Raw genomic sequence first — 115,343 nt, 5'->3', positions numbered from 1 at the left:
CGATTTTGATTTAACTCAATTATTAGAATCATCGTCCGATGATGATGCACCTGTAGCGAAACTTTTAAAATCTATTTTTGAAGATGCAGTACAAATGAATGCATCCGATATTCATATTGAACCCGACGAGCGCGTCCTGCGAATTCGTCAGCGTGTTGATGGTGTTTTATATGAGCAAGTGATGGATCAAATTCGAATTTCATCTGCGGTAGTTTTGCGTTTGAAAATCATGGGTGGCTTAGATATTTCAGAAAAACGCATTCCACAAGATGGACGTTTTCATATTCGCGTTAAGCAACGTAACATTGATGTGCGTTTATCGACTATGCCAGTGCAATACGGCGAATCAGTGGTGATGCGCTTGTTGGATCAAAGCAATGATTTATTAGGTTTAGAATCGTTGGGCATGGAATCTGATTTAGTCGCACACTTTCGCACCGTTATGCATCGACCACATGGTTTGATTTTAGTGACAGGTCCTACGGGTTCAGGAAAAACCACCACGCTGTATGCTGCATTACAGGAATTAAACCAGCCGGGTAAAAAAATTATTACGGCTGAAGATCCTGTCGAATATCGCATGTCGCGCATTAATCAAGTCCAAGTAAAACATAAAATAGGCTTAGGATTCGTCGAAATATTACGCGCTGCTTTGCGTCAAGATCCCGATATCATTTTGATTGGTGAAATGCGTGATCAAGAAACCGTTGATATTGGTTTACGTGCCGCTATGACTGGCCACTTAGTCATGTCGACGTTGCATACCAATGATGCAGTCAGCACGATTGATCGTTTATTAGACATGGGTGCCCCCGGATTTTTAGTAGCGTCTTCTTTGCAAGCGATTGTTGCACAGCGTTTGGTGCGGCGAGTGTGTCAGTCATGCGGTGAAAAACGAGCCTTTAATCCGCGTGAAAAAGTTTGGTTAGATGCCACGATGAAAGGAAAAGTAAATTTTGACACTGTTAAGCAAGGTAAAGGTTGTGCGCATTGTAATCACACTGGTTACAAAGGGCGCGTAGGTGTGTATGAATTTTTAGAACCGGACACCGCTATGTTAAATGCATTGCGTGCCGATGATTCGGTGGCATTTTCACAAGCCGCTAAACACCACAAAACGTTTGTGCCTATGCATCAACGCGCATTAAAGCTTATAGAGTCAGGTTTAACCACGGTCGAAGAATTAATGCGCATCAGTGTGGAGCGTATTGAAGATGAGCTTTAAGCAGGGTTGCTAGGAATTCTTATGCCAAAATATCTTTACAACGGTAGAACGCAAGCAGGCGAAGCGGTGCAAGGTTCGCTGGACGCAAGCGCAGTGGATTCAGCTGCTAATATGTTGATTCAAAACGGCGTTTTTCCTATTTCCATAGAACTCCATATTGAAAAACCTGATGCCTGGAAAGATATAAAAAGAAAAATGGGTTGGGACTTACCCAGCGATGACGACATTATTTTGTTTTCACGTCAATGTCATGCGATTCAAAAAGCCGGTATTCCTATTATTCGAGGTTTTCGTTTGTTAGCTGAGTCGGCGCGCAATCCGCGTTTTGCTGAAACCATTTCACAAGTAGCCGATGATCTTGAAACAGGTCGTGAGTTATCAACGTCAATGGCGCGTCATCCTAAAACCTTTGGACCTTTATATATCAACATGATTCGCGTCGGTGAAACTACCGGTCGTTTAGAAGATGTGTTTTTGCAAATGCACGATTATTTAGAAAGCGATAGAGAAACACTGCGGCAAATAAAACAAGCGTTACGTTATCCAATGTTTGTAATGATGACCATGGCGGTTGCATTTGTGATTGTCATGACGTTTGTAATTCCAAAGTTCGCCGGTTTTTATGGTGCAAATGGTTTGGAATTACCTTTGCCAACCAAAATAATTATGGGCATTTCAGGTTTCATGGTGAATTATTGGTGGTTAATGTTGTTGACCATTATTTCTGCTGTAGTGAGTTTTAAGCGCCATATTGAAACGGATGAAGGTTTATTGTGGTGGGATAAAACTAAATTACAGTTTCCAAAAATTGGCGATATCGTTTTGCGTGCAACCTTAGCGCGTTTTGCCCGCACCTTGGCTTTAGCGCTGAATGCCGGCGTGCCGATTTTACAAGCGATTACCGTTACTGCGTATGCGGTGGGTAATGAATATATCAGCCGTAAAATTATCGCCATGCGCGACGCTATCGAGCGCGGTGAACCTATCACCCGCACCGCGCGTAAAAGTGGCGTATTTACCGGCCTCGCTTTACAAATGTTAGCAGTAGGCGAAGAAACCGGACGTTTGGACGATATGCTTAAAGAAGTCTCTGGATTTTATGAGCGTGAAGTTGAATATGACGTTAAGCATATTAATTCTCTCATTGAACCCATTCTAGTTATTTGTATGGCCGCCTTAGTTTTATTGTTGATGTTGGGTATTTTATTGCCGATGTGGAATGTCGTCGACATGGTGAAAAAATAGATTCTTATATGAACATGGATAAAAGATCCGAAAAATATCTGCAATACGCCTTGGGGTTTTTATTGGCGGGCATGGTCACGTGGGCAATGTTGTCGCGCTTGCAAAGCTTAGAAAAAGAAATTGAACTTAGCGGTATTGACCAAACCTTATCTTTATTAAGACAAGGTTTGCAGATTTATCATTTCAGAAAAATGTTGGAACATGCAGAAGTACTACCTCAGAACAGCAATCCATTTAATGCTTTACAAGTAGCGCCCATTCATTATGCGGGTGAATATGCCTCCAGCAGTGACGCTATTCCAGGCGGGCAATGGTATTTTGATTTGAGTAAGCAATATGTGGTTTATCGTTTTAAACAAACGGATTTTTTTCATAATGAAAAAATCCGTGAATGGCATTACAAAATAAGCCCCCAACCGCCCGCGCAAAAAACCCAAAATGAATATGTGCCAATGCTGGTGCCTGTAGTGGCGCCGGTAGAGTCTACTGGCAACATGCCGGAGCAAGTTCGCCAATTGAATTAATTTTAGAAAAAAGGATGGAGTAATGTTATGGAAAACTATTTTATATACGCAGTGTTATACGCATGGTGGCTAACGGGTTTAGTCGCTGTAATGTTAATTGGTCTATGGGCGATGATCGCGCCGACTCATTTTTTAACGTTTAATAAAAAAACTAGTCGTTGGATTGGTTTTTGGAGTAATGAACAAGTAAAAAATTTAGCGGATAAATCCTTTGCCAGCGAAAAATTTATTTATCGGCATCATATTATTTCTGGATCTGTATTGTTTGCAATGTCGGGGTTTATTGTGTGGCTGATTCGCGGCATTACTATTCAGCGTTTTTCTAAATCTAGCTGGGAGCCGGCGCTCAGTATGTCATTAGATGATTTTAGAATAGCAATGTTGCTAGATGTGTTAATAGGTTATGGCTTAATTATTGCTGTATTCGGTATGGTATTTAGTTTAGTCGTCATGGTTAGACCCAGTGTATTAAAGCGTTTAGAGGTGTTGGGTAATTATTGGATTGATACGGTAACGTTTGAAAGTAAATTAAATAAAGTGTATGACGCGCCGGATCGTTGGGTGGAAAAACATCCTGTGGTATTTGGTGGGGCTGTTTATTCAATTGCTTTAGCTATTTTGATATTTATAGAAAAAATGTGATGAATTGCACTTAAGATTTCATAAGTTAAGCCGTTAAATTTCAAAGAGTAATGCAAAGCGTAAGAAAGGAGCGTGCTGCGGCACGAAATGTGGGTTGCGGCCCGTTCATAAAAAAAGCTGAGTCAGCTAGGAGTTTTAAAATGCGTAATCAAAGTGGTTTTACTTTAATTGAGTTAGTAGTTGTTATGGTGTTATTAGGTATTTTAGGTGCAGTTGCCACTGCTAAATATCAAGACTTAAGCGGTGCAGCACAAGCTGCTGCGATCGATGGTGTGGCGTCTGAAATGGCTGCTGCAAGTGCTATTAATTATGCTGCAGATGTGACGACTACACCTGCCGTTTCTATTAATGCCGTTGCGACTGCGTGTTCTAGTTTAGGTGGCTTATTTCAAACAGGCGCACCACCTGCAGGTTACGCGCTGTCAGATACAGCGGTATGTGGTCCTACTGCCATAGGGACGACACAACCATGCACTTTAACGCACACAGCTAGTACGTTAACGCGCACGGTTAATGTGATCTGTACCAGGGGTTAATGATCCATTACCGATAGTGATAAAGGGGGCTTTATGCCCCTTTTATTATTTTGCTGCTTCAGCTATTCGCAAGCGTGGCATAGGCTTTGCTGTTTATTGAAGCATCTATAGGTAATTCATTGGACAATGATATGAGCGTTATACCTAAACGCATGACGGGGTTTACGATGGTGGAAATGATCGCCATCATGGTGCTGTTAGGTATATTGTCTGTGGTCGCTTACGGTCGCTTAAATTTAAATCCTATTCGTGAAGGTGCATTTCGTGAAGAAATGCGCGCGTCAATTCGTTTCGCTCAAAAATTTGCCTTAGTGTCTGCGTGTGATGTGAATGTCGCTACGGGTAATTTCGGTTACCGCTTAATGTTGCGCGCTGATGTGGGTGTTAGCAGTGACTGCTTAAGTGCGACAGGTGCTTTTACACAAGCATTAAATCGTCCGGGTGGCGGCGTTTATGCAGAAGCACCGCCCACTGGAGTTGCGGTATCTGCGAGTAATTTTTCTTTTGATCGACAAGGTGTGCCTAGCAGTGGCGTTACGATTACGCTTGGCAGTGGCACTATTCAAGTAGAACCTGAAACAGGTTGGGTGCAATGATGCGCCATCGTTATAAAATAATTAATGATCGTGCGCTGCAAGGGTTTACTTTAATTGAAATGATTGTAGTCATTGTGGTGATTACAGCCGTAGCCGGTACGATGTTGGGCGTTTTTCAAAAAGCGGTTATTGCCAGTGCGGATCCAGTCTTGCGTGTACAAGGAGTGGCGATTGCACAAGGTTATTTAGAAGAAGCTTTATTAAAAGATTTTCAAGATCCTGACGGCGGTGAGACCGCGAGTTGCGAAGAAGCCTCACGAGACTTGTATGATGATGTGCAGGATTATAATTGTATAAATGATACGAGCGGCGCGCGCGATCAATTGGGTAATGCCTTAGCAGGGTTAAGTAATTTTAATGTGCGCGTAACGGTGAGCTCCGCGTCATTAGGCAGTGGCGCGAATGCAGCTGCACTGCAACAAGTCAATGTACTCGTGACCCATGATGTCTATCCCATCACTTTGCGCATTAGTGGTTATCGAGGTAATTATTAAGATGACTAGCCTGCGTTCGCAAAATGGATTTACATTAGTTGAGCTGATCACGGTAATGGTCTTGCTTACCATACTCAGTGTGATCACGACCCAATTCATAGTGATGCCGATGCGCAGTTTTGCCGATATTGCCGCTCGCGGTGAATTAGTTGATCAAGCGGATATTGCTTTACAACGTATGTCACGCGAACTGCGTACAGCATTACCTAATAGTATTCGGATTAGCAGCAGTGGCACCCGCACCAGCTTGGAATATTTAAATACGACTACGGGTGGACGCTTTCGTGCGCGTATGGAAGTTAACGGCACGGGCAATCCTTTAACCAATGGTGCTACCGATAGCTTTGATGTATTAGGTGGCATTAATGGCGTCATCACTCCTGGGCCTGCGGGTTTAGCAAATTGTTTAAATGGTAATTCAGATTGTTTAGTGATTTATAACACCGGCACGGGTGTAGGTGCTTTTAATGCGTATAGCGGCGCTAACGCAGCAGCGATCACTGCGGTAAGCGGCAATCAAATTACATTTAATAATGGGGCGGGTTGGTCATTTCCTTTTCCGATTCCACCTACTGCACAACAACGTTTTTTTGTCGTCGATCAACCGGTGAGTTACGTGTGTGATTTGGGTACGGGCGAGTTATTGCGCTATGCCGGATATAGCATTAATGCTACGCAACCGCTCGCAACGTTCAGCGTGACGGGCAGACGCTTAGCGGTGAATGTTGTGGGTTGTCAGTTTTCTTATGTCAATGGCGCCGGTGCACGTCATGGGTTGGTCAGCATTCATTTGCAATTACAAAATAATGCGGCCGACGTATCTTTATTGCATCAAGTGCATGTGGCGAACGTTCCATGAAAACATTATTAAAATCACAACAAGGCATCAGCATCATCATGGTGATTTTTATCTTGGTGGCTTTGTCGGTGTTGGGCTTAAGTGTGGCGCGCATGAGCGTTTCACAAAGCATGTCTAGTGCGTATGCCGTACAACGCACGCAAGCTTATTTTGCCGCACGTGCGGGCGCAGATTATGCGATGTCGCGAATTGTGGCGAATGCAGGCTGCGCTGGTATTACTACCAGCATGGTGATTGAAAATTACACGGTAACAATAGCATGTAGCGCTGATGGTACCTTTGATGAAGGTATATTAGCGGATGCTTATACCGTATTTAATATTACCGCCACTGCTAGTTCAGGTGCGTTTGCAGTTCCCAATGCGGTTAATCGTCAAGTGCGTGTTTCTATCAAAAACCCTTAATTATTTTTTATTAGATGTCATTAAAACTTTTTAGGACAGTGCCATGAAAAAATTACTGATGTTATTGATTATAAACCAAGCTTTTTTTAACTTGGGTTTTGCCGCACAGCCCGTCATTATTATTGATGTGCGCACTGCTACTGAATATGCGGCTGGCCATATTGATAATGCAGTGAATATTCCGTTTGATGAAATTGATAAACGTATTCAAGAAGTAACAAAAGATAAAAATGCCACCATCGTCTTGTATTGCCGCAGTGGTCGCCGTTCTGGAATTGCTCAAGATACTTTAGCAGACATGGGTTATAAACGCGTTGAAAATGGCGGCAGTTTGGAAAATATGAAAACGCGAACTTATTCTACTGTTAAGTAATAGCGCCAGTGTTTATATAACCGCAGTAACCATTAGTTTTATTTATTCCTAGTTATCTATTAATAGAGCTCTCGTGTATAAATTTGTCGATTAGTGCCGCCGTAAATACCAAAGGTGGCTTTGTTGCTAGGGTTGTCAGTGTAGCTGCCATTATTATCCCAATCGAATTGTAAATAAGTTGGTACTGTCCATAACACATCTACCGAACCGGATTGTCCTGCTGAATTTAATAATAACGGTGTGCTGTATTGACCCGTTGAGAATGTACCCGAACCTGATTTGATAGGATCACTGCTCAAACCTTGGCGATTACTAAACGTTAATTGGCTGTTGTTATAACTAGTGCAACTATCACTGATGTTACGAATAAACTGCGTACCGTTAAAATATTCTGCATAGATGGGTAAGGCTTGCGCTAATAACTCGGTACCAAACACTGCGTTTAAGCGTGCACGACCATAACGTACTGCGAGCGTATCGAGTAAGCCGCGATCATTGCTACTGTTATTGTCGGTGTCTAAATTAAGTCCCGTTGTTGCCAGTTGAATGTTATCGCTATCAAGTGGCGCAACACCAATAGCTAAATTATTAAATGGGCCATCAACCGGCGTGCTGCGGCGCAAGGTGATATTAGCAAATGCATTTACATCACCATTATTCCATGCGCCCGTAATAGTGTTGGCGACGATACGTGAATTTAATGGCGTGGGCGTTGCGCTATCGATTGCGCCGAAATTCCAATTGCTGGTGAGGACAGGATTTAATTTCGCAAAGGCACCCGTGTAATTTTGAGTGGTGGCGTTGCTAACATTTTGCGCCGTCAGAATATAATTAAGTTGAAAGTCTTCTTCCATGTACGTAAAGGTTGCAGCACTTACGCACGCACTGCTAATGCGATGGGTGTGTGTGGTGCCCGAACGTATTGCAAAATGATCAGGCGTAAATCGGCCGACGTAACCACTCTTGCCGTACAAACGTTGACCACTGCCTAAATAATCATTGTCGGTTAATGCGGCATCTAATTCGATAATACCCACTTCGTTGTAAGCTAAATTGTTAGCGCTGCTTTGACCGTTATTAAAAATAGTCAGGTTAGTAGTGCCGGCTAATATAGGATTGGTACCGGGTGACGGTAAAATTAAATTTGCAGATAAATTCAGCGTTTCACTTTCACGCCCAAAGTTTAGTGCAGCCGTGTTGTTACTAAGATTGGCATTGTTTGCGGCATTGTTATCATTGTGGCCGTCAGGAATACCATCATTGTTCGTGTCATCAGCGGCTTGCCATAAAACACCGGTGGCGGTGGCGGTGAAATTTACACCCGCGCGAGTGTAAACACTGCCGGTCGCAGAGGTGGCAGCAGGATTTCCGACCGCGTTTACATAAACACCAAAAGGTCTGACGACAAATGCATTGCTACTGCCTTGCATATAATTACCAGATGGCGTTGTGCCATCACCTAATGGCATGTTGTAACGCGCATGTAAACGAATTTGACCCGCATCATCGTAACGTAAAACGACAGCAGAGCTGTTAACCGACGCATTACCAAAATCCATAGTGACGTTGCTATAAGTGGAAATGCTCGCATTGGGATTGCCGGTAACCGTCGTGCCATTAATCGACAGAGCATTGCTTGCACAGGTTGTTGGATTTTGACATTCAAATGCCATTTGAATAGTGTTGTTACCAATTAATGCTGCTTCGCAAGCGCCAGTGGTATCACTGGTGCGAATGGCTTGAAGATCTAAGGTTTGATTTCCCGGTGCTACATTCGATGCTTTACCGGCGATTTGTGTACCGATATTACCAACAGCACCATTCACGCGAAAAATAAAACCGGTTGCAGAAAAAACCAGATTCGCATCTTCGCTTGCAGTAGCCGTGCCTGTGGTTTCGGAAATGCTGCCGTCAGTAATATTAATGTTGACGGTTTCAGCAGTGGTATTTTTTAAAGACAATTGTACTTGACCGGCATCAGCGCCCACTAAGTTATAAGTAGCCGCGCCATCATTTAAAGCGCCATTGTTGACGGTACCGTTACCGCTTAATAAAGCCCAATCACCGCGTCCTGTTGATGTTGCGAGTGATAAAGTGCCGGTATAACTCGTATCAATGGAATGATCGCCTTGATGTACGCGCACGGTTATCGGCGCGGGCATACACGTAATGCCCGTGCCTGCATGTGAAATTGCAATGTGATCTGATGTGATGGTGCAGGGATGCGTTAAGCTCATTAAATATTGTATTTCAGTGGCGCTGTAGGCTTTTGACGCAATATAAACTTCATCAATTTGTCCATTAAAAAAACGTCCCGGTGCGGTTTGATCACTGCCGATTTGTAATGGATCCGTATTGTTCGCTAATGTTTCAGCGTAGGCGGCGGTGCCTCTTGCAACACCATTAATATAAATAGTTTGTTGGCCGCTGCTGGCGTAACTAATCGCGACATGATACCAACCGCCCGCCGGATTAATCGTAACTCCGCTGGAGGTAATGTTACGCGCGGCAGTCGCGCTATTTTGCCACCACCAAAAAACATTACCGGCAGGATCAAGATGAATTTCATAATTTTCATCTTTTGATAAAACGGTCATGTAATCACTAGCCGGTAATGAATTAGGATTGATCCATGTTGCAACGGTAAATGCGGTGCTCATATTTAACGGCGTTGCGTTATTCACACTCAGATATTGTGAGCTCACATTATTAAAATTTGCATAACGACAAGTGCCAGGATTTCCACTTAATGCAGGAGTGGTAATGGCGGTAGTGGGATTGGCGTAAGAACGACCATGCAAAGCATTGCCGCTAGCGTCGCGAACTTCATTGGCGGTGCCATTCCAACTCGCGCTTTCCATCGCATAATAAGCTTCGAGACGTAAATCAGAAGTAATTGCGCAATGACTTAGTTGTGATGCAGGAATAATCGCAAAACTACCACTGGGCGGTTGCCAAGAAAGTTGTGCAACCGCACCACCGCCGCGTTCATAAAATTCCATTGTAACTGGATAATATTGCCCTGCTGTTAAAGCAATAGCCGCACTGTCGTTATTCGTCGGACCATGATCAGTCCAGTTATTAATAACCAAATTACTGTTTATATATAAACGTATACCGTCGTCAGAACGTGTGCGGAAAATATAATTACCTGTTGTAGTTGCACGCACATAACCAGTCCAACGCACTGAAAAATCATCGGCGGCTACTCCTGTTATCGGAATTCCATTACCCCAGTCAAAACCCACCGTAGCATCGGTGCGTGATACAACAGTGCCGGTAAAGTAAGCGCGTGGTACGCCATTTTGAGTGTAGTAATCGCCTAATAACCCCGCGGTTTGTATACCGCCGTGATAAGTGAAATAAGCTGTGGAGTTTGCCGCAATCGTGTTACCGGCTAAATCTTGTATGCCGTTTACCGTGAGTGTGTAGCTGGTGTAGTCGCTCATCGCCGAGGTATTTAAAATAACCGTGCGTTGATCGCTTTGTAACGCCGCGCTAGTAATAGTTAAACCATTGTTGATTGTATAATTAGCGATGTTTTGTGCGGTACTGCTAGACACGCTTTCATTAAAGGTAACATAGACGCGATTATTAGTTGAGCACAGCAAGGTTGCACTGTTCATGACGGGCGCAACGGTATCGTTGTAACAACGAAATAAATTGCTATTCGGAATAATTTGTTCGGCTACACTCGGTGGCGTCCATGCTAAATCTATTTCGGCTTGACCAGTATTTTCAACAAATTCTAAGGTAACAGCATATTTTTGTCCGGCTGTTAAAGCGATGCCGGTGCTGGTATCTTTGGTGCGTGAATGATCGGTCCAATTATTAATCACCAAGCTGCCATTCACATACAAGCGCACACCATCATCGCTGTAAGTGTGAAATAAATAAGTGCCGGTAGTGGGTGCTTCTACAAAGCCGGTCCAACGTACACTAAAAGTATCTGCACCGAGAAGGGGATCTGGTGCTGCATTAACCCAATTAAAATTGACCGTATTATCGGTGCGCGTTAAGACGAGATTCGTAAAATCAGCGTTGTCGTAATACTGACCCACTAGGCCATTAAAATTTAAAATAAAATTAGTTGTGGAATTAGGTTCAATTGCATTACTTAAAGTATCTCGTACATTATTGACAGTAACGATGTAATTAACGCCAGTGGTCATTGCTGAAGTTGTGAGTGTCACGGTGCGATTGTCTGCCCCTAAAACGGCACCCAATATCGTAATACCGTTATTGATTTGATAATTAGCTGCTGTTTGTGCGCTAGCAGCATTTAAATTTTTAGAAAAAACTATCCTAATAAAACTCGTGCTGCCACAGACTTCTTGGGTATTAACAATTAAAGGTCCCAAGGTATAGTTGACTACCAATTGCGGCGCTGTGGCGCTGCTGCCGTTATATGAAACGGCGATGCGAGAACACGTGGAGTTGATGCAGCCACTGCCAGGTTCCACAAAAATACCCATAGCATTACCACTACTCCAACCTACACGGTTTACAATCTCTTGTACGATAGAAGTAATATTCGTTGTTTGATATTGATTACCTGCTGTCCACGCAGGTACATTTAACCAATCAACCGATGCAGTGGTACGAAGTCTTCCAGAAATATCGCCGGCAGTATTATTAAAACGGGCGGCATTATTAGTTGCTTCGCCTTTTAAGACAAAATTATTGATATTGCTATTGTTTTGGTCTGCACGGAAATCAATATAAGCATTAATAATAGTGGCACCTTGCGGGATCGCAACGGTTGGAAAACGCATACCCACTTGTTGTGCAGCAACGCCTACGTATCCCATTCTTAGATTATTGCTATTACGATCTATACTGCCGCTAGGCGGATTACTTTCTTCCGCATCATCATGCTGGTGACCGACTCGCGAAGTAATTTGTACAGCTTGCACTGATAGACTAAAAACACCGAGTAATAGGCACGCAACGCAGTTACGTAAATTTTTTTTATCAAGGCGCACGTGGTTGAGTCCGTTAAGTTAAGAATATCCTTAACGTAAGTATCGGCAAGTTTCAGGCCAAGCTGAATATTCCCGACTAATGAGAGTCTATGACCGACTTGCTGATGCGGTAGATTTGTTAATGCCGCCGCCATTGATGATAGCGGCGTAAGCCACGCAAAATAAGTGCCGGTTTGTGCGCTTTTTTCCAGTTACCGGCCGCATATTTATTGGCTTCCGCTAATGTCGGGTATATATGGATAGTGCCGAGTAATTTGTTTAAGCCTATTCCATGTTTCATGGCTAATACGCATTCAGCTAATAAATCCCCCGCGTGTTCGCCCACGATAGTGATGCCTAAAATGCGATCTTTACCTGGTGGCGTCAATATTTTGACAAAGCCTTGCGTCGCGCTATCCGCGATTGCACGATCTAAATCATTTAATTCATAACGTGTGATTTCATACGGAATCTGTTGTTCGAGCGCCATGGATTCGTTAAGTCCGACATGCGCAATTTCAGGATCCGTAAAAGTACACCACGGGATCACTGAATAATCGACGCGAAATTTTTTAAACGTGCCGAATAAAGCATTGACTGCGCAATACCACGCTTGATGTGATGCCGTATGAGTAAATTGGTAAGGGCTAGTCACGTCACCGCAGGCGTAAATATTCGGCACATCTGTTTGCAAATAATCATTCGTTAAAATGGTGCCATTGTCGCGACATCGAATGCCGAGTTTTTCTAAATCTAAATTGGGTGTATTTGCTTTACGACCCACCGCGATCAACAGTGCATCACACGCTAAGGTGATTATTTCTCCTTTAGCATTCACGCAATGTAAATGTTTATTATCGTGCGCATCTGCACTCACATGATCGGCAGTAAAACCTTTTTCAATAAGAATGCCTTCCTGCATGAAGGCCGCTTCTAATGTTTGACTGACCTCTAAATCTTCTTTTGGTAATAAACGCGCACCTTGAGTGACAATAGTAACCTTGCTACCTAAGCGCGCAAAACATTGCGCTAATTCGCAACCGATCGGGCCGCCGCCCATAACAATTAAATTTTTTGGTTGTTCTTTAATATTCCAAATCGTATCAGACGTGTAATGCGCGACTTTATCTAAGTCTTTAATATCCAGCGGCATCGGTGATGCGCCCGTGGCGATAATGATATTACGCGTGGTCAGCGTTTTATTATCAACACGTACTTCCCATGGCGAAATGATGTGTGCTTCGCCTTGAATGCAATCTACGCCTAATGCGGTGTAACGTTCTACCGAATCATGTGGTTCAATTTTTTTGATGATGTCGTGTACGCGCGCGAGGGTTTTAGCAAACGGCGTGTCAACAGTAATGTCTTCTAAACCATAACGACTGGCGTGTTGCATTTGATGACGTAATTTAGCAGTGCGTAATAAAGCTTTAGAAGGCACGCAGCCCGTATTTAAACAGTCACCACCCATTTTATGTTTTTCAATGAGCGCTACTTTGGCGTTAACCGTTGCGGCGATGTAAGCGCTGACTAAGCCAGCAGAGCCTGCGCCAATCACTACGATGTTGTAATCGAATTTTTTTGGTTTTTTAAAGTGACGATAAGCCCGCATGTTTTGCCAGCGGCTAATGCAAAATTTTGCTAACCACGGGAACAGACATAACAGTCCCAATGAAATCCATACGTCGCTGGATACAATGGATTTATGCGTCGTTAAACTCGCTAATTGAGTGCCAGCGTTCACATAAATAATAGTCGCAGCGAGCATACCTAATTGACTCACCCACATAAAAGTCCAGGTTTTAATGCGGGTTATACCCATAACGGGATTGATAATAAAAAATGGAAATAAAGGAATTAAACGCAAGCTAAATAAATACAAAGCACCATCGCGATCTAAGCCTTCATTGATGTTTTTTAAATAACGACCGAAACGCGCTTCTATATTTTCCCGAAATAAAAATCGCGCGCCTAAAAACGCCAAAGTCGCACCAAGAGTAGAGCCAAAAGAAACTATGATGGTGCCGATAGTTACACCAAAAACTGCGCCTGCTAACAAACTTAAAAATCCCGCACCGGGTAATGATAAAGCGGCGGCGGTGAGATAAAAAAAGAAAAATCCACTGATCGCTAAAAAAGGATGGGCGAGATAATAATCTTGAATAACGCTTTGCTGTTGTCGCATGACGGCGATATTGAAGTATTGCCCCAGATCAAAAACATAAAATATTATAATGAGTGAAATAACGATACTTGCAAGTACCCAGCGTTTGGCTTGCATAAAAAATCCTTTTGGAACTTACGAGGTTTTAGTTAGTCGCTGTTTATTTAGTCATTGGTCCAGCGAAATAAACAAGTACCTATAATAATAAATATTAAACTCATGCTGGCTAGCACGGTTAAGTTCAGCCATATTTGAGCAAAGCCAGCACCTTCTAACATGATGGCGCGCGCGGCGTTAACCATATGCGTAAGAGGAAAAACTTGTGATAACCATTGGATAGGCTTAGCAGTGCCTTCTAAAGAAAACCAGACGCCGGAAAACATCATCATCGGCCACAGCGCTAAATTAATTAAACCATTGGCGAGTTCTTCGCTAGCACCTCGCGCAGAAAAACATAAGGCTAATGAAGTCAGTGAAATAGCGCCGAGCGCTGCTACCAGTAATAATAAGAAATGATTGCCGTGCATCGGAAAATCAACAAATATACTAATGCCCGCATAAACAATTACCACGGTAATAAGCGTTAAACCAACGCGCGAAAGAATCTGCGCAATTAAAAATTCAGTCGCTGTTACGGGCGTGGCAGATAAACGTTTTAAGTAACCGGTTTTACGATAACGCACGATGACATAACCAATGCCGAACAAGCACGAAAACATCATGTTCATGGCTAAAACGCCCGGCACTAACCAATCCACATAACCAATCGCTTTGCCTTCGACGTTAATACGTTGGGCTTGATCATTTACTGAGCGTAAAAATAATTGTTCAGCAAAATAACCATTTTTAGAGGTGGGATTTATCCAGTAACGTGCAGGTTGTTGATTAACGTCAATCAGCAAATCGATTTGATGACGTGCAACTTTGGTAATGGATTCGGCTTCGTTAATTTCCGGTACAAAGTCAATAAAACGAGTTTTTTGAAAATTGAAATTATTGCTGCTGACGTCGTGTGGTAAAATCCCGACTTTATACACCGGTTTGTCTTGGTTAGAAAAAGTCAGCGCCAAACCAAAAATCAATAAAAAAGGAAACGCTAAGTTCCAACTAAGACTAGCGCGATCGCGTAAAAATTCTAAATTGCGCGCGCGTAAAATGGCAAGGGTACGTTGAATCATGCTCTGAGTTCCTTGCCGGTCAATTGTAAAAATAAATCTTCTAAGGTGCGCGGTCGCACCATAATTTGATTGAGCGGCACTGCGTGTTGGATCAAGGTTTTAATTGCGTCATCAACGTTATGAACTAACAACTCAACGGCTTCGCCTTTTTCTAATAACGGAAATGGCCAAACCGTGTTTGCATTATTGGTGAAAGCGGTTTTGGGTAATTCGATTACTGTATCACCAAAGTGATGTGACAATAAATCGTTAGGTTTGCCTTCGGCGATAATATTGCCGTGATCCATAATAGCGATGTGTTCACATAACTGGAAAGCTTCTTCCATGTAGTGTGTGGTGAGAATAATGGTTTTTTTTCTTATTTTAATACGGTTCATTAAATCCCAAAAATTACGCCGCGCTTGTGGATCCATGCCCGTCGTAGGTTCATCCATAAAAATAATGTCGGGATCATTAATTAATGCGATGGCGAGCAATAAACGTTGACGTTGTCCGCCGGATAATTTGCGCGCATCGCGATCGAGCAAACTTTGCAAAGAACAATCTTCAATGATTTCAGTGAGCGGCAAAGTGCGCGTATATAAACGATGAAAAAAGTTTAAATGATCACGCACGGTCAGATGATCTTGCAGCGCGGTATTTTGAAATTGAATGCCAGATTCTTCGCGAAAACGGGCGCCGGCGATTTCGCCTTTATATAAGATGCTGCCCGACGTAGGTTTTAAAATGCCTTCTAACATTTCAATGGTCGTGGTTTTGCCCGCGCCGTTAGGGCCTAGCAGTCCAAAACAAATGCCGGGCGGGACGCTAAAACTGATGTCATTGACTGCAACGGTTTCGGGAAATTCTTTGCGTAAATGTTGTACGGCAATAATCGGGTTCATAAATTATCTTTTGCTGATGAAGCGACGCAAATTAAACACTGCGTTGCGGAATAAGTTCGAGTATCTCATTAATTTCACTGCGCAGGCGTGAATGATCACTGATGTCGACATGAATAATATTAAGACTAGCATCGGTCAGAATGCTGGTAGGGATAATGGTTTCCGTACCAAAACCTAAAAATGCCATGCCTAAAGGTAAAGCGTGCGGCAGATTAATGCCCAGGGTTTGTGCGAGTTTATTTTCATGGTCGATTAAAAAAGTAGTGGGGAATTGAAACTGTTTAGCGATGCCTTGGGTGAAAATCGCCGCTTGAGAGCTGATGAAAACTAATTCAATGCCTTGTTCAATGAAGTCTTCTTGTCGCACGGCGAGTTGCTGTAATAGTTTTGTACAAAAAGGGCAGCTGTTGCCGCGATAAAAAATCCATAAAGTATAGTGGCCATAACCGAGCGATGCACTGTTGTAATCAATACCGCGCACATCTTGTAAACTAAAACTCGGTAAGACGTTGCCGACATTGAGCAAGGGCGTTTTTATTGCGGGCAGTGTTACATACCAAAACTCGTAGAGTAGCCAACCTGCAAAAATCATTATTATATAGAGTAGGCTTAAAGTACCGCTGTGATTAAGCGTGGTCATGTTGCCGAAAATGGCGCAGGCGCCCGCGATTAATAACGCCGTAATCACAGGGTTGGAATAACGTTGATTACGTGCGATCGGTGCGAGTTGAATACAAAGAAAAAATAACAATACGGACAATGAACCCAGTAACGCGCCTAGCCAAGCAATATTAAATCCGTCGCGCCATAAATGATGTGCTGCATCTGCACTGATAACACCGTTAGCAAACACGTACAGCGTGATGAAAATAGATTTAAGTGAATGCACCAGAGGATTCCAAAACGACAGTGGGACTGCATGGTAACGAGCCAACTTGCTGAATTCAATCCGCGCTCTGTTCAGGTTCGTCGCGGTGCTTTATTTCGTGGCTTTTCTTTGTTATTACAATGGCGCAGACCCAAATGATTGGCTAAAATCTTGAGGTTAGTTAAATCAAGTGCGTATGGATTTGGGAGGCGCGCTCGGTTTAATGAGATCTAGGGCATAAATAACGTAGCGAGGATGGGCTATGAACAGCAATTATTTGGGCATTGTGAAGTGGTTTAATAACGCTAAAGGTTTTGGTTTTATTGAACCCCAAGAAGGTGGCGAAGATATTTTCGTGCACTTTTCCGCGATTCAATCAGAAGGTTATCGCACCTTAGCGCGCGGTCAAGCAGTCACTTATGATGTAGAGCGAGGCCCTAAAGGTTTGCAAGCATCGAAAGTAGCGATTGATGGCCAAATCGATCAAATCGAGCAAGCGGCTCAGAGCGATAGCGCTGCTAATTAAAGCGGTTAATTACCCGAATTTTTAAAAGTACAGAAAACAGGATAAAGCTGTTTCCTGCGCATTGCTGCGGTTATTGATTTCTTCTGTGCGGACATTATTTTCCGTCAATATATTTCGAAATAGCGTGCGATGTTTTAGCGGCTGCGACAGCGCGCTGCAAAATATGGGACAATTCGGCTCGTTTTATGTTGAGCCGTTGATTGACCAGGAGTAATGCTCGCATGTTAGATGCCTATATATATGATGGTGTACGCACCCCTTTCGGACGCCACGCCGGCGGTTTAGCCGCAGTTCGTTCAGATGATTTATTAACGCACGTCATTAAAACCTTAGCTGCCCGCAATGTTTTTAATCATCAATTGATCGAAGACGTAGTCGTGGGCGTAACGAATCAGGCGGGCGAAGATTGCCGCAATGTGGCGCGGATGGCCGGTTTGATGGCGGGTTTGCCTATTGAAACCGGTGGCGTAACCTTGAATCGTTTATGTGGCAGCAGTATGGCTGCATTATTAGATGCCGCGCGCGCAGTAACCGTTGGCGATGGCGCGTTCTATATAGTAGGCGGCGTAGAATCCATGAGTCGCGCGCCTTTTGTAATGGCAAAAGCGGAGGGCGCTTATAGTCGAAATATGGAAATTTATGATTCCACTATTGGCGCGCGATTTCCGAATCCAGCATTAATCAGCGCGTTTGGTAATGATGCGATGCCGGAAACCGCCGATAACGTCGCTAAAGATTTAAATATTAGTCGTGAAGACAGCGATATATTCGCTGCCGCGTCGCAAGCTAAATATGCTGCGGCGAAAACTCGCGGCTATTTTAAAGATGAAATTGTCCCCGTCGAAGTTTCGCAAGGCCGTAAAAAACCACCTCTCATTATTAGCGAAGACGAACATCCTCGCCCTGAAAGCACGGTCGATAAATTAGCCGCTTTAAAAGCACTTTATGAAGGCGGTGTAGTCACTGCGGGTAACGCTTCGGGCATTAATGATGGTGCCGTCGCTTTATTAATTGGCAGCAAACAAGCCGGTGAAAAAGCGGGTTTAAAACCTCGCGCCCGAATTTTGGCAGGCGCAATTGCCGGCGTGCCACCTCGTGTGATGGGGCTTGGTCCTGTGCCCGCATCTGCAAAAGCACTCGCGCGCGCAGGTTTGTCACTTGCTCAAATGGACGTATTGGAATTGAACGAAGCATTCGCAACCCAAGTCTTGGGTTGTCTTAAATCCATGCAATTACCTTTTAATGATCAACGAGTTAACCCGAATGGCGGGGCGATTGCTATTGGTCATCCATTGGGTGCATCAGGCGCGCGTATTGCGTTGACAGCCTTGCGTCAATTGGAAGCAAGCAAAGGCCGTTATGCGCTAGCGACGATGTGTATCGGTGTTGGTCAAGGTATTGCCACCGTCATTGAGCGCTTAGATTAATCACGAATTAATAAGGCATATTGGTTGTCGAATAAACAGCGACTGTTGATTCAGCAATAGGCAATAGCTTGAAGTTCATAGATTGTCCCATTACTATGGCTGCCACGTGGTGTTCCCATCTTGAACACCGATAGCACTTGGTACTTTCACAGATCGATTTTTAATACCCAATTAAACGTCCATTAGGGGGATGTCCTATGAAATATCTTCAAAACCCATTAAGCGCAGCACTTGCGTTGGCGATGACCGGCTTGATCGGCATGCCAGTAGCACACGCTGCTCTTGATGAAGTCGTAGTAACTGCAGAAAAGCGTGAAACGAAATTGCAAGATACGCCTATTGCCGTCAGTGCTTTTGATGCGAATGCGTTGAAAGAATTATCAGTGGCACAAGTAAGTGACGTGGTTGCGTTTACGCCAAACCTGTCACAAACCAGCGGTCCTACCGGTGGTAACGATGCGTATTTCTTCATTCGCGGCGTAGGCCAAGTCGACAGCAATCCTGCGACTGATCCTGGCGTAGGCATGTATTCTGATGGCGTGTATTTAGGTCGTATGTCCGGCGCCAACTTAGATTCAGTAGATTTAAAACGCATTGAAGTATTGCGCGGTCCACAAGGTACCTTGTTTGGTCGTAATACTATCGGCGGCGCGATTAACGTCGTAACCCAAGATCCTAACTTTGACGGCGTGTCTGGCAAAGCAAGAGTATCAGCGGGTTCACGCAGTTTAATTGGTGTTGATGCGGCAGTGAACTTGCCAATCAGCGAAACCATTGCTGCGCGTATTGTTGCGAATGTTAAACAACAAGATGGTTTTCAAGACATCGTCGGCAGTGATAAACAATTAAGCGCGATCGACAATCAATCAGCTAAAGTTAAATTATTGTGGGAAGCGTCTGATTCGTTTACTGCATTATTAGCAGTAGATGATTTCCAAGGTCGTGGTACTTCAGCATCTACACTGTTGTTGGGATTCAATCCGTATGGTCGTTCACCGTTGTACAAAACCACACAAAATCCCGTTAATTTAACGGTCCCTGCGGCTGATTTAGCAGCTGCGGTAGCCACTAAAATTAGTCCGGATACCGATAGTCATGTATCTATTGATCCCACAAATAACACTGATTCTTCAGGTGCAGCGTTAACTTTAAATTGGGACTTAGACTCATTTGCAGTGAAGTCAATTACCTCGAAGCGTGAATTGGAACAATATGTGACCAATGACTTTGATGGTAGTGCGAATCCTTACTATGACAATTATTTTGCAACAACCCAAGATCAAGTAAGCCAAGAATTTCAATTCAGCGGCTCTACGGATTCGTTAGTTTGGTTAGCTGGTTTATTCTATTACAATGAAAAAGTTGATTATGACAATGCCATTAATAATGGTTCACGGGTAAATGCTTCTAATGTCAATAACAGTTCTAATCCTACTGATAGACGCAATGGTTACGATATCGTGGCTAGTCATCAAGTCTATGATTTAGATATAACGAGCCAAGCTATTTTTGGTCAAGCCACTTATAGTTTCACTGAGGCGTTGAAAGGTACCTTAGGCTTCCGTTACAACCAGGAAGAAAAAGAACAAACCTATAAAATGTTTATTGATAACCGTGATGGTGTAGTTGCATTTAATCCTTTTCAAACACCGCCTGGTTTACCACCTGCAATTGTATACACTTTAGATGCTAGAAATATCTGTGGTCCTAGTAATCCAAACACCGCTACGTGTATTAATTTTGTTCCAACAGATACGGAAGAGTGGACCACTTTTGATCCGAAGTTAGGTTTGGATTATAAGCTTAGCAATGGAGATTTGGCGTATGTAACCTATGCGCAAGGTTTCCGCAGTGGTGGTTTTAATGGTCGTCCTTTTCCTAATGAGTTTGGCCAATGGACTAAACCAAAATCTTACGAACCTGAGAAAGTAGGTACGTTAGAGTTCGGTTATAAAACTCAGTTAGCTGATAATACTATTCGCTTAAATACGGCGGTTTTCTTTAGTAAGTATGAAGACATGCAGGTATTAGTAACGCAAGGCGGTTTCTTTGAAACAGCTAATGCAGGCGAGTCTTCACTCTATGGTTTTGAAGCTGAATTAACTGTTGAGGCTACTGAAGCTTTAAATATTATGGCGGGTCTTGGCTATACCAAAACCAAGTACGATGAGTTAGATAATAGTTCGTTAGTTAGTACTGCTAATGACATTGTGGCTGATCAAGGTATTTCTTATGATGCTGCCTATGCTTTAGCTGAACAATATGGTTTAGACGAAGACGATACCTTTGCTAATACTCCAGAATGGTCCGTTAATATTGGTGGTCAGTACACGTGGATGTTAGCTACAGGCGCTTCTTATAAGTTCCGTGCTGATTATGTATGGCAAGATGACGTTTATTTTCAAGCAGCGAATGCCCCATTCGATTTGCAAGAAGCTTATGGCTTAGTAAATCTACGTGGTGGCTGGGAATCGGCTGAAGGTACCTTGGAAGTAGCAGTTTATGGCAAGAACGTAACTGGAGAAGAGTACTTGACCAATGCTCAAGATGTTATTGGCCAATTAGGTGTTGCAATCGCGCAAGTGAGCGCACCATCTGAATACGGCGTAGAAGCTACTTTTAGTTTCTAATCTGATATCAGAAGTGAAAAAGATAAAGGGCGACTTCGGTCGCCCTTTGTTTTTATAGCGTTAAAAATTTCTATCTAGTAGTTTTTGGAAATTACTGAGCTAAGTCGTCTCTATTTATTTCGTGCTTCCTATTAAAGTCCCGGCAAATAATCACTGTGTTTAGCCATCGTTGTCTCTATGTCCTTTATCAAAGGCGTTATCGTTTTAATGTCGGCATCGGATGCATTAGCCAGTGCTTGTTGTGCATTTTGTAACGTAGCCTGCATTTGTGTGCGTTGTTCGGCGGTGACCGCAGGATTTTGTTGCATCTGTTGCAAGATGTTTTGCATTTGTGCATCTACTGTTTTTTGTTGTCCTTTTAATTGATAAGCGCCATAAGCGGCTAAGGTTCGTTGGATGATCACACTCCAATCTTGTGGATTGTTATAACCATTTTGTTTTAACAGCGTTATGGCTTGTGCTTGATTTTGTGGATTGTTGATTAAGCTGGTGATGTCGTTAGAGTTAATAGCATTCGCCGCAGCAGGAGAGTTTTTGAAATGACTGGCTAATGTATCCAGCGTCCGTAAAGCTTGTTGGATATTGGCAGCGTTAAACTCAGGTCCTGAGTTTTCAGCATAGGCCTGTTGTGTGAACAGAAACAAAAAAATCATTAATATTTTAGTGATATTAGCTAGCAGAGCATGCATGGGGCTATTCCTTGTAGAAACAAAGGGTTATATTGGCTGAAGTGGGTTGCTAACAAGTACACGTGAGCAGCCTAAGTCGATTCTAGTCTCGATCTTGCGCGGTGCAAACATATGGCTTTTGTTTTTAAAAATAAAATTATTTGGATAACGGGTGCTTCAGCCGGTATTGGTTCTGCGTTAGCGGTGCAGCTGAGTCAGAAAGGTGCGCGGTTAATTTTATCGGGACGAGATGAGCAGCGTCTGAAACGCGTAGTGCAAGTGTGTAGTAACCCTGAGCGGCATACCGTTTTGGCGTTTGATTTGGCTGATCCGATGAGTGTGCAGACTGCATTGACGCATGTGATTCAGCAATTTACGTATGTAGATGTATTAATTAATAATGCGGGCGTGAGTCAACGGGCGTTGGCCGCGGATACGCGCTCTAAAACCGATCGTGAGTTGATGGAAATTAACTTCTTCGCGCCGATTGCGTTAACCAAAGGTTTATTACCCATTATGCAAAAGCGCCGCCAGGGATATGTGGTTGCAGTTGCGAGTGTGATGGGCAAAGTTGCGACCCAATATCGCTCGACTTATTCAGCCTCTAAACATGCTTTGTTGGGTTTTATGAATAGTTTGCGTGCCGAAAATGCGGATAAAGGCATAGCGGTTACGGTAGTGTGTCCCGGTTTTGTAAGAACCGGCATGTCAGAAAAAGCGTTAACGGCTGATGGTGATCAACATGGTCATATGGATGAATCGACGGCGCAAGGTATTATGCCGCCAGAATGTGCCGCAGCGATTATTCGTGCCATGCAAAAACAACAACATGAAGTTTTAATTGCTAAAGGCAAACCATTATTTGCGTGGTATTTAAATCGCTTTAGTCCATCCTTAGCGAGAATGTTTGTACAACGTGTCAGAATCGACTGATCAATCATAAATCAGCGGTTCGTTTAAATATTTAAGCTGAAAATATTTCCGTTAAGAAATTTTGCGTACTTTGCCAAGCACGCTCCGCTGCGATTGAATTGTATTGCATCCCGTTTTGAGGTGCATTCGCTGCAGGATTAGTAAAAGCGTGTTGAGTATTGCTGTAAATATGTATTTGCCAATCGGCATTGGCGGTTTTTAATTCTTCGCTAAGTTGCATGACTTGTGATAATGGCGATAAGGGATCTTGATCGCCGTGTAATATTAATATTTTGGCCGTTGAATTAGTCGAAATATTTTGTGGCGCACTTAATAAGCCGTGTGTACAAATGACGCCGTCGACTGTCGCGCCACTGCGCGCTAAATCCAGCACACACATACCACCAAAACAATAACCCAATGCAGCCGTTTTATGCTCATCAACTTCAGCTTGTTGTTTTAGTGTACTGAGTGCGAGACTGATGCGACGCTGTAATAAACTGCGGTCGCTAATAAAAGGTTGCATCAAGGCAGCATTTTCGGCGGGCGATTGACCGCGAATATTTTTGCCGTACATATCTAGCGCAAAACCCACATAACCTAAGGCAGCAAGGGCTTCGGCCTTTTGGCAAAATAAAACATCACGACCGACCCACGCATGTGACACCAAGACACCTGGACGTGGTGTGTTATAGCGATCATCAAATGCAATATAAGCTTCGAGCAAAGTATCGCCATCATAATATTCGACGCTGCGGGTTTTGATAGCCATACTGAATTCCTTATGTGATTTTTATGTATTGTAGCGAGCGGACACATCTTGCTCCAAAAACTATTCTATAGTGGGTTATTTCTGTATCGGCTTTGCTACGGACTTTAGTTATTTTGACGCTGCCGTGGAAATGAAGAAAAAATCAGGAGAAATAATGACGCCGTTGGATGTGAGCTGCATTCCTGCCTTTACGGATAATTATTTGTGGCTACTCACGCAAGCGGGTAATTCACATGCAGTGGTGGTCGATCCAGGCGATGCGACCGTGATTCTAAGTGCACTGCAGGCTCGACGCTTACAGTTAAGCGCGATTTTGGTGACGCATCATCATCGTGATCATGTAGGCGGTATTTTGACTTTACTAGAGCACTATCCGCAGGCAGAAGTGTGGGGACCTTTTAATGAAAATATCCCGGGTCGCAGTCGAGCACTGAAAGGCGGCGAGCAATTATCATTGCCGGGTTTGCCGTTTAGGGTCGCGGTTTTGGCGGTTCCGGGGCATACCTTAGGACATATTGCCTATTTATTCTCGGCGGCCGCTGAAGTACCGCTGTTATTTGGGGGCGACACATTATTTGGAGGTGGTTGTGGTCGGCTTTTTGAGGGCAGCCCTGCGCAAATGCTGGCTTCCTTGACGCAAATTGCCGGATTGCCTGCTGATACCTTAGTTTATTGCGGTCATGAGTACACGGCGGTCAATCTGGCTTTTGCGCAGCATGTGGAACCCGATAATAAAAATCTGCAGCAACGAATTGAACGGGTGCAGGCATTACGGGCTCAAGGTTACGCCACCGTGCCGTTTACGCTGGGTGAAGAATGGGCAACTAACCCTTTTTTACGCGCGGATAGCGCGACCATACGGGCAAGCGCCGAGAAACACGCAGGGCAGCCGTTAACCACGATTTTGGATGTATTTACGCATTTGCGTCACTGGAAGAATCACTTCTGAGTCTTGACGAAGTAATTAGCTTTAAAACCTTAGAAAAAGACCGTTCTTAGTAGTTCCCCAGCAAGATTTGTATTATGCTACGCACCGCTTTACCCCAAACTTATTTTTTTTTGAACATGCTCAATGTGGGAGATTTACAATGAAATTCACTACTTTATTACAAGTATTAGCAGCAACCATGGTATTGGCTTTAGTTGGTTGTAACAAAGAATCAGCTGAAGCACCTGCTGAAGTTCCAGTTGTTGAAGCACCTGTAACTGTAGTAGCACCTGGTGAAGAAGCTGCTGTTACTACTGTTGACGGCGAAACTGCTCCTGTTGTTGAAGCACCTGCAACTGTAGTCGCTCCTGCTGCGTAAGTTTTAAATTTACTGCGGTAAGACTAAAAGCCAAGGCGCAAGCCTTGGCTTTTTTATTGGAATTTAAAAAATAGTGTGGGTGATACCGTACCAGCAGCGCGCTACAATGCCGCACCTATTCTGAGGAGTCTGCAATGGAGTTTTGGAGTCAATACGGTTTATTTGCTTTAAAAGCACTGACTTTTTTAGTGGTATTTATTGTCATGATTGTGGTGATTGTGGCGAGTCGTAGTCGGGATAAAGGCCGAGACGGCAGTATCGAAATTAAACATTTGAACGCGCGCTTTGATGATCTAGGTGACGCAATAAAATATGCCGTACTGGATAAAGCCGCGCTTAAAATTGAGCAAAAAATCGAACATAAAAAACACAAAGCGGAACAAAAAGAAACGGCTAAAGCCCTTAAACTTGCGAGCCAGGCAATAGATAAAGATAAAACCAAAACAGAAAGCGAACTTCAATCGCTGCGTAAACCTTGCGTATTTGTTTTAGATTTTGATGGTGATATACGTGCTAGTGCGGTTGAAGCGTTACGTGAAGAAATTTCCGCTTTGATAGCCGCAGCCGAAAAAAATGATGAAGTAGTGTTGCGCTTAGAAAGCCCGGGCGGCATGGTGCATGCGTATGGTTTAGCATCATCGCAATTACAACGTATTGTAAATCATGGTTTGCATTTGACGATTTGCGTGGACAAAGTAGCTGCAAGCGGCGGTTATATGATGGCGTGTTTAGGTCATCGTATTTTAGCAGCACCGTTTGCGATTTTGGGTTCGATCGGTGTGATGGCGCAATTACCCAATTTTAATCGCTTATTAAAGCGTTATGACGTCGATTATGAATTGTTTACGGCCGGTGATTACAAACGTACCGTCACTATGTTTGGCGAAAATACAGAAAAAGGTCGCAGCAAGTTTCAGCAAGAATTAAATGAAACTCATTTGTTATTTAAACAGTTTGTTTTGGAGCATCGTCCCCAATTAAATATCGAGCAGGTGGCTACCGGTGAAATCTGGTTTGGTTCGCAAGCGATCGCGCAAGGTTTGATCGACGAGTTAATGACCAGTGATGAATATATTCAAAAACGTTGTGCTACTGCAGAAGTTTATGCGGTGAGTTATGAAATTAAAAAATCTTTCAGTGACCGTTTAAGTTTAAGCCTACAAACGGCGGCGGATGGTTTATTAATGAAATGGTTGGAGCGTGGTTCAAGCCGCGTTGATTATCAATAATTGAACAGGGAAAGTCCTGAAATCCATCCCTAACACCGAAGTATTAGGGATGTGGGAGGATTTCAGGTTTCCTGGGAGACACGGTTAACAGGGCGGTTGAAAAAAAGCACCGAACCTTATGGAATCGACACGTGTGGCGCTGCCAATTCCTTAAAAACAAATTGACTATAATCACTCGTCCTAACTCAATTTAATCTAGCCTAACTTAGTGGCGTAGCTCGCGTGGCGGCACAACACTGAGTTATCTATACACAGCAAATTTCTTGCCAATATCTACAACCCCTTTGTGCCTTGATTTTGTTGATGTTCTGCTTGTTATGCCTATCAGCGCTTTCCTAGAATCTGTCAGGTCCGTGGAAATTTCGTCACTTGGATGATTCATGGGGTAATTCACCGGGGTTATTATTTTGACGGATAGAGAAATATTCTTGATGATGGGTGCTGGTTGTTAAGCATGTTATAAAACCTCAGGCCGAATTTTCTAATCGCCATTGGGATTATTGGGGAGTTAGTGTAATGCAGAAAATAAAAATGATTTGTGGGATAGTGTTGATCAGTCTTTGTGTGATCAATCCCGCCGTTGCCGCAGTGCAATTAACGGCTGCTAAAAGTGCCAAATTACAAAAAGCCCATGAAGTCGCACTGCGGGTTCGTGATAAAACAGGCGATGTATCGGCGGCTATTAGTACTTTACAAGAAGCCGGAATTGCAGATGTATTAACGGTAATACCACCGGCTTATGAACCGGCGGCTTATCAGAAATTACTCCACGATTATGCCTATATGTTATTGCAGCGCGATGATCGATATTTAGAGGCTGCTGATTTATTTAAAAGAGTCATCCTTTTAAATCCAGAATACCACACTGCCTATTTAGGTTTGGGTGATGTTTATTATAAAGCAGAGCTCAAAAAACCGAATCCTCAAAACCGCGTAGCGTATACACAAGCGTATCAGCAATATGCAGCGTTAGTTCGTAAGAAAAAAATCAAAACCGTACTGCCACTGCGAGTGGCAGCTAGTATTTATGGTGCGGCGGTTAACGATGTTTGTGATATGAGTAAATATTTAATTCATAATAATTTAAATTATGATTTTGAAAATTTATTCGATCCTGTTTTAAAAACAGAAGCGGTACCTGCAAAAAGCTTAGTAGGCGTCGTAAAGCACCCTATGTTTCATAATATGCTAGAAAAAGCCCAAGGCTCTATTGCTTATAGCCGAATTGATTTGGATAACGATGGCTCTTTAGAAGAGCATTATGCGAGTCGTTCATCTGTTGATAACTGCAAACGTCATGTATTCGTAAAAATAGCTAATGATGTTAGCAGTGTTTTAAATAATGCTTTGTTAGATCGTTATATGCAGCCAGGACAGTTATGTGGCGAGGCTGATTTGCAATTATTGCGCTTTAATGACCGAAATTATTTGCTAGAGAAAATCCCCGATGCGCGGCGCTCGTATGTTATTAAGATTTATGATTTCAAAAAAGATGGTGGTTATCAACAGCGTTGTGAAGTTGCGCCGCAAACAAGTGTAGAGTTACAAGTCTCTACTGATTGTAACGCAGCGGTTTGTAATAGTTTGTTGTCTGGCATTGATGCAGCGGTACAAAAGCAGGGCCAAGTAGGCGATGAAAAAGAAGTCGCGGATGCGGGTACTTTGCGTTTTGCAGTGCCACAAAATCAAATGTCCTTATACGAGCCTTATATACAAAGTCCTTTTTTGTATAAGGCAGACATTGATAATGATGGTAAAGATGAAATCATTGCGCGGCTTTGGCAAGAAACAGCGCAAGGAAAACGTTATAGCTATCGTTTATTTAAGCAAAATCCACAACAACTTTGGCAGCCGTATGTATTTCCTGTTATAGCGGGGGATGAAGGCATTAAAGCTGATGAGTGGTTTTTTGTGCATAGCGAAACTGGACAGCAATATATAGTGACCTATGGCGTATTCCAGTATCCGGAAACAGGCCAGCGTGAATATCGTTTACGTGTGTATTGGCTAACGCCGAATGGTAATCAATATTTAGGCACGGTGAAGACACGTAAATAATAATAAATGAATATAAAAAATGGCCGGTTACCCCGGCCATTTTTTATTTACTCTCGGTTATTAATTAACCACAGGCGGTTGGTGATTAAGAGGATGCGTGCCGAGCGCATCATACGCAAAGTCATCAACCGCGATAATGTTTTCCATAATGCGCTGGTCGTAATCTTTTAATTGCTGCGCTTCTTGATTGTTAATCACTCCTGCTGTTTGTGCTGCCGTAATTTGACCGGCACCTGCAAGATTGGTGATCGTGCCATTTTTAACCGCATCACGAATTTTTTTATGCAGGCCAACTAATGCCTCCGTTTCAATCAGTAAGTTATTTAATTCACCTACTGGATTATTTGGATTTGCGGTTGCGTACATACCGTGTGTAAGTCGATCACGCGACGCGCTAGTTTTGGTAATTAATTCCGCAACGCTAATACTTAAACGATCCAGCGGCAACGTTTGACGACGACCTAACGGGAAGGCGAGCCAACGTAATTTCCAAACAAGAGGTCTAAATACCGGCAAATTTAATAATAGTTGATCTAATTGCTCTTCAAATTGATACAGCAAATGATCGCAAGCCCAACGTACAATCGGTAGGTCTTCTTGATGCGAGCCTTGGTCAGCATAATGTTTTAAAACCATGGATGTCAGATACAAGCTGCTCAACATATCGCCTAAGCGCGCAGATAACATCTCACGAAATTTCAGTGAACCACCGAGCAAGCCCATGCACATATCTGCTGTTAGTGCAAAAACCGCAGAGTAGCGTTCAAGTTTTTGATAATAACGACGGGTCGCATCACTAAAAGGTACTTGTGCAAGACGAGCATTCGTTAAACCAAGCGCGAGCGCGCGTACACCATTGCTGAAAACACCGCCAACATGTGCAATTAAGCATTCATCGAAATTACGTAAACCTTCCGCACCGCCCATTTGGAAAGCTTGCATCTCTTTGAATATATAAGGATGACAACGAATGGCGCCTTGACCAAAAATAATTAAACTGCGCGTTAAAATATTCGCACCTTCGACGGTGATGGCAACAGGAATAATTTCATAGCCCCAACTTAAATAATTTTTTGGACCTTTCATTGCACCTTTGCCACCGTGAATATCCATGGCATGGTTACAAATTTTGCGGCCAAGTTCGGTGCAATGATATTTTAAAATAGCCGATGGCACGGAAGGTTCTGCACCATGTGCAATCGCGGTGGTAGTACAAGAAACAGCTGCATCAATAATATAGGTGTACGCTGCCATTGTCGCCAATGCTTCTTGCACACCTTCAAATTTTGCAATCGGTACATTAAATTGTTGACGAATGCGTGTGTAAGCACCCGTCGCGGCAACGGCGCGTTTGGAGCCGGATAACGCTAACGACGGTAATGACACGGATCGACCTACCGATAAACATTCCACCAACATGCGCCAGCCTTTGCCTGCCATGTTCATGCCACCAATAATATAATCGAGTGGAATAAATACATCATGACCGTGAATAGGTCCGTTTAAAAATGGCGCACCCACCGGAAAATGACGACGACCAATGTCGATGCCGGGCGTTTTACGTGGAATAAGTGCGCACGTAATGCCATAACTTTCTTGTGCGCCCACTAAATGTTCTGGATCATATAATTTAAATGCTAAACCAATCACAGTCGCAACGGGTGCGAGTGTTATGTAGCGTTTACTAAAATTTAATTTAACGCCGATAATTTCTTTGCCTTCAAACATCCCTTTGCAAATCACACCTGTATCAGTGATTGCGCTTGCATCCGAACCCGCTCGCGGTGAAGTTAAACCAAAACAAGGTATTTCTTGACCAATTGATAAGCGCGGTAGGTAATGATCTTTTTGAGCTTGGGTGCCATATTTCATTAACAATTCTCCCGGCCCTAACGAGTTAGGTACGGTGATGTAATTACCGGCGATATAATTTACGTTGGCGACTTTAGTTAAGACGCGTGATTGTGCGTACGCAGAAAATTCTAAACCGCCGTAACTTTTGGGAATAATCATCGCTAGAAATTTATTCTTATGAATAAATTCGTAAACATCTTTCGGTAAATCGGCGTACTCATAGCTGAATTGCCAATCATTGAGCATGCTGCATAACTGTTCAACTGGGCCATCTAAAAATGCTTGTTCATCAGGGCGTAAATTAGGCGAGGGTGCATTTTTTAAACGCAACCAATTCGGTTTGCCGCTGAATAACTCACCTTCAAACCAAACGCTACCTGCTTCTAAAGCTTCACGTTCGGTATTGGACATATGCGGCATGGCTTTTTTAAGAATATGAAAAGCGGGTCGACTGAGTAGCTGGCGACGTAGCGGTGTAATACTAAGGAATATAAAAAAGGCTGCGGTAATAAATAGTATGACAGCAAGCACGTCGAAGCGTTGACCACTAATAAAGTAACTCGCGGCTAAGGCAACAAATATCGCAGTATTCAATTTTAATGGACTGCGCCAGTAAGCTAATCCCAAGATTAGGCCAATAAAAAGCAACCACCACGTGACGAGAATCATGACAATATTCCTTAATTCATTATGAAGCTATTAATTGCGAAAGGTTTGCAACAGTGTGTCGGCGACCGTTACTCGGAAAACTTTACCTGCTTCTGCAGTATATTGCCATATTCTATTTATAACTAAAGCATAGGAAAGATTCGCCGTTATCAGTATTACTTTAATCGCACACGACGCAAACGCACATTTTAGGAAGGCTAGGCAAAAGTCGTGCAGATTAAGGTCAAAGATCATAACTTTTTGGTCAGCTTAGCGCTTAAAGGAAATCTTAGTGTCGCCGATAAGCTCGCATAGACCACAGTTAGACAATCTTATCCACCAGGCAGGGACGCCAAAGCAGCATGGACGACAAGCAAACAATCAGAGTTTTGCATCTTGAAGATACGCGGATGGATCAAATATTGATTCGTAGCTATCTGCAAAATTCCGTATTGCATAATTATATTGTTACCACCATGGATAATCTTAAAGATGCCTGTGCTGATACGGCTGACTATGAAGTCATGTTAGTGGATTTATCGTTGGTTGATTCTGATGGCATGGAAACTATTCAACGTTTACGCGCAAGATTCAAACATAGGCCAATGGTAGTGTTAACCGCTGCCGACAGCGAAGCAATCGGCGTTGAAGCAATTAATACTGGCGCGCAAGACTATCTTATAAAAAGCGCCGTGAGTCCGGATTTATTGTCACGCGTTTTAGTGTCAGCGATTGGTCGTAAACGTTCTGAAGATGAATTGGTAATATCGCAAGAGCGCTTAGGTTATGCCATGCAAGGCAGCGGTGATGGCGTTATTGACTGGAATTTAATCACAAACGCTACATATCACAGTCGTCCGTGGCAAATCCTTTTGGGTTATGCAGAAGGTGAAATGGGCAATGCCTATGAAGATTGGTTAAATTCGGTTAACGAGCAAGATCGACCGCTTGTTGCTGAAAGATTGCAAGGACATTTAGAGGGTCGCTTGCCATCTTATGAAGTTGATTTTCGAATGAAGCATAAAAATGGCTCAGTTGTGTGGATGTCGGTACGTGGCCGCGTGGTGGAATATACGGAAGATAACAAACCTGCGCGATTAGTGGGTGTGCATAGCGAAATAACAGAACGTAAAGAACACGAACAAATTTATAAAACGCTTTATGAGGTAACCACCGACCCTAATTTTACGACAGATGAAAAAATTCAAAAAATAATTGAACAGGCGTGTTTATTTATGAATACGCCGATAGCCGTAGTCGGAAAAGTAACCGGCACTATTTATGAGGTGGTATATGCTTTAACCGAGGATGGTGTAAAAATAGGGGATCGGCGCAATTTAGAAGATACGTATAATTATAATACTTTAAAAGATAACGATATTAAGATGTATCACAATGTAGCCGAAACCGAAATTGCGGACAAACCCTGTTATAAAAAATTTCCGTTCAACACGTACTTGGCATCACCGCTGATTGTTAATGAAAAACGTTATGGAACTTTAGGCTTCTTTGATGTTAAAGCGAGAAACAGACCTTTTAATGCGGAAGAAAAAAACTTTGTACGCATGGTTACTCAATGGATCGGTCATCACTTATCTCACCAAGAATTTTTAGCGGCGCAAAAAAGTTTAGAGCAATCACAAAAACTAGAATCAATAGGTCAATTGGCTGCAGGTGTGGCGCACGAAATTAATACGCCAATTCAATTTGTTGGCGACAATATCCAGTTTTTGCGAGATGGCATTACTGATGTGCAAAAATTATTGAGTGTTTATGATGATTTAATGGGCAGCTCAAATCAGGATTTTGTAAGTAATAGTTTTTCCAATGCGGTAGTGGAAACCAAAAAGAAAATAGATTTAGAGTATTTGTTAGAAGAAATGCCAAAAGCTGCTGAGCAAGCCTTAGAAGGGGTCAGTCGGGTAAGTGAAATAGTAAAAGCAATGAAGCAGTTCTCGCATCCAGGCTCAGGTGAAAAAGAATTCGTTGATTTGAATCAATGTATAGAAAACACCATCGTCGTTTCGCGAAATGAATGGAAATACGTGGCTGATCTTGAAACGCATCTTGATCCGGCATTACCTAAAGTTAAATGTTTCCCCGGCGAGTTTAATCAAACCATATTAAACATGATCGTGAATGCAGCGCATGCTGTTAGTGATGTGAATAAAGCGACTGGCCGCGAGCGCGGCACTATTACTATTACTACGCATGCGTTGGATGCTGAATATATTGAAGTCTTGGTTGTAGACACTGGCGCCGGCATTTCCGCTGATAATTTAACGAAAGTTTTTGATCCGTTTTTTACCACCAAAGAAGTAGGTAAGGGTACGGGTCAAGGTTTGGCCATCGCCTACTCCGTTATTGTAGATAAACATGCTGGTCGCTTAAGTGTCGAAAGTGTGGTTGGGCAAGGTACTACTTTCCATATTGTGTTACCTATTAATTCTGCTGATCCGATAGAAAAATAAAGAAGCTCATATGAAAAAACGCGTGTTATTCGTAGATGATGAAGAAAATATTCTAAGCGGCTTGCAACGTATGCTGCGACCTTATCGTGAAGAATGGGATATTGAATTTGCTTCATCTGGGCAAGAAGCATTAGCTAAATTAGCGCAAAGTAATTTTGATTGTATTGTGTCAGATATGCGCATGCCCGGTATGAATGGCGCCGTATTATTAGAAGAAGTTCATAAGCGTTCTCCTAATATGGTGCGATTTATTTTATCTGGTCATGCTGATATGGAACCCATTATGCAAGCCTTGCCGGTGACGCATCAATTTTTGGCGAAACCCTGTGCACCCGAAAAACTGGTTGAAGCTATTCGGCGTGCATGTGATCTGCACAATATGATTGAAGATGCAGGCTTGCGGAAAATTGTCGGTACAGTAGAAGCCTTGCCCGCAAGACCGATGATCTATGCAGAAATTGCACGTCAATTAGCTGATCCGAATTGTGAAATAGAAGTCATCGCAAATGTTATAGAACAAGACATTGCCATTACCACTAAGCTACTTAAAGTAGTTAATAGTGCATTTTTTGGTTTGCCTCGTAATATTTCTGATGTGCAAGAAGCAGTTTCATATCTAGGCTTAGGCACTGTTAAAAGTTTAGTGTTATCTGAAGAAATGGCTAAATGTTTTTCGATTGGTAATAAAGTGCCGGGTTTTTCGATTGATTACGAACAAATCTTAGGTGTGCAAGTTGCCAATGTTGCTAAAAAATTAATTAAAGAGAAAAAACCATCTGAAGATGCGTTTATGGCGGGCATGTTGCATCGTGTAGGTCGTTTGATCTTAGCGCAGCATGCGCCCGATAAATTAATCGAAATTCAAAAATTAGAAACACAAAACCAGCAACGCGATGCAGCGGAGATTGCTGTATTAGGCAATCGTAGCGGGCATGTAGGCGCGTATTTATTGGGTTTGTGGGGCTTGCCTTATCCGGTAGTGGAAGGTGTTGCTCATCAATGTTGTCCTTGGGAAGTTACGCATGAAGGTTTTCAAGTGTTAGATGCCTTGTATGTTGCAATCTGTTTGGTGGGCGATAAAAACGGCGCGCCAATTAAATTGGATGAAGGGTATTTGGATAAATTAGGTGTGAAAAATAAATTACCAGAATGGCGTGAGATTGCAGCGAAAGTAATGGGTGGCGAATCATGAGTGAAGTAGAGTTAGCTAAAATATTATGTGTTGATGATGAGCCTAATGTATTGGCTGGTTTAAAGCGCCAGTTGCGTAATAAGTTTGATGTGCACACTGCAGAAAGCGGCGCAGAAGGATTAAAGTTGCTGCGCGAGAACGGCCCTTTTCCGGTGGTTGTGTCAGATATGCGTATGCCGCAAATGAATGGTGCAGAATTCTTATCTAAAGTGCGACAACATTTTCCTCATACCGTGCGGATATTATTGACCGGACAATCTGATATGGAATCAGCGGTGTCAGCGGTTAACGAAGGACAAATTTTTCGTTTCTTAACTAAGCCTTGCCCCCCAGAATTTTTTCTAGAAGTGTTAACTACTGCTGTTGAACAAAATCGCTTAGCCACGGTTGAAAAAGAATTATTGGAAAAAACCTTATTTGGTAGCGTTAAAGTTTTAACCGATGTTTTAAGTTTGGTAAATCCCGCTGCCTTTAGTCGTAGTTCTAGAATTCGTCATTATGTTCGACATGGCATGAACAAACTAGACGTTAAAAATAAATGGCAGTTTGAATTAGCCGCCATGTTGTCGCAGTTGGGTTGCGTCACTATGCCGGCAGATATTTTAGCCAAGGTTTACGCTGATCAAGCACTGAGTCCGCAAGAGCGAGAAAGTTATGCGGGACATCCTGCGGTTGCGCATGATTTAATTATTAAAATACCGCGTTTAAAAGCGGTGGCTAGTATGATTAAAAATCAAGCCGACAATGTGGGAGCGCATGAAAATACGCCACTAGAAAAATTAGATGCAGTTGTATTGGGCGCGCAATTGTTGAAATTATCTGAAATATTAGATGCCAGCGAAGTGCGGGGCAAATCTATTCAAACCACGTTGAACGAATTAAAAAGTAAAGCCAGCATTTATCATCCTGCTTTAGTGGCTTTGTATGCAGATGTTAAAGCCGCCGATGATACGGCAGGCATACGTAAAATGGTGACGGTAGGTGAATTAACGTTAAATATGACGACTGATGAAAATATTGTAACAACGAACGATGCTTTAGTAGTGCCGAAAGGCCAAGAAGTTACAGAAGCGATGTTGGCGCGTTTAAAAGTTATGGCAGCTAATAACGTGATTAAGCAACCCTTTCGTGTCATTGTGCGATGAGAGCGTCGGTATGATAAGTACAGCTAGAATTTTATTAGTAGATGATGAGCCTATGGTGCTGCAGGCTTTGACGCGCCAGTTAAGAAAACATTTTACCGTGTTTTCCGCTGTCAGCGGCGCAGAAGGTTTAGCATTGTTGGCACGCGAAGGCGAAATGGATGTGATTGTGTCGGATATGCGGATGCCGCAAATGAGTGGGGCGGAATTTTTAACGGCTTGTCGTGTGTTATATCCAGAAACGCCTCGTGTATTGTTAACAGGTCATGCGGAAATTGAAGCGGCTATTGCGGTGGTAAATGAGGGGCAAATTTTTCGTTATCTAATGAAGCCTTGTGAAGAAAATGAATTGATCAATGCATTGGAAGCTGCAGTGACAAAACGTCAACAACGACTACAAGATATTGCGCAAATCCGTAATGCCCGTACGCAAGTAGATGCGGCTCAACATGCCACGGCAGCACATTATCAAGATAGTAATTTAGGTGTTACAAATTATGAAGGTTTTGCGATAGCGGTTAAGGATTTATTGCAAAAAACGCATGAGCATGGCGAACAGGCAAGTTTTATATTATTTACACCGAGCAATTTTAAGAAATTAAAAAATAGCGCAGCAGAATCTTTAGTGAATCGAGCTGTTAAACTGATGGTGGAATTAATTCGACATTTAAGTCCTCGTTCGGCACGGCTTTACAGTGTTGCTGAAGCGGAGATTGTGATTGTTTTGCCGAATACCGAAGTGCAGCAGGCAGTAGATTTTGCACGGCGTGTCAGTGAACAATTTAATGGCCTCGCTATAACCACGAATAATGGCGCGCAGCTAGTAGGTTTAGGGTTTGGAGTAGTGGATATACATTCGATTGAAGTTGTTGCCACTGCAGCCGATATCTTAGAAAGCTTGCACCAAGATGAACAAACACGTGAAATGTTACGTGCAAATCAATTGGATTAAATGTTAATGAAAAGTTTTTGGGAATGGTGATGCAAGCGTCGCAAGGAGGCGACAACGGGCCCTGCGGGGCCCGTTGATTTTTAGGCGCCGATAAACTTTCGGCAAATTCCTAGTAAATTTCGGTCAAATTCATTATCGGAAAATACGAGCTAAATATTCCCCGTGTTGCTCGAAACCCGTTAAAATGCGGCCTCTTGCTCGTTATTATACGGTGATCTTTATGTCGGTTTTACCTATGCATGTACAAGCTTTATTTAAACCCATTGGGTTTATTGCAGTTTGTACCACGATTTTGGCGGGCTGCATCAACACCGGTCAATTAGCAGATGGTTTTGCTAACAGCATGTTGGCGCAACGAGATCCTGTTTTAGTACGCGATGGTGCGCCAGCTTATTTATTGTTGATTGATGGGTTAATTCATAACGATCCGCAAAATAGTGATACTTTGTTAGCGGGTTCGCGTTTATACGGTGCGTATGCTGGGTCATTTGTCGATGATCCCTTGCGCGCACAAATCATGGCTCACAAAGCGCGGGACTATGCACAACGCGCTTTATGTATTGAGCAAAAAGAATTCTGTAAATCGTTGAATGCGCCATTGCCTGAATATCAAATGGCACTCACCTTATTAAATAAAAAATCCTTGCCGAGTTTATATGCACATGCAACCGCATGGGCAGGTTGGATTCAAGCAAACACCGGCGATTGGCAAGCTTTGATTGATTTGCCGAAGGTTGAAGCGAGTTTTCAGCGCATTGTTGAACTTGACGACGAATATGATCATGGCCAACCTTATTTATATTTAGGCGTATTGGCGAGCGCAAGACCGGCTATGTTAGGTGGCAATCCTGAGCAGGGTCGAATTTATTTCGAAAAAGTCATCACACTTTCACAAAATCGTAATTTAATGGCCAAAACACTGTATGCGAAGTTTTACGCACGCGGTGTATTTGATCAGGCTTTGCATGATCGTTTGTTGAATGAGGTTATTGCTGCTAATCCAGAAGCGCCGGGCTTTACTTTGATGAATGTTCTCGCGCAACAGCAAGCTAAAGTGCTGCTGGACGAGTCAGCTAATTATTTTTAATCAGCTATTATTTCGGTAATAGTGTGTTGGTTTTTTCAAGCGATAAAAAAGCGAGAATAAAAAATGTTTAAAAAAATAAATATGTTGCTATTAGCATTCAGCGTATTGTCCAGCCTTGTATCGTTTGATGTATTAGCGCAAGGACAAGTACTGAAGATGGCCACGGTCGCACCTGAAGGCACAACGTGGGTGCGTGAAATGCGCGTCGGTGCGGAAGCCGTGGCTAAGGAAACACAAAATCGCGTTACGTTTAAATTTTATGCGGGCGGGGTTATGGGAAATGATCAAGCCGTATTACGTAAAATTAAATTAGGCCAATTACATGGTGGCGCAGTAACGTCGGGCGCATTGACAGATGTTTATGATGGTGCGGCTTTATACAGCGTGCCGTTTCAAATGCGTAATATGCAAGAAATAACCCAAATTCGTAAAACATTAGATGTGAAAATAGAAGCGGGTTTACTTAAGCAAGGTTTTGTGACTTTGGGTACAAGTGATGGTGGCTTCGCCTATTTATTTTCGCAGCATCCGGTGCGTAGCAAAGCGGATTTAGCAGGTCGAAAAGTGTGGGCGCCTCAAGGCGATGAAATTGCCCGCGCAGTATTAGAAAAAGTCGGCGTTACACCCGTGTTGTTACCTATTTCGGATGCGTACACTGCACTGCAAACAGGTTTGGCTGATACTATTATTGCAACACCTACTGGCATGATCGCGTTTCAATGGCATACGCGAGTTAAATATTTTATTAATGACCCCGTTGCTTTTACAGCGGGTATGATTGTTTTAGATCAGCGTGTATTTAATAAATTGTCGGCAACAGATCAAGCGATTGTAAAAAAACATATGTCGGCGGCATTTCAACGTTTGAATAAAATCAATTCTGCGGAGGATGCAAATGCCTTAGCCGCATTAGCTAAAAATGGTATCGTCACTATTAACCCTGATCAAGAAGTCCGTAATCATTGGTATCATGCTGCAGACACTGTCTTGGCTGATTTTTCGGCCCGCGGTTTGCTGAATGCCGCACTGTATAACGACATGCGAAAGACCCTCAATAATTTCCGCAAACAATAATTATTGATCATCTTATTTATGTATTTTCTTCGTTTGATAAATTTTTCAAAACCTTATGCGCAAGGTGTGGCTAAGCATTGGGCACAGTTAGAAAATGCGTTGCTGGTGTTGCTTTTATTAGGTTCTATTGTGTTAGCAAATGCACAAATAATAATGCGTAATTTTTTTGATGAAAGTTTTAGTTGGGCAGACCCCGTATTGCGAATTGCTGTCTTATGGTTAGGCATGGTCGGCGCGATGGTCGCGACCCGTGAGCATAAACAAATCAATGTGGATTTATTAGCTCGGTATCTGCAAGGCGCGTGGCGCGATTTAGTCATGAGCGCAGCCGCACTTATTTCGGCGGCCATCGCGTTAGTGCTGGCGATTGCGAGTGGACGTTTTGTACAGTTTGACATGGAGTCGGGGCTAAATTTATTTGCTCATGTGCCCAATTGGACGATAGCTTTAGTCTTGCCGGTAGCTTTTGCTGTCATTGCATGGCGTTATTTTCTGCAAGCAATAGAATATGGATCGAGTAGCTTTTCACAGTGGCGTATGCGAGTGCGCTAATGTTGATGCTCATTATATTATTGCTATTAATTTTCCTGGGCGTGCCGTTATTTGCCGTCATTGGCTTGAGTGCTATTTGGGGATTTTTGCAACAGGATGTTGATTTAATTGTTATTGCGATAGAAATATATCGTTTAGTAGATATGCCGGTGTTGATCGCAGTGCCTTTATTTACTTTTGCTGGTTATGTGTTGGGTGAAAGTAATGCTGCGGCGCGTTTAGTAAAATTATCGGATGCGCTGTTGGGTCGTTTGCCGGGCGGTTTACCTATTGTCGCTATTATTACCTGCGCTTTATTAACGGCGTTTACGGGTGCATCGGGTGTTACGATTGTGGCGTTAGGTGCATTGTTGTATCCGGCTTTACGACAAGCAGGTTACAAAGAACGTTTTAGTTTAGGTTTATTAACGAGCTCAGGTTCCTTGGGTTTGTTATTCGCACCTTCTTTGCCTTTAATTTTGTATGGTGTCGTCGCGCAACAAGTATCACAAGAAATACCGGTCAATATTGATGACTTGTTTATCGCTGGCATTTTGCCTGGCCTCTTAATGTTAATTGTGTTGTCTGTTTATAGTATGTTTGTTAGTCGAGAATTACCGTTAGCCACTTTCACCGTTGATGCAGGAAAACCCACCGTCTCACGTTCCCGCCAAATAACATCAGCTTTAAAAGAAGCTATTTGGGAATTGCCTTTGCCGTTTGTAGTGCTAGGCGGAATTTATGGCGGTTATTTTGCAATTTCTGAAGCAGCGGCTATCACCGCTATGTACGTTTTTGTTGTAGAGGTTTTTATTCGTCGAGAAGTTAGTTGGCGTAATCTGCCGCTTATTATTAAAGACTCTATGATGTTAGTCGGTGCGATCTTAGTGATTTTAGGCGCTTCACTGGCATCGACGAATTATTTAATCGATGCAGGTGTGCCGCAACAAATCTTTGAAATTATTCATAAGCACATTGATGATAAGTGGACGTTTTTAATCGCGCTTAATATATTCTTACTTGTCTTAGGCATGATGCTAGATATTTTTTCGGCCATTGTAATTATGATTCCGATTATCTTGCCAGTAGCTTTAGGTTACGGCGTGCATCCTGTGCATTTAGGAATTATTTTTTTGGCAAATATGCAAATCGGTTACTTCACCCCTCCAGTCGGGATGAACTTGTTTATTGCCAGCTATCGTTTTAATAAACCCATTTTAACCTTGTGTTATGCCGCAATACCTTTTTTCTTATTGTTAATGTTATGCGTGCTTATTATTACGTATTGGCCCGCACTCAGTTTAGGTTTATTAGATACGCCAGTTGTAGCGCCTTAATAATAAATACGTCCTCTTTATTGTTGCCAAGGAAAATCTATGGCTAATTTTATTGTGATCACCCGTGCCGGCCCTGTGCTTCACCTCACGATTAATCGTCCTGATAAAAAAAATGCTTTAACGCAGGCTATGTATGCTGAATTAGCGGATCAATTAGACAGCAGTGATCGTGATCCCACCATACGCATAGTGACTTTGACCGGCGCTGGAGATTATTTTTCTAGCGGCAATGATGTGCATGATTTTGATGCATTCATTGGATTTGATGACACCACTCCCGTAGTGCGTTTTATTAAAGCCATTGCAAATTGTCGCAAACCTATAGTGGCTATAGTGAATGGCCCTGCCATTGGTATTGGTTTTACGCTGTTATTACATTGCGATTTGGTATATGCCGCCGATACAGTCTTTTTTAATGCACCTTTTACTACGTTAGGTTTATGTCCAGAAGCAGGTTCTAGTTATTGGTTGCCTTTATTGGCGGGTTATCAGCGTGCAGCAGAAATTTTATTATTAGCTGAACGTTTTGATGCGCAGATGGCAGTGGAATTAGGCTTGGTAAATAAAGTTTGTAAAGCCACGGAATTGCAATCTACAGTGGATGCGGTATTAACACGTTTGCGTGAATTACCGATTGATGGTTTATTAACAGTTAAACGTTTAATGAAACAAGCTCATCGAAAATCTGTTGAACAAACTATTCAAGCTGAATTACAAGAATTTGCTTGGTTGCTACAAGGCGAGGCCTTCGCTGAAGCATTTGCGGCCTTTAATGAAAAGCGCAAACCTATTTTTCATACCGATTAAGCGTGCTCAAACACATGCAACAAATGCGTGTAATAGAAATTAAAGTGCCGCTTGATAAAAGCGCACCGCGGCCTCCCGAAATATTACAACTCGCACAACGACCGCAACCTATACCGGCTGCTCACGAAGTATTAATTGAGGTTATTGCTGCCGGCATTAATCGCCCCGATATTTTGCAGCGCAAAGGTTTGTATCCGGTTCCTGCGGGTGCTTCGGATGTGCCAGGTTTAGAAGTTGCGGGTTATATAAAGACGGTGGGTGCAGAAGTTACGCAATTTAAAATAGGCGATGCAGTCTGTGCCTTGTGTAATGGCGGCGGGTACGCCGAATATGTTTGTGTACCAGCGGGACAATGTTTACCTAAACCAACGGCTTTGAGTTGGGCGCAAGCCGCGGCTTTGCCGGAAACATTTTTCACTGTTTGGAGTAATTTATTTTTGCGCGGACAATTACAAGCGGGCGAAACAGTGTTAATTCATGGCGGGTCTAGTGGCATTGGCACTACAGCAATTATGTTAAGCCGTTATTTTGGCGCACGCGTTATCACGACAGTAGGAAGTGACGCGAAAGCGCAGGCATGTAAAGCATTGGGTGCAGAAACTATTAATTATAAACAAGATGATTTCCACACTGAAGTTATGCGCTTGACGGAAAATAAAGGTGTTGATGTTATTTTGGATATAGTCGGCGCGGAATATTTTAATAAAAATATAAATTGTTTGGCAGAAGAGGGGCGTTTGGTATTGTTAGCCCTACCTTCGGGTGCCAAAACTGAATTAGACATGAGTAAAATTTTATTTAAACGTTTAAAAATAATGGGTTCAACCTTACGCCCGCAAAGCAATGAAAAAAAAGCCGCCATTGCACGTAGCTTATATGAACATGTGTGGCCCATTTTAGAGCAAGCAAAATGTTTGCCGATCGTGCATGCCGCATATCCTTTGGTTGCCGCCGCTGAAGCGCATCACATGCTGGAAAGCAGCGCACATATTGGCAAGCTGGTATTGAATGTTAAGCAATGATGATAATTAGTACAGAGTAGGAAGAGATTTATGTCACTAAGTATGCAAGCCATGGTTTGTACGGCGTATGGTGCGCCAGAAGTACTAAAGCGCCAAACAGTGCCAGTGCCGATACCCGAAATTAACCAAGTTGTCATCAAGGTTCATGTAGCTGCTATTAACCCTGGTGATATTTATACCCGCAATGGTGAAATGCGAATATTTTTTGGTTTACTAAAACCGCGTACTGCCATTTTTGGTTATGAGTTTTGCGGAGAAATTGTCGCGCTAGGCGAGCAGGTTAACGATTTAAAAATCGGCGATCGTGTGTGCGCTTTAATTGATAAAAAACAAAACGGTGCCTATGCGCAATACGCTTTCGCCCCTGCAAGTCATGTTGTTAAATTATCAGACACTACAGACGATTTAAATGCTGCCGCACTAATTTTAGGCGGTATTACCGCCATACAAGCATTACGCGATTGCGCACAGGCACAGGCGGGTATGCGCGTATTAATTACCGGCGCAGCAGGTAGTGTGGGTTATATGGCGGCACAGATTGCACGCTTACAAGGTTTAGAGGTGGTCTGTATTGCCAATGAACGCGGTTTGCACAGTGTTAAAGCTTTAGGTTTCGCTGACGTGTATGACTATAAAAAAATTACGGCCGATAGTTTTACTGAACCGTTTGATATTATTTTAGATTCTTCGTCGATGCTGACTTTTACTGAATGGCAAAAACGCTTAAAACCAAATGGTGTATTTGTAACCACGGGTCCTCGATTGCGCAATCTATGGCCTATATTAAGAGACTTTAAAAAAACCGCCGGGCAACGTGCAAAATTTGTCATGGGGCATGCCGATAAAACGGATATGACACAGCTTGTTCGTTGGTTTGAAAATAAACAATTGCAGGTTTTAATTGATAAAGTATTTTCTGTGACTGATGTAGTCAGCGCGCATCATTATTTTGAAAAAAATGCTAAACACGGCAAAATATTGCTTAAAGTTTTGGACTCATTTTAATGAGTAAAAAACCTGTCCGTGATCGTTTATACGCCGAACCTTTAGATGAAATACAGGCGTTTAGTTTCGACGCCAAAGTTGCTTCTGTTTTTCACGATATGATTCAGCGTTCGGTGCCCGGTTACGGTGATATCATTCCGGCGATTGGTTTGTTAGCGCAGCGTTTTGTGCAGTCTAATGAGCGCATTTATGATTTAGGTTGTTCGCTGGGCGCTGTGCCTGCGGCGATACGTTTGGCTTTGGCGGAAAATTTACCGGCACAGATTATTGCAGTGGATAATTCAGCGGCGATGCTGGAAAAAGCGCAAAAGCTTAATGATAAATCCTCGCACATTACGATTGATTGGCAGCACGCGGATATTTTAGAAATAGAATTTTTGCCTAGTCGTTTGATGGTATTAAATTTCACTTTGCAATTTGTGGCTTTAGAAAAACGTTCGTTATTGTTAGAACGCATTGCGTCGGCTTTGTTGCCAGGCGGCTTGTTGGTTTTGTCGGAGAAAATCCATTTTTCCGATAGTGCCGAGCAACATTTATTAATCGACTTGCATCATGACTACAAACGCGCTCACGGTTATTCTGATTTAGAAATTAGTCAAAAACGCAGCTCATTAGAAAATGTATTGATTCCAGAAACCTTGCAAACTCATCAGCTGCGTTTGCAGCAAGCAGGATTTGTTAGTAGTTATTGTTGGTATCAACAATATAATTTTGTATCTTTACTGGCTTTTAAATGATTAAAGATTTAGATGCTCATTATCAGCAAGTGTTTGTCGATCTTGAGCAAGTGGGATTGGCAGCTTGGGCGGAGCTGGGCCGACAACAAATACAGAGTTGGTTTTCTCCCGAACATCGTAGCGATATGTCGCAATGGCTGACGCAGTTAGATGCGTTAAAAATATTAATCGCACATAAAAGTGTTTCAATCGAAACGCTCACGCCTATTTTTAAAAGCTTTACACCTTGGCGTAAAGGACCTTTTTGTTTAGATGACATTGAGTTAGATGCGGAATGGCGTTGCGATTTAAAATGGCAGCGTGTCCAAAGTGCAATTTCAAATTTATCGAATCAGTTAGTATTGGATGTAGGCTGCGGCAACGGCTATTACGGTTGGCGTATGTTAGAAGCAGGTGCACGCCAAGTGATTGGCTTGGATCCTACTTTATTGTCAGTTATGCAATTTCATTTGGTGCGACAGTTTTATGGTCAAGGTGGCTGCACCGTATTACCGTGGCGCTTAGATGATGTTGCGTTTGTTGCTGTATTTGATACGGTGTTTTCGATGGGTGTTTTATACCATCATCGGGCGCCGTTAGAACATTTGCGTCAATTGCGCAGTGTTTTAAAAACAGGCGGCCAATTATTATTAGAAACGTTGATAATTGATGGTGATGCGCAGCAATGTTTGGTGCCAGAAGATCGTTATGCGCGGATGCGTAATGTGTGGTTTATTCCCAGTATTGATATGTTGCAGATTTGGTTAAAACGTTGTGGCTTTACAAAAATAGAGGTTGTTGATGTGAGCGTCACTACGTCGCACGAACAACGAGTAACAATGTGGAGCGGTACGGAATCATTAAGCAATTTTTTAGATGCACAAGATCAGACTAAAACCATCGAAGGTTATCCTGCGCCGCAGCGCGTTTTATTGCGCTGCGTTTAATATTTAAATTAATGTCTAAAATGCCGCATGCCGGTAAACACCATCGCCATCCCATGTTCATTAGCGGCTTGAATAACTTCTTCGTCGCGCATCGAACCCCCGGGTTGAATCACCGCGCTAATACCTGCTGCATGGGCGGCGTCAATGCCGTCACGAAACGGGAAAAATGCATCAGAAGCCATTACTGAGCCGGCGACTTCTAGTTTTTCATCTTGCGCTTTAATGCTGGCAATTTTGGCTGAATACACGCGACTCATTTGACCTGCGCCTACACCAATCGTGGATTGATTTTTTGCGTACACAATGGCATTCGATTTAACAAATTTTGCGACACGCCAAGCAAATAATAAATCGGTTAATTCTTGTGGACTTGGCTGACGTTGGCTAACAATTTTTAAATCGTGGTTGCTGATATTGCCCGCGTCACGATCTTGAACTAATAAGCCACCATTAACGCGTTTGAAATCAAAAGCATTAATAGGTGTATGCCATTGACCGGTGACTAATAAGCGCACATTTTGTTTTGCCGCAATAATGTTAATAGCGTCTACATGCGCGCTGGGTGCAATGATAACTTCGACAAACTGGCGTTCAACAATTGCGGTTGCAGTTGCAGCATCTAATTCACCATTAAACGCGATGATGCCACCAAATGCTGAAGTCGGATCAGTTTTAAAGGCGAGTTCATAAGCGTTTAATAAGTTATTGCTGAGCGCAACGCCACAAGGATTCGCGTGTTTAACAATCACACACGCAGGCGTTTGAAATTGTTTAACACATTCCAACGCGGCATCCGCATCAGCAATATTGTTATAGGATAATTCTTTACCTTGCAGTTGGCGGGCGGTAGCAATTGCAGGTTCTACTACTTGTTGCTCTACATAAAATGCAGCACGCTGATGTGGATTTTCACCGTAGCGTAATTCTTGTTTTTTATGGAATTGTAAATTCAGCACTTTGGAGAAAGTTTGGCGCGTGTTGCCCGCGCTATCCGTTAAGCTGCTCAGATAATTCGCAATAGCGCCGTCATAAGCCGCAGTATGAGTAAATACTTTAGTTGCTAAACGAAATCGCGTGTTGTGAGTAGTGGCGCCGTCATTGCTGTGTAATTCTTCTAGTACGGTTCTGTAATCGTCAGGATCAACAATCACGGTGACGGCGGCGTGATTTTTTGCGGCGGAACGCAGCATGGCCGGGCCGCCGATGTCGATATTTTCAATCGCATGTTCAAAATCGCAATCGGGTTGCGCGATGGTGGCAGCAAAAGGATATAAATTCACTACGACTAAATCAATCGGTGCAATCGCGTGTTGTTCCATGATCTCGTCGTCAATTCCGCGTCTACCTAATAAACCGCCGTGGATTTTAGGATGCAGCGTTTTAACACGACCGGCCATCATTTCTGGAAAACTGGTGTGATCAGACACTTCTGTTACACGCACACCATTATCGCTGAGTAATTTTGCGGTGCCGCCGGTTGATAATATATCAATGTTACGTGTCGCTAATGCTTTTGCAAATTCTAGAATGCCAGCTTTGTCGGACACGCTGATAAGTGCGCGACGCACGCGAATATTTTTTTCAGTCACAGCGTTACCTTATAAATTAATGAATGTTTAATAAAACGAAGGCTTGCGATTAATTATCGAGCTGATGTTCGCGTAATTTTTTGCGCAGGGTGCCGCGACTAATACCAAGATATTCCGCTGCTTTGCTGCGATTACCTTGGGTGTAACGCAACACGCCGCTTAGTAATGCGTGTTCGGTTTGGCCCATGACGAGTTCAAATAAATTAGCGGTTTTGTCGCCGTCGAGTTTTTCGAAATAAATGCTTAGACAATGTTCGACTTGGCTACGTAAGCTGACGTCATCTTCTTTCACGACATTGCGCAGCGGAATAATATTGGCGTTGTTCATGCGGCCACGTTCACTCGGGTTATGACGCTCGCGTCGAAAGGGTGTTGCCAATGCGGGAAGGAAAGTGATCCTTCTTGCGCGTCGGCAAGTCCAGTTGCGACGATTGCGTATTGTTGTTCTGTTACTTCAATACTTTTAATGGTTTGCCACAATGTTGGAAATGGTGCTTTTAAATACCAAGCCAGGTGTTTACGCGCCATTCGTACGCCTTGTGAGTCGCCATAATAGGCATACAACAAACGTAGATGTTCCAATATGACATTGCGGAACTCCGTCAACGACGGAGGTGCTAATTGTTTCCCAGTTTGTAGGTAGTGGTCAATCTCTCTGAACAACCAAGGATAACCTTGGCTCGCACGGCCTAGATAAAGACCATCGGCTTGGGTGTAGCGTAATACTTCAGCGGCTTTTTGTGGACTGTTGATATCACCATTAGCAAATACGGGGATGTTGACTTGGCTTTTAACCATGGCGATGGTGTCGTATTCAGCATCACCCAGATACGCGTCAGCACGCGTGCGGCCGTGGACTGCCAATGATTGGATGCCCGCTGCTTCCGCTATCCGTGCAATGCGTACGGCGTTTTTATGGAGACGATCCCAGCCGGTGCGCATTTTCAGAGTGACTGGCACTGCTACTGCGTTGACCACAGCATCGAGAATGCGGCCGACTAAAATTTCATCTTGTAATAAGGCCGAGCCCGCCCATTGGTTACAGACTTTTTTGGCCGGACAACCCATATTAATGTCGATGATGTCAGCACCTAAGCCGACGTTATAACGCGCAGCATCGGCCAACATCACAGGATCACTGCCCGCAATTTGCACAATGTGAGGTGAGGGCTGACCTGCAAAATCGGTGCGTAATTGGGATTTGCGGGTATTTCTTAAGCTGGGATTGGATGCGACCATTTCAGCAATCGTTAAACCAGCGCCGAGTTGTCGGCAAATTTGTCGAAATGGTTTATCGGTAATGCCCGCCATCGGTGATAACACTAAGCGATTACGCAGTGCGGTGTAGGGTCCGATGTTAATGCTGCTAGCCATTTTTATTTCAAGTTTTATCTAAGTGTTCTATTAGGTAAAAGCCCGGGGAAATGCGGCTGTGATAAAAAAACCGGCGAAAGCGCCGGCGGGGGAGAATTTTAACGCAGCGGCTTTCCAGGTGATAGAGAAGTGAGAAGACAGTGGTCGGATAAGGTAATGATTAGAGAAAGTCTAGTTCGAAAGCGAGCGCTTCTTGACCTGGATCTTGTACTTCTAGCGTGATAGGAATGGGTTTGCCGATGTCCATGCCCAACGCCACATCATTGACGTGATTTAAATATTGCGCGGGTTTGAAATAGCGTTCGGCAACGACATCACCGTGGATGTCCGACATGCTGACGCGTAAGGTGGGATAGGTTTGCACAAAGTTTGCCGTGTTGGTAAAGACGGCGGTGATAATCAAGGCGTTGGGTGCGTTGGGATGGGAATAGACGTTGCGACTTACTAATTGCAAAGCACTGAGATCGCGTTTTTCGGGTAAGCGACAGAGATTGTTCCATTGCGCACAAAATTCGTTGATATAAGTACCGAAACGCGGATCATTCGCCAAGGTTGCGCGTTCTGCCCAGCTGACTTGCAGTAGAAGGGCGAGTAATAACATAAAACTGGCGCTAAACCATGCAATATTAAACCACGGGTTTCGGATTTTAGCTTTACCTTGCAATAAGCGACGTAATTGTTCGGCAGTATATTGCGATGGGGTGTCTATGACTTCTTCTGTGAGTAAATGTGCTTCGGCATTAAAGGTTTCTAAGCATTGGCCGCAGCGTACTTGTCCATTGGCTTGTAATAGCAGAGGATCGCTGACGCGAAAGACAGATTCACAATGAGGACAGCGAGTTTGCATGAGCGCATTATCCTGAGATCATGACGTCTCGTCTAGCAACTACAGGATTAGTCGAGATAGTTAGACCGGATTAACACTAAATGTCAGCATAATGAACAATAATCAACGCTGAATTCGCTATTTCATAAGGAAGGAGATTTGTATGCGCGGCATTATCCCTAGTTTAAGTCTTATTTTAGCCAGCAGTTTTTTGATAAGTGCGCCCACACAAGCCGCGCGCGTTGCCGTCCATGCCAGTGGTGGCACTTTAGGGATAGGCCCCGCAGTAACAGTAGGCTTAAGTCGCTCATTTAATGTGCGGGCAGGTTTAGGTTCGTTGGATGCGGATAAAGATTTTACTGAAGATGATATTAATTATACGGCGACCTATGAATTGGACTCTCGCTATGCTTTATTGGATTGGCATCCAATGGGTTGGAAGGTACGGTTAACAGCGGGTTTGGTCAATATTGAAAACGGCATTAATTTACAATCGAATGTGCCGAGCTTAAGCGCGCAAATCGGTGACAATTACTATAACCAAGATGTGGATATCACAGGACGTTTAACACTAGCCGATGGTACTTATCCTTATTTTGGAATTGGTTTTGGCAATGCCGTGAGTCGCGGTATACCGTTTGGATTTGGTATTGATATTGGTGTTATTAAACAAGACACACCAGAAGCAGACATAAGCGTCAATTCGCCGCAGGGTTTGGTTTCGGAAAGCGATATTCAAAAAGAAGAATCGGAATTAAATGAAGAGTTTAAAGGGCTGGATTTGTGGCCGGTGCTGAATATGAGCGTTAGTTATCGATTTTAAATTAATAAAAATAGTTATTAAAAAAAAGAGCGATTTACTTATAGCTCTTTTTTTTTGGAAAAATTATTTAAGGCGGCATTGCGCAACTATGCGTAGCCAGCCTTCTTGTTGCGCAATCACGATGTTGCCAAAATCTTGCTTAAACGCAGCAATCACTTCTGTGCTTTGATTTTCTAAAATACCACTCATGATTAAATAACCGCCTGGCTTAACCGCAGCAATAAGTTCTGTTGAAAGCGCAATTAAGGTACGACTTAAAATATTTGCTAAAACAATATCTACGGGCGCTTGATCAGCCGCGTATTGTTGCGGTAAATAAGTGTGGATGCGTGCGCTCACATTATTTTGTGCTGCATTATCGTTGGTTGCGGTTAATGCTTGGGGATCGATATCGATAGCATTAACGTATTGCGCGCCTAACATCGCTGCGGCTACCGCGAGAATGCCGGAGCCACAACCAAAATCTAAAACAGTTTTATTTGTTACATCGGTTTGATCTAACCATTGCAAACATAAAGCCGTGGTCGGATGCGTGCCAGTACCAAATGCTAAACCAGGATCAAGGCGAATAACAATTTGTGCTTCGAGTGGCGGCGTTAAATGATGTGGACAAATCCACAAACGCTCACCAAATTGCATTGCATGAAATTGATCCATCCATGCGCGCACCCATTCTTGTTCTAGCAATGATTCAATATGCCAGTGTTGTGCGCCTAAGGGTTCGAGATTTGGTTTTAGTCGATCGAGGATTTGTTGAAAATCTAATTCGGCAGGAAATAATACGCTGAATAATGTTTGTTGCCAGGTTGGCATTTCGCCGGGCAATGGTTCAAACACTGGATCATCACCGGCATCTTGCAGCGTAATCGATAACGCGCCGGCATTATCCAGATGCTGTTCGACGATAGTGATGAGAGGGTGTTGCGTAGTGCGGGCGACAGCTGCGTCATGCTCAATCGTGAGAGTGAAACGCAGTTGTCGCCACGCCGCTGTTGCATCGGCGTTTGCAGACATTAGGCTTTAGTCGCAATCGCTTCTTGTTGTTTTAATTTCTTTTCGAGGAAATGAATATCGGTGCCACCATTAATAAAATCGCGATCATGCGTCATGGTGTGATGCAGTTCGATATTGGTTTTAATACCGCCAATGACGAGTTCGCTAAGTGCGCCACGCATGCGGCGAATGGCAATATCTCTATCATCACCGTGCACGATTAATTTGGCGATCATAGAATCATAATTCGCGGGCACTCGATAACCATTATAAATATGCGAATCCCAACGTACACCCGGCCCGCCCGGTGGATGAAACTGAGTAATTAAACCAGGTGATGGCACAAAGGTGCGCGCATCTTCAGCATTGATACGACATTCCATGGCATGACCTGACCACGTAATATCTTTTTGTGAATAAGATAAAACTTGACCTGCAGCGACGCGTAATTGTTCTTTCACAATATCTACACCAGTCACCATTTCAGTAACCGGATGTTCAACTTGTACGCGCGTATTCATTTCGATGAAATAAAATTCGCCGTCTTGATATAAAAATTCAAAAGTACCCGCGCCGCGATAACCTAAGCGTTTGCATGCATCCACACAACGTTGACCGATATGTTTACGTTGTTTTTCAGTAATGCCAGGTGCCGGTGCTTCTTCGATTACTTTTTGGTGACGGCGTTGCATAGAACAATCACGTTCACCTAAGTGAATGACGTTGCCATGATTGTCTGCCATGACTTGAATTTCGATATGGCGTGGATGTTCGAGAAATTTTTCCATGTAGACCACGTCGTTACCAAATGCTGCACCGGCTTCGGTGCGCGTCATGGTAATGGCATTGAGCAAAGTTGCTTCGCTGTGGACCACGCGCATACCTCGACCACCGCCCCCGCCAGCCGCTTTGATGATCACGGGATAACCAATGTCGCGACCAAATTTTAAATTGATATTCGCATCATCACCTAAAGGCCCATCTGAACCAGGTACACAAGGCACGCCCGCGGCTTTCATTTCTTTAATCGCCGCAACTTTATCACCCATTTTGCGAATGACGTCGGCGGTAGGGCCGATGAAAATAAAACCACTAGACTCTACACGTTCAGCAAAATCTGCATTTTCAGATAAGAAGCCGTAGCCCGGATGAATTGCCACCGAGTCGGTTACTTCTGCGGCGCTAATAATCGCTGGAATATTTAAATAACTTAACTGCGATGGAGCCGGGCCAATACACACCGATTCATCCGCTAAGCGCACGTGTTTTAAATCACGATCCGCCGTTGAATACACAGCAACAGTTTTAATGCCGAGCTCACGGCACGCACGCAAAATGCGCAGTGCAATTTCGCCACGGTTGGCGATAACCACTTTATCCAGCATGGGTTGTTAATACCTCAATCAAAAACAGGGATGACAAACAGTTAATCTAGGGATGTATCGACTATGCGATCACAAACAGTTTTTCACCGTATTCCACCGGATCACCGCTTTGACACAACATCGCTTTTACTTCACCTGCGACATCGGCTTCAATGGGATTCATGATTTTCATGGCTTCGATAATGCACAAAGTGTCGCCAATATTGACGCGCTGGCCGATGGAGACAAAAGATTTCGAACCGGGTGATGGCGCTTCGTAATAAGTACCCACCATGGGTGATTCAACCACATGGCCTGCGGGCAATGCATTTACTGGGGTATCCGTCGTCACTGCAGCGGCGCTAGTAGGTGCAGCAGTTGCAGTAGGCATTTGCATCATCTGCGGCGCCATTTGCATCATCGGCATGTTGTAAGGCGAATTGCGCGAAATGCGCACCGATTCTTCACCTTCTTTGATTTCAATTTCAGCAATGCCAGATTCTTCTAGCAGCTCAATCAGTTTTTTAACTTTACGAATATCCACGGTGTGTACCTAGGGTTGATTGTTATTGGAAAGTGTTTTGATGATGACGGTTAATGCAAGTTCGTAACTTAAAGCACCGAAACCACTGATCACGCCGGTGGCAAGATCAGAAAAATACGAATGTTGGCGAAAGGCTTCGCGTGCATACACATTTGATAAATGCACTTCGATAAATGGAATAGCGCTGGCGGCTAAGGCATCGCGCAGCGCGACACTGGTGTGCGTAAAAGCGGCGGGATTAATAATGATATAAGCGCATTGCTGTTGTGCGGCTAAATGAATACGTTCGATCAAGCTATGTTCAGCGTTGCTTTGAAAGCTTTCGAGGTGATGATTGTTTTTTTGTGCTAATGCCAGCAGACCTTGGTCGATACTGGCTAAATTCGCTGATCCATAGATAGCAGGTTCGCGGCTACCCAGTAAATTTAGATTCGGTCCATGTAATACTAAAATATTTGCCATATGCGTCGAATAACTGCGATTTATCCTAGATTAAGTCCATACAAGCTGACAAAACACGATATCGTGTTACATAAAAACTTATAAGACGCTATTGTGCATGAATCAAACTCTGAAGTCTACGCATGTTGTAAACAGGTAAAGATCGCCGAAGATCGCCGATCTTTTAGAGTTAGTTGGTAGGAGTTGGCTTTTGGGGTAAAAACACTTGAAATAAAGAAGTCAGCAACTCAGCAGAAAGCACGCCAGCGTGGGTGTAAACAATATTACCTTGCGCATTAATGAGCACGCTATATGGAAGCAGCCCTTGGTTGTTGCCGTAACTGATACTCACGGCATCGGCATCGGCGCCACCGTATAAAACGGGATAGTTAATGCCGTATTCCTTGACCATTTCGCGGGTTAAATCGGCTCGATCCAGCGCGACGCTAACAATTTCAAAGGGTTGTTGCGCACGTTCCTTTTTGAGCTTGATGAGGGCGGGAATTTCTTTGCGACAAGGACCGCACCATGTGGCCCAAAAATTCACTAGTACTACCTTGTTATTAAATTCATTTATATGGTGAATTTTGTTCTCTAAATCTGGCAAGGCAAAATCAGGACGACGGGTTCCTAACAATGCTTTGGCGCTTGGCGCTTTGGGAGCTGCGGCTGGCACTTGACTATTTTGCTTCTCGGCATTCGCGTTGGGCGCATTATTTAGCAAAATCGCAAAACTAATGCCTGCCGCTAAAGCGGCGCAACAGAGGATGCTAAAAAGTGTTTTTTGTTTAAATGACAGCGCCATTAAAACACCGTGACCATGGCAGTTTGCGAGAAAGGTTGATAACAAACACCCTCTTTAGAATTACAACCTTGGGCTTGCACCCGAATTTGCAGCGCACCACCCGGCCGAGATTTATTGCCGTAATCAACAGGAATGGTGATAGTTAAAAACTGGCTGTAAATCTCGACCTCGCCATAAAACTCGTCATAGGTATGAATGCCGGGTGACATCTCGGCTTCCCCTAAACGCACGCCGGGTGTATCGACAAAAAATACAAAACCTTGTCTATATAAATAGTGATCGGGCGCAGGTGTAAAACGAATTTCTAAGGTATTGGCATTGCGCATGGAAACTTGCATGGGAAATGCGGCGCGCGGATCCATGATTTTGCCGCCGCCAAATGCTTCGTATTTGGGGAAATAAAATTTTTCAGTTTCCGGACGAGGTTTGCTAATAACGTCCATATTAGGGATGTTGTCTTTAGTAGTGCCTTCGGCATCCTGCACAATAACATCGTCTAATGTTTTTCCATTGGCCTTGGATGTTTTTGGTTTATCTGCCGCCGTAAGAAACGTCGACGTCAGGATAAAGCTTAAAGCCAGCGCGCTAATTAGCCAGCGGTTTGTGTGTATAGCCATGCAAGGTATTCCTCTGAGCCGTGGGTAATTGGGACGCCAATAATCTCGGGTAGTTCATAAGGGTGATGAGCCAAAATGCAATTTTTTACGGCCGTAAATAACTGGCGACGAGTTTTGATCAGCATTTGCTGTTCCTGGCTTTCTTGCCATTCTCCTTGCCATTCATAAAACGCTTGCATCGGCGGGAGTAGATTAACGCAGGCGGCGAGTTTTTGCCCGATCAATATTTGCGCCGCTTGCCGTGCTCGGATGGCATCTGGCCAACTGCTTAACACTAATAAATCGGCTGATTCATTTGTGTTCGCATCGTTTAGATTGATCACCGTTTTGTCACCTTTTAATACCCGCTTTGAATTGTAGCCTCAGTTGCTGGTTTATTAATCAAGTTTATGGGAATTGTCTTGAAATTTGGCGGAACGCCACTATGATTGGCACTCTCTTAAGGGGAGTGCTAATAGCAATTTGGCAATTTTTCTTAAGTCTTTGAATTTATTAAGTTAACAGTAATTTTATGGAGAATGCCCATGAAGATTCGTCCATTGCATGATCGAGTGATCATCAAGCGCACCGAAGAAGAACGTACCAGCCCAGGCGGCATCGTCATTCCTGACTCCGCTGCTGAAAAACCCATTAAAGGCGAAGTGTTAGCCGTGGGTAATGGCAAAATTTTGGAAAATGGTGAAATTCGTCGCCTGGATCTGAAAGTGGGAGACAAAGTGTTGTTCGGTAAATATTCCGGCACCGAAGTCAAAGTCGATGGCCAAGAAGTATTAGTGATGCGTGAAGACGACATCATGGCCGTCATTGAAGCTTAATCAGATTAAAGTAGAGGAACGAATACAATGAGTGCAAAAGACGTACGTTTTGGTGAAGACGCTCGCCAACGCATGATGCGTGGCGTAAACATATTAGCCGATGCTGTAAAAGCAACTTTAGGTCCCCGTGGACGAAATGTTGTATTAGAAAAATCTTATGGCGCACCGACCATTACTAAAGATGGTGTATCGGTTGCTAAAGAAATTGAATTAAAAGATAGATTCGAAAATATGGGCGCCCAGATGGTGAAGGAAGTTGCTTCACAAACATCTGATATAGCAGGTGACGGTACCACTACCGCAACCGTATTAGCGCAAGCCATTTTGCGTGAAGGTTTGAAATCAGTTGCAGCCGGCATGAATCCTATGGATTTGAAACGCGGTATCGACAAAGCTGTTATCAAAGCCGTCGAAGAATTGCATAAAATTTCTAAGCCTTGCGCGGATAATAATGCAATTGCTCAAGTGGGCACGATTTCTGCGAATTCTGATAAAGATATCGGCGATATCATTGCTAAAGCAATGGATAAAGTTGGTAAAGAAGGCGTGATCACGGTTGAAGAAGGTTCAGGTTTGCAAAATGAACTCGACGTGGTTGAAGGCATGCAGTTTGATCGTGGTTATCTGTCACCTTATTTTGTCAGCAATCAAGACAGCATGAGTTCTGAGCATGATGACGCATTCATTTTGTTGTATGACAAAAAGATTTCCAATATTCGCGAAATGTTGCCTTTGTTAGAACAAGTCGCTAAATCAGGTAAACCTTTATTAATTATTGCTGAAGATGTTGAAGGCGAAGCCTTAGCAACTTTAGTTGTTAATACTATTCGCGGTATTGTCAAAGTGGTTGCAGTTAAAGCGCCTGGTTTTGGTGATCGTCGTAAAGCTATGTTAGAAGACATCGCGGTGTTAACGGGTGGCCGCGTGATTTCAGAAGAAATCGGTTTGTCATTAGAAAAAGTAACCTTAGAAGATTTAGGTCGCGCTAAGAAAATTGCGGTGAGCAAAGAAAACACCACCGTTATTGATGGCGCGGGTAAAAAAGCTGAAATCGAATCACGCGTTAAACAAATTCGCGCGCAGATCGAAGAATCTTCTTCTGATTACGATAAAGAAAAAATGCAAGAACGCGTCGCTAAATTAGCCGGCGGTGTTGCAGTAATCAAAGTTGGCGCTGCTACCGAAGTTGAAATGAAAGAAAAGAAAGCGCGTGTTGAAGATGCGTTGCATGCAACGCGTGCGGCCGTTGAAGAAGGCGTGGTACCTGGTGGTGGTGTTGCATTGATTCGTGCGCGTGACGCAGTTAAAACGGTTAAAGGCGACAATCATGAGCAAGACGTCGGCGTTGCAATTTTGTTACGTGCGATGGAAGAACCGTTACGTCAAATCGTTGCTAATGCAGGCGAAGAAGCTTCTGTAGTCTTAGCGGCTGTGGTTGCAGGCAAAGGTAACTATGGTTACAACGCAGCGACGGGTGAATATGGCGATATGATTCAAATGGGTATTTTGGATCCAACCAAAGTTACTCGTAGTGCATTGCAAAATGCAGCCTCTATCGCAAGCTTGATGATTACCACTGAATGCATGGTTGCTGAAATGCCGAAGAAAGATGAACCGGCAGGTGGCGGACATGACATGGGTGGCATGGGCGGCATGATGTAAGCTGACTATAAATTAGTTGGAATAATAAAAAGCCCCGCAATGCGGGGCTTTTTTTATGCTCATTATTTTCGCGGAATTATTTTATGCAGCAAAGCGTTGATAAATAATAGCGCCCCACACAACCGTTGTGAATAACAAGCTCATGAAGACCGCAGCAGAACCCGCATCTTTAGCGCGGCCGGCGAGATCATGATATTCAGAACCGACTCGATCTACGACCATCTCGACTGCAGTATTAAGTAATTCGGTAGTGAGTACGATTAAGCAACTACCAATTAATAATGCGTATTCAACTGGCGATTGTCCTAACCAAAAAGCTAACGGCGTTAACACCACTGTTAAACACACTTCTTGCCGAAATGCAGATTCGGTTTTCCATGACGCGCGCATGCCATTAAAAGAATAACGAGTAGCATCAATGATGCGTGCAATGCCTGTTTTTCCGGGTTTCACTATTTACTCCTAGCGTAAATTTACAGCGTCGCTAGTGTAACGGAAGAACATAAAAAATACTGCACGTTGATAAATGATTGCAGGATTACAAATTGTCTACAGGACTGCTGTTGATATTATTAGGAGCAGAAAGAGTAGGGTGTTTTTTGAGTTGGCCATAAAATGTTAATAAGGTTTCTGCCATAGCGCCCGCTGACCATTGTTTAACATACTCAATACCTTCCGCCGATAAACGCGCGCGTAACGCCGCATCATTTAATAACGTGCATACTTTTTGGCTAAAATCAGTAACAGAGTCTTCTGCAACCAATGCACCTTGGCTAGTTGCTAAAATATCTTTGGCGCCCATATAAGCAGTTGATACGACGGGTACGCCTAATGTCATCGCTTCTAATAATACTAAACCTTGGGTTTCGGTTTTAGATGCAAATACAAAAACATCGCCAGCTTTGTAGCAATCTAATAATTCATGTTCGCGTGATAGATAACCTACAAATTTAATATTATCGCTGAGCTTGAGTTGTTGGGCTTGTTTGCGTAAACCATTTAAAGCTGGACCTTCGCCTGCAATAACCAATAATACATTCGGTATGCTACTTTTGATCTCGGCTAAGCACTCAATCACGAAGCCAATATTTTTTTCGTGTGCGACACGACCGATATGCACTAAGGTGGGTCGGTCTAAAGGAATGTTGTGCTTGTTGCGAAAGCGCGCGCCATCGCCACCTTTAAATTGTTCTAAGCGTATGCCGGTAGGAATAATGTGCATCGCCGTATCGATACCATAATTAAATAAGGCATCACGCATAGCTGAAGAAGGCACTATTAACGCGTCTAGCTGTGCGCATTGTTTACGTGTAAAAAACCGTGCTGCGGCACGCATCCAATTTTTAGGGAGCCATGGTACATAATGAAATAAATATTCTTCGAAATAGGTGTGATAACTTTCGATACACGGTATTTGTAATGCGCGTGCTAATTTGACGCCTGCATAATGCGCAATAAAAGGAGTTTGAATATGAACCACATCGTAATGTTGGCGTTTTAAATCCGGCAGTAATTGCATGAGTTTGCGATAGTGGATAATGCGATCTTCAGGATCCACAAATAAATATCGAGACGGTATGCGTTGGGTATGTTCATCATCTTGCCATTGCGCAGGATAAGCGGGTGCAATTAAATCGACGCGATGACCGCGTTGAGTTAATTCTTGGCGAAAAGTTTGAATCGAAGTAGAAACACCGTTGACACGCGGGAAATAGACGTCAGAAATCATTAAAATACGCATATCATTCCTAAATTAATTTATACCAATACCAAACTAGTCGCCGCTACTAAGCTGCCGAGTATTGCGCCGCAAATAACATCGGTTGGATAGTGCAGTCCGAGCACCACGCGCGATACAGCGACCAACAACATAAAAGGAATTAACAAAAAACTGAGTTCTGGATAATGATAAATAGCGATTAAGGTAAAGTTGAACGCGTGCAAGGTATGACCAGAAGGAAAACTATAACGATCTAAAGGTGCAGTGCCGAGTTGAATGTTGCTATGCAAATAGTAAGGGCGTTCGCGCAAAGTGACGGCTTTGATGGATTTGTAAATGGCTAAACCAATTAAACCGCTGATGGTCATTTGCACGCTAATCATTAATGCATCAACGCCATAGATAAGTGGCAAGACTAAAATTAAACTGTACCAGAACACGCCGTTGCCGAGACGACTAATGACGGAGAAGAATTGTTTTATTAACGGCTTGTTGCAACCATGATTTAATTTTAAACACAAACCAAGTTCGCGCGCGGCCCAATAAGCAAACCATTGATTGCAATGCGTGGTCATGGAATGTCTGGTTAACATGCGACCACCATAAATCTCTAATGTGTCATTTTAGTGACACTTATATAACTTCGTCGTGACAAATCAGCTATTTTTTAAAAGTACGAGGTTAAACAATTAACTAACAGAACAATGCGGCTCGCCTTTAAATAATACTAAGTGATCCAATTCTAAACGAATGCCAATGGCTTCGCCGATGGCATGATTATGATGGCTGGGCGCAAGACACATGAGTGCTTGACCTGTTGGCAGACGTAAGGTGTATAAAAAATCGGCGCCGCGAAAAGCTTTTTCCGTGACGACCGCCATGATTTTAGGTGTGAGATCATCATGAATAACGTCGTCAGGCCTGACTAAAATGTGTACTGTATCGCCAGCGGTCAGCGATTCACGCGTTTTGCTATAACCAAATATGCCGAATTCAGTTTCTACGCGTTTATTTTCTAAAACGGTGCCGGGAACCAATGTACCTTGACCGATAAAATCAGCTACAAATAAATCGTTAGGTTCATGATACAAGTTATAACCAGTATCCCATTGATGCAAACGCCCCGCACGCATGACGCCAATATGATCAGCGACCGCAAAAGCTTCCAGTTGATCATGCGTCACCAATAAAGCAGTAATACTTTCTTGCTTAATAATGTTTCGTACCTCACGTGCTAACTGTTCACGTAATTCAATATCAATGCTAGAAAACGGTTCATCCAATAATAAAATATGCGGGCGAGGTGCGATGGCGCGTGCTAAAGCGATCCGTTGTTGTTGGCCACCGGATAGTTCATGGGGATATTTAAGTAATAAATGTGGCAAGCCAACGAGTTCAAGTAATTCATTAATGCGTTGTTGGCGCATGTTCTTCGTTAAAGTGTGTAAGCCAAAACCAATATTGTCGGCAATATTTAAATGCGGAAACAAAGCAAAATCTTGAAATACCATGCCGATGCGACGTTGTTCAGTGGGTAACATCCAACCGGGTCGCGAAACACTGATGTTGTCTAATAAAACATTGCCGCTATGAGGCTCGATAAAACCTGCAATGCTGCGTAAGGTCGTCGTTTTACCGCAGCCAGAAGGCCCGAGTAAACAACCAATTTCACCGCTTTGTAAAGAGAATGATAAATCGTGCACAGCTTCCGTGTTGCGATAACGAATAAATAAATGGTCGACTTGCAAACTCGTCATAAAATATTTGTCACTGTTAAGGAGTGATATTGTTAGCGTGTGTGCCGGGGCGTGCACGTTGAATTGAATAACTAATGAGAATAACGGGAATAATGCCCGCTACAACAATGGCTAATCCGGCAGGCGCAGCGGCAGCAAGTTGTTCTTCGCTCGCTAATTCATAAGCGCGTACCGCTAAAGTATTAAAATTAAAAGGCCGCATGACTAAAGTGGCCGGTAATTCTTTCATAACGTCGACAAATACCATGAGCAATGCGGTCAACAGTGTGCCACGCATGAGTGGAAAGTGGATGTTTAATAAAGTGGGTAATGCGCGTCGACCTAAGGCGCGTGCTGCATCATCCATGCTAGGTTTTATTTTGCCTAAGCCTGCTTCTACTGTGCTTAGTGAAACGGATAAAAAACGCACAAGATAAGCAAAAATGAGCGCCACAAAAGTGCCGCTTAATAATATCGGTGAGTATTCGTTAAAAAGTTGTTGCCAGAATGTATCGAGCCGCGCATCAAAAGCTCCCGCTAAAATCATTACGCCCACTGCTATTACAGTGCCGGGCATTGCGTAACCAGTGCCTGCGAAACGTAATGAAGCGCGCACCATTAAGCTTGGATGTAGGCGTTGACCGTAGGCTAACGCAGCAGCTAATAATAAGGCTAATAGTGCCGTGATGCTGGCTAACCATAAACTATTAAAAATTAATGTATGAAACTCCGCGTCATTGGAAAAAGTTTGCCATGACCAGCGCAATAATTGCGTAGCCGGAATAATAAAACCTAATAACACCGGCAATAAACAAATGCTAATAGCCGTTAATTTCCATACGCCTTTTAAATGATAAGCAGGCAGTTCTGAATAACGACTGCTGGTGTGATGATAACGTGCGCCTTGACGTGAAATACGTTCAACTACAATCAAGATAAAAATGAAACTCATTAATACACACGCGAGTTGAGCCGCAGCTGCAGCGTCACCTAAACCAAACCACGTACGAAAAATCCCGGTGGTAAAAGTAGGTACGCCAAAATAATCCACGGTACCAAAATCGGCAAGCGTCTCCATCAACGCTAATAATAATCCGGCGACAATAGCGGGTCGTGCAAGCGGTAAGGCAATGCGAAAAAATGCGCGCCATGCCGTGCAGCCGAGGGTGCGACTCACTTCTAATACACAAATGGATTGTTCTAAGAATGCAGCACGCGCAGTGAGATACACATACGGATAAAGCACTAAGCTCAACATAACAATCGCGCCCCACAAGGAACGTATCTCTGGAAACCAATAGTCGCCGTATTGCCATGCAAAGGTATCACGCAACTGTGTTTGCACGATGCCCGCCGGATCTAATAAGCCGGCATACGTAAAAGCAATAATGTAACCGGGAATAGCCATCGGCAATAATAAAGCCCATTGCAAATAATTACGGCCTGGGAAACGACACATACTGACTAACCATGCCGTGCTGATTCCTATTATTAAACTCAAACTGCCTACGCCAAACATTAACCACAAAGAGTTGTAAATATATTTTGGCAACACGGTACTCGCTAAGTGTTGCCAAACTTGGGCGTTAGGTTGAAGTAAATAAGATAATAAAGTGAGTACGGGTAAGCTAATTAATAATGCTAAAAAAACCGCACTTAAACTCCAGCTGCTGCGGCGCAATGAATATTGCAAGCGCTGAATATGGTGATGATAATGTTGAAAAAAACTAAGTGAGGCCATTGTCTGTAGCGATGGCAAAAATTATTGCCAGCCGACTCGATCAAAAATCCGTACGGCTTCAGCGTTTAATTCGCCTAACTTGGACAATGGTAAGGTATCTGTTTTAAAAGGATAACCCCATTGTTTAACAATGGCGCTGGGTTCAATGCCATTAACAACGGGATATTCATGATTCGCTTCTGCATACCAATGTTGAGCGTTATCACTCACCATATATTCCAATAATTTTAAAGCTGCCGTTTTGTTTTTTGCATAACGAGTGATGCCTGCACCGCTTACGTTAATATGCGTACCGCGACCATCTTGCTCAGGAAAAATTACGCCGACCTGTTGCGCTAAGTTTGCAGTTTGTGAATTGCTTAACCAGTTACCGAGGTAATAAGTATTGGCGAGAGTCACATCGCATTCACCAACCGCAACGCCTGAAATCTGACTTTCATCATTTCCTTTAGGATCGTGTGCTAGATTCATGACAATGCCTTTCGCCCATTGTTCGGCTTTGGCAGCGCCTTGATTCGCGATAAAAGAAGCGAGTAATGATTGATTGTAGATATTGCTAGAAGAACGCATGCACAGTTTATTTTTTAAACTGCTTTTCGTGAGATCGTTATAGTGTTGCAGCGTTTTAGGATCAATTTTAGCTTTGTTATACATGATGACGCGTGCGCGATACGATAAGCCGAACCATTGGTTATCGGCATCACGCAAATGTGCGGGAATACGTTTCTCTAATAATGGCGATTGAATAGCTTGTAATAAATTGGCTTCTTTAGCGCGATACAAACGACCCGCATCGGTAGTTAATAAAAGATCCGCAGGAGAATGACGACCTTCTGCTTGTAAACGCTGAAATAAAGCATCTGCTTTACCGGTGACTAAATTGACTTTAATACCGGTTTCTTGAGTAAATTGATCCAACAAAGGTTTGATCAGATTTTCTGCGCGATAAGAGTAAACGTTAACTTCTTGAATCTCTTTGGCGAAGGTGGGCTGGCTTAACATCAACCCGCCAACAATGACCATGCTAGATAAGAACAGGATGCTGGATGCGAAATAAGACCGAATGAGTAGCATGATGATCTTTTCCTGAGATTAAAGGTTAAGTGTTTGGTGGACTATGCAGCATTATATAGGGCAGAGGACACTTCTAAAATGCAAATGATAAACATTCTTGATAAGAGTTCCATATGATTTCAAATATGAAATGGCAAGACTTGACTGAATTAGCACCATTGACTGAGCAGCAATTAAGCGATTTTGAAGCTGCTTGTGCAGCCCAAAGCGTGCGCGTTCCCGTTTCTTTATTAATCGGTTCAGACCAGCAAGTCACTGATTTTAAAGCTATTTTAGGCCGCATCTTTACGTGCAGTCCTTTTGTAGCGCGGACGTTTGTGAAAGATCCTGGACAGGCTTTGGCTTTAATTCAGGCTTGGCAAACCCCTGTAAGTGAAGATGTTTTGGCGTTTGATCCGTCCAGTTCAGATTTGGACGCTGTTAATTTTATGGCTCAATTACGCATTGCTCGGCAGTGGGCGATGGCCAGAATTGCCTGTCGAGATTTATTAGGGTGGGCAGATTTAGATGAAACCTTAGCGGCTTTGAGTCGTTTGGCTGATCAAGCGATTCAATGTGCTTATGCGCGTGCATGGCAAGAAGGCATTGCTAAACAGGGCGTGCCGCAAAGTGAAAATGGCGAAGCGCAATCCATGGTCATTCTGGGTATGGGCAAGTTAGGTGGCGGTGAATTAAATTATTCGTCTGATATTGATTTGATTTTTGCCTATCCTGAAACGGGTCAAACGTGTGCAACGCCGGATCAGCGTAGTCTTGATAACCAAACTTTTTTTGTGCAATTAAGCCAACGTTTGATTCGATATTTAAATGAAACTACGGCGGATGGTTTTGTGTTTCGAGTCGATATGCGACTGCGACCGTGGGGCGAAGCCGGCCCTTTAGTGATGCATTTTGACGCATTGGAATCGTATTACCAATTGCATGGGCGTGATTGGGAACGTTACGCGATGATTAAAGCGCGTCCTATTACGGGCACAGCTGCGCATCAACAAGCATTGCATATTTTATTGCGCCCTTTTGTTTATCGTCGTTATTTAGATTACGGCGCGTTTGCCGCATTACGCGAAATGAAAGACATGATCATGCGCGAAGTTGCGCGTAAAGGTTTAGAAGATAATGTGAAATTAGGCGCAGGTGGCATTCGTGAAGTGGAATTTACCGGGCAGGCGTTTCAATTAATTCGTGGCGGTCGTGAACCGGCTTTGCAAGTGCGATCAATTCAAAAAGTTATTGGTGTGTTGTTGGCTAATCAAAGCCTAACGACCACTGATGCAGAGCAATTATTAAATGCATATGTGTTTCTGCGACATACAGAGAATCGCTTGCAAATGGTGAATGATCAACAGGTACATAGTTTGCCGTTAAAATCAGTGGAAAAAACCCGTCTATATTATGCGATGAATTTTTCGACATGGGAGGAGTTCCTCTTACAGCTAAATCAGCACCGCGAGAATGTGCATACTATTTTTACCCGCGTGGTGTTAGGTGCCGATCACGGCGCAAGCACGAGTGCGTCACCATCGGTTGATACAATAACAACACACTGGTTAGATTTGGCTGATGGTCGAATGCAACACGAGCACGCTTTAAATGCGTTAAGTCACGCAGGGTTTATCAATCCTGCGGATATTTATCAACGTCTGCGTGATTTAGTCACGAGTCGAGTCGTGTTAGGCATGAGCGCAATTGCGCGTGAACGTTTTGAACGTGTATTGCCGGCGATGATTAATGTTGCAACACAAAGTACTGCGCCCGATATTACCTTGCTACGTTTATTGCAATTACTGCAAGCGGTTGCGCAGCGTTCCGTATATATGTCCTTGTTGCTTGAGTATCCGCAAGCTTTGCAACAATTAGCGCGATTGTTCAGTGTGAGTCAGTGGCTAGCGGATTATATTATTCAACATCCATTGTTGTTAGATGGTTTGTTAGATAGCCGACAGTTATATCAAGCACCACGTCGTGAACAAATGGCGCAACAACTTAGCACGCGAGTGCATGAACTTTTGCAAGCCGAGCCTGATGATCAAGAACGTCAGCTTGATGGTTTGCGACACTTTAAACACGAACAAATTTTGCATGTCGCTGCGATGGACGTAACCGAAGCGTTGCCGTTGATGCGCGTGTCCGATCAATTAACGTGGCTTGCTGAAGTTATTTTAGATGAGGTATATCGTCAAGCGTGGCAAGACGTTACTCAAAAATGGGGCAAACCCAGCGCTCATCTTGCCGGCCAATTGATAACGCCGGGTATGGGAATTATTGCATACGGTAAATTAGGCGGCATCGAACTGGGTTATGGTTCGGATTTAGACATCGTGTTTATTCATAACAGCGTGGGCGAAGAACAAGTAACGCAAGGTGAGCGCAGTGTCGATAATGCCGTGTTTTTTGCGCGACTCGCGCAACGGATTATGCATAGCGTCGGCACTACCACCGTGGCGGGTGTGTTGTACGAAGTAGATTTACGTTTGCGTCCCGACGGGCAGGCCGGAGTGCTGGTGCCATCCATTACCGGTTTTGCACAATATCAGCGTGAAAAAGCCTGGACGTGGGAGTATCAAGCATTAGTCCGAGCGCGTTGGGTAGCGGGTGATCCGGCGTTAGCGGAAATGTTTGCACAGATTCGTCGCGAGATCCTTATGCGTAGACGTGATGTGGCGATCTTGCGCGTCGAGGTGCAAGAAATGCGCGAGCGCATGCGACAGAGTTTAAGTAAAAGTAAAAACGACGAATTTGACTTGAAACAGGATAGAGGTGGTATCGCTGATATTGAATTTATGGTGCAATACGGCGTTCTGGCGTGGTCGGCCGATCACCCCGAATTAACGCGCTTTCCTGACAATATCCGCTTACTGGAATCGTTTGCTGAAGCTGGCTTAATTGAAACAGCGGATGCTGCATTTTTGACCGATGCTTATCGTGAATTGCGGGGCCATATTCACCGTCAAGCATTACAAGGTGAAAATGCGGTACTGGCGGAATTATCGCCCGCATTGCGTGCAGTGGTAGAAGGTGTTGCGCGTTATTGGCAGCGCTGGATGGAAACGTAGAAAGAATGTTTGCTGCGGCTACGCAGCTGTTTATAGCAACTTGTAACCAGAAGACGTGAACTGATATGACAACGATGAGTACGATGGCTGACCGTGATGGTTGGATTTGGTTTGATGGTAAATTAATTCCGTGGCGCGATGCCAAGGTGCATGTGCTGACGCATACCTTGCATTATGGTTTGGGTGTGATCGAAGGTTTGCGTGCTTATGAAACCAGCCAAGGCACATCAATTTTTCGTTTAGCAGAACATACGCAGCGTTTATTTAATTCTGCCAAAATTTTGCAAATGGCTATGCCCTATGATCAAGCCACATTAAATGAAGCACAAAAAGAAGTTGTACGTGCAAATAAATTAGCGTCTGCCTATATTCGGCCTATTTGTTTTTATGGTTCAGAAGGTATGGGTTTACGTGCAAAAAATTTACAAGTTCATGTCGCGATTGCGGCGTGGCATTGGGGCGCTTATTTGGGTCCCGAAAGTTTAGAAAAAGGCATACGCATTAAGACCTCGTCTTATAGTCGTCATCATGTCAACGTGAATATGTGCAAAGCTAAATCAAATGGTAGTTATATGAACTCCATGTTGGCGTTAACGGAAGTATCGCAACAAGGTTTTGATGAAGCCTTGTTATTAGATACAGAAGGATATGTAGCGGAAGGTAGTAGCGAAAATATTTTTATTGTCCGCAATGGCATTTTGTATACGCCCGAATTAACGTCCTGTTTAGATGGCATTACGCGCGCGACCATTATGCAGTTAGCACGCGAACAAGGTTTGGAAGTACAGGAAAAACGCATTACGCGCGATGAAGTTTATATTGCCGATGAAGCTTTTTTTACCGGCACAGCCGCAGAAGTAACGCCTATTCGTGAGCTGGATAATCGCGTGATTGGTATTGGTCGCCCTGGGCCGATTACCTTGCAGTTGCAAGCTTTGTATTTTGATCATGTAACAGGTCGTCGCGAGCAACATGCGCAATGGTTGAATTACATTTAGCGATTAACGAACGAGAGATATATCGATAAAAAAACAGCGGCCGCGGATAGCGGCCGTTTGTATGTTGAGTGATGATGAATGAATAACGTGATGAATGCACAAGATATAAACCTAAATGCTATGCAGCGATTGGTAGCCAGCGAAAAGTTTCGTATGTGTGCTTTGGTATTGTTGGCATTTTTTCCTTTCGGCGTGGTGTTAGTAAAGTCAGCTGCTAGTACGTGTTTATTGCTGGGTTCAATAATGGGTTTTTTGTGCTGGCTTGCTTCATATCCACAGTCCTCACCGCGTTTATCTAAACAACAACGTTGGATCGCGTTCGCCTTATTGGCTTTTGTAAGTGTGGCTATTTTGGCTTTTATTTTAGGCGAGCCCGCGCAACAAGGCAGACGTGAATTAAGTCGTTTCTTGCGTTTTTTAGCTTTTGTACCGTTGGCGATTTTATGGTGGCAGATTAAGCCAAGTCGTGCGTGGTTGTGGTGGCCGATTGTGTTGGCGCCGTTTGTTTTGACCGAGGTTGCAATCTATCAAGTGTTTTTTAAATATCAACAAGAGCTCACGACGATATTGCAAACCACTAGTTATCAAAACTATTTACAATTCCTCGGACAAATTCGCGCGCAAGGCGCGACGCATGCGATTTTATTTGGTGATTTATCGCTAATGATAGGCGTAATGGCATTAGGCGCGTGGCCTTATTTTTCTCAGTACAAACAACATACGCATCGTGGCGTGCGATTGTTACGTTGGTTACCTTTAGTGAGTGTGTTAATGGGTGTGTCCGCCAGTTTTTTATCTGGTTCACGTGGTGCGTGGTTAGCCATTCCCGTGTTATTAGGTTTAGGTATCTGGATGTCTTGGAATTGGTTTGCACGTTGGCAACGTAATGCGATCATCGCTATGTTGAGCATTGGTTTGTTGCTGGTGGTAACGCTGCCATCGCTATCCGTAGTAAAACGGGTGGAACTTGCCATTCATGAAGTTGAAACTTATCAACCCGGTACAACTGCCACCTCTGTGGGTATGCGAATTGAAATGTGGCGGTTTGCATGGTCACTCTTTAAAGAATCACCTCTTCATGGTGTCGGCGTTGGTGTGTATGCGGAGCGGGCGGCGGTTGCTGCGGATCAAGGTTTGATTAACAAACGTATTGGTCATTTTAGTCACCCGCATAATGAATATTTATTTGTGATGGCGAGTCGAGGCTTGCTGGGTTTAATCGTTTTATTGGCGGTGTTTGTAGTGCCCGCTTTTATATTTTGGCGTTATCGACAAAAATCGTGGGAGCATCAAGGCGTAGCGTTCGCCGGTTTGGTGGTGGTTTTGGGATATATGATATTTGGTTTAACGGAGGCCATTTTTGCGCGGACTATTCCTATCGGCACCTATACATTTTATTTAGCGTTAATCAGCTATTACTTAAGCACCGAATCAGATGCGACTAAAGTCTGATACAACACAAGCGTCTTGCTAATAGTAGTATTGATATGAAAATGTTCGGCTATCCGTTGTTGTCCTGCAAGACCCATTTTTTTAGCAAGGGTTCGATTTGCGGCTAATTGTTGAATCGCTGCTGCGATAGCGCGTGCATTACCGGACTGTACTACTAGACCACTGACATTATGTTCGATTAATTCTGGGCTACCACCCGAATCGGTAACGATGCAGGGTGTTGCATAAGCCATGGCTTCAATGACCGCTTTTGGTAAACCTTCACGTTTTAAAGCGGGCAATACTGACGCATGACATGCGCCCATCATTTGCGGCGCATCACGACGAAAACCCGCAAGATGAATTCGATCCGCCTGACCGCTCGCTTTAATATGTTTTTGTAAGCTCGGATCTTCCATTTTGCCAACTAATAATAAATGCACATTCGCGCTGCGCGGAATATAACGCAAGCTATCAATCAACACCGGAATACCTTTGCGTGGCCGCATATTGGCCACGGAACCCACGACAAATGCGTCCTCGGGTAAATTAAACTCACCTAAGTCAGCAATGGGTATTTGGTACCACGCAAGATCGTGACCCTTATATAAGGTAACGAATTTGTCTGCTGGTAAGTGATAACCGAGAAAAGACATGTTAAGAAAATAGTGACGAATAGCTTCTGCGACGCAGATGACTTTATGAATGCGTGGGTGTAGATAGGTCGTCCATGAAGCGGGACTGAAAAAACTCACGTTGCCGACAATGCCGCGATACGCAATGATGCGCACATTAATACCTTTCGCAGCAAGCAATCCATTGGATGTAGCATTGTTATTAAAAACGTGCAAAATATGCGGTTGTTGCGTCAACAGGTGGTCGCGAATCAGCTTAATAGCGTGTCGATCATAACGACCCTTGATATTAAGTTCCGTGACGGGGACGCCTGCTTTATAGAGCTTGCTGATATGTGGAGCCTCAGGATGTGATATTACTTCAATGGCAATCCCCGCTTGATGTAAGCCAATGAAGGTATGGGTTTCGGGTAAATCGCTGTGTGAAGTCACAGCTAGTACGCGAAGTGTCATAATGTTAGTTCCTTAGTGGCCCAAATGCGTTGGGCGTTATTTGGCAAAAGCTCGTGTGTGCAACCGCATGCATCGGTTGCAATACAATGAAATAGGAGAGCTTCATGATTGAGCACATCACTGCCGTGATTATTACAAAAAATGCGCAAACAACGCTAGCGGCTTGTTTGGAATCTTTGCGACCCTTCGCTGAAGTGGTAATTTTTGACAACGGTTCTAACGATGATACTTTAATTATTGCGCGCAGTTATCCTAACGTTAAAGTTTATCAAGGTATCTTTCAAGGTTTTGGTCCGACTAAAAATCATGCAGTGAGTTTAGCGAATAATAGTTGGGTATTTTGTATTGATGCCGATGAACGTATTACACCTGCTTTAGCCGATGAGCTTACGCAATGGCCGCTAGATACGCCGGATAATCATGTTGCAAAAATTTTGCGTGAAAATTGGTTTATGGGTAAGCCCGTGCGGGTAGGTGGTTGGGGAAATGACCGTTTAATTCGTTTATTTCATCGCGTGCGTTATGGGTTTGATGATGCGCCCGTGCATGAAAAAGTATGGCTCAATTCACCTGCGGTAGTGCGCACATTTGAAGGTGTCTTGCAGCATGCTGCGGTTGATGAGTTGGGTCAGTTTTTAATTAAAATTAATCGTTATTCGGAAATTCGGCGCCAAACCAGCAAGCGAAGTTATCGTCCATTTATTATTGTATTGCGCAGCCTCGCTGCATTTTTAAAAAGCTATGTTTTAAAATTAGGTTTTTTAGCCGGCTGGCGAGGTTTAGTGATTGCAGTTGCTGATGCTAACGGCGTATTTTTTAAATATATGAAAATATATGTTTATCAACAACAACCGTCGTCAGAGAAACGTCGTTAATGCGGATTGCGCATATTAATCTAGCGCGCGGTTTTCGGGGTGGCGAACGTCAAACGGCATTATTAATTCAAGCCTTGGCCGCGATGAATGTCATGCAAGCCCTGGTTGCGCGTCAAGATTCGCCTTTGTGGAATGAATTGAAAGACGTAGCTAATTTGCAACGAATTAAAATCAAGCAACCTTATTTCTTGCGATTAACCAGATTGCGCGCTTGGCGACCTGATTTATTGCACGCACATGAAGCGAAAGCGGCGCAGTGGGCATTTTTATATAAAATTATTTATAACATTCCTTATATTATTACGCGCCGAGTATTGAACCAACCTAAAAATAATATGTTTACCAAAGCCGTGTATCGGAGCTCAATTGCAATGAGCGCGGTCTCTTCGGTAGTTGCACGGATTTTAGAAGAATATATGCCGGCAAAAACCGTGCGCCATATTCCGGATATGGTTTCTGACATTCCGCTGAACCTTGAATTACAAGTGCAGTTACAAAAAAAATATGCTGGTCACTATATTATAGGACATGTCGGCGCTTTAAGTTCGGAAAAAGGCCAGCGTATTATTATTGAAGCTGCAAAAAAAGCCGCTGAAACAAAACCAACATTACATTTTGTCTTGGTAGGCGAAGGCGCCGATCGAATTTATTTAGAAAATAAAATTCAAGAATATCATTTAACTAACGTAGAATTAGTGGGCTTTACGCGAGAAGTGAGTACGTGGATCTCGGTGTTTGACGTCTTTATATTTCCGTCTTTGCAGGAAGGTTTCGGATCCACTTTATTAGATGTGATGAAACTCAACAAACCCATTATTGCGGCTCGCACCGGCGGAATACCGGATTTAATCCGCCATGAAAAAAATGGCTTATTAATTACCGCTGGCAGCGCTCTTGAACTAGTGAACGCTATCGACAGATTATCGCAGGATAAACAGTTCGCTCAGTGTTTGGCGAAAGAAGGCACGCAAAGTTTAGGTTCTTATCTACCCGTGACAGTAGCTGAGTGCTACCATGCTTTATATCGTCAATGTTTGCAGTAATAATTACTTATGAAAATTCATATTCCTGATTTTAGTCAAACGCGCGTTTTAGTGATCGGCGACGTGATGTTAGATCGTTATTGGTACGGTCCTACATCACGAATTTCCCCCGAGGCGCCAGTGCCTATTGTTAAAGTTGATCGCATTGAAGATCGTCCCGGCGGTGCTGCAAACGTCGCGTTAAATATTGCTTCTTTATTAGGCCAAACCACGGTGCTCGGTTGGGTCGGCGCTGATGAATCCGCGCAGATTTTACGGACACAATTAGAACAACGTGCGGTGCAGTGTCAGTTATTAACTACGGCGCAGCATGCAACCATTACCAAATTACGCATTGTTAGTCGCCAACAACAATTAATTCGCATGGATTTTGAAGATGGTTTTGCTAATGCAGAGTATGCCAACTTAGTACACGCATATGATGAAGCCTTGAGTCAATGTGATGCGGTGATTTTGTCGGATTATGGCAAAGGTACCTTGCTTGATGTGGCGGATTTAATCGCGCGCGCGCGTGCTGCAGGCAAAGCCGTGTTAATTGATCCTAAAGGTACAGATTTTTCGCGTTATAAAAATGCCAGCGTGATCACGCCGAATCAATCTGAATTTGAAGCGGTTGTCGGTGTGTGTGTGGATGAAGCGACACTCATTCAAAAAGCCGAACAATTGCGTCAGTCTTTAAACTTAGACGCTTTATTAATTACGCGCAGTGAAAAAGGCATGGCTTTATTTCGTAAAAATCAACAGCCTTTATTATTACCTACGCATGCGCGCGAAGTGTTTGATGTGACCGGCGCCGGTGATACCGTGATTGCAGTATTGGCTGCAGGGATAGCGGCGAAAATGGAATGGGCTGATGCCACCGCTTTATCCAATTTAGCTGCAGGCGTAGTCGTGGCTAAATTAGGTACTGCAACGGCGAACTTACGCGAATTACAATTAGCGATGTTAGCGCATGAACCATTGCAACGCGGCGTCGTGCAAGAAGATGCGTTGTTAGCGTTGTTAGCGCGCGCGCGCGCCAGCGGTGAACGCATTGTTATGACAAATGGTTGTTTTGATATTTTGCATGCAGGGCATGTGGCTTATTTAGCGCAAGCTCGTGCGTTGGGTGATCGTTTGATTGTCGCCGTTAATAGTGATGAATCAGTAAAGCGTCTGAAAGGCCCGCAACGTCCAGTGAATGCAGTGGCGCAGCGTATGATTGTATTAAGTGCTTTAGAAAGCGTCGATTGGGTAGTACCCTTTTCTGAAGACACACCTGCACGCATCATTGAAAAATTGCAGCCGGATGTTTTGGTGAAAGGCGGCGATTATAAAGTTGAACAAATCGCTGGCGCAGAAAGTGTGCATGCAAGAGGTGGCGACGTTATTGTATTAGGTTTTATTGACGGCTGTTCGACCAGCGGGATTATTGAATCCATTCAGAAGAGCATGTGAGATGATTATTGTAACGGGCGGCGCAGGTTTTATTGGCAGCAATTTAGTAAAAGCGCTAAATGAACAAGGTCGTACGGATGTTATTGTGGTTGATGATTTGCAAGACGGGACTAAGTTTTTTAATTTAGCCGATTGTGAAATTGCGGATTATCTTGATAGCGCAGATTTTTTAAATCGCCTGCAAGTGGGTGAGTTTGACGGCGAACCCATTGACGCGATTTTTCATCAAGGGGCGTGTTCTTCGACCACGGAATGGAATGGTCGTTACATGATGGAAAACAATTATGCGTATTCAAAAGAGTTATTACATTTTTGTATGGCGAAAGACGTGCCTTTTATTTATGCCTCGTCAGCTGCAGTATATGGTGGCAGCGCAGTTTTTAAAGAAGAGCGTCAGTTTGAAAAACCATTAAATGTGTACGGCTACTCAAAATTTTTATTTGATCAATATGTGCGCGCGCGTTTAGTCGAAGCTCCTGCACAAATTGTAGGTTTGCGTTATTTCAATGTGTATGGCCCGCGTGAACAACATAAAGGTTCGATGGCCAGTGTCGCTTATCATTTTGACAAACAGTTGCATGATACGGGTGCGATGCGTTTGTTTGAAGGCTCCGATGGTTATGACGATGGCGAACAACGACGTGATTTTATTTATGTAGCTGACGTTATTAAAGTAAATTTATGGTTTATGCAAAATCCGCAAGTGTCTGGCGTATTTAATTGCGGCACTGGTCATAGCCAAACTTTTAATGATGTTGCGCATGCGGTACGTGCTTATCATGGTAATGGCGAAATTCAATACATGCCTTTTCCGGAACATTTAAAAGGTCGGTATCAAAGTTTTACTGAAGCAGATATGAGCTTGTTGTACGAAGCAGGTTATCAGGATCAGTTTATGACGGTAGAAGAAGCGGTACCTTTATATATGGATTTTTTGAATCCACAACCTTAGTCACATATGAGTAATATCATTAAACGTTATCTTGTCATTGGCCCTGCATGGGTGGGTGATATGGTAATGGCGCAAGCGTTATTTATAAGTTTAAAACAACAAAATCCTGATTGTATTATTGATGTGGTAGCGCCTGCTTGGTCAGTTGCGTTATTGGCGCGCATGCCAGAAGTGCGAAACAGTTGGACGTTAGCAGCGGCTCATGGTGAGTTGGCTTTAATGAAACGTTGGCGGTTAGGCAAACAATTGCGCGCGGAGCAGTACACGCATGCGATTACATTGCCGCGTTCATTTAAAGCGGCATTGGTACCTTGGTTTGCGCGTGTGCCGCAACGCATTGGTTTTAATAGTGAGTTACGCTGGGGTTTATTAAATGATAGGCGCGTGTTAGATCGTCAACATTTAAACCAAACTGTTAAACGTTTTGTCGCCTTAGGATTATCGCGAACGGACGCCGCCACAGCTTTTATGATTCCACAACCGCGGCTACGTATTGATCTTGATAATCAGCAGCTTTTATTGCAACGATTAAATTTAAATAGCAAAAAACCGATTGTTGCAATGATGCCCGGTGCAGAATATGGTCCAGCTAAACAATGGCCACTTGAATATTTTGCAGAACTCGCGCAGCAATTAGCGGTGCAAGGTTATCAAACGTGGATTTTAGGTTCGACAAAAGATAAACCTGCAGGTCAGATGATTGTCGATCTGGCAAATATTACTAGCGTGCGGAATTTATGCGGCGAAACGCGCTTAGAAGATGTAATTGATTTATTAGCGAGTGCGCAAGTTGTAGTCAGTAATGATTCAGGCTTAATGCATATTGCGGCTGCGGTGAATGTGCCGGTAGTAGCCATTTATGGTTCGTCGAGTCCGACATTTACGCCGCCTTTGAGTCATCACGCAGAAATAATGTACCAAGGTTTAAGTTGCAGCCCGTGTTTTGAACGTCACTGTCCATTAGGTCATTATAATTGTCTACGAGAAATTTCAGCCGCCGACGTCGCGCAGCGCATCCAAAAAATCCGCGCCCAAATAAATACCAAATAAATACCAGCTAAGTTAATTATTTTTTTTGTAAAATCTTGTCCAGCATTTTTATTACTTCTTCAGGCTTAATCATATTCATGACGTCAGGGTCACGCACACGTTGTCCCCATGGTGCAGTTGCGATGGTTTGTTGATTAAATTTTTCTAAAGCAGCGGGATAGGCATTCACTACGTATTCAAGTTGGCCATACGGCCCCGTGCGCGCGGGATTAGAGCTGGCGTATAAACCTATTACGTCGGTGCCAACTGCGTTAGCAATATGTAAAGGCCCCGTGTCCGGCGCGATAACCACGCGTGCTGATTGTAATAATGCGGCTAATTGTTTTAGATTGGTTTGTCCTACGAGATTAATGGGTTTGTGTGTACACGCCGCATAAATTTCATCTGCCAGATTTTTTTCAACAGCATTATTACCACCGCTTAAAACCGTACGTAAATCATAACGAGTGTAAGCATAATCAATGACAGCGGCATAACCACTGGTTGACCAATTACGAAAATTGCGCAACCGGGCACTGCTACACGCATTAATAACTAAATACGGTGTTTGCACGCGCGCACGCATGGCAGTGCTGGCATCCGTTGGAATGGGTAGATCCCATATTAATTGTGGATTAACAATGCCCAATGTTTCGGCAAATTGTAAAAAACTATCTAATACATGATTCTGTGCTTGAGGCGAAATTTTTTGATTACTAAATAACCATTGGCTGTTACGTGCGCGTGTTTTATCAAAACCAATTCGGCTTGCTGCATTGATTGCTAAGCTAAAAATATTTGCGCGCCATGAAGCTTGCATGTGCAAGAGCACATCGAAATGACGTTGTCGCAATAACTGACGCAATCGAAAATATTCACGTAAGGTGCGTTTTTTGTGTACGACGATAAATTCTACATCGGCAATATCGCCGATCAGCTGATGTTCTAAAGCCCCAATCACCCACGTGATTTGGCAATGCGGCCACTGATGTTGTAGGGTGCGAAGCAATGGCAGCATATGCGTAATATCGCCAATAGCGGATAATCGCAAAATACAAATGGAAGCCGGTGCAGATGCTGGATGCGGCATTTCAGTTAACAACGAATGGGAAGATGGTTCATGCATGTGGCCGAGATTATCGAGCATCAGCGACATATCGTCTATGACGCAGCAATAAAAGATCCGATGATGGTTTTGCAATTGCCTGCAGCCACTGAAGAAAGCGCGCAACGGGCAGCAGCGGGTCGTGGTCAAACGTGGATTGTGTCGCATGTGACGGGCGCCGTCGTCTTGCGTCATTATCGACGGGGCGGGGTTATCGCGCGCATAGTGAGTGATCGTTATTTATGGTTAGGTTGGCAACATACTCGGCCGTATCGTGAATGGCAGTTACTTAAAATTTTATATGACGCAGGCTTACCGGTTCCGCAACCTGTGGCTGCGCAGGCGTATCGCGAAGGTCTTAGTTATACCGCCGATTTGGCGACTCGTTATCTGGAAAATAGTCAGCCGCTATCTCATTTTTTGTTGCAGCAATCCACAGATTGGCAAGTGCTAGGGCAAATGCTGCGGCGTTTTCATCGTGCCGGTGTATGGCATGCCGATCTTAATGCGCATAATATTTTATGCACGGCGCAGGGGCCTTATTTAATTGATTTTGATCGAGGGCGATTATTAGCAGCGGAAAAAGACCAGATTACAGGCTGGATGCAGGCTAATTTAGCGCGTTTATTGCGCTCCTTGCGTAAATTAAAACGACAAACCCCGGGATTCTATTTCGAAGAAACACGTGACTGGCCTCAATTGCTCGCGGCCTATCATGCGGCCGAGCGTTGAAGACCTGCTGCAAATAGTCGCAGAGCAGCGCAACGACTTGAAAACAGTTAAACTACGCAGCATTACAAACCATCCATAGCGAGTGAGTTGTCATGCCAGGGCGTGATTATATTATTGATAATATTAGTGAAGCGGTCAGTGTTAAGCAGGCCATGTTGCTCGAAGTTGGTTTATTAAACACCATTCATGACGTTGCCGAACGTTGTCTGCAAGCCATTAAAGCCGGCAATAAAATAATGTTTGCGGGCAATGGTGGCAGCGCCGCGGATGCACAACATTTAGCAGCAGAATTGGTTGGGCGTTATCGTTATGACCGCCCCGGCTTACCTTCATTAGCGTTGACTACCGATACTTCTATTTTGACGGCGGTGGGTAATGACTATGGTTATGAACAAATTTTTTCGCGTCAAGTACAAGCCAATGGTAAAGCCGGTGATGTATTTATCGGTATTACGACGTCGGGCAATTCTAAAAATGTATTGTTAGCGATCGAACAAGCCAAAAAAATGGATATCGTGACAGTTGGTTTTGCCGGTAATCAAGGCGCGATTCAAAGTGCTTGTGATTATTGTATTGCGATTCCTTCAGATCAAACTCCCCGCATTCAAGAATGCCACATCATGGTTGGACAAATCCTTTGTGGTTATATTGAGGCCAGTTTGTATCCTCGTTCTTGAGATTCGATATGCAACCCGCAGTGTTTTTAGATCGTGACGGTGTTATTAATCGTGACAAAGGTTATGTGTGGCGGATTGAAGATTTCGAATTTTTGCCGGGCGTGTTTGATGCCTGTCGGCATTTAAATCAGTTAGGTTATGCTTTAGTGATCGTGACTAATCAGTCCGGTATCGGTCGTGGCTATTTCAGTTTTGATGATTTTGCGGTGCTGAATAACTGGATGCTCCAACAGTTTGTCGCTAACGGCGTACACATCAGCGATGTTAAAAATTGTCCTTATCATCCCACTGAAGGCGTCGGTGAGTTTCGGATTGAATCTGTTTATCGTAAACCCGGTCCACAAATGTTATTGGATGCGGCAGTCGATCATCAGTTAGATTTAAGTGCTTCATTTATTGTTGGCGATAAAGCCTCTGACATACAAGCCGGCAAAAATGCCGGTGTGCAAAAATGTTTTCTAATTCATCCACAAGGTACACAAGCCGTGTTGCAGGCGTATGGTGCCGATGCCGTTTATGCCTCGTTATATGACATGGTTCAAACAGAGTTTAAAGTAGAAGGTAAAGCTTCATGAAGCTAACAATTTTTGGTTCAGGTTATGTCGGTTTAGTCACGGGCACGTGTTTTGCCCAGGCCGGCAATGATGTTTTATGTGTAGATGTAGACGCTAAAAAAGTGGCGCGCTTAAAACAAGGCGATATTCCTATTTATGAACCCGGTTTAGAAAAACTCGTTCAACAAAACCAAGCATCGGGTCGTCTGCGGTTTACCACCGACATCGCTGAAGGTGTCGCTCATGGAGAATTTCAATTTATTGCAGTAGGCACTCCTCCGGATGAAGATGGTTCTGCGGATTTACAACACGTCGTCGCAGTGGCGCGCAGTATCGGTCAATATATTACTGAATATAAAGTGATCGTTAATAAATCAACGGTACCGGTTGGCACTGCCGACAAAGTTCAAGAAACTATTTTGCAAGTTTTGCAAGCGCGCGGCGAAGACATTGCTTTTGATGTCGTATCGAATCCGGAATTTTTAAAAGAAGGCGCAGCTATTAACGATTTTAATAAACCGGATCGCATCGTCATTGGTTCTGATAGTCCGCAAGCGATTGAATATATGCGTCGTTTATATCAACCGTTTAATCGTAATCATGATCGTTTGATTGTCATGGATGTGCGTTCTTCCGAATTAACGAAATATGCGGCGAATGCAATGTTGGCAACTAAAATCAGTTTTATGAATGAGCTGGCAAATTTAGCAGTGCGTTTAGGTGCGGATATTGAAAAAGTGCGAGTAGGCATTGGCTCCGATCCACGAATTGGTTATCAATTTATTTATCCCGGCTGTGGTTACGGTGGCTCTTGTTTTCCAAAAGATGTTAAAGCCTTAAATTACACCGCTAAACAAGTAGGCTGGGAGCCACAAATTTTGCGCGCCGTAGAAGCCGTCAATAATTATCAAAAACAATGGTTGTTTGAACGTTTAAATAATTATTTTAAAGGTAATTTAAAAGGCCGCACGATCGCAGTCTGGGGCCTAGCCTTTAAACCGAACACCGATGATATGCGCGAAGCACCGAGTCGCGAATTATTAGAAGCCTTATGGAAAGCCGGCGCTAAAGTGCAAGCGCATGATCCGATTGCGAACAATGAAGCCAGGCATCTATATGGCGAACGCGCTGATTTAGTATTAGTTGATCAGCCTTATGACGCGTTAAAAAATGCAGATGCGTTGGCGATTTGTACAGAGTGGGATAGTTATCGTAGCCCGAACTTTGAGCTTATTCGCGACGCATTGAAAGAGTCTTTAATTGTTGATGGTCGTAATTTGTACGATCCTAAACATATGCAAGAAGTGGGTATTTTTTATCAAAGCGTAGGACGACCCTAACTTATTATTTAAAAGTTTATTATAAAAACAAGGAGCATTATTATGAAGCGGTATCTGATTTTAGTAGGCTTAGTTTATGTGTTAGTGGGTTGTGCTGATACACATAAAATAATACGGCAAGACGTCGTGAAAGATTTTCGAATTACCCCTAATGATAAGATATGTATTTCTGTACCAATAGACGGTTTATATCGTGCGCGCGTTTATAAAGGGTCAGGCGAAAACACGTCTCGTATTATTTATTCTGAATTTATGAAGAGAAGCCGAATGGTTAAGCTGAGCGCAGCATTTCAAGAGTTTGAAGCGGTTCAAGAAGAAGCCAAGAGTGCTAATTGTAAATATTTAGTTCATTCCACAATTTTAAATTGGGAAGATAGAGCAACCGAATGGTCTAGCATTCCTGATAAAGTAGAAATAAAAATAGAAATCATAGAGACCTTAACGTCAAACACTATGTTACTTACAATAATCAAAGGCACTAGTGGTGTTGCGACGTTGGGCGGAGATCATCCGCAGGACTTATTGTTGTCGCCCATAGGAAAATTTGTATCGTCTTTATATTTTTAATCTTGATTATTGCAGCCTAGGAGCTAATGAAGCGGGAAAACTTGTAATATAAAAAAACAAAGTCAAAAAATTATTAAAAATTAGTTTTAAAGTAAATTTTACTTTTTTTATTCTTGATTTAACCGCTGGAGATTTAAATGGCTGCGAGTGATGAGTGGGAAATTAAATATTTAACAGAGTCGGGTTGGGTAATTGGTGGTTATCGATTGGACTCTGGCAAACAAAAAGAAGATGCAAAACCACGGGGCGGAGTATTATTTGTTAAGCGCCGTGTTATCTTGGGAGTGCTTGGAGTACCTTCTTCTTTAAATGTGGATGAATCACGCCACAATTTAATAAATGATACTAATAAAATTAATGCACTATTGGCAAAATACGGAGAGCCTAAATTTAGAATATAAAGGGAGACTGCTTTTAAGAATCAATAGAGTAAACTTATTTGATAAAATAACGGGACGCTACCCTTGAATTCTTATAAAGCAGAAGCATTTCGTTCGTCGCTACGCGACTACAGCGAGTAACTTTGATTGCCAGGGATGGATGAATGCAGATTTTGCAGGAGCAAAAATCTGCTTGTCGTAACAAAAAGTCACCAACGCCGCTCTCTTGCATCCCTGCAATCGCGGCATTCGAACATCCTGTTCATCAAATACTCCCCTGATGTCTCGCTGCGCGTAAATATTACGCGCAGCTTCCTTATGTTTGATCTGTTGTTACGGGTCGTCCTGACGCGACCTCCCTGTCGCGGCGTGACTAAAACAAACCTCCTGTTTGTTTTTCCCGACAACATCTCAAACACTCGGCGAGCCATAGGGGCATTTGCTTTGTTCTGGATGAAAAATGAATTAAAGCAAAGTAGTGTTTTAAGGAATGGAAAGTAACGTAGCCCGGATGAAGCCGAATATATTCGGCGCAATCCGGGGTGAATTGTAAAAAGCCTTCCCGGATTTCGCCCGTTACTACGGGCTCCATCCAGGCTACATTTTAATTAAGCCCATGCGTTCTTATTTAACTTAAATGTTAAACGAAGGGATAATGCCCGTTATGGTGTGCCGAGAAGTGTTTAAGGGGTAGCGACACATGAACAGGGATGTTCATGTGAGCCGATCGCAACACGATGTTGCGTTGAGGCGACGCGTTAGCCATTAAACACGGCGAGGGAATACTTGAATGGAATCGTATTCCATTCAAGTGCACAACATTCGGGCGAGTATTTGATGAACAGGATGTTCGAATGCCGCGATTGCAGGGATGCAAGAGAGCGGCGTTGGTGACTTTTTGTTACGACCGCAGATTTTTGCTCCTGCAAAATCTGCAATCACGCCATCCATGGCGATCAAAAGTTACTCGCTGTAGTCGGGTAGCGACGAGCGAAACGCTTCTGCTTTTAATAAAAAATGTTACGACCGCAGATTTTTGCTCCTGCAAAATCTGCATTCACGCCATCCTTGGCGATCAGCGAATTTTTGCTCCTGCAAAATCTGCATTCATGTCATCCCTGGCAATCAAAGTTACTCGCTAATTCGCGTAGCGACGAGCGAAACGCTTCTGCGCTTATACATTTCAGGAGTCGAGCTGTTATTCGATTGGAGCGTATCTTAATATAACTCCGCCAGAGGAAAGCTGTCTCGCTTCAAGCAATTTCAGTTTTTGATAGTTTAATCCAAGATTGAAAAGATACCGGCCTTTACCAAGAAATACAGGTGCGACACAAAGTCGGTATTCGTCAAAAAGATTTGCTTTCATGAGCGATTCCGAAAGAATGCCGCTTCCAAAAACGAACATATTTCCATTTCCTTGCTGTTTCAGCTTTGGTAGTTCCGCAATAGCGTCTCTTACGATGATGGTATTGTTCCAATCCGCACTCTCAAGTGTCGGTGAACAAACGACCTTGGAGATTTTATTCATATACTCCGCAGTTATTCCTTCGGCTGTTCCTACCGCTTTTGTCCAATAATCGGCCATGCCCTTGTAAGTTGTTTCGCCAAAAACAAGCATGTCGGCTGTTTGTAATTGTTCATTGCTTAAATCTTCAAGCTCCTTGCCCCAGGCAAGCTCATGAAAGCTTAAGTCCCAATTCTTTTCACCCTCGAAGTATCCATCAAGAGTAATTACATTCCACATGATTAATTTTTTCATATAATTTTTTTAAATATAAGAATTAGTTTACTAGTTGATCGTGTTTGAGTTGCTGATAGTAATGTTCTGCTATGTGGGTATATGACTGACAGCATTGTTGAGCGCGTTGACCGGTTGTTGCTACGTTTTGTGGTTGCGCATAAATTTCTTGTAATAATGTCGGTAGTTGTAGAGCGCTTACCTGAAAGATGGCTTGCTGGTTTTTTAGTAAGGTTAATTCTTCTGAGAAATTTTGCATGTACGGCCCGGTAATAATGGTTTTGCTTAAGGCCGCGGGTTCTAAAATATTATGCCCGCCAATGTTTACAAAGCTACCACCCACAATGACTAAATCGCTATGCGCATACAAAGCCATGAGTTCGCCTAAGGTATCCGCTAAATAAATATCGGTCTGCTCCGTGATTATGTCTTTCTGGCTGCGCACGGCAATATTAAATTCTTTTAATTCGCGCGAGATGTCGTGGCGCCGTTCCGGATGTCGGGGTGCAATGACTAACAAAGGCCGTGGCGTTAGATGACGCCACGCGTCAACGATGATGCGTTCTTCGCCTGCATGTGTAGACGCGGCTAAATAATAAGTACGTTCTGGAATAAAATTTGGATAATTCTTTTCGAGGTGCAGCGAAAACTTTAAATTACCCATGATCTGAATTTTTTCTGCGGCAACGCCTAAGGCTAGATAGCGTTCGGCTTCTGCATCTGCGCGTGCATAGATTTTATCTACATTCATAACGGCGATTTTTTGAATGGCGTGTTGCAGGTTTATACTGCACGCGCTTAAACGAGCGTTTAAGATAGCCAGTGGTATATTGGCTTGCTTAATCGCGCCAAATAAATTTGGCCACAATTCGGTTTCCATCATTAAAGCGCAGCGTGGTTGGAAGTTTTTTAGAAATCGCTTAATAGCGCGTGGATAATCTAATGGGCAAAACGCATGGCTTAAGGTCATGCCATAGGCGGGGTGAGTTTTAACTAAGCGCGCAGCGGTAGCGGTATTGGTGGTGATGAGTATGTGTTGTTGTGGGTGTTGCTGCTGAATGATTTTTACTAAAGGTTTTGCGGCTTGCCATTCGCCTACTGAAGCGGCGTGTATCCAAATGGCGTTGATGTTGCTATGACGATAAAAACCGTAACGTTCGCGTAAATACTGCCAGCCGCCTTGGCGGCGATAAATTTCTCGCAGTGTGAATAAAAAAACAATGGGGCTAAGTAAGCATAACAACGTTCGATACCAGAAGAGTGGACGTTGCAATGCGGGAGCTGTCATTAATTAATAAATATTCGGTTCGCCAGCAGGGCGGGTTTTAAAACGTTTATGCGTCCATAGGTATTGTTCGGGTGCGAGACGAATAGCACGTTCCATGATTAGATTAGTGGTAGCTGCATCAATAACATCGTCGCCAGTAGGAAAGTTTTCAACGGGTGGATGCACCACAACTTTATAATAAGGCGCGTCTGACGTGCGATAGGGAAAAAACGGCAAAATAATCGCGTTGGTAAGTTGCGCCATGCGCGCAGTAGCGGTCAACGTTGTTGCTTGTACGCCAAAAAATGGCGCAAATACGGTGTCATGATGGCCGAAGTTTTGGTCAGGAGCATACCAACTGATTAAACCATTTCGTAAGCCCTTAATAAGGCCTCTCGTATTTTTACTATTGATGACATCTTTATATAGATCACTACGTGCTTTTAGCATAATGCGTTCAAATAATGCATTTTTAGATTTTTTATACATGACTTGAATGTTAGCGTGAGGGCGTAAAAAACGGCCACTGATTTCGGTGCAAGTCATATGGCAACTTAAAAACATAATAGGACGACCACTTTTTTTTGCGGCCTCGATATGTTCTAAGCCTTCAATGTGTCCCAATGACTGAAAGCGCTGTTCGTTTCCCCACCACGCTAAGCTGGTTTCCATTAAGGCAATGCCTATGTTTTCAAAACAACGGTATAACCAATCGGCACGGATTTTTTCATCTACTTCGGGGAAACATAGTTTTAAATTAATGCGTCCTACACGACGACGACTATGCGCAATATAATAAAATAAGCGACCAATAATCTTGCCTAACCAGATTTGTAAGCGTAAGGGCAGATAAGTAATTGCGCGTGCGATGCCAATCCATAACCAAACAACAATGTATCGAGGACTTAGTGCTTGCCGCAGTGTTATTGTTTGCTGCATGGATTATTTCATCCACTGATTAATGAGTTGTAAATCGGCAATTGATAAAGTGCCCACTGCTTGTTTTAAACGCAGATGATTTAATACGTATTCATAACGAGCTTGTGCGTAATCACGTTTGGCGCCGAACGTATCGCGTAATGAGCGTAATACTTCGGTAGTATTACGGGTACCTACTCTGAAGCCAACGTTGGTCGCGTCATACGCCGCTTGGGTTGAGATCATGGATTGTTTCAGTGCGTTTACCCGGGCAATACCAGCCGATACATTTAAATAGGCATCACGGGTTTGGCGAATCACTCGGCGTCGAGTGTCTTCTGCTTGTTGTCGTAATGCTTCACTGCGATAAACCGATTGACGAACACGCGAAGAGGTTGCACCCCCAGAATAGATAGGAACATGGAGTTGCAACATTAGACTATCTTGGGTTTGCTCGCTGCCGCCGAAGCTGCCGCCTTCGGAATCGCTGTAATCGTGTTGGGCAATTAAATCTAACGTTGGATAATGTTCTGCGCGCGTTTGATTGATGTCATGTTCGGCGGCATCAAGAGCAAATTGGTTGGCAAGTAGGGATAAATTATTTTTTAATGCATTATCAACCCACGCTTGTTTATCAGCAGGTTCTGGATCGAGGAGGGGCACGTTCTCTGAAAGATTCGCTAAACCATCGTAGTACTGACGCGTCAGCACCCACAATGCTTCAATGTAACTTGCAAATTGATTGTCCGCTTGAATTTTAGCAGCAGTGGCGCGATCGTATTCGGATTGTGATTCTTTAACGTCAGTGATCGGAATTAAACCAACATTGTAGCGTTGTTTAGATAATTCTAATTGTTTGCCTACACTTTTAAGCTCAGAGTTGGCGAACTCCACATTATCTTGGGCGCTTAATACCGCAAAATAGGCTTCGGTTGCAGTAATAATAAGTTCTTGTTCTGTTAAGCGATATTCAAGTTCAGCTTGTGCATTGCTAGCCTTGCTTTGACGCAAGCGTTCCCAATAAGCGCGGTTATACAATGATTGATTTAAATTTAAATTATAACCTTGGCTTTCAGTATCTCTAGAGCCTGTAGTAATGAAGCTGCTGTCGCTGCTTGTTACATCAGTAGTGCCGCGCGAAATATTGACGTTACCTGAGATTTGAGGCAATAAAGCCGCGCGACTTTGTGTAACGTTTTCACTAATTACATTAAATTGAGCTTTGGCTGCTAACAAAGAAGGATTCTCTTGTAAGCCGTCTTGATACACCTGTAATAAATCAGCAGCGTGCAACATTGGACTTATGCCGACGCTGTTGATAAAACCAACACTTATTAATAATAAAGTTCGTAAAGGAAGTATTTTTTTTGGCATGATAAAAGTATCCAATTTATAAAATATTTAATAGCGCGTCATCTGAGCATCAATTTCTTGTGCCCAGGCGTCGATGCCACCGGCTAAATTAGCAACATTGAAACCTTGTTGTTGCAAATAGTGCGCGACTTGCAGGCTACGCATGCCGTGGTGACACATCACCACAATCGGCAGATCGTCCGGTAACTCTTGATACCGGCGGGTGATTTCACCCATCGGTATATGGAGAGCACCTTCAATATGACAAATGGCCCATTCGCTGGCTTCGCGCACATCCAGCACTAATGGTGCGGTCACATTATTGAGTTGTTGTTGGAGCGTCTGTACTGAAAGTTGTTCCATTATATATAACGATCGCTGGCAAGATTAAAAGCTCGGGCATTCTAGCATGACTCCTTTTATAGGTTGAGGCATGCCTAAGCGAAAACGCAGGAAAAGACTACGAATGAATAGAGGAATGGCGTGCGGTCAGGAACACGCCGATTTGCGACAGATTTGTCTAATGTGCGAGCGTTGCAGCTAAACGTGGATCAACCGGTAGGCTGATAGTGAAGGTAGCGCCGGCATCGGCATTGTTCGCAAAATAGAGCGCACCCCCATGATCGTTCATGATGATATCGCGAGCGATGGTTAAGCCCAGACCTATGCCTTTGCCGCGTGCCTTGGTGGTAAAAAAAGGTTCAAAGATTTTGTCGGCGATGTTTTTGGGTACGCCATCACCACTGTCGCACACACTGATTAAAACATGATTGTTCTGATAGCTAGTGCTAATGACGATTTCGCTGGATTCATTGCTGTTTAACGACGCTTCGCTCACCGCGATCGCATGCCGGGCGTTAGATAATAGATTTAATAAAACATGGGCGATATCACCGACGTTGCAATACACCAAGGGCAATTCAGCGAATTGCGTGCGCAAAGTGGCGATATATTCACAGTCATTTTTGATAACCGCTAATAGACGTTGAATCATCGCGTTAATATCGGTTTCAGTTTCTATCACAATATCGCTTTGATCAAAACTGAGTAAGGCCTCTACTAACGTAAGTGCTGAACGCGTAGTTGATAAACTGGTGCGCACGCTGGCATCCATTTGGGTTTTTAGTGCGGCATTTTCATTGGCAGATTCGATGCTCATGTGTTCTACATCATGTTGTAAACCTTGTAAGTTTTTGAGTAGATAATGCAAATGCGTGCCGGTTTCCCGACATACGCCCGCTTGTACTTGACCTAAGGTTCGGAGTTTGTGCGCAACAATTAAGCTATCTTCGATTTTGGTTTGTTGGATTTTTTGCTCGGCTAATGCTTGAGTGGTTTGTTCTAATAAATCATGTTGTTCTTTGACAACGCTATTGAACACCTCTAAATGTAAACGTTCTTCTTTTTGTTGCGCCCATTTTTCAGTTAAAGAATGCGCGGCTTGAATGATTTCAATGTTGTCGAAGGGTTTTTGTAAAATAAGTAATTTATTATCTTGATTTAAACGATGCGAAATATCATGCCAGGTATGATCAGAATAGGCTGAACAAATAACCACTTGTAAATCAGGATCCACACTCCACAGTTTTTCAATCGTCTCAAGTCCATCCCAGCCAGGGGGCATGCGCATATCTACAAACGCTAAGGCATACGGCAATCCCGTTTCATGAGCGCGTTTCACCATTTCAAAGCCTTCTTGGCCTTGATGCGCATCACTTAATTCGAATTCATATTTGAACGCAGAAGCGGTGTGAGTAGGCGAATCATCAAATAATGCGGCTTCGGCAGCCGCTAGCTCTAACCCTTTATCATCTCGCTGGTTAAGTACTTTATGAAATACATTATGAATATCCAGATTATCGTCAATAATCAAAATTCGGTTGTTGCGTTCCGTTAGGTGAGCCATAGACAATTCCCTGTGCTTTTATTTAACAACACATGTGCCGTTCGATTCACTAGACATCGTCGACATATGCTTATCCATGGACAGTTTTGCGGCTGCGCAAGCGGATCCTTTAGATTGAATTAACCTTGCATTGCGCAGGTAAATTACCTACCCTGAGCACGCTACAAGCTAGGGGTGCCCCGCCGTTTACGGAGCGGGCTGAGACTCAAACCCTTTGAACCTGAACCAGTTTATGCTGGCGGAGGGAAGCTGCAGTACTTTCCCAGTGCTCATCTTGCCTTCGCTGAATTTGCCCATGAGGGGCTAATGCCCGAAGGAGATTTATATGAGCGCCATTCCACAATCATTTGTGCAACAAACCGCAGAGTTATCCGCGGATGTGACGCGACCTTTGTCGGGTTCGCGCAAAATTTATATAAAAGGGTCGCGCGCGGATGTGCAAGTAGCGATGCGTGAAATTCATTGTGATCCTACTTCTGCTAGTTTTGGCGTCGAAGAAAATCCCCCTGTTACGGTTTACGATACTTCCGGTCCTTACAGCGACCCGACGGTTAAAGTTGATTTATTAAAAGGCTTGGCGCCGTTGCGCGCAAATTGGATTAAAGAACGCAATGATACCGAGCAACTCAGTGGACCAAGCTCACACTTTGGTCGCGTTCGCCAAGTTGATGCGGGTTTAGCGCATTTACGTTTTGAACATATTCGCGCACCGTTACGCGCTAAAGCCGGCGCGAATGTTAGCCAAATGCATTACGCCAAACGCGGCATCATTACACCTGAAATGGAATATATTGCCATTCGTGAATCTTTACGTTTACAAGAACAACGCGCTGATTCGCGTTATGAAAAATTATTAATTCAACATCGCGGTCATAATTTTGGCGCACAGTTACCAACAGAAATTACCGCAGAATTTGTTCGCGATGAAGTGGCACGCGGCCGCGCTATTATTCCCGCCAACATTAATCACCCGGAATTAGAACCGATGATTATTGGTCGCAATTTTTTAGTTAAGATTAATACCAATATTGGTAATTCAGCAGTAACTTCTTCGATTGCGGAAGAAGTTGAAAAAATGGTGTGGTCAGCGCGCTGGGGTGGTGACACCGTTATGGATTTATCAACCGGTAAAAATATTCATGAAACGCGGGAATGGATTATCCGTAATTCACCCGTACCGATTGGTACCGTGCCGATTTATCAAGCATTAGAAAAAGTAAACGGAGTAGCAGAAGATCTAACGTGGGAAATTTTTCGCGATACTTTAATTGAACAAGCTGAACAAGGCGTGGATTATTTTACTATTCATGCAGGCGTGCGTTTAGCGTATGTGCCGATGACGGCAAAACGCTTGACCGGTATTGTTTCGCGCGGAGGTTCCATTATGGCGAAATGGTGTCTGTCGCATCATAAAGAAAATTTTCTCTATACACACTTCGAAGAAATTTGCGAAATCATGAAAGCCTATGACGTGTCGTTTTCATTAGGCGATGGTTTGCGCCCCGGTTCGTTGGCAGATGCGAACGATGAAGCACAGTTTGCAGAATTAGAAACATTAGGCGAGCTTACAAAAATTGCGTGGCAACATGATGTGCAAGTGATGATTGAAGGCCCCGGTCATGTACCGATGCAATTAATCAAAGAAAATATGGACAAACAATTAACCGATTGTTTTGAAGCACCGTTTTATACGTTAGGGCCCTTAACGACTGACATTGCACCTGGTTATGATCATATTACTTCCGCCATTGGTGCTGCGCAGATTGGTTGGTACGGTACCGCGATGTTGTGTTACGTGACGCCTAAAGAGCATTTAGGTTTGCCGAATAAGCAAGATGTACGAGACGGCATCATTGCTTACAAAATAGCTGCGCATGCGGCGGATCTGGCGAAAGGTCATCCGGGCGCGCAATTGCGTGACAATGCTTTATCTAAAGCTCGCTTTGAGTTTCGTTGGGAAGATCAATTTAATTTAGGCCTTGATCCTGAGCGCGCGCGCGAATTTCATGATGCAACCTTGCCGAAAGATTCCGCAAAAGTGGCGCATTTTTGTTCGATGTGTGGGCCGAAATTTTGTTCCATGAAAATCTCGCAAGATGTGCGCGATTATGCGGCTGGTAAAGGCATTGCTGATATTAAAGTAGCTATTGAAAGCGGCATGCAAGATAAGTCTGTTGAGTTTAAACAAGGCGGCGCGCAAATTTATAATAAAGTATAGGAGCTAAATAGTTTGCTGGGATAGCTAAAATAAATCTTAGCAAACTATTTTTTCATAAAAGGGAGCGGACGAGCGTGACAGCACAGTTTTTAATTATTATAGGCGCCGCATTGTTGGGCACTAGGCTGTTTGCGGCATTTTATTTGTGGCTTTAAAAATAACCGCATGAACCTGTTGCGAATTATTACGCTGTTTTGCCTGTGCTGGCCCTTCAGTGTGGGGGCTGTTACAGAATTAAATATTGCCGCAGCCCCGCATGCAGCCATATCGTTAGCAAATGTGGTGGAAGTGTTAGAAGATCCTAGCGGCAAGTTAACGCTGGACGATGTGACGAATGGCGCGGCAGCTAATCGATTTGTAGTATCTGACACGGATCAGTTGAATTTCGGTTATTCGACTTCGGTGCATTGGGCGCGTTTTACGCTCGCACCTTACGATAATGAAAATTTATTATTCGAAGTGGCTTTTCCTTTATTAGATTATGTGGATTTTTATTATGTGTATAAAAACAATAATCACATCCAAAATGTTCACCAGCGTGCGGGCGATAAATTACCTTTTAGTGCCAGACCTATTGAGCATCGTTTTTTCTTATTTCCACTGCCTGAACAAATAATTGAACCCACTACATTTTATTTACGCTTTGAATCAGAAGGTGCTAATCAAGCGCCATTAAAAATCTGGCGACAAATCGATTATTTAAAAACCGCTAAAGATCATAGCCTTGTCTATGGTTTGTATTACGGCATTATTTTAGTGATGGCTTTGTATAATTTGTTTTTGTATTTGTATGTGCGCGACCGTATTTATTTAGCTTATGTATGTTACATAACTACGTTTTGTTTAGTGCAAGCCACTTTAAATGGATTTTCTTATGAATATCTCTGGCCTTATTGGCCCTGGTGGGCAAGCCAAGCGCCGACTATTTTATTAGGCGTGGTAAGTTTTTTTGCGTTTGATTTTGCGCGACGCTTTTTAACGACGCCGCATTTGTTGCCTAGACTAGACCGCTGCATGGCAATTTTGATGTATTTGTGTTTGCTAAGCGTGGGTGTGACGGTTTTGGTAAGTTATACCGTAGGCACTAACATCGTTACTTTGTTGGCGTTTTCTTTGGCCTGCACCATTATGACAGCGGCGGTGCTGGTGTTGCGCCAAGGTTATCGACCTGCGCGTTATTTCTTTTTGGCCTGGTTTGGTTTCTTGTTAGGTATTGCGATTAATTGTTTAATGTATTTTGGTTTGATTCCACGTAATGCCCTGACTTCGCACGCGCTGCAAGTAGGTTCAGCCTTAGAAGTTATTTTGTTATCGTTAGCCATCGCAGATCGTATGCATGTTTTGCAAGAAGATAAAATGTTTGCAGACAAACAGCTGCATAAACAAACGATTGAGCACAATCAAGAATTGGAGCGGAAAGTGGCGCGGCGCACGCGCGAGCTTCAAGATGCTAAAGATACTGCCGAACAAATTAGTCAAGAATTAGAAAAAACTAATACTTTATTAACCATCTTGGCGTCGCGCGATAGTTTGACCAATTTATTAAATCACCGCGCTTTTGTGCAGCAACTGCAAACTAGTTTGTCAGTAGCGCAGCGTTATCGATATCCATTGTGTTTAATATTGCTGGATATGGATCATTTTAAGCGGGTTAATGATTTGTATGGTCATCATGCAGGTGATGCAGCGTTGATCGCCGTAGGTGATGTTTTATCTGATCATTTGCGGGAAGGTGATTTAGGCGCACGTTATAGCGGCGAAGAATTTATTTTGTCTTTGTCGCACACTGATTTAGATGAAGGTTTAAAAATTGCGGAACGCTTACGTGAAGCGATAGAAAATATTGATATGGCTAAATATCCGCAAGCGCAGTTGACTGCTAGTTTAGGTTTAGCTGTATACATCCCCGAACATTCGGTGAGTGAATACAAAGAATTAATTCGCCAGGCGGATGATGCTTTATACCGCGCTAAACAATTAGGGCGGAATAGAGTTTGTGCTTAACGGCGGCATTTGACCGAATATTGTCAGTTTTTATGTAAGCTTGCCGCTGTATACTTTATTAAACACTTTGATGGATCCTATGTATGTTGACGCTTACAAAAAAAATAAGCTCTATTGTTTCACCGGTTGGTAGCCTGGATATTTTATCGCGTGAAGAAGTTGCACGTTTGCGCGATGCGAGTGACAGTGGTTTGCATGAATTGTGGCGGCGTTGTTCATTAGCGGTGTTGAATGGCGGACGCGAAACCGACGATGCTTTAGCGGTGTTAAATGAGTATGCGGATTTTGATATTCGTCTTATTCAACAAGAGCGGGGTATCAAGCTCGAAGTATTAAATGCACCAGCCAATGCGTTTGTCGATGACCAAATGGTATTTGGTGTACGCGAACATCTTTTTTCTATTTTGCGCGATATTGTTTATATAGGGCACGAACAAGATCGGCGCGCGGCCGATCTTGAAACATCTAACGGCATTACAGATTTTGTTTTTCATATTTTGCGCAATTCCGGCGCTTTAAAACCACGTTTACGATCAGATGTTGTTGTTTGTTGGGGCGGACATTCAATTAGTCGTGAAGAATATGAATACACCAAAGAAGTCGGTTATGAAATGGGCTTACGTGAATTACACATCTGTACGGGTTGTGGTGCAGGCGCGATGAAAGGCCCAATGAAGGGCGCTGCGATTGGCCATCTTAAACAACGTGTGCGTGGCGGACGTTACATTGGTCTTTCGGAGCCTGGCATTATTGCATCGGAATCTCCGAATCCGATGGTGAATGAATTAATTATCATGCCCGATATTGAAAAACGCCTTGAAGCTTTTGTACGTTTAGCGCATGCGGTCGTAGTATTTCCAGGTGGTGTTGGTACTGCTGAAGAAATTTTTTATTTATTAGGTATTTTGTTGCATCCGGAAAATAAAGATTTACCTTTCCCGTTGATTTTTACGGGCCCGCGTGCGAGTGAAGAATATTTTCAACAAATAGATGATTTCTTAGTGGCAGTATTAGGTTCGGATATTCGGCAGCGTTATCAAATCATTGTGCAAAATCCGCAAAAAGTTGCCACCGAAGTAAAAGCGGGCGTCGAACGCGTGGTGCAGTTTCGCCGCGAGCAAGGAGACGCATTTTATTTTAATTGGCATTTGCACGTTGATAATGCCTTTCAGAAACCCTTTATTCCGACTCATGAAGCAATGGCGGGACTTAATCTGCATCCCGATATTGGTCGTTATCAATTAGCGGTTAATTTGCGTCGTGTGTTTTCAGGCATCGTAGCCGGCAATATTAAAGAAGACGGCGTGCGTCGTGTGCAGCAACACGGACCATTTCAAATTCATGGCGATAGCGCCATTATGGAGAAAATGGATGCGTTACTGCAGTCATTTATAAAACAACAACGTATGAAATTACCCGGCTCAGGTTATACGCCTTGTTATGAAGTGGTGAAATAAATTACGTCAATGTGGGAGCTGCAATTGCCAAATTCTTGTGACTGGTTTATAACATCGCAACGCATTTGTTTTAACTAGGTCACACTTTTTTTGGAGGTTTTATGGAATGGGCGGCAATTGTTACGGTTTTAGCTTTACTGCAATATCAATTTTTTGGTTTTGCTGTGGGTGGTGCACGACGTAAACACAGTATTCCTGCGCCTGCGATGGCGGGTCATCCGGATTTTGAACGCGTCGTACGCGTCCATCTCAATACCTTAGAACAACTCATATTATTTTTACCGGGTTTGTGGTTATTTGTAGCCTTTGTTAGCAGCAGTTATGCAGGGCCTATTGCCGGTGTCTTAGGTTTGGCATTTATTATTGGTCGCGGTTTGTATTCACGTGGTTACACTCGCTCCGCCGATGCTCGTCATATTGGCATGTTGATTAGTTTTTTCCCCATCGTGATTTTATTATTAGGTGGCTTAATCGGCGCTGTAATGAAACTCGTTTCTTGATTTTTTCGTAAGTGGTTGGCAATAGGTCCATGGATGGTCCCGTTAAGCAGTAGGGTAGTAGTCCATTGTGAGTAGCCTATGCAGCAAGTGTTAGTTCGCTTTGTTAATACATTATTGAAATGTTCAGTGTTGCTTGTGTTGGTGTCGTCTATCACACCTGCTTGGGCGGCATTTAATGTTGATTTAACGCCAGATACGCTAAAACAAACTTTAACGTATGCCGTCTGGGGATTTTTAGTATTAGCAGTCATCATGCTCGCATCTAGTTTATGGATTGTGTTATTGAAATGGCAGGTGCGTAATCAGACTCGAGATTTATTAGTGGAGTTAGATGAACGCCGCCGCCTTAGCGAGCAACTGATCCATCAAGAAAGTCACGACGCTTTAACGGGTGTGTTAAATCGCCATTCTTTTGAGCAACGTCTCAACCACGCTTTAAAAAACGTCCGCAAATTTGATCAAAAAAACGTCGTCTGCTTTATTGATCTTGATCAATTTGAATTTATTAATGATTCATACGGCCATGGGGCTGGCGATGATTTATTACGTCGTGTTGCCTGTTTTCTGGAAGCGCAAATAGGTGAAAATGATTGTGTAGCGCGATTTGCGGGTGACAAATTTGGTTTGTTTTTAGAAAATCGCGATACTGAATCCGCCGATCAATTTGCGCAGGAATTGTTAGCACGCTTACGTAAATTAGATACACAAGTAGGCGATCGTTATATTCCTTTAACCGCGAGTGTTGGCGTGGCGCCGATGACTGGCGATATTAAAGACGCGCAAGAATTACTCGCAAATGTAAATGTGGCCACCTTTGCGGCGAAAGAAGAAGGCCGCAATCGTGTGTGTCATTTTCATCCCCATGATTGGCGTACCGGCGGACATCGTAAAGATATTTTACGCTTGGCTGAATTACACGAAGCTATTGATGAAAATCGTTTGGTACTTTACAGCCAGCCGATTATGGCGTTAGCCGTTGATAATCCTACTGTGCATCATTATGAATTATTGGTGCGCATGCGTGATAAAAACAATTACCTGTTGTTGCCCGGCAAATTCATTCCTGCTGCGGAACGTTATGGAATGATGAATTTGATTGATCGCTGGGTTATTCAACAAGCATTTACGTGTTATTCGCAACGTCATGCCAATGGTGATGGCCCCATCATGGGTTTAAATTTATCCGGTAATTCTTTAAGCGATAGAGAATTGCTCGCATTTATTGAAGACATGCTGACGCAATATCGTGTACCCACAGATAAGATTTGTTTTGAAATCACTGAAACTGCCGCTATTAGTAATTTTGGCGTAGCGAAAAATATTATTAATGGCCTGCGCGATCACGGGGTGAGTTTTGCGTTGGACGATTTTGGCAGCGGGATGTCTTCTTTCAGTTATCTAAAACAATTACCCGTGGATTACATAAAGATTGATGGCTGGTTCGTGCGCAATATGTTGAATGATCCAGTTGATAATGCCATCGTTCGTTCAGTGACACAATTTGGCAAAATGATGAATATTAAAATTATTGCTGAGTTTGTTGAAAATGAAGATTTAGTCCGTGTCTTACGTCGTATTGGCGTAGATTACGCGCAAGGTGATGAGATCGGCAAACCTGTTGCGTGGCATGGTGTTTAATTTTTGCATGCACCGCGCAAAGATAAGAATATAAAAAAATGGCCTCTATTAAGAGGCCATTTTGTTAGCGTAATATTTTTTAAAGAAGGTTATTTATGAACCTTCACCCGGCGCTTCGCTGAGTAATTTTTCTTTCTCCGGTTTGCCTAACCAATCATCTGCATCGGTTAATGCGTCAATTTTGGTAGTGATGTTGGGCCAGACCTCAGCATACTTCGCGTTAATGTCTAACCACTTTGCAATACCGTCTTCTGTATCGGGCACAATTGCTTCAGCAGGACACTCGGGTTCACAAACGCCGCAGTCTATGCACTCATCAGGATGAATCACCAAAAAGTTTGCGCCTTCGTAAAAGCAGTCCACTGGACAAACTTCTACGCAGTCAGTGTACTTACATTTGATGCAGTTCTCGGTTACTACATATGTCATCTTACTATCACCGTGTCAGGTCGAATGCTGTGAAGGTTGATTGATGGTGGGCTTTAGACAACAAGCGCCTCCTAAATGCGGTCGCTAGTATAGTAGTTTCATTCTCAGCACGCGACCATCTGTAACGTCGAGTTTTGATTAAATAAGGATTGAAAACTGGTTTAGATCATCAAATTTGAAGCCTTTAATTATAAAAATATTTCATGCTTTACGGTTTACCTATAACTTTTGATGTTTTTGCAGGTAACTCCTCGGATTCGCTGACATTTTGCGCGATCCCAGCCAACACCCGTGGAGATTTAGAGATTTGCATCGCGGGCGAGCTAAAAGCAAAGCCGCTATAATCACCACTCGTTCAGTACTTGGCCGTACTGGGCGATTCTTCCTCCGCGATGGACTTGTACCAAGTTATTTCTTCCGGACGTTACTCGGTACTAGGTAATTCGCTTTGGCCGCCCCTCGGGGCGGCCTTTTTATTTGTTGCACCACACGCTCCCGTGTAAAATAGCGGAATTATTGTATGTAGCACATACAATCTATCCTACGAATACCGCAGATTAGACAGGACAAATTATGTCATCCAATACCTATGTTCCTTATGGCGCCTATTGGTCTACGCCGTTTAGTAAATGGCAAGGCAGTTTGAGTCATTTACACGCCATGACCTTAGCTGCGCATGTGGCCAAACAAGAATTGCGCAAACGTGTCATTGAACCCTCGATTTTTGACCATGCCATCATGGGTTATTCAGTGCCTCAGCATCGGGCTTTTTATGGCCTGCCTTGGTTGACTGGCATGATTGGTTTGGAACATGTAACTGGCCAAACCATTTCACAAGCCTGCGCAACTTCTGCGCGTTGTGTGGCGAACGCTTCTTTGGAAATTAACGCCGGTTACGCCACTGCTTCTTTATTAGTGGCGTTGGATCGTTGTTCCAATGGCCCGCATCTTTATTATCCTGATCCAACCGGCTCGGGTGGTACGGGTGCGCATGAAGATTGGGTGATGGATAACTTTAGTTTTGATCCTCATGCCAAAGGCGCGATGTTGGATACCGGTGAAAACGTTGCTAAAAAATTCGGCATCACCACGGCGGAACAACACGAAGTTGTATTACGCCGTTATGAGCAATACACAGATGCTTTAGCAAACGATAAAGCATTTCAAAAACGTTATATGACTTTGCCCTTCGATGTTCCCGATGCGCGTTTTAAGAAAACCATTAAAACGATTGACGGTGATGAAGGTATTTTTGCATCAACTGCGGAAGGTTTAGCTAAATTAAAACCAGTCAAAGAAGGCGGCACGATTACCTTTGGTGGCCAAACGCATCCGGCTGACGGCAATGCAGCGATGATTGTGGCGAATAAAGAAAAAGCCCGTGAAATGTCTGCTGATCCAAAAGTTGAAATTCAAGTGATTGGTTTTGGTCAAGCCCGCGCAGATAAAGGCATGATGCCGTATGCGCCGGTGTTAGCAACCAAACAAGCGTTGCAACACACGGGCTTAACTATGAAAGACATCACGGCGGTGAAATCACATAATCCATTTGCGGTGAACGATATTGCGTTTGCGCGTGAGATGGGCATTGATTGGAAAACCATGAATAACTATGGCTCATCATTAATTTACGGTCATCCGCAAGGACCGACCGGAATGCGCACCATGATTGAACTCATTGAAGAGTTAGTGATTCGTGGTGGTGGTTATGGTTTGTTCCAAGGCTGCGCAGCCGGCGACGGTGCGATGGCAGTTATTTTGAAAGTAAACGATTCGCTTCAATCTTAAGTAAGTAATTTTAAAGGACAGTAACTATGAATGATTTAGTTCGATATGAAAAACGCGACAACATTGGTTTGGTAATTGTGAATTATCCGCCAGTGAATGCTTTTGCCTATGCCGTACGAGTAGGCATGGTTGAGTGTTTTGAAAAAGCTATCAAAGATAGCGAAGTACAAGCGATTGTATTGCAATGTGAAGGTCGTACTTGGTTTGCAGGTGCCGATATTTCTGAATTCGGTAAACCCGAACAACAACCTGGTTTAGTAGAAGTGACCGTGGCTTTTGATCACTCAAGCAAACCTGTAGTGTCTGCTATTCATGGCACAGCATTAGGCGGTGGTTTAGAAATCGCATTGTCTTGTAACTATCGTGTTGCCGCTCCTGGCACACGTTTAGGTTTACCTGAAGTTACTCTAGGTATTTTGCCAGGTGCTGGCGGTACTCAGCGCGCACCGCGTGCAGTCGGCGTGACTAAAGCATTAGAAATGATTACATCTGGTAAACCGGTGTTGGCTGATGAAGCTAAACAAATTGGTTTGATTGATGAAGTTATTACCGGCGATTTGCTCGAAGGCGCAATTGCTTTTGCAAAAAAATTAGTCTCGGATAAAGCACCGTTACGTCGTTTAGGCGCAGCAGCAGTAGATGCAAAAAGTTTTGAGCCTGGCATTTTTGATGAATATCGCAAAACCTTAGCGAAGACCATGAAAAATCGTTTGTCGCCACAACGTTGTGTTGATGCGGTTGAAGCGGCAACGAAATTATCGTTTGAAGATGGTTTGAAAAAAGAACGCGTTTATTTTGAAGAATTAATTAACTCAGTTGAAGCCAAAGCCTTGCGTCATTTGTTCTTTGCAGAACGTGAAGTCGCAAAAATTCCTGATATTGGCAAAGATATTCTTCCGCGCGAAATTAAATCCGTCGCAGTAATCGGTGCCGGTACGATGGGTGGCGGCATCACCATGAACTTTGTACAAGCAGGCATGCCCGTTACGTTGATTGAAGCTAAAGAAGATAACTTGAAAGCCGGCATTGCGCGTATCAAAGAAAACTACGACATCAGTGCCAAGAAAGGTCGTTACACCGAAGCGCAAGTCGCAGAATTCATGGCACGTATTACGCCTAGCTTAAGCGTTGAAGAAGGCGTGAAAAATGTTGATCTGATTGTTGAAGCCGTGTTCGAAGAAATGAGTTTGAAAAAAGACATCTTCGCTAAAATTGATGCGAATGCAAAACCAGGCGCCATCATCGGTTCAAACACCTCGACCTTAGACTTAGACGAAATCGCGCAATCAATCAAACGCGCATCAGATGTGATTGGTCTACATTTTTTCAGTCCCGCTAACGTTATGCGTTTGTTGGAAATCGTGCGTCCTAAAACCACCTCTAAAGATGTGATGGCTACCGCGATGAGCATTGCCAAAACCATTAAGAAAGTGGGCGTGCAGTCAGGCGTGTGTTACGGATTTATCGGTAATCGCATGTTAGAAGGTTATTGCCGCGAAGCCGACATGTTATTACTCGAAGGCGCAACACCAGAACAAGTTGATGCTGCATTAGTGGGTTTTGGTATGGCGATGGGTCCCATTGCAATGCAAGACATGGCAGGTATCGACGTTGGTTTCCGCATTCGTGAATCACGCCGCGAGCACATTCCTAATGATGAACGTTATTATTTATTATGCGATTCATTAGCGAAACAAGGCCGCATGGGACAAAAAACCAATAAAGGTTTTTATAAATACGAAGCGGGTAATCGTAAACCTATTAATGATCCTGAAGTACTTGCCTTCATTGAAGGTGAATCTAAACGCTTAGGTATCAAACGTCGTGAAATCAGCGAACAAGAAATTATTGAACGTTGTGTTTTACCTTTGATTAACGAAGCCGCTTTAATTCTGGAAGAAGGTATTGCCTTGCGTCCAGGTGACATCGACATCGTGTGGACCAATGGTTACGGATTCCCTGGTTTCCGTGGCGGCCCCATGTTTTATGCCGACACCTTAGGCGTGAAAAAAGTGCATGAATTACTTGTGAAATACCAAGATCAAACACAAGATAAATTCGGCTACTGGAAACCGGCACCGTTAATTGAAAAATTAGCCAAACAAGGTAAATCGTTTGGTGGTGAATAAGTTTTGACGAAAGATAAGTAAGTTTAAAACAGCCGGCTAGACCGGCTGTTTTTTTATATTACAAAATACAACACTGTAAAAAAATGCACGATGCTGCCAGCCATCACAAACAAGTGCCAGATGCCATGCGTGTGTGGCCAGCGGCTACTAGGTAAATAAAAAATAACGCCGATGCTGTATAACAAACAACCTGCGACTAAATAACTGAGTCCTGCAACACCGAGCTTTTGGAATAAAGGGATAGCGGCGACAATGCCAATCCACCCCATCAATAAATATAACCATACGGCGGGTGGTGCAAATTTATTCCACCACAATTCGCGAGCGACGCCTATGAGGGCGATTAGCCATACTACTGAAAATAATAACCCACCCCAATTATCGTGTAAGGTTATTAACGTAAACGGTGTGTAAGTGCCGGCGATGAGTATATAAATCGCGCAGTGATCACATTTGGCGAAAAAACTTTTCAATTCGCCGTGCGTCCAATGATACAAGGTGGATGCGCCGTATAATAAAATAAGGCTGGCGCCAAATATGCTCGCCGCCATAAGTTTAATAATGCTGGCCTGTGCCCACGCAGCATTAATTAATATTGCCGTACCGATGATAGCTAAAGCAGTGCCGATAAGGTGGGTTAAAGTATTCAGTTTTTCGCCGTGATACATGTAATGCATGCCTATAGTTTGAATCGTTTAAAAAATCGCAAGATAAAAAGTCCGATATAAATTAAATATGCAATGAGCAGCACCAAAAAATAAGTGGCGTTGAATTGTGGTGGTGATACTAAATTGGCTTGCATGGCGAGCTGGAAAATCACTGCCATAAATAATAATGAAACGAGACTAAAGCGTTGTATAAAAAAACGCAGCGTGTGTAAGGTTTTTTGTTGATGTTCTGGGCTTAACCAATATTCCCAGTTGATTATTTTATTGTTGTTGCGAACCAACCACTGGCGGGGTAGGTAATACAATAAACAATAGAAACTTTGGATGCCGAGATATAAATAAAAGAATGCGGCTTTTGACATCCAGCCATTGGCGTGGCCTTGTGCATCAAAATGCGCAGCGACTAGGGATGGTAATAATGGCGCCATGCCAATGATTTGTATCGCTATGATAATTACAACGAATGCGAAGATGAATTTATTACGCAGCATAAGAGCCTACGGACTATCGTCATTGCCTACGGTGCTTTTTGATTGGCCAAATATCCAACTACCAGCAATACCATAGACCCAGTAATGATTCGTTTCGACTAAGGGGCTTTCTTTAAAAGTAGCGTCGGCTAAATTATCGTAACGCACAAAACCGCCATACCAGAATTTTTTGATGCGACGACTTAACGATACATTCGCTGACCAGCCGCTGTATCCTACATCGGCTTCATAGCTGGGACGATCTGCCAATGCGTATTGCGGTGCCACGGTATAATAATAGTCGTGATAATTATCGCTTGCATAATAAGGACCAACGCTGGCTTTGAATCGCCAATCATTTCTGAGTGATTCGCGATAAGCAAGATGAGGATGAAACACAGTGCCAACCGTACCGATACCTTCTGCGCCAAAACTATATACCGCACGTAAAGGCAGTTTGAGCTGAATTTGTTTATCTTGTTTGGGCGAGAGATCAATGTTGAGCGAAGGTCCTAATTCAAAAGTAGGATCTAATTCTGGCATACCCACACGTAAAGGATTGTCATCGGCAGCATAAGCCAACGAACCGCTGATGCTGATATTTAATTCTATTCTGGGCAGCGCAGCTAGTTCGCCGCGAATGCCGTCGCGATCGGCTTTAAATAATTCGCTGCGATACACTATATAAGGTATCGGTACTAATAAAACTTGATCACGATTGGAACCGCGATAATCGGGAATATTTAATGCACCACCCCCTATTCCTAATTCCCAAGTAGGCAGTGCTTCTGTCGTTGGTGTGATTGCCCAGACGTTGCTGAAAAATCCGCCCACAGCACATGCGAATAGGGCGACTAATCTGTAATGACGTTTAAAGGCGCAGTTAATAACGGTCATCTCAATATTCCCGGTCGATAAAGTGGTCAGTCAAACACGGAATCGTTATTGGGGCAACCCCTAGTCTTAGGCGCCTAATAAAAACAGTTAAGGCTTAATTTCGCGATTGACTGGCCGCTATGCTGAAGGTAATGCTAAGCGACAGGTCGCGATGAGACTACCACCACCTATTAGAACACTGATGATTGTGCTCGGTTTTGCGCTGCTGCATATCGCCTGCGTAGCCTTGAGCTTGTCATTCATGATGAAAAACACGCACACAGTTTTATTGTGGGTGCCAAATGGTGTGGCATTCGCGATGTGTTATGTGTTTGGTTATCGCCGTGTGTTATTGGGCGTGTTATTGGGCGCGTCGGTGGCGGCAGGCGGCATGGTTTTTCATGAACAGGGCGTGAGCTGGAGTTCGGCGTTGGCTGTTTTTATTTTGGCAGTGACGGAAGTTATAAAAATTGGAGTGGGCGTTTATTTAATTAAACGTTTTGTGCGATCGCCACAATTGTGGGATCGTTTTCGTGATGTAGCTACGTTCATATTGATTGCATTAGTGGTTTGTTTTGGCGCTAGTCTTTGTAATTTATTATTTTCTATTCTAGTGGTTAAAACGCACACCTTTGAAAATTTCGGAACTAATTTTGCTGTATGGTTTTTTGCAGACTTTACTTCTTTAATAGTACTGATGCCCTTTATTAGCGTTTGGTTTACTTCACTAAAAGCGCCTATTAAACGTGAAAATGCTTATGAATATGCGGCTTTAATTACTATTACCCTAGCTTTGGGGTATTTGCATTTTGGCGGGCATTTTTTAAATGAGTTTTTTAATCAGTATCCCTTGGAATTTGTAGTGCTGGGCGCGTGGGCGATTGTTCGTTTTCAGCATCGTGAATTATTTTTAGTAACATTTTTAACATCGATAGCTATGTTAGTAGGCACCAGTGCGGGTTATGGGCCATTTATTCATACTGATGCTTATCAAAGTATTTTCAGCGCACACTTTTTTACGGGGTTCATCACGGTTGTTACTTATTTTGTGGCAGCTATTAGTTACGAACATAAACAAAAGAGTCGCGAGTTATTAGTATTAAATACTTCGTTAGAGCAACGCGTGCTGGAGCGAACGCAGCAATTAGTCAGTGTGAATGAGCAGCTCACAGTAGAAGTTGATACACGCGCTAGAAAAATTCTTGATATCGCATTATTACAAGATATTGCCGCAGCGGCAAATGATGCTACGCGCGCCGAAAAAGTAATCCCTATCGTGTTAGAACGGATCGGCGTTTATGCGGGCTGGTCTTTGGGACATGTTTACATATTGATCGATGCGGAAAGTGATGCTCGCATGCAGCCATTAAGTGTTTGGTATGCGGCCACCGATCATGATTACAATGACTTTAAAGAAATGCATCAACATATTGTTTATCGTTGTGGCGAAGATTTAGTCGGCAGTGTTTGGCAAGAGGAAAAACCGAGTTGGAATAATTTGTGGTCTAAATCAGATAAACGCGCCCAGCAAGCAATTAGCGTAGGGTTATCCAGTGTATTTTTATTTCCGGTATTGGCAGGTAATCGCGTGGTTGCGATTGTTGAATATTTTACAGTTGGCGATCAGCAACCTGATGAGGCTTTATTAAATATAGTGGCGCAAACGGGTTTATTGTTGGGTCGTGTTTTTGAGCGTCACTTGGCAAATGAAGAGCGCGCAATATTAAATTCACAATTAGTGAAAACTTCACGTCAAGCGGGGATGTCAGAAATTGCGTCGGGCGTATTACATAATGTAGGTAATGTTTTAAATAGCGTGAATGTGTCTGTGTCAGTTGCGAGCGATAAGGTGCGTGAATTAAACGCCGCAGGCATTGAAAAAGTACGCAGCATGCTGAGTGAGAATGCTGGGCATTTAGATGAGTTTTTTAAAGAACCCACTAAATTGCCCAAGCTATTAGCTTATATGGAAATGCTGCATAACAGTTTTATTGGTCAGCGCGAGGTCGCTTTAGAAGAGCTGCGTGCAGTAGCTGATAATATTGAGCATATTAAAAGCATTGTGTATCGCCAACAAAATTACGCAAAAACAATGTCGGTGTTGGAGCCCGTGTTGATTAATGATTTGGTAGAAGATGCGTTAGAAATGAATGCGCCAAAACTGGAGCGTAGTTACATTGAAGTGCAAAAAGACTATGGAGAATTTCCGGCATTAATGGCCGATCGCCATGATATTTTACAAATTGTAGGAAATCTTATTAGCAATGCTAAACACGCAATGGATGGCGTCAGCAGCTCGATAAAGAAAATTGTTTTGCGCACGCGCTTAATTGATGGAAATTGGATTCGCATAGAAGTGCAAGATACGGGTTGTGGCATTCCGCAACATATTCAAGAAAAATTATTTCAGTTTGGTTTTACGACTAAAAAAGATGGCCATGGTTTTGGTTTGCATGCGTGCGCCAATACGGCGAAAGCGTTGGGCGGAAAATTATATTTTGAAAGCGCCGGCGAAGGGTTAGGCGCGTGTTTTATTTTAGAGTTGCCTTACGTGCCGTTGGATAAAGCGAGTTCGGAAACTGCGTAGCGCCCGTGAATTATTAGCGAGTAGCTAAAAAATCACGAACGCCTTCTATACACGCATGATTTTCATGTTCTAAACCGACAGAAATACGCACAGCATTGGGAATACCAAAACCCGCCATGGGGCGAACGATGATGTCGCGGGCTTTTAAATAATTGACTAAAGCGTTCGCGGTGTCGGCATTGGCATGATGCGTTAAAACAAAATTCCCAATACTAGGTGTAATGCGGATACCTAACTCACTGATAGCATTGCTTAACCATGGCAGCCATTGATCGTTATGTTGTTTGACTTTGCGCATATGCGTCAGATCATTCAGAGCAGCAACAGCGGCCGCTTGCGCAGGCGCATTCACCGTAAATGCGCCGCGGATGCGATTAATAACATCAATCACTTCTTGCGCGCCGTAACCCCAGCCAGCTCGCAGCGCAGCAAGACCAAAAATTTTTGAGAAAGTGTGCAGCACAATAACGTTGGGTGTAGTGTCGTTGACTAATTCGTAACCTGCACTGTAATCCGCTTTATCAACAAATTCAGCATAAGCAGAATCGATGACCAATAAAATATCTGCGCGTAGTTGCTGACGTAAGCGTTGAATTTCGCTGGCTGCTTGATAAGTGCCAGTAGGATTATTGGGGTTAGCTAAAAACACAATGCGGGTTTGCGGCGTAACGGCAGCAAGCAGCGCATCAACGCTGGCGTGAAAATTTTGTTCCGGTGCAGTAATAGGACGGGCGCCGGCGGCCAACGTTGAGACGCGATACATTAAAAAAGCGTATTCACTGAATAACACGTCATCGCCTGGACCCGCATATGCGTGACAAATTAAATCGATCAAATGTTCTGAACCATTAGCGAACACTAAATGATCTGCAGCTAATTGATAACGAGCGGCGATGGCGCTGCGTAATTCACTGCAACCACCATCGGGATAACGATTTAAACGTGCAGCCACCGTGCGATAAGCTTCAATCGCTAGTGGACTGGGACCTAAGGCCGATTCGTTGGAGGCCAATTGCATGACAGGCCGTGAATTATCGAGCCCTGCGTTACCGGGTACATAAGGTTTAAGGTCGAGAATGCCGGGGCGGGGCGTTACTAAGTTTGTCATGAGTCAGTCAGCTGGTCGTAAAAAGGCGGCTACTATATCAGCCTAGCTTGGGAAAACCAGTCTTTAGGAACGAACGCATCAATGGTGAGGAATAGGTTAGCTCTATTAAATTTAACGATTTATTCAGCTACTGGAAGTGATGGCTTAGCTGAACATGAAGTCTGTTTAACATTCGAGGTATTATGTAAATTCTAATAAATTGAAGGACTTACGTAGATTAAGGCAATTCAGGAAAGCGTATGAATAGCTTTGACAATTGCATGGGCACCATACAATAATGGCCGCGCGCAAAAATGCCTCACTAGTTGTTTTTTACGAGTGGCTGGGGTCATGTGGTTCAGCGAGAGAACATTATGAAAATAGCTGTATTAAAAGAACGCCGCAGTCACGAACAACGGGTCGCTGCAACCCCCGATATTATTAAAAAATATATTAGCCTCGGCCTACAAGTCGTTGTGGAAACCCAAGCGGGTGCGGGTAGCCAAATTTCGGATGCAGCATTTATTGCCGCTGGCGCAACGATTGCCGCGAATGGTGCTGATGCTGCTAAAGATGCCGATATCGTGCTCAAAGTACAACGTCCCGATGCGGATGAATTAGCGTGGTTAAAATCTGGCGCCGCTTTAATTGGCATGTTGTCGCCTTATGGCGATAAAGAAAGCGTGCAGGCTTATGCACATAAACAAGTAAATGCGTTTGCGATGGAATTTATTCCGCGTATTACGCGCGCTCAAAGTATGGATGTATTGAGTTCGCAAAGTAATTTAGCCGGTTACCGCGCCGTGATTGATGCGGCTGCCGTATTTGATCGGGCGTTCCCAATGATGATGACGGCTGCTGGCACCATTGCTCCGGCAAAAATCATGGTCTTAGGTGCGGGAGTGGCTGGCTTGCAAGCCATTGCAACCGCTAAACGTATGGGTGCGGTGGTATCGGCAACCGACGTACGGGCAGCTGCGAAAGAACAAGTGGAATCATTGGGCGGTAAATTCGTCATGGTCGAAAGCGAAGAAACCAAAGCCGCTGAAACGGCTGGTGGTTACGCTAAAGAAATGAGCGAAGACTATCGCCAGAAACAAGCTGCTTTAGTGGCGGACACTTTAAAGAAACAAGATATCGCGATTTGTACGGCGTTAATTCCTGGCCGCAAAGCGCCGATATTAATTACCGATGAAATGGTGCATAGCATGCAACCCGGTTCCATCATTATTGATTTAGCGGTGGAGCAAGGTGGTAATTGCACTTTATCTAAGCCCGGCGAGATTGTTGAAATCAATGGTGTAAAAATTGTTGGTTATCTCAATATGCCAAGTCGTATCGCGCGTGATGCCAGTCAGTTATACGCGAAAAATTTATTTAATTTCTTAACGCCATTAATCGCTAAAGATGCGCAAGCACTCACTATCGATTGGTCGGATGAAATCATCAAAGGCACTGCATTGACGCGTGATGGTCAAGTTATTCATCCCGCGTTGCTGTCGTAACGTTTCCGCAAAAAATTTAGGAGAGATTTTATGGCTTCGCATTTTGTCGCGCAGTTATCCATTTTTGTAATGGCTGTGTTTGTTGGTTATTACGTCGTATGGAGCGTAACGCCCGCGTTACACACTCCATTAATGGCGGTGACGAACGCTATTTCTAGCGTGATTATTGTGGGGGCTTTAATTGCCACCGGGCCAGCAGACTTTACTTTCGCAAAAGGTTTGGGTTTTGTTGCAATGATTTTGGCATCTATCAATATTTTTGGTGGTTTTGCTGTAACCCAGCGCATGCTGGCCATGTACAAAAAGAAAAAGTAAGTCAGGAGAATCTTTATGACCTTAGCAACACATTGGATCGCCGACCTGACTGCATTAGCGTATCTGGTTGCAGCAGTATTATTTATTTTAGCCTTACGTGGTTTGTCATCACCTGTCACATCACGACGTGGTAATTTTTTCGGCATGCTCGGTATGGGCATCGCGATTGTCACGACCATGTTAAGTCCCGAAGTGGTGTCTTATGTTTGGATTTTAATTGCGTTAGCTATTGGTGCTGTTATTGGTATTAGCATCGCGTTAAAAATCCCGATGACGGCTATGCCGCAATTGGTTGCAGCATTTCATAGCTTAGTAGGTTTAGCTGCGGTACTCGTCGCGGCGGCTGCGTTTAGTAATCCAATATCGTTTGGTCTGTTAAATGATGTTGGACAAATTTTTATTTCTAGTCGAATCGAAATGGGATTGGGCGTAGTGATTGGCGCAATTACTTTTTCAGGTTCTTTAGTCGCGTTTACTAAACTGCAAGGTTTAGTTTCTGGTAAACCTTTAGTGTTTCGTGGTCAACATATATTAAATTTAGTGATTGGCTTAGAAATTTTAGCGTTGCTGGTGTATTTCTGTTTTGACGCTAACCCTTATATTTTCTGGACGATGACGGTCTTAGCTTTTGTTGCTGGCTTCTTATTGATTCTGCCGATTGGTGGCGCCGATATGCCTGTTGTAGTGTCGATGCTCAATAGTTATTCGGGTTGGGCAGCAGCCGGCATTGGTTTTACTTTGCAAAATAATGCCTTGATTGTGACCGGTGCGTTGGTTGGTTCTTCCGGTGCAATTCTTTCGTACATTATGTGCAAAGGTATGAATCGTTCATTCTTCAATGTCATTCTCGGTGGCTTTGGTGCAGATGCTGAAAGCGCGGCTGCTGCGGGTGATTACGTCGAACGTCCTATAAAAGTAGGTAGCGCAGAAGACGCTGCTTTCATTATGAAAAACGCAGGCTCCGTGGTGATTGTGCCCGGTTATGGGATGGCAGTTGCGCAAGCGCAACACGCCTTACGTGAAATGGCTGATGTGTTAAAACATCACGGCGTTACCGTGAAATATGCGATTCATCCGGTAGCAGGTCGTATGCCCGGTCATATGAACGTATTGCTCGCGGAAGCAAACGTACCGTATGACGAAGTTTTTGAATTAGAAGATATTAATAACGATTTCCAAACAGCTGATGTAGCGTTTGTGATTGGTGCCAATGACGTGACTAATCCGGCGGCAAAAACTGATCCTACTAGTCCGATTTTTGGTATGCCGATTTTGGAAGTAGAAAAAGCGCGAACAGTATTGTTTGTGAAACGCGGTATGGCAACGGGTTATGCAGGCGTACAAAATGAACTATTTTTTAACGACAACACTATGATGTTATTTGGTGATGCCAAGAAAATGGTTGAAGGTATTGTTAAATCGTTAGATTAAGTTAGGTGTTGGCTAGATTATAAAGTGAATATTTTTTATAGGGTGTGGCTGGTTCACACCCTTCCTTTATTTAGAGGGGCATAAAATGACGACGAATAATCAAACAAAACAATCTGGTTTTTTCTATGGTTGGGTTAACGTAGGTACGGCCGGTGTCGGACATCTGATGGGGGTTTCCACCTTAGTTTTTTTTACTTTCGGTATTTTTTTAACAGCATTACAAAATGAATTTGCTTGGTCACGCACGAGTATTTCTGCGGCCTTAATTTTTGCAACCTTAACTTCAATGGTTATGCAGCCAGTGGCGGGTTATTGGTCAGATCGCGTTGGACCTAAGCGCGTAATTTTGTGTTCTATTGTTGGGTTTAATTTAGTCTTTGCTTCCCTATATTTCTTAACGCCGAACCTTTGGCATCTTTATATTGTGTTTGCTTTGCTAACAGCCACCGGCGCTGGCACTTCGCCGATCACCTATTGCAAAGTAATTACCGAATGGTTTACAGCGCGTCGTGGTATTGCTTTAAGTTTAAGTTTATTAGGCGTGGGCATCGGCGGTGGTTTAATGCCGGAATTGGCAACTCATTATGTTCAAACCTATGGTTGGCGTGTTGCGTATGCCGCGTTAGCCTTAACCAGTTTTGCAATTAGTTTTCCTATCATCAGTTTATTATTGGTTAATACACCTAAACAAAAAAATCTAATTGCCTATGGGCAGGATGTAAATAAGACCGTTGATTCAGAAAATTATGGTTTAACCCCGAAAGAAGCTCGTCGCAATAAAAATTTCTGGTTGATGATCGCCACTTTCTTTTTAGCAGGCGTTTCATTAAATGGATTAATGCTGCATTTAGTGCCCATGTTGACTGACAAAGGCGTTACGCCACAAGCCGCTGCTGGTATGGCCGCTGTATTAGGTTTGTCAGTAAGCGTGGGGCGCTTAGTGTTAGGCGCATGCATGGATAAGTTTTTTGCGCCGCGCGTTGCTTTAACATTTATGAGCGTACCTATCATCGGCATTTTATTGTTTATGTTTGCGCCTATTGGACCATTAACCTATCTGGCAGCTGCGTGTATTGGTTTTGCGATTGGTGGTGAAATTGATATCGTCGCATATTTTGTTGGACGTTATTTTGGTGTTAAAGCTTATAGTCAAATTTACGGGTATATCTTCGCAGCATTTTCGGTGGGATCTGGCGTCGGGCCAGTATTAATGGGCATCGCCTATGATACGACTCATAATTATAATAATGCTTTAATGGGTTTTGTTGCCGCACTAGTCGTGTGTTGTATTTTGTTATCCCGCATCAGCGCATATCCTAATTGGCAACTCAGCAAATAATTATTTAAGCGTTATATAAAGTTAATAAATAAAAAAGCCCGATTGCTCGGGCTTTTTTATTGCTCATTAAAAAATTATTGCGGATACATAATCTGAGTCCATGCAACACCACCCCAACCGAAAGGATTCGCTGTTAATAAACCGGTTTTCAAACCATATTGAATCACAGCGTTGCTGGTTAAGGGGCGAAATTTGTTACCGATTTTAATTTCATACGCTAATGCACCACCTGCTAAGCTATTTTCGGGGGCGGGACGAGTATGCACTTTATCAGGTGTTGCATTAGGACCTGCTATTACCCAATAACCAAAAATATCTGCAATATTGTTTTTTGGAATAAATTGAGTAAACGTATTATCGTGAGCAGGTCCGCGGGCGACAATAATGACATTCCCATTTGCATCTAAAATCGGCGCACCAGTGTTTGGATCTATAGCGGGAATAGGAACTTCTTGGCCATACGGATTGTTCGCGTCAATAGGTCCAACCAAGTAAGCATCAACATCACGTAATGTGGGTGACGCATCTGCGGGGCCGCTGCCACCTGCGATTGCAGGAAATTGTGCAAATACCCATACGGTAATACCACCGAACCAAGCAGGTTTTTTAACATCGTAAGGTGTTTCAGCATATGCCCCGCTTAATAAAGCCATTGATAATATAGCGCCCGCTAAGCTTTTAACAAAATAATTTGTTCTCATACTGTGTGCTCCATTGAGTATTGTTTTTAAATAAATAAAAGGTGTGGCTGAAAATGGCGATGTCATGGTTAGCCCTAGTCATGTTTATTAACAGCCGCACTGACTTTATAAGTGGTATTAGGTGTACAGCACAAGCTTTTGCTTAAATTATTTTATGAATTTTTTCAACAAAAGTGCTGCCTAATTTACAACAGCTGTGAGAAAAATAATAAAAGTAATTTTTTGTATTTTGCCTTCGTATATCGAAAAATTTAAAAATAGTTTTTTTATTTTAGTAAGGTTAAAAAAAGCCCTGTAAACAGGGCTTTAGATATTAATTTGCAACCGTTTTTAAAGAAATGTCTAAGGCTGCGCGGCGACTTAACCACGCTGAAGGACGATAACGCGGATCTCCATAAAAACTTTCTAAGCCTTCTAATATTTGTAATATTGTCGCGGCACCTAAGGCATCACCCCAACTTAAGGGGCCTTGCGGATAAGCTAATGCGGTTTTAATGGCGATATCAATATCAGCAGGTGTGGCTATTTTTTGTTGTGCAATTTCGCAGGCCACGTTGATTATCATCGCAACAATACGTTGCGCAATAAATCCAGGACTATCGTTGATCACAGTAACTTGAGCGCCATCATAAGCAAAAAATGCATGCGCCGCATCACGGTATTCTACCTTGGTAATTGGTGTGGTCATCAAGGTGCGGCGACCTTTACTTAAACCAAATAAAGTATCAATGGCGACCACGTGGTTTGCGTCTAACGAATGCTCAATTGCAGTTGTGGTAGCGTCTTGACCAATAGGCGCAATAATAATTAAAGCATTATTAGAAGGTGCGTCACCTTTTTCGATTACGACTTTCGCTTTTTTAGCGAGCTCATTAATAATATTACGCGCTTCGTCATCCATTTCACTTAGCCAAATACTTTTAGGCAGCAGCGTCGGTGCGGATTTTTCAGCCGGACGTTGTTGTTCATTATCTTTATAAAGATAAAAACCTTCACCGGTTTTGCGTCCCAATAAACCTGCGGTAACACGTTGTTGTGCAATATAGGTAGGGCGATAACGAGGTTCTTCGTAATATTGTTTATAGATAGATTCCATTACTGATAATGAAACATCTAAACCCGTCAGGTCAAACAACTCAAAAGGCCCCATGCGGAAACCAGCGGCTTCGCGCATGATGTTGTCTATCTCATGAAACTCTGCAATGCCTTCGCTGACAATACGTAAGGCTTCGGGGCCATAGGCGCGTCCTGCGTGATTAACTAAAAAACCCGGCGTATCCGTTGCGTGCACAGGCGTGTGACCAACGTGTTTTACTAAAGTCATTAAATTTTCGACAACGACGTTATTAGTTTTAACACCAGGAATGATTTCTACTAATTTCATCAAAGGCACAGGATTGAAAAAATGTAAACCCGCAACACGCGCTGGATGTTGGCAGCCTGCTGCAATAGAGGTGATTGATAAGGAAGAAGTGTTGCTGGCTAAAATGCAATCAGCACTGACAATGCTTTCTAATTCTTTAAATAAGTTTTGTTTAACGTCTAAGCGCTCAACAATAGCTTCAATAATAAGATGGCAATCGTGCAGTGCTTGAGTATTGCTAGCCGGTTGGATGCGTGCAATCGCACTGCTGGCTTGTTCAGCCGTCAATACACCTTTGTCGGCAGCGCGTTGAATCATTTTTTCAACAAAATTTGCGGCTTCTTTTACCGCGTCCGCAGATACATCATATAAACGCACTGTAACATTTGCTTGTACTAAAATTTGTACAATGCCACGACCCATGGCACCTGCGCCGATGACACCTACTGTTAAGTCTTGCAGGAAATTAGATTTATTCATTGTTTAATTCACCATAGCGTGAGCGTGTTGAGTGTTTTCCGCAAAGCGGTTATTAGGCTAAAAAGCGAGCATTGAAATGCTGCTTATGATAACAGAGGCTTTATTCCGACGCAGGGTGTTTGAGCCGGCACGCGAGCTGACGTACAATCCGACAACGGAATGCGAAAGCAAAGTTTAAATAAAAACTCATAATAGAAGGGCCTGTATGTTACGCATCATTATTTTAATCGCCTTGGCGGCCTTAGGTGCTTTGGCTTCGGCCGCAATTGACCCCGTGCTTCCGCAAATTCGTGATTATTTTCATCAGCAAGGCGACCCTGCTGCCATAGAACGTTTAGCTAAAATGTTAATGGGCTTACCTAGTTTAGTCTGCGCATTCAGCGCGCCTTTTGTGGGCTGGTTGGGTGATCGTTTTGGGCGGGTACGTTTATTAATGGGCGGTTTGTTTATATACGGCATCACGGGCACGGTGGGTTTATATGCTGAATCTATTTATTGGATCCTTGGCGCACGTGCATTAATGGGTGTGGGTGTTGCAGCTTCTATGACGTTACCGATTGCCCTGATTGGTGATTATTACGCAGGTGACCAACGTCGTCGTGTGATTGCTTTATTAGCGGGCATGGGAACCTTAGCGGGTTTTGTGGTCGCGATGAGTGCCGGTGGATTAGGGCAATATTTTGGTTGGCGTGCAGTATTTGCTTTATATACGTTACCGTTAATTTTATTAGTGTTTGTTTGGCGTTTATTCCCAGAAGTTGAAAAACTGCAAATGACGCAGCAACAAAGTCAGCTGACCTTTAAACAAGCCATTCAAGGCATTTGGTATTTGTATCCTATTTTGTTAGTGACGGTAACATTCTTTTTTGCATTGATTGTGCACATGCCATTTTATTTAAATGATCATTTACATGTTATGGACCCAACCAAAATTGCCGCTGTGTTTGCTTTATCAACCCTAACCGGTGGTCTAAGCGCATTAAGTTATAGCTGGTTATTAAAACGCTTGAATCAACAACAAGTATTCGCGGTAATTTTTATGTTTTCGGCATTAGGTTTTGGATTGTGCGCATTATGGCCTCAATACACCGTGATTATTGTGGGTGCTGCCTTAGCTGGTATCGGTATGGGTTTAGTGACACCGCATATTAATACTTTAATTTTGATGTCTGTGGATCCCGCGTGGCGGGGACGTTTGATAGCGGGCGTCACCAGCACGATATTTTTATCACAGTTTTTATCCGTCGCTTTAACGCAACCTTTAACTGAGATATTAGGTTATCCCGCCACTTTCGGTTTAATTGCAATGTGTTTTGCAGCGCTCAGCATAGTAGCTTGGTTACCACGCCAACTATGGTGGCCGACAGCTAAAAGCAGCGCTAGTCTTTAAATCAAGATATAAAAAAATTTAACGTTTTTGATAAATGTGCACGGCCATTTTGTGCACCGCTTCAGCTGCTTCCATCATCGCTTCAGGTAATGTGGGATGCGCGTGGATAGTACGTGCGATATCTTCTGCGGTAGCTCCCATTTCGATTGCTAATGTTGCTTCGGCAATAAGCTCAGTTACTTCGGGACCCACCATGTGCACCCCGAGTACTTCATCAGTATTTGCATCAGCAATAATTTTTATAAAACCATCGGTTTCCATCAAGCTCATCGCACGTCCTGATGCAGCAAATGGGAATTGTCCGATTTTAATTTCATGACCTTTATCTTTTGCTTGTTGTTCTAATAAACCAACAGACGCCATTTCAGGTGAAGTGAAAATGACGGCAGGCACACAACGCACATCATATTCATCTTTTTGTCCTGCAATCACCGCCGCCGCAACTAAACCTTCGCGACTGCCTTTGTGCGCTAACATGGGCTGACCAGCAATATCACCAATCGCATAAATATTTGATACGGAAGTACGCGTTTGTTTGTCGGTGACTAAAAAACCGCGCTCATCCGTTTTTAATCCAACGTTTTCTAAACCTAAACCGTCGCTAAAAGCTTTGCGGCCGACAGTGCATAAGATTTGATCGCAGTTAATGATTTCATCACCCTTGGGTGTTTTAATGGTAACGCTGTATTGATTGCCGGATTTTTTGTAGCTCTTGGCAGCCGCTTCAGTGATTAAATTAATACCTTGTTGTTTTAAGGAGCGCTCAATTACTTTAATGCAATCTGCATCTTGACCCGGCAAAGCGCCTTTGGTGAATTCGACCACGGTAACTTCACTGCCGAGTTTGCGATATAAACAACCCAGTTCTAAACCAATATAACCACCACCAATAACGACTAAATGTTTTGGAATACGTGTCGGTGATAACGCTTCAGTTGATGACCAAACATTTTCACCATCAAAATCAAAACCGGGTACGCTTACGGGTACCGAACCAGTGGCTATGACGATATTGTCGCAAGTAATTATTTGTTTATTTTTGCCACTCGTGACTTCTACTTGGGTTTTGCTTACTAAGCGTGCGTGACCTTGCACATGCGTAACATTATGATTTTTTAATAAACCCGCAAC

At 43.4% G+C, this 115,343-nt stretch carries 102 protein-coding genes and 1 riboswitch (2 of these 103 cut by a window edge); of the genes, 61 read left to right on the top strand and 41 right to left on the bottom strand.

The annotated features are described in order from the left end of the window. The 10 genes from tadA to H0W44_01400 all read left to right on the top strand — a co-directional run. Positions 1 to 1,225 carry the 3' portion of a Flp pilus assembly complex ATPase component TadA gene (gene tadA, locus H0W44_01445; protein MBA3581096.1) on the top strand. 509 nt of this gene lie to the left of the window's left edge, so 1,225 of the gene's 1,734 nt are visible here — the last part of the coding sequence; its start codon lies off the left edge, out of view; it ends in the stop codon at positions 1,223 to 1,225. Between the two features lie 21 nt (positions 1,226 to 1,246). Next, a complete protein-coding gene (locus H0W44_01440) occupies positions 1,247 to 2,470 on the top strand; it encodes a type II secretion system F family protein (protein MBA3581095.1) in 1,224 nt (407 codons plus the stop codon). A 14-nt stretch (positions 2,471 to 2,484) separates the two neighbouring features. After that, positions 2,485 to 2,994: a hypothetical protein gene (locus H0W44_01435; protein ID MBA3581094.1), complete on the top strand. Its 510-nt coding sequence runs from the start codon at positions 2,485 to 2,487 to the stop codon at positions 2,992 to 2,994. 27 nt (positions 2,995 to 3,021) lie between these two features. Continuing rightward, positions 3,022 to 3,636 carry a hypothetical protein gene (locus H0W44_01430; protein MBA3581093.1) on the top strand — a complete coding sequence of 205 codons (615 nt, stop codon included), beginning with the start codon at positions 3,022 to 3,024 and terminating at the stop codon, positions 3,634 to 3,636. Between the two features lie 140 nt (positions 3,637 to 3,776). Continuing rightward, positions 3,777 to 4,172: a type II secretion system protein gene (locus H0W44_01425; GenBank protein MBA3581092.1), complete on the top strand. Its 396-nt coding sequence runs from the start codon at positions 3,777 to 3,779 to the stop codon at positions 4,170 to 4,172. 131 nt (positions 4,173 to 4,303) lie between these two features. Next, positions 4,304 to 4,768, top strand: coding sequence for a prepilin-type N-terminal cleavage/methylation domain-containing protein (locus tag H0W44_01420; protein MBA3581091.1), 465 nt, complete (start codon positions 4,304 to 4,306; stop codon positions 4,766 to 4,768). Further along, positions 4,765 to 5,262, top strand: coding sequence for a prepilin-type N-terminal cleavage/methylation domain-containing protein (locus tag H0W44_01415; GenBank protein MBA3581090.1), 498 nt, complete (start codon positions 4,765 to 4,767; stop codon positions 5,260 to 5,262). The genes H0W44_01420 and H0W44_01415 overlap by 4 nt, the downstream gene beginning before the upstream one ends. 1 nt (position 5,263) lies before the next feature. After that, positions 5,264 to 6,121 (top strand): prepilin-type N-terminal cleavage/methylation domain-containing protein, encoded by an 858-nt coding sequence (locus H0W44_01410; GenBank protein MBA3581089.1) that lies wholly within the window; start codon positions 5,264 to 5,266, stop codon positions 6,119 to 6,121. Then, positions 6,118 to 6,525: a hypothetical protein gene (locus H0W44_01405; GenBank protein MBA3581088.1), complete on the top strand. Its 408-nt coding sequence runs from the start codon at positions 6,118 to 6,120 to the stop codon at positions 6,523 to 6,525. The genes H0W44_01410 and H0W44_01405 overlap by 4 nt, the downstream gene beginning before the upstream one ends. Positions 6,526 to 6,568: 43 nt before the next feature. Further along, complete coding sequence (locus H0W44_01400) at positions 6,569 to 6,898, top strand: rhodanese-like domain-containing protein (GenBank protein MBA3581087.1); 330 nt, start codon at positions 6,569 to 6,571, stop codon at positions 6,896 to 6,898. 59 nt (positions 6,899 to 6,957) lie between these two features. Here H0W44_01400 and H0W44_01395 read toward each other — a convergent pair whose 3' ends face one another. From H0W44_01395 to H0W44_01375, 5 genes are all read right to left on the bottom strand, one after another. Continuing rightward, positions 6,958 to 11,883 carry an Ig-like domain-containing protein gene (locus tag H0W44_01395; protein ID MBA3581086.1) on the bottom strand — a complete coding sequence of 1,642 codons (4,926 nt, stop codon included), beginning with the start codon at positions 11,881 to 11,883 and terminating at the stop codon, positions 6,958 to 6,960. Positions 11,884 to 12,001: 118 nt separating this feature from the next. Further along, the gene (locus tag H0W44_01390) at positions 12,002 to 14,143 is read right to left on the bottom strand and encodes an FAD-dependent oxidoreductase (GenBank protein MBA3581085.1); all 2,142 of its coding nucleotides are present in this window, start codon (positions 14,141 to 14,143) and stop codon (positions 12,002 to 12,004) included. A gap of 47 nt (positions 14,144 to 14,190) precedes the next feature. After that, positions 14,191 to 15,204: an ABC transporter permease gene (locus tag H0W44_01385; GenBank protein MBA3581084.1), complete on the bottom strand. Its 1,014-nt coding sequence runs from the start codon at positions 15,202 to 15,204 to the stop codon at positions 14,191 to 14,193. Then, complete coding sequence (locus tag H0W44_01380; GenBank protein ID MBA3581083.1) at positions 15,201 to 16,088, bottom strand: ABC transporter ATP-binding protein; 888 nt, start codon at positions 16,086 to 16,088, stop codon at positions 15,201 to 15,203. Before H0W44_01380 ends, H0W44_01385 begins: the two co-directional genes overlap by 4 nt. A 31-nt stretch (positions 16,089 to 16,119) precedes the next feature. Further along, complete coding sequence (locus H0W44_01375; protein MBA3581082.1) at positions 16,120 to 16,977, bottom strand: redoxin domain-containing protein; 858 nt, start codon at positions 16,975 to 16,977, stop codon at positions 16,120 to 16,122. A gap of 241 nt (positions 16,978 to 17,218) precedes the next feature. On the opposite strand from H0W44_01375, the gene H0W44_01370 reads away from it, so the two are divergent. From H0W44_01370 to H0W44_01360, 3 genes are all read left to right on the top strand, one after another. Continuing rightward, positions 17,219 to 17,482: a cold shock domain-containing protein gene (locus H0W44_01370; GenBank protein ID MBA3581081.1), complete on the top strand. Its 264-nt coding sequence runs from the start codon at positions 17,219 to 17,221 to the stop codon at positions 17,480 to 17,482. 221 nt (positions 17,483 to 17,703) lie between these two features. Then, positions 17,704 to 18,909, top strand: coding sequence for a 3-oxoadipyl-CoA thiolase (locus H0W44_01365; GenBank protein ID MBA3581080.1), 1,206 nt, complete (start codon positions 17,704 to 17,706; stop codon positions 18,907 to 18,909). 197 nt (positions 18,910 to 19,106) lie between these two features. Then, entirely contained in the window at positions 19,107 to 21,539 is a 2,433-nt protein-coding gene (locus H0W44_01360) for a TonB-dependent receptor (GenBank protein MBA3581079.1), read from the top strand. Between the two features lie 131 nt (positions 21,540 to 21,670). Here the strand turns inward: H0W44_01360 and H0W44_01355 are convergent, their stop codons facing one another. Next, positions 21,671 to 22,228 (bottom strand): hypothetical protein, encoded by a 558-nt coding sequence (locus H0W44_01355; protein ID MBA3581078.1) that lies wholly within the window; start codon positions 22,226 to 22,228, stop codon positions 21,671 to 21,673. Positions 22,229 to 22,339: 111 nt separating this feature from the next. Between H0W44_01355 and H0W44_01350 the strand changes: the two genes are divergently transcribed. Beyond that, on the top strand, positions 22,340 to 23,140 hold the full coding sequence (locus H0W44_01350; GenBank protein MBA3581077.1) for an SDR family oxidoreductase: 801 nt from the start codon (positions 22,340 to 22,342) through the stop codon (positions 23,138 to 23,140). A gap of 31 nt (positions 23,141 to 23,171) precedes the next feature. Here the strand turns inward: H0W44_01350 and H0W44_01345 are convergent, their stop codons facing one another. Continuing rightward, positions 23,172 to 23,891 (bottom strand): dienelactone hydrolase family protein, encoded by a 720-nt coding sequence (locus tag H0W44_01345; protein MBA3581076.1) that lies wholly within the window; start codon positions 23,889 to 23,891, stop codon positions 23,172 to 23,174. Positions 23,892 to 24,045: 154 nt separating this feature from the next. Between H0W44_01345 and gloB the strand changes: the two genes are divergently transcribed. The 4 genes from gloB to H0W44_01325 all read left to right on the top strand — a co-directional run bounded on the left by gloB (position 24,046) and on the right by H0W44_01325 (position 28,485). Then, positions 24,046 to 24,840 (top strand): hydroxyacylglutathione hydrolase, encoded by a 795-nt coding sequence (gene gloB, locus H0W44_01340; GenBank protein ID MBA3581075.1) that lies wholly within the window; start codon positions 24,046 to 24,048, stop codon positions 24,838 to 24,840. A 139-nt stretch (positions 24,841 to 24,979) separates the two neighbouring features. Further along, positions 24,980 to 25,198, top strand: a complete 219-nt coding sequence (locus H0W44_01335) for a hypothetical protein (protein ID MBA3581074.1) — start codon at positions 24,980 to 24,982, stop codon at positions 25,196 to 25,198. A gap of 134 nt (positions 25,199 to 25,332) precedes the next feature. Further along, a complete protein-coding gene (gene sohB, locus H0W44_01330; GenBank protein MBA3581073.1) occupies positions 25,333 to 26,427 on the top strand; it encodes a protease SohB in 1,095 nt (364 codons plus the stop codon). Between the two features lie 516 nt (positions 26,428 to 26,943). Next, positions 26,944 to 28,485 (top strand): hypothetical protein, encoded by a 1,542-nt coding sequence (locus H0W44_01325; GenBank protein MBA3581072.1) that lies wholly within the window; start codon positions 26,944 to 26,946, stop codon positions 28,483 to 28,485. A 60-nt stretch (positions 28,486 to 28,545) separates the two neighbouring features. On the opposite strand, the gene H0W44_01320 is transcribed toward H0W44_01325, so the two are convergent. Beyond that, positions 28,546 to 31,008, bottom strand: a complete 2,463-nt coding sequence (locus H0W44_01320) for an acyl-CoA dehydrogenase (GenBank protein ID MBA3581071.1) — start codon at positions 31,006 to 31,008, stop codon at positions 28,546 to 28,548. A 341-nt stretch (positions 31,009 to 31,349) separates the two neighbouring features. Here H0W44_01320 and H0W44_01315 point away from each other — a divergent pair, with 341 nt between their 5' ends. The 13 genes from H0W44_01315 (at position 31,350) to cmoB (ending at position 45,270) form a co-directional block, all read left to right on the top strand. Further along, on the top strand, positions 31,350 to 33,458 hold the full coding sequence (locus H0W44_01315; protein ID MBA3581070.1) for a PAS domain-containing protein: 2,109 nt from the start codon (positions 31,350 to 31,352) through the stop codon (positions 33,456 to 33,458). Positions 33,459 to 33,468: 10 nt separating this feature from the next. Then, entirely contained in the window at positions 33,469 to 34,650 is a 1,182-nt protein-coding gene (locus tag H0W44_01310) for an HDOD domain-containing protein (protein ID MBA3581069.1), read from the top strand. After that, on the top strand, positions 34,647 to 35,795 hold the full coding sequence (locus tag H0W44_01305; protein ID MBA3581068.1) for a response regulator: 1,149 nt from the start codon (positions 34,647 to 34,649) through the stop codon (positions 35,793 to 35,795). Before H0W44_01310 ends, H0W44_01305 begins: the two co-directional genes overlap by 4 nt. A gap of 10 nt (positions 35,796 to 35,805) precedes the next feature. Continuing rightward, on the top strand, positions 35,806 to 36,744 hold the full coding sequence (locus H0W44_01300) for a response regulator (protein MBA3581067.1): 939 nt from the start codon (positions 35,806 to 35,808) through the stop codon (positions 36,742 to 36,744). A 235-nt stretch (positions 36,745 to 36,979) separates the two neighbouring features. After that, positions 36,980 to 37,831, top strand: a complete 852-nt coding sequence (locus H0W44_01295; GenBank protein MBA3581066.1) for a hypothetical protein — start codon at positions 36,980 to 36,982, stop codon at positions 37,829 to 37,831. Positions 37,832 to 37,894: 63 nt separating this feature from the next. Continuing rightward, positions 37,895 to 38,905 (top strand): TRAP transporter substrate-binding protein DctP, encoded by a 1,011-nt coding sequence (dctP, locus tag H0W44_01290; protein ID MBA3581065.1) that lies wholly within the window; start codon positions 37,895 to 37,897, stop codon positions 38,903 to 38,905. 66 nt (positions 38,906 to 38,971) lie between these two features. Further along, the gene (locus H0W44_01285) at positions 38,972 to 39,457 is read left to right on the top strand and encodes a TRAP transporter small permease (protein MBA3581064.1); all 486 of its coding nucleotides are present in this window, start codon (positions 38,972 to 38,974) and stop codon (positions 39,455 to 39,457) included. Next, positions 39,457 to 40,773 (top strand): TRAP transporter large permease subunit, encoded by a 1,317-nt coding sequence (locus H0W44_01280; protein ID MBA3581063.1) that lies wholly within the window; start codon positions 39,457 to 39,459, stop codon positions 40,771 to 40,773. The genes H0W44_01285 and H0W44_01280 overlap by 1 nt, the downstream gene beginning before the upstream one ends. 39 nt (positions 40,774 to 40,812) lie before the next feature. Continuing rightward, on the top strand, positions 40,813 to 41,580 hold the full coding sequence (locus H0W44_01275) for an enoyl-CoA hydratase (GenBank protein MBA3581062.1): 768 nt from the start codon (positions 40,813 to 40,815) through the stop codon (positions 41,578 to 41,580). A gap of 14 nt (positions 41,581 to 41,594) precedes the next feature. Next, positions 41,595 to 42,602, top strand: a complete 1,008-nt coding sequence (locus H0W44_01270; protein MBA3581061.1) for an NAD(P)H-quinone oxidoreductase — start codon at positions 41,595 to 41,597, stop codon at positions 42,600 to 42,602. A gap of 30 nt (positions 42,603 to 42,632) precedes the next feature. Continuing rightward, complete coding sequence (locus tag H0W44_01265) at positions 42,633 to 43,607, top strand: NAD(P)-dependent alcohol dehydrogenase (GenBank protein ID MBA3581060.1); 975 nt, start codon at positions 42,633 to 42,635, stop codon at positions 43,605 to 43,607. Next, positions 43,607 to 44,344 carry a carboxy-S-adenosyl-L-methionine synthase CmoA gene (gene cmoA / locus H0W44_01260; GenBank protein MBA3581059.1) on the top strand — a complete coding sequence of 246 codons (738 nt, stop codon included), beginning with the start codon at positions 43,607 to 43,609 and terminating at the stop codon, positions 44,342 to 44,344. The genes H0W44_01265 and cmoA overlap by 1 nt, the downstream gene beginning before the upstream one ends. Next, entirely contained in the window at positions 44,341 to 45,270 is a 930-nt protein-coding gene (cmoB, locus tag H0W44_01255) for a tRNA 5-methoxyuridine(34)/uridine 5-oxyacetic acid(34) synthase CmoB (protein ID MBA3581058.1), read from the top strand. Before cmoA ends, cmoB begins: the two co-directional genes overlap by 4 nt. Positions 45,271 to 45,278: 8 nt before the next feature. On the opposite strand, the gene purH is transcribed toward cmoB, so the two are convergent. The 4 genes from purH to H0W44_01235 form a co-directional block, all read right to left on the bottom strand. Next, positions 45,279 to 46,838: a bifunctional phosphoribosylaminoimidazolecarboxamide formyltransferase/IMP cyclohydrolase gene (gene purH / locus H0W44_01250; GenBank protein ID MBA3581057.1), complete on the bottom strand. Its 1,560-nt coding sequence runs from the start codon at positions 46,836 to 46,838 to the stop codon at positions 45,279 to 45,281. Between the two features lie 70 nt (positions 46,839 to 46,908). After that, entirely contained in the window at positions 46,909 to 47,187 is a 279-nt protein-coding gene (locus H0W44_01245; GenBank protein ID MBA3581056.1) for a hypothetical protein, read from the bottom strand. Then, a complete protein-coding gene (gene dusB, locus H0W44_01240) occupies positions 47,184 to 48,233 on the bottom strand; it encodes a tRNA dihydrouridine synthase DusB (GenBank protein MBA3581055.1) in 1,050 nt (349 codons plus the stop codon). The genes H0W44_01245 and dusB overlap by 4 nt, the downstream gene beginning before the upstream one ends. Positions 48,234 to 48,393: 160 nt before the next feature. Continuing rightward, positions 48,394 to 49,080 (bottom strand): zinc-ribbon domain-containing protein, encoded by a 687-nt coding sequence (locus tag H0W44_01235; GenBank protein ID MBA3581054.1) that lies wholly within the window; start codon positions 49,078 to 49,080, stop codon positions 48,394 to 48,396. A gap of 142 nt (positions 49,081 to 49,222) precedes the next feature. On the opposite strand from H0W44_01235, the gene H0W44_01230 reads away from it, so the two are divergent. Continuing rightward, positions 49,223 to 49,882 (top strand): hypothetical protein, encoded by a 660-nt coding sequence (locus H0W44_01230; GenBank protein MBA3581053.1) that lies wholly within the window; start codon positions 49,223 to 49,225, stop codon positions 49,880 to 49,882. A gap of 63 nt (positions 49,883 to 49,945) precedes the next feature. Here H0W44_01230 and prmA read toward each other — a convergent pair whose 3' ends face one another. The 7 genes from prmA to H0W44_01195 all read right to left on the bottom strand — a co-directional run bounded on the left by prmA (position 49,946) and on the right by H0W44_01195 (position 54,969). After that, positions 49,946 to 50,896 carry a 50S ribosomal protein L11 methyltransferase gene (prmA, locus tag H0W44_01225; GenBank protein ID MBA3581052.1) on the bottom strand — a complete coding sequence of 317 codons (951 nt, stop codon included), beginning with the start codon at positions 50,894 to 50,896 and terminating at the stop codon, positions 49,946 to 49,948. Further along, positions 50,896 to 52,260 (bottom strand): acetyl-CoA carboxylase biotin carboxylase subunit, encoded by a 1,365-nt coding sequence (accC, locus tag H0W44_01220; GenBank protein MBA3581051.1) that lies wholly within the window; start codon positions 52,258 to 52,260, stop codon positions 50,896 to 50,898. The genes prmA and accC overlap by 1 nt, the downstream gene beginning before the upstream one ends. 61 nt (positions 52,261 to 52,321) lie before the next feature. Beyond that, positions 52,322 to 52,783 carry an acetyl-CoA carboxylase biotin carboxyl carrier protein gene (locus H0W44_01215; protein ID MBA3581050.1) on the bottom strand — a complete coding sequence of 154 codons (462 nt, stop codon included), beginning with the start codon at positions 52,781 to 52,783 and terminating at the stop codon, positions 52,322 to 52,324. A gap of 9 nt (positions 52,784 to 52,792) precedes the next feature. After that, on the bottom strand, positions 52,793 to 53,245 hold the full coding sequence (gene aroQ / locus H0W44_01210) for a type II 3-dehydroquinate dehydratase (GenBank protein ID MBA3581049.1): 453 nt from the start codon (positions 53,243 to 53,245) through the stop codon (positions 52,793 to 52,795). 169 nt (positions 53,246 to 53,414) lie between these two features. Further along, positions 53,415 to 54,029, bottom strand: a complete 615-nt coding sequence (locus H0W44_01205; GenBank protein ID MBA3581048.1) for a TlpA family protein disulfide reductase — start codon at positions 54,027 to 54,029, stop codon at positions 53,415 to 53,417. Beyond that, entirely contained in the window at positions 54,029 to 54,646 is a 618-nt protein-coding gene (locus H0W44_01200) for a protein-disulfide reductase DsbD N-terminal domain-containing protein (protein MBA3581047.1), read from the bottom strand. The genes H0W44_01205 and H0W44_01200 overlap by 1 nt, the downstream gene beginning before the upstream one ends. Further along, entirely contained in the window at positions 54,619 to 54,969 is a 351-nt protein-coding gene (locus tag H0W44_01195) for a divalent-cation tolerance protein CutA (protein ID MBA3581046.1), read from the bottom strand. Before H0W44_01195 ends, H0W44_01200 begins: the two co-directional genes overlap by 28 nt. A gap of 201 nt (positions 54,970 to 55,170) precedes the next feature. Here H0W44_01195 and groES point away from each other — a divergent pair, with 201 nt between their 5' ends. Together groES and groL are read left to right on the top strand one after the other, a co-directional pair. Next, a complete protein-coding gene (groES, locus tag H0W44_01190; protein MBA3581045.1) occupies positions 55,171 to 55,461 on the top strand; it encodes a co-chaperone GroES in 291 nt (96 codons plus the stop codon). Between the two features lie 27 nt (positions 55,462 to 55,488). Beyond that, positions 55,489 to 57,123: a chaperonin GroEL gene (gene groL / locus H0W44_01185; GenBank protein MBA3581044.1), complete on the top strand. Its 1,635-nt coding sequence runs from the start codon at positions 55,489 to 55,491 to the stop codon at positions 57,121 to 57,123. Positions 57,124 to 57,204: 81 nt separating this feature from the next. Here the strand turns inward: groL and H0W44_01180 are convergent, their stop codons facing one another. The 6 genes from H0W44_01180 to H0W44_01155 all read right to left on the bottom strand — a co-directional run bounded on the left by H0W44_01180 (position 57,205) and on the right by H0W44_01155 (position 63,394). Further along, positions 57,205 to 57,576 (bottom strand): diacylglycerol kinase, encoded by a 372-nt coding sequence (locus H0W44_01180; GenBank protein MBA3581043.1) that lies wholly within the window; start codon positions 57,574 to 57,576, stop codon positions 57,205 to 57,207. Positions 57,577 to 57,661: 85 nt separating this feature from the next. Then, on the bottom strand, positions 57,662 to 58,864 hold the full coding sequence (locus tag H0W44_01175) for a glycosyltransferase (protein MBA3581042.1): 1,203 nt from the start codon (positions 58,862 to 58,864) through the stop codon (positions 57,662 to 57,664). 17 nt (positions 58,865 to 58,881) lie between these two features. Continuing rightward, positions 58,882 to 59,418, bottom strand: a complete 537-nt coding sequence (locus H0W44_01170) for a phosphatase PAP2 family protein (GenBank protein MBA3581041.1) — start codon at positions 59,416 to 59,418, stop codon at positions 58,882 to 58,884. A 114-nt stretch (positions 59,419 to 59,532) separates the two neighbouring features. Next, the gene (locus H0W44_01165; GenBank protein MBA3581040.1) at positions 59,533 to 60,600 is read right to left on the bottom strand and encodes an ABC transporter ATP-binding protein; all 1,068 of its coding nucleotides are present in this window, start codon (positions 60,598 to 60,600) and stop codon (positions 59,533 to 59,535) included. A gap of 16 nt (positions 60,601 to 60,616) precedes the next feature. Further along, on the bottom strand, positions 60,617 to 62,320 hold the full coding sequence (locus H0W44_01160) for an iron ABC transporter permease (protein MBA3581039.1): 1,704 nt from the start codon (positions 62,318 to 62,320) through the stop codon (positions 60,617 to 60,619). 21 nt (positions 62,321 to 62,341) lie between these two features. Next, a complete protein-coding gene (locus H0W44_01155) occupies positions 62,342 to 63,394 on the bottom strand; it encodes a Fe(3+) ABC transporter substrate-binding protein (protein MBA3581038.1) in 1,053 nt (350 codons plus the stop codon). 125 nt (positions 63,395 to 63,519) lie between these two features. Between H0W44_01155 and glnE the strand changes: the two genes are divergently transcribed. The 3 genes from glnE to H0W44_01140 all read left to right on the top strand — a co-directional run bounded on the left by glnE (position 63,520) and on the right by H0W44_01140 (position 68,897). Then, positions 63,520 to 66,447 (top strand): bifunctional [glutamate--ammonia ligase]-adenylyl-L-tyrosine phosphorylase/[glutamate--ammonia-ligase] adenylyltransferase, encoded by a 2,928-nt coding sequence (gene glnE / locus H0W44_01150; GenBank protein ID MBA3581037.1) that lies wholly within the window; start codon positions 63,520 to 63,522, stop codon positions 66,445 to 66,447. 74 nt (positions 66,448 to 66,521) lie between these two features. After that, the gene (locus H0W44_01145; GenBank protein MBA3581036.1) at positions 66,522 to 67,445 is read left to right on the top strand and encodes a branched-chain amino acid transaminase; all 924 of its coding nucleotides are present in this window, start codon (positions 66,522 to 66,524) and stop codon (positions 67,443 to 67,445) included. A 78-nt stretch (positions 67,446 to 67,523) separates the two neighbouring features. Beyond that, positions 67,524 to 68,897: an O-antigen ligase family protein gene (locus tag H0W44_01140; GenBank protein ID MBA3581035.1), complete on the top strand. Its 1,374-nt coding sequence runs from the start codon at positions 67,524 to 67,526 to the stop codon at positions 68,895 to 68,897. Here the strand turns inward: H0W44_01140 and H0W44_01135 are convergent. Next, the gene (locus tag H0W44_01135) at positions 68,861 to 69,964 is read right to left on the bottom strand and encodes a glycosyltransferase (protein MBA3581034.1); all 1,104 of its coding nucleotides are present in this window, start codon (positions 69,962 to 69,964) and stop codon (positions 68,861 to 68,863) included. The two genes, H0W44_01140 and H0W44_01135, sit on opposite strands and share 37 nt — an antisense overlap. A 104-nt stretch (positions 69,965 to 70,068) precedes the next feature. Between H0W44_01135 and H0W44_01130 the strand changes: the two genes are divergently transcribed. The 5 genes from H0W44_01130 to waaF are packed head-to-tail and all read left to right on the top strand — an operon-like array spanning position 70,069 to position 75,321. Further along, positions 70,069 to 70,839 (top strand): glycosyltransferase family 2 protein, encoded by a 771-nt coding sequence (locus H0W44_01130; GenBank protein MBA3581033.1) that lies wholly within the window; start codon positions 70,069 to 70,071, stop codon positions 70,837 to 70,839. Continuing rightward, complete coding sequence (locus H0W44_01125; protein MBA3581032.1) at positions 70,839 to 71,882, top strand: glycosyltransferase; 1,044 nt, start codon at positions 70,839 to 70,841, stop codon at positions 71,880 to 71,882. The genes H0W44_01130 and H0W44_01125 overlap by 1 nt, the downstream gene beginning before the upstream one ends. Before the next feature lie 9 nt (positions 71,883 to 71,891). Further along, complete coding sequence (gene hldE, locus H0W44_01120; GenBank protein MBA3581031.1) at positions 71,892 to 73,319, top strand: bifunctional D-glycero-beta-D-manno-heptose-7-phosphate kinase/D-glycero-beta-D-manno-heptose 1-phosphate adenylyltransferase HldE; 1,428 nt, start codon at positions 71,892 to 71,894, stop codon at positions 73,317 to 73,319. Position 73,320: 1 nt separating this feature from the next. Further along, complete coding sequence (rfaD, locus tag H0W44_01115) at positions 73,321 to 74,271, top strand: ADP-glyceromanno-heptose 6-epimerase (protein MBA3581030.1); 951 nt, start codon at positions 73,321 to 73,323, stop codon at positions 74,269 to 74,271. 6 nt (positions 74,272 to 74,277) lie between these two features. Beyond that, positions 74,278 to 75,321 (top strand): lipopolysaccharide heptosyltransferase II, encoded by a 1,044-nt coding sequence (gene waaF, locus H0W44_01110; GenBank protein MBA3581029.1) that lies wholly within the window; start codon positions 74,278 to 74,280, stop codon positions 75,319 to 75,321. A gap of 16 nt (positions 75,322 to 75,337) precedes the next feature. On the opposite strand, the gene H0W44_01105 is transcribed toward waaF, so the two are convergent. Further along, positions 75,338 to 76,390, bottom strand: a complete 1,053-nt coding sequence (locus H0W44_01105; protein ID MBA3581028.1) for a glycosyltransferase family 9 protein — start codon at positions 76,388 to 76,390, stop codon at positions 75,338 to 75,340. Positions 76,391 to 76,420: 30 nt separating this feature from the next. Here H0W44_01105 and H0W44_01100 point away from each other — a divergent pair, with 30 nt between their 5' ends. The 6 genes from H0W44_01100 (at position 76,421) to H0W44_01075 (ending at position 80,676) form a co-directional block, all read left to right on the top strand. Next, the gene (locus H0W44_01100) at positions 76,421 to 77,137 is read left to right on the top strand and encodes a 3-deoxy-D-manno-octulosonic acid kinase (GenBank protein ID MBA3581027.1); all 717 of its coding nucleotides are present in this window, start codon (positions 76,421 to 76,423) and stop codon (positions 77,135 to 77,137) included. 92 nt (positions 77,138 to 77,229) lie between these two features. Further along, entirely contained in the window at positions 77,230 to 77,814 is a 585-nt protein-coding gene (locus H0W44_01095) for a D-sedoheptulose 7-phosphate isomerase (GenBank protein MBA3581026.1), read from the top strand. 8 nt (positions 77,815 to 77,822) lie between these two features. Continuing rightward, complete coding sequence (locus H0W44_01090; protein MBA3581025.1) at positions 77,823 to 78,389, top strand: HAD family hydrolase; 567 nt, start codon at positions 77,823 to 77,825, stop codon at positions 78,387 to 78,389. Beyond that, positions 78,386 to 79,708, top strand: coding sequence for a UDP-glucose/GDP-mannose dehydrogenase family protein (locus H0W44_01085; protein MBA3581024.1), 1,323 nt, complete (start codon positions 78,386 to 78,388; stop codon positions 79,706 to 79,708). The genes H0W44_01090 and H0W44_01085 overlap by 4 nt, the downstream gene beginning before the upstream one ends. Before the next feature lie 42 nt (positions 79,709 to 79,750). Beyond that, complete coding sequence (locus H0W44_01080; GenBank protein MBA3581023.1) at positions 79,751 to 80,275, top strand: DUF4823 domain-containing protein; 525 nt, start codon at positions 79,751 to 79,753, stop codon at positions 80,273 to 80,275. 137 nt (positions 80,276 to 80,412) lie between these two features. Continuing rightward, a complete protein-coding gene (locus tag H0W44_01075; protein MBA3581022.1) occupies positions 80,413 to 80,676 on the top strand; it encodes a translation initiation factor 1 in 264 nt (87 codons plus the stop codon). Positions 80,677 to 81,853: 1,177 nt separating this feature from the next. On the opposite strand, the gene H0W44_01070 is transcribed toward H0W44_01075, so the two are convergent. The 6 genes from H0W44_01070 to H0W44_01045 all read right to left on the bottom strand — a co-directional run bounded on the left by H0W44_01070 (position 81,854) and on the right by H0W44_01045 (position 87,837). Then, complete coding sequence (locus tag H0W44_01070; GenBank protein MBA3581021.1) at positions 81,854 to 82,414, bottom strand: dihydrofolate reductase family protein; 561 nt, start codon at positions 82,412 to 82,414, stop codon at positions 81,854 to 81,856. 22 nt (positions 82,415 to 82,436) lie between these two features. Then, positions 82,437 to 83,681 carry a 3-deoxy-D-manno-octulosonic acid transferase gene (locus H0W44_01065; protein MBA3581020.1) on the bottom strand — a complete coding sequence of 415 codons (1,245 nt, stop codon included), beginning with the start codon at positions 83,679 to 83,681 and terminating at the stop codon, positions 82,437 to 82,439. A gap of 3 nt (positions 83,682 to 83,684) precedes the next feature. Beyond that, positions 83,685 to 84,599, bottom strand: coding sequence for a lipid A biosynthesis acyltransferase (locus tag H0W44_01060; protein MBA3581019.1), 915 nt, complete (start codon positions 84,597 to 84,599; stop codon positions 83,685 to 83,687). A gap of 3 nt (positions 84,600 to 84,602) precedes the next feature. Next, positions 84,603 to 85,952 (bottom strand): TolC family outer membrane protein, encoded by a 1,350-nt coding sequence (locus tag H0W44_01055; protein ID MBA3581018.1) that lies wholly within the window; start codon positions 85,950 to 85,952, stop codon positions 84,603 to 84,605. 27 nt (positions 85,953 to 85,979) lie between these two features. Continuing rightward, entirely contained in the window at positions 85,980 to 86,294 is a 315-nt protein-coding gene (locus H0W44_01050) for a sulfurtransferase (protein MBA3581017.1), read from the bottom strand. A 157-nt stretch (positions 86,295 to 86,451) separates the two neighbouring features. Next, positions 86,452 to 87,837 (bottom strand): hybrid sensor histidine kinase/response regulator, encoded by a 1,386-nt coding sequence (locus H0W44_01045; GenBank protein ID MBA3581016.1) that lies wholly within the window; start codon positions 87,835 to 87,837, stop codon positions 86,452 to 86,454. A 160-nt stretch (positions 87,838 to 87,997) separates the two neighbouring features. Continuing rightward, a riboswitch (TPP riboswitch) is annotated at positions 87,998 to 88,101 on the top strand. Positions 88,102 to 88,162: 61 nt separating this feature from the next. On the opposite strand from H0W44_01045, the gene thiC reads away from it, so the two are divergent. The 5 genes from thiC (at position 88,163) to H0W44_01020 (ending at position 95,654) form a co-directional block, all read left to right on the top strand. Beyond that, positions 88,163 to 90,055, top strand: a complete 1,893-nt coding sequence (gene thiC, locus H0W44_01040) for a phosphomethylpyrimidine synthase ThiC (protein MBA3581015.1) — start codon at positions 88,163 to 88,165, stop codon at positions 90,053 to 90,055. Between the two features lie 216 nt (positions 90,056 to 90,271). Further along, a complete protein-coding gene (locus H0W44_01035; protein ID MBA3581014.1) occupies positions 90,272 to 92,059 on the top strand; it encodes a GGDEF domain-containing protein in 1,788 nt (595 codons plus the stop codon). A gap of 104 nt (positions 92,060 to 92,163) precedes the next feature. Then, entirely contained in the window at positions 92,164 to 93,516 is a 1,353-nt protein-coding gene (locus tag H0W44_01030; GenBank protein ID MBA3581013.1) for an LOG family protein, read from the top strand. Positions 93,517 to 93,617: 101 nt separating this feature from the next. Beyond that, the gene (locus tag H0W44_01025; GenBank protein MBA3581012.1) at positions 93,618 to 94,016 is read left to right on the top strand and encodes an MAPEG family protein; all 399 of its coding nucleotides are present in this window, start codon (positions 93,618 to 93,620) and stop codon (positions 94,014 to 94,016) included. Between the two features lie 78 nt (positions 94,017 to 94,094). Beyond that, positions 94,095 to 95,654 (top strand): EAL domain-containing protein, encoded by a 1,560-nt coding sequence (locus tag H0W44_01020; GenBank protein MBA3581011.1) that lies wholly within the window; start codon positions 94,095 to 94,097, stop codon positions 95,652 to 95,654. Between the two features lie 93 nt (positions 95,655 to 95,747). Here the strand turns inward: H0W44_01020 and H0W44_01015 are convergent, their stop codons facing one another. Next, positions 95,748 to 96,083, bottom strand: a complete 336-nt coding sequence (locus H0W44_01015; GenBank protein MBA3581010.1) for a ferredoxin family protein — start codon at positions 96,081 to 96,083, stop codon at positions 95,748 to 95,750. Between the two features lie 573 nt (positions 96,084 to 96,656). On the opposite strand from H0W44_01015, the gene H0W44_01010 reads away from it, so the two are divergent. Further along, positions 96,657 to 97,871 carry a thiolase family protein gene (locus H0W44_01010; protein ID MBA3581009.1) on the top strand — a complete coding sequence of 405 codons (1,215 nt, stop codon included), beginning with the start codon at positions 96,657 to 96,659 and terminating at the stop codon, positions 97,869 to 97,871. A gap of 26 nt (positions 97,872 to 97,897) precedes the next feature. Next, a complete protein-coding gene (locus H0W44_01005; protein ID MBA3581008.1) occupies positions 97,898 to 100,000 on the top strand; it encodes an enoyl-CoA hydratase/isomerase family protein in 2,103 nt (700 codons plus the stop codon). Between the two features lie 53 nt (positions 100,001 to 100,053). On the opposite strand, the gene H0W44_01000 is transcribed toward H0W44_01005, so the two are convergent. From H0W44_01000 to H0W44_00990, 3 genes are all read right to left on the bottom strand, one after another. Further along, the gene (locus H0W44_01000; GenBank protein MBA3581007.1) at positions 100,054 to 100,677 is read right to left on the bottom strand and encodes a hemolysin III family protein; all 624 of its coding nucleotides are present in this window, start codon (positions 100,675 to 100,677) and stop codon (positions 100,054 to 100,056) included. A gap of 2 nt (positions 100,678 to 100,679) precedes the next feature. Continuing rightward, entirely contained in the window at positions 100,680 to 101,096 is a 417-nt protein-coding gene (locus H0W44_00995) for a DUF1648 domain-containing protein (protein ID MBA3581006.1), read from the bottom strand. Positions 101,097 to 101,165: 69 nt separating this feature from the next. Further along, a complete protein-coding gene (locus tag H0W44_00990) occupies positions 101,166 to 102,035 on the bottom strand; it encodes a MipA/OmpV family protein (protein MBA3581005.1) in 870 nt (289 codons plus the stop codon). Positions 102,036 to 102,186: 151 nt separating this feature from the next. Between H0W44_00990 and H0W44_00985 the strand changes: the two genes are divergently transcribed. Next, positions 102,187 to 104,601 (top strand): MASE1 domain-containing protein, encoded by a 2,415-nt coding sequence (locus tag H0W44_00985; GenBank protein ID MBA3581004.1) that lies wholly within the window; start codon positions 102,187 to 102,189, stop codon positions 104,599 to 104,601. Between the two features lie 13 nt (positions 104,602 to 104,614). Here H0W44_00985 and H0W44_00980 read toward each other — a convergent pair whose 3' ends face one another. Continuing rightward, positions 104,615 to 105,709, bottom strand: coding sequence for a histidinol-phosphate transaminase (locus tag H0W44_00980; GenBank protein MBA3581003.1), 1,095 nt, complete (start codon positions 105,707 to 105,709; stop codon positions 104,615 to 104,617). 353 nt (positions 105,710 to 106,062) lie between these two features. Here H0W44_00980 and H0W44_00975 point away from each other — a divergent pair, with 353 nt between their 5' ends. The 4 genes from H0W44_00975 to H0W44_00960 all read left to right on the top strand — a co-directional run bounded on the left by H0W44_00975 (position 106,063) and on the right by H0W44_00960 (position 110,278). After that, positions 106,063 to 107,193 carry a Re/Si-specific NAD(P)(+) transhydrogenase subunit alpha gene (locus H0W44_00975; GenBank protein ID MBA3581002.1) on the top strand — a complete coding sequence of 377 codons (1,131 nt, stop codon included), beginning with the start codon at positions 106,063 to 106,065 and terminating at the stop codon, positions 107,191 to 107,193. A 30-nt stretch (positions 107,194 to 107,223) separates the two neighbouring features. Then, the gene (locus H0W44_00970; protein MBA3581001.1) at positions 107,224 to 107,508 is read left to right on the top strand and encodes an NAD(P) transhydrogenase subunit alpha; all 285 of its coding nucleotides are present in this window, start codon (positions 107,224 to 107,226) and stop codon (positions 107,506 to 107,508) included. A 15-nt stretch (positions 107,509 to 107,523) separates the two neighbouring features. Beyond that, positions 107,524 to 108,939: an NAD(P)(+) transhydrogenase (Re/Si-specific) subunit beta gene (locus tag H0W44_00965; GenBank protein MBA3581000.1), complete on the top strand. Its 1,416-nt coding sequence runs from the start codon at positions 107,524 to 107,526 to the stop codon at positions 108,937 to 108,939. An 85-nt stretch (positions 108,940 to 109,024) separates the two neighbouring features. Continuing rightward, entirely contained in the window at positions 109,025 to 110,278 is a 1,254-nt protein-coding gene (locus tag H0W44_00960; protein MBA3580999.1) for an MFS transporter, read from the top strand. 74 nt (positions 110,279 to 110,352) lie between these two features. On the opposite strand, the gene H0W44_00955 is transcribed toward H0W44_00960, so the two are convergent. After that, positions 110,353 to 110,979 carry a hypothetical protein gene (locus tag H0W44_00955; GenBank protein MBA3580998.1) on the bottom strand — a complete coding sequence of 209 codons (627 nt, stop codon included), beginning with the start codon at positions 110,977 to 110,979 and terminating at the stop codon, positions 110,353 to 110,355. Positions 110,980 to 111,292: 313 nt separating this feature from the next. Beyond that, on the bottom strand, positions 111,293 to 112,822 hold the full coding sequence (locus tag H0W44_00950; GenBank protein ID MBA3580997.1) for a 3-hydroxyacyl-CoA dehydrogenase: 1,530 nt from the start codon (positions 112,820 to 112,822) through the stop codon (positions 111,293 to 111,295). 205 nt (positions 112,823 to 113,027) lie between these two features. Here H0W44_00950 and H0W44_00945 point away from each other — a divergent pair, with 205 nt between their 5' ends. Beyond that, positions 113,028 to 114,212, top strand: coding sequence for an MFS transporter (locus H0W44_00945; GenBank protein MBA3580996.1), 1,185 nt, complete (start codon positions 113,028 to 113,030; stop codon positions 114,210 to 114,212). Positions 114,213 to 114,230: 18 nt separating this feature from the next. Here the strand turns inward: H0W44_00945 and lpdA are convergent, their stop codons facing one another. After that, positions 114,231 to 115,343, bottom strand: the 3' portion of a protein-coding gene (gene lpdA, locus H0W44_00940; GenBank protein MBA3580995.1) for a dihydrolipoyl dehydrogenase. Its footprint extends 291 nt past the window's final position; 1,113 of the gene's 1,404 nt are visible here — the last part of the coding sequence; its start codon lies beyond the right edge, outside the window; it ends in the stop codon at positions 114,231 to 114,233.

The sequence above is a fragment of the Gammaproteobacteria bacterium genome (assembly GCA_013817245.1).
In the GTDB taxonomy this organism is placed as follows: Bacteria; Pseudomonadota; Gammaproteobacteria; order HTCC5015; family HTCC5015; genus JACDDA01.
This window is presented reverse-complemented; position numbering and strand designations above follow the sequence as displayed.

Bases quoted from the DNA above. Each gene is read 5' to 3' on its own strand.
- aroQ (MBA3581049.1), bottom strand. From the start codon at position 53,245: ATGGCAAATATTTTAGTATTACATGGACCGAATCTAAATTTACTGGGT.
- H0W44_01205 (MBA3581048.1), bottom strand. From the start codon at position 54,029: ATGGCGCTGTCATTTAAACAAAAAACACTTTTTAGCATCCTCTGTTGC.
- rfaD (MBA3581030.1), top strand. From the start codon at position 73,321: ATGATTATTGTAACGGGCGGCGCAGGTTTTATTGGCAGCAATTTAGTA.
- H0W44_01385 (MBA3581084.1), bottom strand. From the start codon at position 15,204: ATGATTCAACGTACCCTTGCCATTTTACGCGCGCGCAATTTAGAATTT.
- groL (MBA3581044.1), top strand. From the start codon at position 55,489: ATGAGTGCAAAAGACGTACGTTTTGGTGAAGACGCTCGCCAACGCATG.
- H0W44_01095 (MBA3581026.1), top strand. From the start codon at position 77,230: ATGCCAGGGCGTGATTATATTATTGATAATATTAGTGAAGCGGTCAGT.
- H0W44_01380 (MBA3581083.1), bottom strand. From the start codon at position 16,088: ATGAACCCGATTATTGCCGTACAACATTTACGCAAAGAATTTCCCGAA.
- H0W44_01000 (MBA3581007.1), bottom strand. From the start codon at position 100,677: ATGCATTACATGTATCACGGCGAAAAACTGAATACTTTAACCCACCTT.
- H0W44_01305 (MBA3581068.1), top strand. From the start codon at position 34,647: ATGAGTGAAGTAGAGTTAGCTAAAATATTATGTGTTGATGATGAGCCT.
- H0W44_01360 (MBA3581079.1), top strand. From the start codon at position 19,107: ATGAAATATCTTCAAAACCCATTAAGCGCAGCACTTGCGTTGGCGATG.
- H0W44_00995 (MBA3581006.1), bottom strand. From the start codon at position 101,096: ATGGCGCCATTATTACCATCCCTAGTCGCTGCGCATTTTGATGCACAA.
- cmoA (MBA3581059.1), top strand. From the start codon at position 43,607: ATGAGTAAAAAACCTGTCCGTGATCGTTTATACGCCGAACCTTTAGAT.
- H0W44_01100 (MBA3581027.1), top strand. From the start codon at position 76,421: ATGCATGTGGCCGAGATTATCGAGCATCAGCGACATATCGTCTATGAC.
- H0W44_01410 (MBA3581089.1), top strand. From the start codon at position 5,264: ATGACTAGCCTGCGTTCGCAAAATGGATTTACATTAGTTGAGCTGATC.
- H0W44_01440 (MBA3581095.1), top strand. From the start codon at position 1,247: ATGCCAAAATATCTTTACAACGGTAGAACGCAAGCAGGCGAAGCGGTG.
- H0W44_01390 (MBA3581085.1), bottom strand. From the start codon at position 14,143: ATGCAAGCCAAACGCTGGGTACTTGCAAGTATCGTTATTTCACTCATT.
- H0W44_01275 (MBA3581062.1), top strand. From the start codon at position 40,813: ATGGCTAATTTTATTGTGATCACCCGTGCCGGCCCTGTGCTTCACCTC.
- H0W44_00965 (MBA3581000.1), top strand. From the start codon at position 107,524: ATGACCTTAGCAACACATTGGATCGCCGACCTGACTGCATTAGCGTAT.
- H0W44_00975 (MBA3581002.1), top strand. From the start codon at position 106,063: ATGAAAATAGCTGTATTAAAAGAACGCCGCAGTCACGAACAACGGGTC.
- H0W44_01325 (MBA3581072.1), top strand. From the start codon at position 26,944: ATGCAGAAAATAAAAATGATTTGTGGGATAGTGTTGATCAGTCTTTGT.
- H0W44_01295 (MBA3581066.1), top strand. From the start codon at position 36,980: ATGCATGTACAAGCTTTATTTAAACCCATTGGGTTTATTGCAGTTTGT.
- H0W44_01335 (MBA3581074.1), top strand. From the start codon at position 24,980: ATGAAATTCACTACTTTATTACAAGTATTAGCAGCAACCATGGTATTG.
- H0W44_01435 (MBA3581094.1), top strand. From the start codon at position 2,485: ATGGATAAAAGATCCGAAAAATATCTGCAATACGCCTTGGGGTTTTTA.
- H0W44_01345 (MBA3581076.1), bottom strand. From the start codon at position 23,891: ATGGCTATCAAAACCCGCAGCGTCGAATATTATGATGGCGATACTTTG.
- H0W44_01130 (MBA3581033.1), top strand. From the start codon at position 70,069: ATGATTGAGCACATCACTGCCGTGATTATTACAAAAAATGCGCAAACA.
- H0W44_01125 (MBA3581032.1), top strand. From the start codon at position 70,839: ATGCGGATTGCGCATATTAATCTAGCGCGCGGTTTTCGGGGTGGCGAA.
- H0W44_01045 (MBA3581016.1), bottom strand. From the start codon at position 87,837: ATGGCTCACCTAACGGAACGCAACAACCGAATTTTGATTATTGACGAT.
- H0W44_00960 (MBA3580999.1), top strand. From the start codon at position 109,025: ATGACGACGAATAATCAAACAAAACAATCTGGTTTTTTCTATGGTTGG.
- H0W44_01160 (MBA3581039.1), bottom strand. From the start codon at position 62,320: ATGGCCTCACTTAGTTTTTTTCAACATTATCATCACCATATTCAGCGC.
- H0W44_01005 (MBA3581008.1), top strand. From the start codon at position 97,898: ATGAATGATTTAGTTCGATATGAAAAACGCGACAACATTGGTTTGGTA.
- H0W44_01350 (MBA3581077.1), top strand. From the start codon at position 22,340: ATGGCTTTTGTTTTTAAAAATAAAATTATTTGGATAACGGGTGCTTCA.
- H0W44_01165 (MBA3581040.1), bottom strand. From the start codon at position 60,600: ATGACGAGTTTGCAAGTCGACCATTTATTTATTCGTTATCGCAACACG.
- H0W44_01430 (MBA3581093.1), top strand. From the start codon at position 3,022: ATGGAAAACTATTTTATATACGCAGTGTTATACGCATGGTGGCTAACG.
- cmoB (MBA3581058.1), top strand. From the start codon at position 44,341: ATGATTAAAGATTTAGATGCTCATTATCAGCAAGTGTTTGTCGATCTT.
- H0W44_01055 (MBA3581018.1), bottom strand. From the start codon at position 85,952: ATGCCAAAAAAAATACTTCCTTTACGAACTTTATTATTAATAAGTGTT.
- H0W44_01235 (MBA3581054.1), bottom strand. From the start codon at position 49,080: ATGCAAACTCGCTGTCCTCATTGTGAATCTGTCTTTCGCGTCAGCGAT.
- H0W44_01420 (MBA3581091.1), top strand. From the start codon at position 4,304: ATGAGCGTTATACCTAAACGCATGACGGGGTTTACGATGGTGGAAATG.
- H0W44_00985 (MBA3581004.1), top strand. From the start codon at position 102,187: ATGAGACTACCACCACCTATTAGAACACTGATGATTGTGCTCGGTTTT.
- H0W44_01155 (MBA3581038.1), bottom strand. From the start codon at position 63,394: ATGCTACTCATTCGGTCTTATTTCGCATCCAGCATCCTGTTCTTATCT.
- H0W44_01060 (MBA3581019.1), bottom strand. From the start codon at position 84,599: ATGCAGCAAACAATAACACTGCGGCAAGCACTAAGTCCTCGATACATT.
- H0W44_01170 (MBA3581041.1), bottom strand. From the start codon at position 59,418: ATGACCACGCATTGCAATCAATGGTTTGCTTATTGGGCCGCGCGCGAA.
- H0W44_01070 (MBA3581021.1), bottom strand. From the start codon at position 82,414: ATGAAAAAATTAATCATGTGGAATGTAATTACTCTTGATGGATACTTC.
- H0W44_01080 (MBA3581023.1), top strand. From the start codon at position 79,751: ATGAAGCGGTATCTGATTTTAGTAGGCTTAGTTTATGTGTTAGTGGGT.
- H0W44_01145 (MBA3581036.1), top strand. From the start codon at position 66,522: ATGAGTACGATGGCTGACCGTGATGGTTGGATTTGGTTTGATGGTAAA.
- H0W44_01025 (MBA3581012.1), top strand. From the start codon at position 93,618: ATGGAATGGGCGGCAATTGTTACGGTTTTAGCTTTACTGCAATATCAA.
- H0W44_01300 (MBA3581067.1), top strand. From the start codon at position 35,806: ATGATAAGTACAGCTAGAATTTTATTAGTAGATGATGAGCCTATGGTG.
- dusB (MBA3581055.1), bottom strand. From the start codon at position 48,233: ATGGCTAGCAGCATTAACATCGGACCCTACACCGCACTGCGTAATCGC.
- H0W44_01415 (MBA3581090.1), top strand. From the start codon at position 4,765: ATGATGCGCCATCGTTATAAAATAATTAATGATCGTGCGCTGCAAGGG.
- H0W44_01230 (MBA3581053.1), top strand. From the start codon at position 49,223: ATGCGCGGCATTATCCCTAGTTTAAGTCTTATTTTAGCCAGCAGTTTT.
- H0W44_01320 (MBA3581071.1), bottom strand. From the start codon at position 31,008: ATGATTCTCGTCACGTGGTGGTTGCTTTTTATTGGCCTAATCTTGGGA.
- H0W44_01020 (MBA3581011.1), top strand. From the start codon at position 94,095: ATGCAGCAAGTGTTAGTTCGCTTTGTTAATACATTATTGAAATGTTCA.
- H0W44_01140 (MBA3581035.1), top strand. From the start codon at position 67,524: ATGAATAACGTGATGAATGCACAAGATATAAACCTAAATGCTATGCAG.
- H0W44_00980 (MBA3581003.1), bottom strand. From the start codon at position 105,709: ATGACAAACTTAGTAACGCCCCGCCCCGGCATTCTCGACCTTAAACCT.
- H0W44_01355 (MBA3581078.1), bottom strand. From the start codon at position 22,228: ATGCATGCTCTGCTAGCTAATATCACTAAAATATTAATGATTTTTTTG.
- waaF (MBA3581029.1), top strand. From the start codon at position 74,278: ATGAGTAATATCATTAAACGTTATCTTGTCATTGGCCCTGCATGGGTG.
- H0W44_01270 (MBA3581061.1), top strand. From the start codon at position 41,595: ATGCAACAAATGCGTGTAATAGAAATTAAAGTGCCGCTTGATAAAAGC.
- H0W44_01200 (MBA3581047.1), bottom strand. From the start codon at position 54,646: ATGGCTATACACACAAACCGCTGGCTAATTAGCGCGCTGGCTTTAAGC.
- H0W44_01010 (MBA3581009.1), top strand. From the start codon at position 96,657: ATGTCATCCAATACCTATGTTCCTTATGGCGCCTATTGGTCTACGCCG.
- H0W44_01370 (MBA3581081.1), top strand. From the start codon at position 17,219: ATGAACAGCAATTATTTGGGCATTGTGAAGTGGTTTAATAACGCTAAA.
- sohB (MBA3581073.1), top strand. From the start codon at position 25,333: ATGGAGTTTTGGAGTCAATACGGTTTATTTGCTTTAAAAGCACTGACT.
- H0W44_01400 (MBA3581087.1), top strand. From the start codon at position 6,569: ATGAAAAAATTACTGATGTTATTGATTATAAACCAAGCTTTTTTTAAC.
- H0W44_01280 (MBA3581063.1), top strand. From the start codon at position 39,457: ATGTTGATGCTCATTATATTATTGCTATTAATTTTCCTGGGCGTGCCG.
- thiC (MBA3581015.1), top strand. From the start codon at position 88,163: ATGAGCGCCATTCCACAATCATTTGTGCAACAAACCGCAGAGTTATCC.
- dctP (MBA3581065.1), top strand. From the start codon at position 37,895: ATGTTTAAAAAAATAAATATGTTGCTATTAGCATTCAGCGTATTGTCC.
- H0W44_01015 (MBA3581010.1), bottom strand. From the start codon at position 96,083: ATGACATATGTAGTAACCGAGAACTGCATCAAATGTAAGTACACTGAC.
- H0W44_01075 (MBA3581022.1), top strand. From the start codon at position 80,413: ATGGCTGCGAGTGATGAGTGGGAAATTAAATATTTAACAGAGTCGGGT.
- H0W44_00970 (MBA3581001.1), top strand. From the start codon at position 107,224: ATGGCTTCGCATTTTGTCGCGCAGTTATCCATTTTTGTAATGGCTGTG.
- H0W44_00945 (MBA3580996.1), top strand. From the start codon at position 113,028: ATGTTACGCATCATTATTTTAATCGCCTTGGCGGCCTTAGGTGCTTTG.
- H0W44_00950 (MBA3580997.1), bottom strand. From the start codon at position 112,822: ATGAATAAATCTAATTTCCTGCAAGACTTAACAGTAGGTGTCATCGGC.
- H0W44_00955 (MBA3580998.1), bottom strand. From the start codon at position 110,979: ATGAGAACAAATTATTTTGTTAAAAGCTTAGCGGGCGCTATATTATCA.
- H0W44_01315 (MBA3581070.1), top strand. From the start codon at position 31,350: ATGGACGACAAGCAAACAATCAGAGTTTTGCATCTTGAAGATACGCGG.
- H0W44_01310 (MBA3581069.1), top strand. From the start codon at position 33,469: ATGAAAAAACGCGTGTTATTCGTAGATGATGAAGAAAATATTCTAAGC.
- groES (MBA3581045.1), top strand. From the start codon at position 55,171: ATGAAGATTCGTCCATTGCATGATCGAGTGATCATCAAGCGCACCGAA.
- H0W44_01405 (MBA3581088.1), top strand. From the start codon at position 6,118: ATGAAAACATTATTAAAATCACAACAAGGCATCAGCATCATCATGGTG.
- accC (MBA3581051.1), bottom strand. From the start codon at position 52,260: ATGCTGGATAAAGTGGTTATCGCCAACCGTGGCGAAATTGCACTGCGC.
- H0W44_01050 (MBA3581017.1), bottom strand. From the start codon at position 86,294: ATGGAACAACTTTCAGTACAGACGCTCCAACAACAACTCAATAATGTG.
- H0W44_01175 (MBA3581042.1), bottom strand. From the start codon at position 58,864: ATGCGTATTTTAATGATTTCTGACGTCTATTTCCCGCGTGTCAACGGT.
- H0W44_01135 (MBA3581034.1), bottom strand. From the start codon at position 69,964: ATGACACTTCGCGTACTAGCTGTGACTTCACACAGCGATTTACCCGAA.
- H0W44_01085 (MBA3581024.1), top strand. From the start codon at position 78,386: ATGAAGCTAACAATTTTTGGTTCAGGTTATGTCGGTTTAGTCACGGGC.
- H0W44_01090 (MBA3581025.1), top strand. From the start codon at position 77,823: ATGCAACCCGCAGTGTTTTTAGATCGTGACGGTGTTATTAATCGTGAC.
- H0W44_00990 (MBA3581005.1), bottom strand. From the start codon at position 102,035: ATGACCGTTATTAACTGCGCCTTTAAACGTCATTACAGATTAGTCGCC.
- glnE (MBA3581037.1), top strand. From the start codon at position 63,520: ATGAAATGGCAAGACTTGACTGAATTAGCACCATTGACTGAGCAGCAA.
- prmA (MBA3581052.1), bottom strand. From the start codon at position 50,896: ATGTCTGCAAACGCCGATGCAACAGCGGCGTGGCGACAACTGCGTTTC.
- H0W44_01065 (MBA3581020.1), bottom strand. From the start codon at position 83,681: ATGACAGCTCCCGCATTGCAACGTCCACTCTTCTGGTATCGAACGTTG.
- H0W44_01105 (MBA3581028.1), bottom strand. From the start codon at position 76,390: ATGCCGCATCCAGCATCTGCACCGGCTTCCATTTGTATTTTGCGATTA.
- hldE (MBA3581031.1), top strand. From the start codon at position 71,892: ATGAAAATTCATATTCCTGATTTTAGTCAAACGCGCGTTTTAGTGATC.
- gloB (MBA3581075.1), top strand. From the start codon at position 24,046: ATGACGCCGTTGGATGTGAGCTGCATTCCTGCCTTTACGGATAATTAT.
- H0W44_01245 (MBA3581056.1), bottom strand. From the start codon at position 47,187: ATGAACAACGCCAATATTATTCCGCTGCGCAATGTCGTGAAAGAAGAT.
- H0W44_01365 (MBA3581080.1), top strand. From the start codon at position 17,704: ATGTTAGATGCCTATATATATGATGGTGTACGCACCCCTTTCGGACGC.
- H0W44_01265 (MBA3581060.1), top strand. From the start codon at position 42,633: ATGTCACTAAGTATGCAAGCCATGGTTTGTACGGCGTATGGTGCGCCA.
- H0W44_01425 (MBA3581092.1), top strand. From the start codon at position 3,777: ATGCGTAATCAAAGTGGTTTTACTTTAATTGAGTTAGTAGTTGTTATG.